Source organism: Agrobacterium sp. 22-223-1, assembly GCF_053522385.1.
In genome coordinates, this window is sequence record NZ_JBNWCN010000008.1 from 1 (window position 1) to 115343 (window position 115343).

A 115343-nucleotide genomic window follows, 5' to 3' on the forward strand; every position below is an offset into this window, starting at 1 on the left:
ATGCTATAATAAAACCAATCAACGCGGGGTGGAGCAGCCCGGTAGCTCGTCAGGCTCATAACCTGAAGGCCGCAGGTTCAAATCCTGCCCCCGCAACCACTGAAACTTGTAAATTCTCCCATTCGGGATATTTGCAACGGAGCTCCTCCGCGTAAGCGTCGAGGAGCTTTTTTTGTTTCTGCTCCGTGTCGATCTCGCCGGATGCGATCCGGGCCATCAGATCATTCTGGGCGGCGGTGATGAACTGCTGCTCCATCAGGTCCAGCACCTCCATCGAGGCCATGATGTTGGCGATCGAGCCGTGTACCTGCAAACTGGCCGGTTGATGGCCCGGGGTCTTGCCGATCACGACGGTCTGGATGAGATCACGCACGATCGGCATCAGCCGCTGCTTGGCATGTTCGTCGGCGTTGTTGCGTGCGAGGAAGATCAGCTTGCGGATGCTGATCTCGGTATTGGCGGGATTGAACTGCGCCTTCAGCTTCGCAATCTTCTCCTGGAAATCCTCGGCCGGCTCCTGCGAGTGGGCGAGTTCCAGAACCAGCGCCTCGCGCGTGACTTCCAGTTCGTCCAGTTGATCATCCAGGATGGCAAGCCGCGGCCGGCCGTCGGCATGGCGGTCCTGAATCTGCTGCATGAGACCTGACTGTTTCGACTTGATCGCCGCGAGTTCTGTGGTCAACTGGTCCTTGCGCGAAGGCAGGCTCTTCAGCTTGCTTACCTCATGCGCGACCATCTTCTCTGAAATCCGATCGAAGATATCCATCGAGAAGAAGGCCACGGGCAAGCAGTTGAGGACGCGTTCCTCCAGTTCATGGCGCGTGATGGTCTTGCTGTTACCACAGCAGGCGCCGTCGAGGTCGTCGATCGGCAGGCGCTTCTTGCGGTTGGTGCAGCTATAGCGGTCCTTGCCGCTAATGGCGTAAGGGCCGCCACATTCCGCGCATTCGAGCAGGTGACTGAGCAGGTATCCCGGGCGGTGCGTTGCATTCAGCCGGTTACTCTGCCCGAAATCGAACAGCTCACCGATCTCTTTCTGACGCTCCTTCACCCGCTGCCATAGGCCGTCGGAGACGATGCGCATCTCGGGCACTTCCGTCAGCACCCATTCGCTTGCGTCGTTGGCGCGCGCGGTGCGTCGTTCAGTCTCCGGGTTCTTGCGGTAGTTACGCTTGTTCCAGACCATGCGGCCGATGTAGCTCTCGTTGTTGAGGATGCCGGTGCCACGGCTGACGTGGCCGCGGATGGCGGTGTCGCGCCACTTGCGGCCGCGCGAGCCCGGGATGCCCTCTTTGTTCAAAAGCTGGGCGATGTCGCGAGGCGACACGCCGTCGGCATAGAGGGAAAAAATCCGGCGAACCACCTCAGCCTTTGCAGGATCGATCTCGCGCAAACCCTTGATGCGATCGCCGTTCGCATCGCGCTGCTGCGAGAGCATGTAGCCGTAGGCGAGGCAGGTGGATGCCTTGCCTTTCCGGACGGCCATCTTCATGCCTTCGCGCGTGCGATACCGGATCTGTTCGACCAGTTCATGGCTGAGCGCGGCGCGCAATGCCATCTCGAGGTCGGTCACCGGGGTGCCGGCGTGGACCGTCCAGATGTCCGCGTCGCAATAGCGAAGCTGCTTGAGGATCTTCGCGCTATGCTCGATGTCGCGCGACAGGCGATCGACGGTGACGCAGAGGACGACATCGATGCGCTCGCGCTTCACATGCGCCATGAGGCTCTGGATGCCGGCGCGGAGCTGGTAGCTGGTGCCGCTGATGGCGGCGTCGGAGTAGATCTCGACCAGCTTCCAGCCCTGACGTGCGACAAAGGCCTTGCCGAGTTCGATCTGCGTTTCGATCGAGACCTCATGCTGGCGGTCGGTGGAGTAGCGGGCATAAAACAGAACATTCTTTGTCATTTGCGGAATTCCATATTCATCAATGTCTTCGTGAACACTGGCCGGCATTGCCGGCCAGTTCGTTTGCAGCGTGCTCAGCTCTGCTACTTGCGGCGCCCTGCCAATCCTGCAGCACGCTCGGCTGCGGCATCCTGGCGATCCTTCACGCGGTCCCAGAGTTCATCGCTGACGATGCGCAGTGCCGATACGTAATCGTAGTCATCGCCGTCAGGTTGTTTACAGGCGCCGATGTAAGCCGGATTGTTGAGGATCCCGGTTCCGCGAGCGCGGTTGCCGCGGATCGCAGCGTCGCGCCAGATACTGCCACGGGGACCGGCCACGCCTTCCACATTAAGAAGAGCAGCGATCTTTGTCGGTGCCATCCCCTCGGCATACATACCGAAAATACGCCTGATGACATCGGCGGCGACCGGATCGACGACCTTGAAAGCGAAGATGCGCTGGCCGTCCGCATTGCAGGCGCCGGCATAGCGATAGCCGAATGGAAGGGGCGCGAAGTGTTTCTCCTCGCGCAGGTCGTCGGGCACCTGGGCAATGTGGCTGCCCATGGCAAACATCTTGCTGCGGTCATCAATATAGTAATCGGACAGGTTCCGGGCGGTGATCCGCTCGCCGGGATCGGCGGCCCAGAGTTCGATGCCCTTGCGAGCGAGTTCGCTCAACAGCCGGCTGGCGATATCAAATCGTGAGCACAACCGGTCCAGCGTATGGCAGAGGACGATATCGACTTTCTCGCGCTCGATATGGGCGAAAAGCTTGCTCACGCCGGGCTGCGCCATGAAGACGACTTCGCCGATGTCCTCGTCAGCATAGGACTTTACGAAGGTCCAGCCATTCTCCTTGATGAAGCGGTGCCCGTAGTAGAGCTGCGTTTCGAGGCAGGCATGGTCATGGTATCCGGCAGAATGGCGTGCGTAGAACAGAACGTTCTTGGTCATGGAGTGATCTCCGTTTGAATGTGCGAAGTCGGGGGACATGGTAACCGGCGGCGGGGGATTTGAGAGCCCCGCGGCGATGCCAGATCATCATGGTCTGGCGGTTGGCAGGTACAGGCGGCAATAATTGCCGTGATAAGAAGCCGCTCCGGAGCGCTGGTCAGTAACCCATCATGGCGCGATAGGCCGTGGCTTCATCGGTGTTCCCGCGAATCCAGCCATGCTGCTGAAGCTTGAGAAGGCTGTCGACGACGCCATCGCGCGCGCCGCACCACGTCCAGCCGGAATCGGCGGGGCGGATAATGAAGACTTCGGTGGAGGTCACCTTGATCCGCGTTGCACCGGTCTCCGCCTTGACGGCTTCGCGAAACAGGCGGTCCAGTTCCTTGATCCGGCGTTTCTGTTCGGCCGTCAGGTGCGCCGGCTCGACGCGGGACGGGGTCTTCGACGGGATATGCGTCGCGGGGATACAGTGGGTGAGGACGAACACACGGTGCACCTGCTTGCGACGCCAGGGTGCCCGGTCGATATCGACCATAAGGCCGTTATTGGTCACATCGCAAAACAGCTCGCCACTGATCGCGACGCGGTGGTTTCTCATAAACACGACGCAAGGGTGGCTTTGCTGGATGCCCGTGCGGGCTTTGAGGTATGCCGCAAGGGTCGGACGACCTTTGATGTCGTGCCATTCGCCCGCATAGCCCAGCAATCGCAAGGTGCTCTCGATCTCGTCGTCGTGCGTCTTCGTGATCGCGGGAGCGCGACGACGGTCTACCCAGCCAGCGCCATGACGGTTGAGGCGCACGGCATCCCGGACGCGGGACATCGGCTCACCCGTGATGGAGGCCATGGCTACTGTGCCGGAATGTAGCCGGCATTTGGTGTCGTTGTCGACATCGTGGAGGTGATGGGTTTTAACCGCAACGATGGCAGACGGATGCTGGATGATATTCGACATGGAATCTCCTTATAGTCGTGGATCGTCGTCGCTTGCGACGGCGATCCACGCGGAGAACTTCCTCGCGCATGCGGCCGGTGCAGATTCCGAGACCGGAATCGTCCTTGCACTCGATGTCCCGGGACGGCTGGATCGTGGCGCCGTCGACATGGAAAACGTGAACCATGGGCGCCTCCTTTCCGTTGCGGGCTGGCCTGTTGAACACTTGTCGGCGCCAATAGCACACAAAGTTCGGAACTTCTCAAGTGTCCTTGTCTGTATGGGTTTCGATGCCAGTTTGCCGAAAATTACCGGAATTCCCGAAATGGCACGGCCGGAATCATTGATCTGCGGGGAAACGCCATCAGCGACCCAAACGGCGGTAAGTCATTGTTAGGCATAGAGTTGTGAAAACTGTGGCTGATGTGCAACACGCGTGTTGCCGTGACCTATCCGCCAGTCGTGGATCACGTGTCGGCCCACGTCCCCCCGTGAAAATGCTCGAAACATTCGATTCAGAATCAAACGGCGATTAACTGAGTAATGGGGGGAGGTGTCGTAGAGATTGCAAACGCCGTTGGGCGTTCCCATGGCGGGGTTGGGATGACAAGGGGCTGGAACCGTAGTTGGCAGGTCGAACGAAACCGGTCAGTCACCCTCGTCGGCACCATCAGGATAGAGCAGGTGGGGCTTGCGGCGGAAGGGCCAGTCGCCATCCCGGTACTTCTCGACAAGCTCATCGAAGACGGCGTGGGATGCATGTTCGTCGAACCCTTGCCGAACCAGCATCGAGACGACGACATGCTGGAAGTGTTCCAGCTCTTCGGTCTTCTCGCGCGTCGTCATGCCAGAGATTGTCATGAACAGCGCCGTGCGGGCCACATCGTCGCGTCCGGGGCGTTTGGCCTTTCTGTCGGCATCACGCAGCTTCTGCTGTCGCTCGCGCTGTTTACTGTTGCGGATCTCCTCGGACTTCGCTGGCATGCACTCTTCCCCATCAGGTCTCTGGCTAGCGATGCCAGACCGTTGTCACTACTGCAACGCCGTTTGCATGGAATCGGAGATCCCGGTTTATGAATCGTTTTGTTGGGGTTCTGAATCAAATGAACGCAATTTGAGATCAATTGCGGACACGTTGAGACAGGTCGAGATAAGTTGGCGAGGGACAAACGGCGGCCGTGAATCAAATGACCAGCGTTTGGAATCAAAAATATCGGACCTTGAATCAAATGAGCGCAATTTGTCTCGACGTGCGGACACGTTGAAACGAACTGTGGGCAAGCTGACAAAAATCGCCGACGGCTTCCTGTCGCGCTTGCGCCTGCAGACCCATCTCCATTCCGGAATATGAGGCGGCGAACCGAAATCTTCCCGGTCGGTTCATCCGCGAAGTCGCATGTCATATGTCCCAGCCGTTCGCGCGGAATGTGCCATCTTCGGATGGAAATCGAGCGCCGCTCTTAGACGGCGAGACGCTGGCTTCGTGTTTACTTCGTCGCGTGTTTCCGTGACGACAAAACTACTTCGTGAAGGCCTTAAATGTGGGAGGTCGGCTATCCGGCTTCGGATTCTGGATTTTTTGGTGAAATAATATCTATCAAATCTGAAGTGTAAATTATTTACGAATACCGTATATATCGATATCAATTGATTAATATAGCGTTATATCTTAAATAAAGCCGCCGAAAAATGCACAGATATAAAGATTATAATCGAATGTATACTATAAAGATATTTTACTTGAATTTGCATTACATCCGTATTGGCGCGATCATATAGTCATCCGATGCGTTGTTCATCGGATACATTGTAAACGCGACACACGGAGACTTCCATGCGCACCAGAAATACCAAGACCACTGCGACCGCCGCCTTCTCCTATAACTATGAAGAAGAGGGGATCGGGCACACAACGCGCGATCTGCTCGAAAGCAGCGCGGCCCATATCTTCGACCTCGGGCGCCGCACCACCGAGCAGACTTTTGAGCTCGGCGATCATCTGGCGAAAGCCGCGGACCTGCTGGCTGATGGCCGATTCGACAAATGGGTAAAGATGCGCTGCGGCCTCGCACCGCGCAGCGGTCGCAACTATATGGCGGTGTTCCGCAACCTCGGCCATGTTCGTGATGAACTGGTCGATCTGTCGGTCGGGGCAACAGCGCTGTTCCACCTGAGTTCGGCCACCGACGATCAGGTCAAGGCGGCCATTGCCTTTGCCGAGGAGAACGGGCGCCTTCAGGTTGCCGATGTGAGGGCCATCTTGGCCGGTGGCGAGGAGGGCGGTGACAAGGCTGAGAAGGACGATCAGTTCTCTACCGGCGGTGTTGGCGGGCTGAAAGTGTTGATTGTGGCCAAGATCCGCGATGGAGTGAAGGCGTTCATCGAGCACCTCGTCACGATCTGCAAGGCGGTCGAGGCTTCGTTGACCAGAAGCCGCGTGATCAAGGAAGCGCTGGCGAAGGAAATCCAGGACATCGCCCGCGTCGCGCGTCAGGAACTCGAAAGCCTGGCCTTGTTCCTCGAGCCGGAACTCGATTATGGCCGCAACACTAAGGCCACGAAGTTCCCGCAAGGAAGCGGCTGGGCCGAGGTAAACGACACGCTCCACACATTGGGGGGTGTCGATGGCTGGCCGAAGTCGAAAGACATGCGTGACTGGCTTGCGCTGCATGTCCTTCCGGTGCTCGGTTGGGCGGTGTCAAAGGAGCGGAAGCCGGAATGGCCGCTTGCGGCGCCAACTGCTCCGGCTTCCGAACCGGCGGTTCCGGCAGAAGCGGACAGCGTCGGCGATCATCACGATGCCGAGCCGGTAATGTCGGACGAGGTCTCTGATGATGCCGATGTCCCGGATGAGGTGATCGATCGGTTCGGCGCGGCGCTGGAGGAGGCGACCGGCGGCTTCATGACGGTCAGCCGTGAAGCGCCGCGAAACCGCAGGCAGTTTGCCAAGGTGCCGGCGCTTGGCGATGACAGCGTCGCCGAGGCTGAACTCGTACCCGCCGTCACGTCGTAAGATGCAGTTGCAGGAAGGCCGGTGAACCGGCCTTCCCGCCAAACTCGAAAGGGCCGCATGTCGGCCCTTTTCCTTTTGCCTGATGATGGCGAGCGGAAACGCGCAGGCCGACCGTTGCGATCACCGGACGCGTTCGTTGGTCCGGACTTCGTGAGCCCACCGTTAACTATGTACCGGCTTTGTTCTTTTTTGTTGTTCCGGGTCCTTGAGCCCGGCTCCCGGTCCTGCCAGGTTGGGGTCGTTCGGAAGACCGGACATAAAGCGGCCCAAGCCGATGCTGGTAACATCGACAAGGGCCTGACCCTCAAGCCTTCTGACAAAGGAATCGGGCTATGACCACGCATACTCTCTCTACCCCTGCCGGGGAAGTTATTCGTTCGACTGTCGCTGCGGCATCGATGTTCTCCGATCGCTCATTCGGCATCGGTGCCTACAGCATCGGCGAACCGGCCGCGCTGCGCCGCCATCCGCACATCGTTCGCTTCCGTGACGTCGAGGCCGATCTCGATCTGCTGATCGACCGCGCCATTGCGGCAATCGCTGAAGGCGAACCCGTCGAGGACGAGATCCTCGGCCACTACGTTCATATCGCCTCGCTCGTTCGCGCAGTGTCCTTCCGGGAAGGCAAATTGTTGGAACAAGCGGTCGAGCGTCTGGCGAAGGCCAATCCCAACATCGTTGTCTTGACCCAGTCGTTGAAGCTTCCTTTGGTCAAGGCGGCACTCGAAGCCGTGTCCGGAAACGACTGGCAGAGTCTTGATGGCATCAAGCTCGATTGCGAGGCACCCGCCAAGGGCAGCTATACGCCGGACCTGATCCTTGTGAATCGGGCGCGACACACCGCTTACATCCTCGATCTGAAGCGGTCGCTGGCCTCCTACGGCGACACCAGCCGTCTCGAAGAACTGAAGCTGAAGATGATGGCCTCGGCGATGGTGTTGCCGGACTGGCTCTATAAAAACCACAAGCGTCTGATGGTCGACACGGTCGAGGTTGCCATCGTCGATGGCGCCAGCCGCCCGAGCGATCATGCCACCGGTATCTGGGCCTTGTCCGAGATCGATGACCTGCTGGAGATCGACGGTGTCGCGGCCTGCATGGCCGAGCTGCGTCTGCGCTTCGGCCGCCGCGTGCAGCAACTTCTCGAAGCGGAAGCCAGCAAGGCGCTCGGTGTGATGATGGTCGCTTCGGCCGCGGCCGCTACCTCGGCCGTTTCCGGCAAGCCGCTGATTGCCTTGAACGGTCCTGCGCGAAGCTACGAGGAAGAGCAGGCGATGACCGCGCCGGACGAGGATGATGGCCATTACGATCTCGGCTGCTACGACGATCAGGACGACGAACCGGAGCCCGCCCGCATCCGGGTCGGTTTTGCCCGCCGTCCGCGCCGGCACTGACGAGCCGCTAGCCCCATGGCACTGATCGCGGTCGCGCCGGGTGCGTGGCCGGCTTCCCTCATCTTCCATTCCATAAACGCCGGATGCGATGCGCTCCGGCGAGGAGACACTCATGTCCATCGATACCCACAGCCCGTCTGTGGCCGGCTTCCGGTGCGAAGCGGTCACGACCGATACCATCGCGTTGCCTTGCCTTCACAGCAGGCTCGCGAATATCCCCCCGGTACAATCCGATGACGTGGATCGCGGTTCGAGCTATCGCGACGACCCCGCCGTCCTGATCGGCCTGGCACTCGCCTTCGTCCGGCAAGGTCCTCTGCTGGATGGCCTTGTGCCGGAACCTCTGATGCTGCGGTTGCGTGCACGTGCCGATGGTGACAACGCGGCATGCCGCCTGCTGCTCGACTGGCTGGGAGGCCGCAACCGGGATCTCGATCGGTCCCGGAACGAACACCTGAGCCAGTCTGTCTCGACCGGCTCGTCGGATGACGCGCATCCGCCGCGTCGTTCGCCGCGCGAGCGTGTGTTGGTGCGGATCCCGAGGCCCGGTGCCATTGACGGGCGGCGGCGTGGTCGGACGCGTCCGCGCGATCCGGTGCAGAACGCCCAAACGGCAATTATTGCCGCGGAGACGGGAGGTCGGATTGATGGATAAGCTGGCCCGACTGTTTATCCGCCGCCTTCGTCATCTTGCCCGCCGCGAGGCGCGCCGAATGGCACTCCGCAACGGTCTGCTGGAAAGCAAGATCGTCGATGTCGATGGTCATCTCACCTGCCGCTACAGCCCGACGTTCGACACGACACGCCTGAGCGGCGATCCGATCCGTGATGATACCTGGTTCCGGCGGAATTTTGGTGACTGGCTTGTCGCACCGAAGGAGACCGGCAATCCGACGGCCGGCTCTGCTGGCGATGGTGTTGTGACCGCCGGGCTCATTCATCCGCCGTTCGCCTCGCAACTCGTAAACATCCCTCGGGCGCGGCGCGGCACAGGCGCGCATGACGGAGTGCTGGGAGACGGCATCGATCGGCGTACCTACGCGGTCGGCCTGGTGGATCGGGTGGCGGCCGCGCCGCTGGTCAGTCACATCGTTGCAACCCTGGTTTTGGCGCGTGCGATGCAAAGGAGCGAACGGTCGCTTCGGGAGATCGTTTATACGCTGACCCGTGTTACACCGGTCGTCACTCTGCATGCGCCACTCGATGGCTTCGAGCGGGAAGTGCTGCGGCTCCTTGAAAAATCCCGGCTGGTGCCCGGCGGCCCGTTTGCAGTCATCGAGTCGGATCACATGTTCAACGATGATCACTTCGATGTCGTCGAAAATGAGACACGCAGGCGTCTGATGACCTTCTCGGGCGCGGGCGTGCATCGCGTCACGGGTAATGCCCTGCGTCGGCGGATGCTCAGCGCGCTGTCGCGCGACTTGTCGATCCTCGCCATCGCGGAGAAGCGATCGGACATTCCCTCGCTGCTACAGATTGCAGCCGACCTGTCGCTGGAAACGGGAAAGCTCGATCGCAGGTTCGTCGCCGATCTGGTCGAGGTGCTTTATCCGGACGAGGCAATCGAAACTCTCGGTCTGCCTTCGGATTCCGATGCGCGCTGGCTGTCGCTGGAGGATCTGGTTCTTGCGTTTCGACCGGGGCGTCATGTTCGCGACGTGCTGCATATCCTTGCAGTGCTCATTGAGCGCAATCGCAGCGACTTCGAGGAAGAGGAGGACGGTGGTGGCGGGAGCGACGACAAGGCATCCGGATTGGCCTCGTCGGGCACATCCACCGAGAAGCCCCAAGGCTCGCACGAAAAGCCGAAAGCGACCGACACTGATAGCAACGGTCGTTGGAAAAAGGAAAAGCCGTCCGGCGCCGAAGTGATCCGGCCGGAACCTTCGCCGACGGTGGGCGAGATCGGTCATAAGCCGCCAATGACCGTCGAGACCCTCTCCGGATATGGCCCGGCGAAGGACTGGGCGCTCGATCTCAAGGCAGATATGGACGATTACCGGGCAAGCACCCTCGCTTGGTCGGAGATGAGCACCAAGCTTTTGCTGTCCGGCCCGCCAGGGACCGGCAAGACCACCTTCGCCCGGGCGCTGTGCAACAGCCTGCAAATCCCGTTGATCGTCACATCCGTCTCGACCTGGCTGCAGGGCGGGCATCTGAACGACGTGATCGACAGGATGAGCAAGACGTTTGTCGAAGCGCGGGCCATGGCTCCGGCGATTCTGTTCATTGACGAGATCGACGGTATCGGCAAAAGGCAGCCGGCCGAGCGGGAATATGCCGACTACTGGAATACCATCGTCAACAAGGCGCTGGAAGTGCTCGACGGCGCGATCAAAAACGAAGGGCTGATCATCGTCGGCGCCACAAACCGGCCCGACCATATCGACGAGGCCATCAAGCGATCCGGACGATTGGAGACCCATATCGAAATCCCCAGGCCCGATGTCCCGACACTCACGGATATTCTGGCCCATCATCTCGGCGACGATGTCATGTCGCTGATCTCTGAGCCGGCAGCGGACGCCGATGCTGAAGCCGATGAAGGATTCTCGCTGAAGAGGATCGTTGCCGACTATCTGGAGGAAGACGCAGAAAGTGAACGGAAGGGAGCCAGCCGATGACTGAGCCACAGAACACCAATGCGTCGGAAATGTTGGCAGCCGTGCAACACGCCAATTCCGCCGACGCGATCCTCAGGCGTCTCGCCACGCGGGCGATGGGGCTGACGGGCGCTGATATCGAACGCATCGTCCGCGAGGCGCGATTGAAGGCGCGGCGTGCCAAGCGGGCGATCCGCTATGAGGACATCGAAGACGGCATCCGCGGCAATCGTCCGCCCGTGCCGCACAATCTGCGCTGGCGCTACGCCTTCCACGAGGCAGGACATGCCGTCGTCCATCATGCGCTTGATCTCGGGCCTGTTCGCGGTCTCAATATCGATACCGGGCAAGGCGGCTACAATCTCGTCGGCTTCCACGCCTGGGCATCCGATACCCGCGACTGGTACGAAAACATGCTGACCATGCTGATGGCCGGGCGGGCTGCTGAGCAACTGATGTTCAGGCGTGTCTCGAGCGGCTCCGGAGGTGCCGACGACAGCGACCTGGCGCGGGCCACGCGCCTTGCCTTTGACATGGAGCGCACCCTCGGCTTCGGGACGGAACATCCGCTGCTCTATCGACCCCATCGCGATCCGGGTGCGGTGTTTGACCGCGATACCGAACTGGCGGATCGCGTTCATGCCAGGCTGGAAGCGGCGCTCGACCATGCGGCAACGATTCTTAGAAGGCACAGACCAATCTTCAATGCCTTGGCAAAGGCGCTGTTCGAGGAACAGGCAATGGATGAAAAGGCCGTACTGCGAATCCTTGCTGATGGTGAGCTACGGCGCTGAAGCGATGAGAAAATTCGAAGTGCAGGATGATTGTACAAGTTGTCGCAGAGCATCGGCTAAAGGATTGATAGAGACCGCCGTGGCTGGATCGATGATGTTCATTGAGATACGTGCTAGTCCGTCACCGTAACCATTGCAGATAACTGTCTTCCTCTTTCAATCTCAGCAGGTCCTTTCCATCTGGAAGCCTACAACGCCATCGCCGCAGGCTCGCGCTTCAATGGGTTTTGCTGGTCAATACGATGAGGCCCGCGGTCAGCAATGCACTTGCAGCACCAAGCCAGAGCGCGCTCGGCACGCCGAAATTGTCGACCGCGAGGCCGCCGACCAGTGCGCCAAGCCCGATCGCCAGTTGCGCGATTGACACGAAGAGCGCGGCGATGCTTTCCAGCCGGTCGGGCGCGGAGGTGAACAGGAAGGTTTGCATGGCGATCGGCAGCATGCCGAAACCGAAACCCCAGGTGACAACCCAAGCGACTGCGGCAAGCGTATTGCTGCCGGCCAGCAACAATCCCGCAACAGACAAGGCGATCAGAAAAGCGGTGCCGGCAAGGGCAGACACGAAGTTCCGGCCAGCAGCCCAGCCCCCGAACAGGTTTCCGGCGAACCCCGCCGCGCCATAGCCGAGCAGCACCATGCTGAGTGTGCCCGTATCAATCCCGGTTGCGCCGATGAGGAAGGGAGTAATGTAGGTATAGGCCGCGAACTGCCCGACGAAGATGAGCACGGCTGCCGTCAGACCGATCTGGACTCGTTGCAATCGCAACACGTCTGGAACCTGTTTCAATCCCGAACCATTCTGCGCCCGGATGGCCGGCAACAAAAACTGGAGCGCCGCCACGACAAGCAGTGCGACACCCGACACAAGCAGGAATGCGGTGCGCCAGCCGAACAGGTCACCGATCAGGGCGCCTGCGGGAACCCCGGCGACAGTACCCAGCGAAACACCGGAGAAGATCAGTGCCGTTGCACGCGGTCCTTCCGCGCCGGGGCGCAGACGCGGGCCGAGCGAGCCGCCGATTGTCCAGAAACCACCGACCGCAATTCCGAGCAGCACCCGGCCGAACATCAACGCCGCAAAGCCGTGAGCGGTTGCCACTATGGCGTTGGAGATGACGAGCAGCATCAGCAGTGCGACGAGCACACGCTTGCGATCGAAACGTGCGGCAAATCCGAGGGTCATCGGCGCGGCAAGCGCTGCGAGAAACCCGGGTACGGTTACCATCAGTCCGGCCGTCCCCTCGCTGATGCCAAGGTCAGCCGCGATCAGCGGCAGAAGCCCGACGGGCAGGAATTCGGTGGTGACAAGAGCGAAAGCGCCGACGCCGATGCTGGCGACTGCGGCCCATGAAGCGAGCGGTTTGCTGTCCGCGTGGCCTACTGAAATACTGCGGGAGACTGGCATGTCCATAGGAGGTTTCCTTTGGTGAAAAGCAGGGCGAACCGGAGAGGAAGGGTCGCTCTCCGGTTTATCTGAGATCGTTCAGCCGAACTTGACGAGGTTGAGGGCGGGTAGTGGACCGCCAGGGAACTGCACCAGTTTGCCGCCAATCGAGACCGGGCCGAGATCGATGCCGGTGAAGCCGAGTCTGGAGATCAGCGCACCGACTTCCGCCTTCGCGCGTGCGTCGTCACCGGAATAGAACAGGACGCGTGAGCCACCCTCGGCTTTGGGATCGCCGGATAGCAGGTGCGGTTGCAGATGATTGAAGGCTTTGACGACGCGGGCGCCGGGAACGAGATCGGCGAAGATCTCGGTGGAAAGACGACCGTTTAGTTCGGCCGGCTTGAACAGCGGCGCTTCGATGGGATTGTTGGCGTCGATGACGATACGGCCGCCGTAGTCCGGCAGACCGGCGAGCGCCTTTGGCAGCTTCGACCAATTGACCGCCACAAGGACGATGTCGGCGCTCGCCGCCTCTTCAAGTGTGCCCGCCTTGATGAAAGGCTTCAGTTCCGTTTCGAGTACGGCAAGCGAGGCCGGGCCGCGGCTGTTGGCGATGGTTGCGGACATGCTGTTGCGAGCAAGGGCGCGGGCGAAGGCCGAGCCGATATTGCCGGCTCCAATGATACCGATAGACATGCTGGTTCTCCTTTGAGTGAGGGGGAACCGGCGCTCCGGCATTGGAGCGCCGGGGGCAGATCAGGCGGTGAAGCCACCGTCTGCAACGATATCCGCGCCGGTCACGAACGCCGCTTCCGGGCTTGCGAGATAGGCGACGACGCTGGCGACCTCGTAGTCCTTGCCGTAGCGGCCGATCGCCATGCCGGGGCCGACGATCTTCGAGACCGGGCCGCCATCGGGGTTCATGTCGGTGTCAGTCGGGCCGGGATGGACGGTGTTGACGGTGATGCCCTTCGGCCCGAGGTCACGCACCAGGCTGCGGTTGAAGCCCGCAACAGCGCCCTTGGTCAGTGTATAGAGCGAGGCCGTCGGGAAAGCGGCATAGCGGGTCATGGACGAGCCGATGTGGACGATGCGCCCACCCGACTTCATGCGACGCGCTGCTTCCTGCGTGGCAACGAAGACGCCGGTGACGTTGACGGCGATCATCCGCTCGTAGTCCTCGAACTTGATCTCGTCGATCGGCCCGCCAAGCGCGATGCCGGCATTGTTGACGAGGATGTCGAGGGAACCGAAGGTTTCTTCGGTTTTTGCGACTGCGCCACGGACGGCGGCCGGATCGCCGGCATCGGCCTGAATGGCGATGGCGCGGCCACCGGCTGCTTCGATTTCCGCGACCACAGCGGCCGCCTTGTCCGGCGAGGCGCTATAGGTGATGGCGACAGCCGCGCCATCGGCGGCGAGACGCTTTGCAATTGCCGCGCCGATGGAGCGCGAACCGCCGGTTACGAGGGCAGTCTTGCCGGTCAGGGAGAGAGTGTTCGACATGGTTTAATCCTTTCAAATGTCGTGAGGGTTGGATGACCGCCGGAAATCCCTGCGGTCGGTTGAAAAAGTTCAGTCCTGTTGCTTGATTTGCGCCATCAGCCCGGCGCCATCGGCGACGGTCCAGTGGTCGGTGATCTGGCCATTTCGGACCCGCATCACGTCCATGACGTTGAAACGGGTGGCGCGTCCGGTCGCGGCGATCCCCATGAAGGGACCCAGATGCCTGCCGTGATAGGTCTTGTAATTGCTGACGAGATCGCCTTCGGCAATCTGGAAATGCACCTCGGCATTCCAGTCCGGGAAAGCGGCGCGGAACGTCCGGTAGATTTGGCGGGTGCCATTGCGGTCCGGCGGAAAGCCACCGAAGGGCGTGTGATCCACATAGTTTTGTGCGAACAACCGTTCGAACAGATCGAAGTCGCCATCGCGCTGCACGCCTTCAAGTAACTGACGGATGACGGTCTTGTTGGCGCCAGGATCGTCCTGCACGGCAGCCACTGCGGGAACCGGAAGTGCTGTAGCGATCAGGCCGGCGATCAGGGTGCGGCGGCCGATGTCCACATTGTCGATGGCTTGCGCTTTGTTAGTCGAGAGCGTCATGGCCGTTCACTCCGGTTCGGTTTCGATGGTGTGAATATCGCTTGCAATTTCCCTTTCGATTAGCGGTAATCTACTATCATTGGTTTCAATGAATGCTTGAAGGTTGATATGGAAACACTGGCCAACCTGGAATCCTTCGTTCGCAGCGCCGAGCTTGGCGGTTTTTCCGCAGCGGCGCGGCGCTTGGGACTGACGCCCGCGGCGGTCAGCCGCAACGTCGCGGCGCTGGAGGGAAATCTCGGCGTTCGCCTGTTCCAGCGCTCGACGCGCTCCCTGACATTGACGGAGCCAGGCGAGCGGTTCCTCATATCGATCCGCGACAGTCTGGAGAGTTTGCAGGGCGCGATTGCCGAAGCGTCGGCGGATCAGGAGGAACCGGCAGGCACGCTAAAGGTCAGCATGAGCCCGACCTTCGGAATCGGTTACATTTTGCCCCTCCTGCCCGAATTCTCGCGACGCTTTCCGAAGGTGCGCCCCGAATGGATGTTCGAGAACCGGCAGATTGACCTGATCGCCGAGAGTTATGATGTGGCAATCGGGGGAGGTTTCGAACTGACGGCGGGTGTGATTTCACGCGCGCTCGCTCCGGCGCATATCATCGCGGTCGCCTCGCCCTCCTATATGGCGGGCAAGGTGCCGCCGCACGATCCTTCGGCGCTGCTGGAGCTTGATGGCATCGTCATGCGCTCGTTGCGCACGGGCCGCATCCGCCAATGGCAGATGCGCGATGCAGCAGGAGCGGAAGAGCCTGCACGGCTTCGGCAAACGGTGGTGGTCAATGACCCTGCCGCAATGCGCATGGCGGCGCTGGTCGGCATGGGGGTGACGATGATCGCCAAGCCCGACGCGTTGCCCTGTCTGGAAAGCGGGGAACTGATCCGGGTTCTGCCCCACTGGTATGCCGATGCTGGGCCGATCTCGATCTACTACGCCAACCGGACGCTTCTGCCGCTCAAGACCCGTGTGTTCGTCGATTTCGTCGTGGAAGCCTTCCAGCGGGAAAAATGGCCGGAACGCTTTGCCGGAAGCCTTGGATAGCCAAGGGAAGTTTGGGCTTTAGAAGAAGCCTGGGCTTGTCGCAAACTATCAAGTAGGCTGAGGTGATCCTGTGAGCCGTTGCATTTTCATGCTTCGTTAACCCTTTGCAGGCCGAAGAGACGCGCGAGCAGATCGCTCTGATCGTTGATGGTCCAATCGCCGGTAAAGCCAAAGCCTTTCCTGAGCCAGAGTATCGCTTCGAATCCGGCAATGGTTCGACGTGTCGTGTTGAAGGATTGGAAGCCGCCGATCTTGGGCATGTTTTTCTCCACCTGAAAATGGTCGCTCTCAATACCTTGCTGCAAATGCTTGGTGACATAATGGACCGGGTTGGGATGCAAAAGCCCATCATCGACGACAGTCTTGATCGTTGACGGAAACGTGTTTGCGCCATTGGTACCGATCTTCCGTGGCGATAACAGAGGCTCGTCCCTGAGCATCTTTCGAAAGAACCGCTTCGCGGCATCAAGATCGCGCGTTGCGGTGAGCAGGAAGTCGATCGGGTTTCCATGCTTGTCGATGGCGCGGTACAGGTAACGCCAATTGCCCCTAATCTTGACGTAAGTCTCGTCAACTCGAATTGAACCACAATGCGGTTTGCGGAACCGGCCCAGCCGCTTCCCGATGACAGGTGCATAGGCGAGGAACCAGCGATTAATGGTGCTGTGGTCGACCTCGAAGCCGCGCTCGCGGAACATTTCTTCCAGATCGCGGTAGCTCAACGGATAGCGCAGATACCAGGTCACCGCCTGAACGATCAGCCAGGCTTCGAAGTGGCGTCCTTTAAAATCGTTCTTCGACTGGTGCTTCAACTTCTCTGCTATGGAATTCGGAATCATGGCCACGCTCCGCTACACGGGGAGCGAAATTTCTCCAGGGTTGGTCAACATGCTGTTAACTACAAAAATTTGCGACAGGCCCCTCATGGGTCTACCATCTGGTTCTCTTTCACCTTCGCGTGAAGTTACATCGGTCCATCATTCCTCACGAAATGCTTTCATTACCTGATCTGTAAATGGCTTCGTTAGGTAAGACCACGCTGAGCGCTCAGCCGTGTGGACGAAAACCTCAATTGGCATGCCCGGCATAAGCTTGAGATCTCTAATGACTTCCTGTTGGTCAATCATATCAACTGTCGCCAAATAATAGGGTTGACCGTTCGTCTTATCTATCACGGTTGCTGCTGCGACGAATTCGACAATTCCGAAAACCTCTGGAGTCGTTGCGCTGTTAAATGCGGTCAGTCTCATTCTGGCGGCCTGTCCTGGTGCTACTCGATCGATATCTGCCGGTGCGATCCGGAATTCGACCTTCATGTCATCAGTCTTGGGAACGACCGACATTATAGTTGCGCCTGCGCCTATAACGCCGTTGATCGTATGTATCTGCAGATCATAGACAAACCCATCGACGGGCGCACGAACTTCCATGCGTGAAAGACGGTCATATGCGGCGATTTCGCGCTCCCCCAGTTCGGCGAGCTTGGATTCGATTGAGACAATCTCTTTTTGAGTTTCGGATCGTGTTGTCTGGTCAATGGAGAGAAGCTTGATGCGCAACTCGCTGATCTCTCCTTCAGCCTCGGCCACACGGGCTGCCACTTCGCCGCTGGTCCCATCGATGCGGGCTACCTGCTTCTGGAGCTCGCGAAATTCCGATAACTTGATTAATCCGCCTTTGGCGAGCCTCTCGCTGACGCCGATCTCTTCGGTAATTATCTTCTTTTCAACGTCGTTTGCTTTCCGCTGCGAAATCAGTCCATCAATCTGGTCTTCGAGTTGGGATATTTGCATTTCCAGTTGCTGTTTCTGGTTCAGGATCATGCGGCGGTTTTCCTGAAACAGCTTCGTTTCGTTACGCGCAAGCTCGGGGACGATAGAGCCGTCGGAAAATGAAATGGTGTCCTTACCGTCACGTTCCGCCTCCAGCCGGATTTTCATCGCTCGCAACTGCGATAGCTGGCTTCGGATGATGGTCAATTCTACTCGAGTCTGAGTTTCATCAAAGCGCAGAAGCACGTCACCAGCCTTAACTGTGTCTCCATTGGCCACGGGAATGTCAGCGACAATCCCGCCGTCACGGTGCTGAATGGTTTTGACCTGATCTGGCACGACAAGCTGGCCCTGTGCGACAACCGCACCGGCAAGTTTGGCCTGAACCGCCCATCCGCCGACTCCGAACACGAGGAGAGCCGCCAGAATGCCTGACACGACGATGCGTGGCGCGATGCCGAAGGATTGTGCTTCTGGCGTGAATTGTTTTCTTGTATTTTTTTGTTCGCGCGTCATGTCCCTAAGCTCCCCTTATGTGGCTTTTCGCCTTACTCCAGTTAGGTCCTTGCCAGGCCTGCGTCGTCATCACGAGCCGCGAGAATGAAATCATCTTCAGTCAACGCCTGGTGGCTGTAGATCAGCAACTCGAGATCGTCCTGTTCTCCCGCAAGATCAATGACGGCGCGAACGACGGCAGTCTCGCCGTCCGCAAACTCGCTGTAGAGTCGGATGCGCCGGACATCCTGCTGGTCATTGATCTCACCCATGATTCGGTCGAACATCAGCCCACCGATTTCATCTGCGAGATCAGACAAATCAATCCGATCGCCGATCTGGAAGTCGAGAATTTTGTCCCTTCCTTGGCCATCGTTTAAGACGGCCTCCACCGAGCGGAAAATGAAGACGTCGTTGCCTGCGCCGCCGGTCAGGAAATTAATGTCCGAATTGGCTACCAGCACGTCGTTGCCGAGCCCTGCAATGGCGGCTTCGAAGCCCTCCAGTTGATCAGTCCCGATTTCGACGCCTGTAGCCGTTCCTTCTTCGAGATCGATAATAACTGCTGTGATTGTCGCAGAAACGTCGTAGGTATCTATGCCATCACCACCGGAATACTGATCATTGCCATCGTCTGATCCACTGCTTGTGAAGAGAACGACCACAGTGTCATCGCCAGCGTCACCACTGACGGTATCGTTGCCTTTGCCGGCAGTAACGTGATCGTCGCCAGCTCCTCCAACCAAGAGATTATCCTCGTCATTGCCGTTCAACGTGTCGTTTCCACTGCCGCCAATAGCTGCTTCAAATCCGTCGATGTAGTCTGTCCCAATCTGCGAACCCGATGCAGTTTTGGCTGCAAGGTCAATTTCGACAGCCTTTGAAGCAGAGGACGCATCGTAAGTGTCGAAACCGTCACCGCCTGAATATGTGTCGTCACCGTCGTTGACGGCGGGAAGCTGCGCTGCTGCTCGCGCCTCCTCGGCTCCGGGACCGATGACGATGATGTCGTTGCCGGCGCCTGCAATTACCGCGTCGTGCCCAAGACCACTCGAAAACATGTCATTGCCATTACCTCCGTCGAGCAAGTCATCGCCCGCATCGCCGGAAAGGGTATCGTCGCCTTCGTCTCCGAACAGATGATCGTTGCCGGCTCCGCCACTGGCCATGTCATCACCATCACCGCCCGCCACGACGTCGTCACCTTCCTCGCCATACATTTCGTCATTGCCCACACCACCAAAGATGACGTCGTCACCCCCGCCACCGGAAATCCGGTCGTGGCCGCCCTCGCCATAGATCGTGTCGTTTCCACTGCCCCCCATCAGGGTGTCGTCGCCGTTGCCACCGTAAATAACGTCGTTGCTCTCGCGACCGTAGACGAAGTCATTTCCGTCAAGTGCCGCTATCACGTCATCTCCGGGCGTACCCAACAAGATGTCATCCTTATCGGTACCTTCGACTGGATGCGGCGCTGCTTTAACGAGGTCCAGCATTGCCGTCGCCGACACAGAACCAATTCCGTCGCTGACGCTATAGGAGAAGGTGACTTCGCCGATGTACCCGCGGTCGGGCGTGTAGAGCCAGATACCCTCGCCATAGGTCTGTATGATGCCGGAAGAAACCTGAAGGTTTCGAACTGACAAAGTGTCGTCATCTGCGTCGGTTGCGGCCGACGCCAGGTTGTCGAGAAGGATGAGCGCTGAAAGGTTCATCAGGCCGCTTCCAAGAAACACCCGTCCAGCCACAACCGGCAATCGATTTGGACGTGCGTTGCCTGCCGGAGGAGTGCTTTCCCCGGCGGCCGGTCCGTCATGGTCTCTCGGATTTTCATCTGGATCTGCACGAGGCGCTTCGGGCTCACTGGCGTTTTCGCTCCGCTGGTCTTTCGCGTGCCAGATGATCGGAGTCTCGTTGCCAAGCACGCCGAGTGGTGTCAGGGGTGCGAAATATCCGTTGATCCGATGGTTGTCGTTTGCGGACAGTGACTGCAGTAGCGACCGAAAGGAGTGATTATCAAGGTTCAGGTCGGCCCTTGCATGGAAGGAGGAGGGAAACGTAGTGGTTTCAGCCAAAAACCTTACCTTGCGTTCGGCATTGCCGGCTTCCTCGGCGACCTGGCGGAGATACGCGGCGACCTCTTCAATAATGTCGATGTTCGTAGAAGCCTCGTTCGAACGCGTTTCCGTTTCGGCCACTGGACCTTGAACAAGAGGGGCACGCGGGGCATTTGGTCCGTCTACTTGCGTTTCGGAACGGAGCTTTCCAAAAAAAGCGCCGATCGCGGCAAGAGCGACGGCCGGGTTCACTATGCTCCAGTAGCGCGGGACCGGTTTGTCGTGAAGTTCAAAGCGGTTTTTTGGCGCTATGGAGGCTGCCACGTCAGGCAGTCCCAGAACAAGTTTATCTTCCATTGTCTGTTCTCCTCCTGTTGCTTCTGAGCGTTGCAAAGGAACAAGTCTTATTCTGCTGCCAGAGTATTGCCGGACGATGCCTGCATGCGTGTGTGTTCCGAACGAAGCAGTTGCGGTTGTGGCCCTTTCACAATTTCGTCCTTCGGACCGAACGCCACGAGTTTTCCGCTCTGGACAACGCCAACCATGTCAACGGATTGCAGGGCGCTTGGGCGGTGGGCGACAACCACCACGATCCCGCCGCGACAGCGAACTGCGGCAATCGCTTTCATCAGTGCCTCTTCACCTTCGGCGTCAAGGTTGGAGTTGGGCTCGTCCAGTACCACCAGGAACGGGCTGCCATACAATGCCCGCGCAAGGCCAATGCGCTGGCGTTGACCAGCCGAAAGTGACATGCCATTTGGACCCAGGTCTGTTTGGTAGCCGTTCGGCAGACGAACGATCATATCGTGGATGCCTGCCGCCCTTGCAGCCTGCAGAATCGTATGTGCCTCCGGTGTTTCGGCAAAACGTGAAATATTCTCGGCGATTGTTCCGTCCATCAAGCAGACATCCTGCGGCAGGTAGCCGACATGTTCGCAGAAGAAGCTTGAAGGCCATTGCTTGAGATCCGCGCCGTCGATACGCACTGAACCGCGTAGTGTCGGCCAGATGCCGAGAATGGATCGGGCAAGGGTCGTCTTCCCGCCGCCGCTCGGACCGATCAGGGCGAGCGCCTGGCCAGCCTTCAGCTCGAAGCTTACGTCACTCAACAGGACTGCGCCGCTGTGTGGCGCGACCGTCGTAATACCTTCAATCGTGAGAGTTTCCTTCGGCGCAGGAAGATTCAAAAGTCCGGTCTTGTCGTCCAGAACGGCCAGTGTTTCCTTAAGACGAGCATGACTGCGCCGGGCCGAAACCATTCCCTTCCATTGCGCGATCGCTTGATCCACCGGTGCGAGGGCGCGTGCGGTCACGATCGAAGAGGCAATAATGGAGCCGGCCGACAATTCCCCCTTGATTGTAAGGTAGGCGCCAAGACCGAGAATCGCTGACTGCAACATCATCCGCAGAACCTTGGACAGGCCTGAGAACGTTCCGGAGATATCGGAGGTCCTGGTTTGCGTATCCAGGTGACGTCGGTTGGCACGCTCGAAACGGCTCACAGCACGATCGGCAATGCCCATTGAGTGCATGATATCGCTGTTTCGAGCGTTGGAATCGATGACTGCATTTCGCAGTACAGTTGATTTCAGCATCTCTTTGGCGTGACGCCGTGTCAGAAGTTCCGTGCAAAGCGTCAAAAGGCCAAGCACAACGGCCCCGCCAACGGTCAACATGCCAAGCATTGGGTGCAAGAGCCAAACGAACACCAGGTAGATGGGCATCCAGGGCAAATCGAAAAGCGCAATCAGGCCGGGACTTGCCAGGAATCCGCGGATCGTATCGACATCGCGGCCACGCTCCGTCGCTTCAGACGTGGAATAACCATAGCGCGGCATATCGATGACGACTTTGTGGGCCAGCGGGGCCAGTTGTGTATCGAGTCTCGCGCCAAGCCGAACCAGAATCTGTGAGCGCAGAATATCGAACAGCCCTTGGAAAAGATAAAGGCCGATTGCAAGGCCTGACAACGCGACAAGCGTCGACACGCTTCCGCTGGTCAGCGCACGATCATAGATCTGGAGCATGTAGAAGGCGCCGGTCAGGGCCAGAATATTGATGATGCCGGACAGACCAAAGACGAACATCATCAAGCCACCCATGCCATTTATCTGGCTTTCTTTTTTGTTGCAGGTGCCACTCATCTGAAAGTCCCCCTGGAAACTTTGCCGAGATTCGGCGTTAAGTCCGCGGCATGTCCGGAGTGATCGCGTTGACCCAAGACATCCCATTTCACTTGCAACGCCGGTGCCAGTACTCACCGGCGTTGGGATTTTGAAGCTAACGGGAGGCGCTGCCTCCGTTCGTTCGCGGTTGCTCAGGAAACCCCGGAGAAGTCACTGTTGGTCAGGTGGTGCTTTCCGGAAACGGCCAGTTCGAAGTCAGCATTCCCGTCTGCATCGGTATGACCACGAATGACCGTGAAGTCCTCTCCGTCACGAACTTCGTGCGTAATTGCAATTCCCCCCGTCGCAGTCAGCGATGCTGGACTGTTGATCGTAAAGGTCTGCTTGCCCGAAGCACCCGTGTTGGCGTCGATTGCCGCGAAGTCGATCTTGTCGCCAGGCTGGAAACCGTAGATTGAGTCGCCATTGGCTGCACTTGTCGTTGTGAACTGGAAGGTGTCGTTGCCAAGACCGCCATCCATCACGTTCGCCGCATTCGAAGCAGTGATCACATCATGGCCGGAGCCGCCCACGAAGTTCTCGAAGCTGTAGAACGCGTCGTTTCCTGTCGTTGCGCTAATGACGGTGCCGTGTCCCATAAGGCCCGTGCCTAGATTTACGGTCAGATTTGACGTGGAGACGGAGTAATCGAGCGTATCCTTGCCGCCATCGCCCCAATACCGGTCATTGCCGTCGCCGGCTGTTGCAAGAACGATATCGTCCCCGTCGCCACCCCAGGCCTGGTCGTCACCCGCACCACCTTCGATGGTGTCGTTGCCGGAATCTCCGAAGAGAAGATCCGCCCCGCTATTTCCGAAGAGCACATCGTGGCCGGCGCCGCCATGCAGTTCGTCGTCGCCGCTGCCACCGCTCGCAACATCGTTGTCCGCAGCTGCAACTATGACGTCGTCACCGTCTTCGCCCCTCAGAATGTCGGACCCTGCTTCCCCGGAAAGGATGTCAGAACCGCCGCCCGCGAGGATCGTATCGTCGCCGCCCTGGCCGGCGAGCACTTCACCAGACGCTGTACCGATCAGTGCAACGGCTGCGATCGGGATCGAGACAATCGGTCCGTCGTCATCGTCGTCTTCGTGCGAGCAGCTGTCATCATCGCCCTCCTCGCCGTTGCCATCATCACCGTCCTCTTCGTCGTCGCCGTTGCCGTCGTCATCATCGTCATCATCGTCGTCGTTGTTTTCCTCCTCGTTGTCTTCGACGCGTGGCGAGAAGATATCTTCTTCAAGATTGGTCAGGCCGGTGTTCCGGGCGATGATGTCGGCAAACTCCTGACCGTCGATGAAGTTTTCATAGAAATCGAAATCGTCGAAACGCTCTGTGTAGTAGAAGCGGTCAGCTTCCTGCAGGCGATCGAACTGCTCCTGCAATACGACCCAGAATGTTTGTCCGACCATGCCGCCATTGATGTGTTTCTCGGCAAGTCCTCCGACCCAAAGATCGACACGGTCGATCCCCTTGACCACACCAGTCCCATTGGATTGCATTACAATCTCGATATCAGGATTGATTTCGCGAAAAGCTGCGATTTCGCCGGCTTCCAGAACGAGGTCCGGATAAGCCTGCCGGAACTGGGTGATTACGGTATCGGAAAGGCCGTTGCGGCTCTGGAAGTCGTCCCAGGATGTGTAGGCCGTCATTGCTCCTGCATAACCCAGCGCTTCTGCAACATAAGGGTCGGTGGATGCTGCGAGGTCCATGCGAACCTGATTGAGCGTTCCAAGTCCGACGTCCCAGCCTCGGGCAACATTGAAGGCAAACAGGTCCGCGTTGATACGGACGAGGTCGTTTCGCACGGCATCGACAATGTTGAAATCGACTGCTTCAGCGGGTTGTGTCGCGATACCTCCAAGGATCGCACTCACACCAAGTTGCTCGTAGCCTTCCTGCGGCACGTATCCGAACTGCGCAAGTGTGCTGAGCGGCAGCTTGAAGGCAGATGGATCATTGGTGGGGTTCAGGAAGGCATCGAACAATGCTACCTGGGTGGGGTTTCCATCTGCGTCAAGCACCGTCATGGTCTGGCCGATCAGCGAGTGGCCGACCCGGTAGACAGCCGCGGCGAATTCATGACTGATCGCAGCCGTGGCATTCGGATTGTATTCCGAAAAACCATGATCCCCATCTCCCCTGATCCCGCCGATCAGCTTGTCCGCAAACTCAGTGAAGACAACACGCTGATATTCGGCTTCATTGATCATCTTGGCGGCCTGGAACAGTTCCTCGGCTGTTCCATCAAAACCGGCCGCCTCAAGGCCTGCCACATGAAAATTGTGGTTTCGGGCCCAGATGGTGTGCATTGAAGTAAGGGCAAAGTTCTCGTTTGCCCGGCCATCGCCTGCCACGTAGTGATCGAGCAGGCTGATATAAGGGTTGGTGTCGAGAAGCAGTGCGTGCGTGCTACCCATGAAGTCCGAAGCAAGCCCGGAAACCATGGCTTCGTTGACGACGCCTGCCGCTACGAGACCCGGAAAGTAGGAGCGAAAGCTCACCTGACCGCCTGCGAGAGTGGGCGAGTGGAAAACGGTGTCGTTCTCCCAGTGATGCAGGATGAGATCACGCAGCGTCGGCATCAGCTTGAAGTTGGGGTTGGATGGATCCGCACCGCCCTGAAGCAGACGTGACCCGAGACCGCCCGATCCATCGCCCTCGCGCAGGAACTGGCCAACTAGATCATTGGAGCCGTAAGCCTGGTTCTGATCGACGAAAGGCGATGTCTTGTTTATGTGCTGTGGAACGCCATCGTCATAATAGGCGACGGTTGCGCGCGTCAGGTCAGCCGGATTGCCAGAGCCGGGGGCGCCGTTGCCAGCCGCGCCGATCTGGATCGTGCCATTTCCACCTTTGCCGAGAAAATCAAGGCCGTGGTCGAAGTACTGCCCGAACGCCATGAAGAAGATGTTGGCATCGGCCTTTGGAAGGCTTGCTTCCTGTGCCCCTAGAATATTGCTGATGTTGCGGGGATCGAGTCCGGCAAAAATCGGATTGATCGCGGAATTTCCAAAGTCGTCCGGTTCCCCGTAGTGAGATTGGGTGATGCGGATGAATGGCGTATCCACAGCGCCTGCCTCGGGATCTGCAGCGTTGTTACCATGACCGGACAGGGTGCGGACACCCGTTGGAACAGGGTCGTCGGAACCGTCCGGTGATAGGCCATTTACGAGCGCCTTGATGCCAGCGAGGTCACTCGGAGTGTATTCGAAGTGACCGGAAATATCATCACCGTCCTCGTCCGAAGTGGCTTCCTGGAACTGGGGCACGACGCTACCGGTAAAGGTTATCGAATGAGCCCCATTTGAGAAGGATTTCGTCCCGTTGCCATTATCGACGAGAGTATAGCTGGAAAGCTGCTGGCCTGGTGCCAGTTCGACCACGTCTTGCGGGCGCAGGGTTCCAACGATCGTATCGTCACCGCCATTGCTGCGGAACAGGATACGATGTGCTGACATCAACCCGGAAATGTTGACAGTCTCGTCGTCCGCTCCACCATTGATGGTGATCGTGTTGAAGCTGAGATTGGTCGGAGAAAAGTCGCCGATTGCCAAGACTGTATCGTTTCCCGCCCCGGTGTTGATGACGATTTCCTCGATGTCGGTCAGCTCTGCAATAATCGCGCCGTTGGTGGTGCCATTGCGCGTAATGACGATTTCCGTTGCCGTGGCGATCCCTGTCATTCCTGCGCTGACTGCTGCTGCGCGGGTATAGACACGATAGGTCTCGGCAAGTGCGGAGCCGTTGACAACAAAAGAGTCTCCGTCGAGGCCCTCAGCGCCGCCGTTCACGCTGTCCCGACCATCGGGTAACAGCCCCAGGAGGCTCGCGCTCCAGTTAATAACGTCGTCACCGCCCAAGGCGTTGATCGTGTCATTCCCGCGGTTTCCGGTAATGATATCCGCGCCTGCGGTACCAGTGATGACGGTGCCGACGTTGCTGGCGCTAATGACGTCGCCGACCACTTCGGTAGCCGGAGAAACGACTTGCTCAGCAGAGCCGAACCCATCGGTGAAGCTGACGACCACGCGCACCTGTTGGCCAACCTGAGGCTGCTGGGGAGTAAAGTTTGCCGAGTTAGCCCCAACATTTGCCCAGGTCGTGCCGTTGGTCGATGTCTGCCATTGGAAACTGAATGTTCCAAGGCCGTTTTCATCGGCGATTCCGGAGGTATCCGCAGTCAATGTCTGTGTCTCGGTGGGCGATGTGTCGCTAATAACCGGTGCACCGGTCGCCGCCCTGTTCACAAGGGCGACCTCGACGCCGTCGGAAAATCGCGCGGCTTCAATGTTCCGCAGGGTATCTACACCGTCCGACACGAGATTTCGTTCGGTCAACGGATCCACAACATTGCTGACGGTGTTATGGGTGACCGTGAAACTGCCGTCAACATTTCTGACAATCGTGTAGTTTGCACGAACATCGTTGAACTCTGCGGTATCAGTACCGGCGAGGGGTGTTGTCGATGAGACAATCTCTCGCACGATATGCAATTGGCTTGGCACGATGGTACGGGAGATCATCAACTCAAAGAGCGACTTTCCAGCCCAGGCTGGATTCTCATCTTCGGTAAAGACATGTTTCAGGCTGTCCACCGTTGCAATCTGATTACCGTCCGAGTTTTCGGCGTCGACAGGCGTGATGCGAATACGAACGTTGAGCCATGCGTCGCCATCGAGGAAGTCATCTCCACCATTGCCCCGCAGCGAGTCACTTCCTGCTCCACCGAGGAGAATGTTGCCCCGGTCGAAGGCAGTGATCGTTTCGGGATCAACATCAGCCGGAGCCGCTGCGATGAGGTTGCCAAGAAGCGCGCGCAGGCCCTCAATGCGATCTACGCCTGCCTGCGTCAAACCATCCTTGAAGAAGATGCCCTCTGTCGTGGCAACCGTATCGCCAGGCGCCAAGTCACCAAAGACCCGGTCGTCGCCAAGCAAGGTGTCATTGTAATTCCAGCCGGAAAGTGCTTCTGTTTTGTCGAAACGGTTGCGAAGGATATCTTCCTGTTCTGTGGTGAAAATCGGGATACGCATATCAGCGTAGGCGTTCATCTCCACATCCTTGAAGATTGCCCAGTCGAAGCCGAACATGCCCTCATTGCGCATGACGCTTTCGCCCTGGACCATAATGTCGTCGCCGGATTCCGCGTCGAAATCGTGTTCTTCATTCCCGGCAAACATGACATCGTGACCGACGATAGACGAATTGAAGAAGAGCTCGGAGTTGTCGCCGGCTGTCGTGTCGAAGCCGCCGCCCGCCTCCATCCAGTCGTCGCCTTCATTGCCCATGAGAAGATCGACGCCGTCGCCGCCAAGAATAAAGTCGTCGCCGTCGCCACCGAAAACTTCCGTGTCGTCGACGCCGACAAAGACGACATCCTTACCGGTTCCGCCCATGACGATATCCATGCCGTTCGAATTGGCGATCACGTCATCGCCTTCATCTCCCTTCATAAAGTCGCCGGTATCGCCCGAGTCGGTGATGACATCGTTGCCTGCTCCGCCATTCACGAGATCGACGCCGGCGCCGCTCTCGATCCGATCGTCACCTGCATCGCCCCAGATACCATCATCGCCGAAATCGGTAATGATGGAGTCGTTGCCGACGGTGCCGCCGACGACCACATGTTCGCCGCCCGTGAACCGTAGATAGTGTCCTGTTGTGCCGCTTTGATCCGTGCTGGTATCGGCGATGCTTTCGTCGACGTCGGCAGTGGTCAGATCATCGCGCTGGACTTTACCGAGACCCAGTGCCGCCATGATCGGATCGTCCCCGACAGGATCGTCCCCTACCTGGTTCGCCGTGTTGATCTCGAGGACGAAGTCGTAATCGGCGAAGACGTCGACGCCGAGGTGGCGGGCGATCACGTCGTCCCCGGTGCCTCGAATTCCGTCAGCGCCGGGCTGTGCGATATCGGTGTTCGCCATGATCATCTTGGCGAACGAATTCTGCTCCAGCATATTCAGAAAGTTTTGGCCCTGTGTGCGGGTCAGATAGTAGAACCTGTCACCGTCCTGCAGGTTTTCGAGCTGCATTTCGAAGATGGCATTGAATGTGGAGCCCAGCATGCCGCCGAACGGCATCTTCTTTTCCGCAAGACCACCGATCCAGAGATCGACGAGGTTGAGGCCAGTTTCCACGCCTGCCCATGTCCCGGTACCGGTCAGATAGGCAACGCGGTCGAGGGGGGCGTCGTCGCCACCCATGACAAGGGCTGTTGCGGCAGCCCGTTTACCGGCCAGCGTGGCTTCGCCGGTGATCGTCCCGTGTGTGCCATAGGCCGCGATGAAGTTGATGACGGATGCCGAGTTTTTCAGATTGGCGGCAAAATCAACCCAGTTGTCATAGGGTTTGAGGAAGGTGGAGCCGCTTGCCGCATAAAGTTGTGCACGGGCGTCGTTGAGTGAAGGCACGCCCGTATCGCGACCGCGAGCGATGTTGATCGCACCGAGATCCAGCGGCAGGCCAAGCAGGTTGTTGCGCAGGGAACTGACGATGAATTCGTCGATTTCATTGCCGTGCTCGACGACCATGCCACGTACGATGGCTCCGGCTGCCTGATCGGCACTGATGGTGCTGTTGAGAGCAAATGCCACAGGATTGAGGAAGGCCTCGATGAGGTTCAGCTCAGGCTCGGTCGCTGCCGTTTCCGTACCATCGGCGTTCAGGAAAACGCGTGGCATCCCGTCGGTCAGCATGGAGTGCCCGAAGCGATAGACCGTATGGGCAAACTCGGCAAAGATTGACGAATTGACATCCGTTACCGAATTGAAAACAAAGACGTCAATCGCCGGCTGAATCTTGCGTGCGAACTCTTCGAAGACAAGGTGCTGATACTGCATTTCTGTGGCGAACCGGGCTGCCTGGAACATGCGCTCGCCGTCCCAGTTCAGTCCTTGCGCATAAGCGAGCTGATCAATCGCCGGAAGGTTTTCAAAGCCGGCTGGAAGGCCGCTGATATCCGTTGCCAGCCATTCGTTGATGAAGGCGACATCGCCGCTTTGCAGGATCGTCAGTTTCTGGGAATCGACCTGACGATTGTGCTCGGAGTGGAAAATGTGATGAACAGCAGTCAGTCCGATGTTCTCGTTACCGCGTCCATCACCCGTAATGAAATGACGCTCCAGCAACTCGTTGTCATAGACACCGGATGCAAGAGGCCCACTGTTGACAACATCATCTGCGTCCGCAGTTTTCAACGCACCCGTTTGGCTGTTGAAGGGGTTGGCGTTGTGCGCGATGTCGTCCAGGAAGGCATGGCCGGTGCGCAGCGCCAGCGACGCGAATGTGTTGACAGGTGCCGAGGGTGTACCTGAAACGACCGCATCGTCGGCAGTGTTTGGAATACCGTCTGCACCGATACCCGTTACAACCTGCGCATAGCCCGTCAAAGGATGGGGAATGAAATTGCCGTATTGGTCGGTGCGGATCAGAGGCAGGTTGACGACGTCAGCATCACTTAACTGGATGCCGAGGAATTGCAGGGCGTTGGCCTTGATGTCTGCCCATGTTGGAAGGCCACCATGTGTTCCGGCGGGAGAACCGGCTGGGGGCGGGCCGTCAAGCAAACGACCTGTCGCGACAGTGACGCCTCCGATTGTTGCGTATTCACGCAGGAAAACCTGATGGGATGGATGTGAGGTGTAAGTCTGGTTTTGGTCCACGAACGGAGTTGTGGTGTTGCGGGCTTCGTGATGTGTGTCATCAGCCGTTCCAAGTACACCGTCTGCACCGGGGCCATCAACAGGGTCTGCTCTGGTGATAACCATGAAGCGCAAGCTTGGGGGCAAGTCGTCGGCTGTTCCAGGAAGCCCGTCAGCGCCGAGCACCAATGGATCGTCGCCCTGTAGCGGGATGAATACCGAGCCGTTGTTGCCCTTGCTGATCAGGTCAAGACCATGGTCGAAGAACTGGCCAAAAAATGTCATCCACGCATTGAACGGGGCCGAGAGGCCTTCGTCAGGTGCAATGTTCGGGATTGAAGCAAGGTCGGCATTGGTGAGGTACACACCGTTAGTGCCAAGAGGTTGTCCGGGTGCCACGGGCACCATGCCGGGGTTGGCCTCTTCCCATGCCGCTACCGCCAGAGGATTGTTGAACCAGGCTGATACAGCAGCCGGGTTGTTGATGCTCATGTCGGAAATCAGGTTCGAGATGATGCGCGGGTCTGCGTCCGCGACGTTGCCTGTATGACCGCCATTTGATGGGGAAGGCGTGCCGACGACGCTGTAATCGGTGTTCGTCACCACGGCGGGGCCTCCAAGCGACATCGTGTCGCCATCGGCATCGTTGCGGAAATTCGGATCAAGCGCACGCGGCATGGCCTGATCGGCGGCCCCCCAGAGTTCGCGGCCTGCCACGATGTTGTTGTAGGTGCCATCAACGGTACGAAGACCGACCGGCACATGCGGGTCGGGAATGGCGCGAGGCGTTGCCGGGTTGCCAAGGTAGAGACCTGTAACTGCATCGTATTGTGACCGGTCGGAAATCACCGTTCCATCAGGGTTGAGGCGGATTTCAGTGAGCGGAACGCCTGAGGCGTGGACTTCCGCGACCTTGATCTGGTGAAGCACAAACGCCAGATCAGCCTGGTTGAGTGTAAAAGCAGCCATTTTCCCCTCCGAAGCGCTTAAGCGCTAAAACGCCGTTACATTGGATGGAGGCTTTGAATGTTTCCGATTGGCCACCAGGCACAATCACAATCTCCTCCATTCGCTCGGAGGGAGATTCCCCTAGCCTTCATGATCTCAGGTTGCATGAAACGCTTGCGTAAGAACACTTCACATGGTCCAGTTCTTTCAGGCCCATTGGTCCCAACAGTTCATCGGACCTTGGTCTGGTGGTCCTCAGCCCAAGGGTGACGTGATCTTGCGAAATTCCGAATTTTAAGTTAAATTGCTGAAATAATTATATAATCGTAGCAGAGTATGCCTGCCTGAATCTTGTCGAAGCTTAAATCCGGGACCTTTCGGTCTCTCATGAATGCGAGTTCGACGAGGTTTGTGCATCGAACATCAGCAGGTTGGGACATGAGACATTCGCTGTCTGACGATACTGGTGAAGAAGCAAAATCGCATAGTGGATCTCCTGGAAAATGGAGATCGTCCTTGCGACGTTTGACAGACTGGTTCCGGGATCTGCATCTTTCGACACAATTCATGATCCTGATGTCACCGATCGTGATTGTGTTGATGTCGTGCCTTACGTTCTGGTCTGCCGATCGGGTTGAACGCGCCATGCTCGCTGGAGCTGGCGGGGTTGGAGCTCTTTATCTCGAAACCTTTGTTTCTCCCCTTATCAAGGAGGCTGATCTCCACAAGGACACGATTGACCCTGTCCTGGTCTCGCACCTCGAAAACCTGCTCGGCACAGGGCCTATCGGTCAGCACGTTCGCACGATCAAACTTTGGCGGGCCGATGGCAGTATATTCTATGCGACAAACGATCAAAAAATCGACCATCCAAGAGTGTTCGATGAGTTGAGGTCGGCCTTGTCAGGTGAGATCGTTGTATCCCGTACGGAGGTGGAGAAACATGTTTATACCGGCGAGGAAAAGCAGAACCTTCTGTTAGAGGTCTACGCGCCCCTTCTTCGTGACCGGAATGGCAAGGTCATTCTCGTTGGAGAGTTTTACGAAGAACCGAATTATTTGATCGCTGAGCTTCGCTCTGCGCGGCGCGGAACATTCCTGATTGTGGCCGGCGTGGCTTTGCCAATGCTTGGATTGTTGTATCTCATGGCACTAACAGCAAGCCGGCTGATTGCCCGTCAAAAGCGAGCGATCGAGGCGAACCTCCTGAACGCCCTGGATCTGTGGGAGCAAAACGACAAGCTGAGGAAAGCAGCAGACTATGCCAGACTCGAAGCCGGCAAGCTGAATGAGAAGATACTCGACCAGATTGGCAACGATCTGCATGATGGCCCAGTGCAGGTTCTCACCCTTATAAGTCTTCGCCTGAGCGATATGATTGCAGAGCAGCGCTTAAGCGGAAGGAAGGTCAACCCTGATCTTGAAAAGCTGTTGAATTTCGTCTCAGGCGTTCTTGCGGATCTGCGCAAAATCTCCGCCGGCCTCTCATTGCCTGAACTTGACGAACTCAGCTTAAGTGAAACAATAAAGCTCGCCGTGGCACGCTACAGGGATCTCACAGCGTTTCCCGTTGAGATGGACGGCCTGATACCGCACGAGATGTACCAACCCCACCTGAATGTCTGTGTCTATCGCTTTATTCAGGAAGGGTTGATGAATGCATTCCGACACGCGGCCAATAACAGGCAGAGGGTACGATACCGCATCCACGATAACAAACTCATTATCGTGGTGGCTGATGTGGGGGAGCGTGTTGTGCGTCCAGATCAAAATGCGGCAGCCCGAGTGAAACTTGGTTTGACCAGTCAGAAGCGACGTGTAAGGTCATTTGGCGGGAAAATGCGGATATTCAGGCGCGCGGCGGGAACAATCATTGTCGCAGTTTTGCCCATCAATCAGCTTTCGTCGGACGAGATGATCTAGCGGCCGTCTGGCGCAGAGGCTGTGGAAATTTTGGGCGTCATCCTAGTTGAAGAGATCGCGTGGCCCACCGATTTTTTGTGCGGCGAGAACGGCCTCGACACGATTTCGTACGTCGAGCTTCTGCATCAGGATCGTCATGTAATGTTTGACCGTTTTTTCGCTTATGTCGAGACTTCTGGCTATTTCACGATTTGTCTGCCCTCTCATGAGGTAGGAGACAATCTGTTCTTCGCGAACGCTTAAGCGCTTCTGCTGTATAGCTTTCTGTCTCGCCTCTGCCGCTTTCATCGACATGATGACCCTCGTTGCGAAGCCAGGCGTCATATATGTCTCGCCGTTGTGCGCGGCAATAATTGCGTCGTGAAGGTCTGTTGAACTGCTTCCTTTAAGTACGTAACCGGAAACGCCACAATTGAGAGCTTTGATCGCTGTCTCGATGCTGGAGGTCGCCGTGAAGATTACGACCTTGGTTCCCGGCATTGTCTGAACAATCACCTCAATCGCCGCCATCGAGTCGCCGGGCATGCTGAGATCAACGACGATGACGTCAGGCGAAAGCTGTTCAGTGATTTTGATTGCATCTACAGCGTTGTGGCCCTGACCAACAATTTTGAGATCTTTTTTGTTCGAGTAAAGACTTACAAGCCCTTCAAGAAGAATAGGGTGATCGTCCACAAACGCGACGGATACAGGTACGCTGACAGGTGATGACATTGATGCCGCCTCACACTTATTTTGACTGAGAAGATACCACAATAGAATCGGTGTAAACAACTCGCTATAAGTGAATATATTTACGGAAAAGCGAGGCTAAAGTATTACTGCCGGATTAATCATTTCGTGTTATTTGATGGCAATTCCGTGGAATTGCGTGTCAGCGCGCGCGACATTTCCTGATGGTGCGGTTTGGCGTGTCCTTTGGCGCGCGGCGGTTGAACGTCGGCAACGCGCCCGCTTAACTGTCATAAGGCAAGTCGTTGCCCCTGCCTGGAAGCAGACATCGTCTTGGAAAGGAGCCCTGTCGCCTTCGCGCCAAAGGAAATCATATATGTGGCAGTCGCTCGCGAAAATGACAGCACCTGGCGAGCCAGCAGCCGTCGATTTCACCTACAACAGGTCACCAGCGAGTTTGACAAGGTGGGCGACTGATGTTGCCTTCATCTTTCGCATCATGTGGCCTCTGTGTAGCTTCACCGTTGGCTCTGCAAGCTGCAGCTCTGCTGCAATCTGCTTGTTCAGTTTACCGGCGATCACCAATGTCAAAATCTGTCGCTCGCGTTCAGTCAGCGTCATATACCGTGCTTGGGTGGCAGCTTTCGCTGCTTTTTCATCGCGGCGAGCGGCGTCATTGGCGATTGCGCGGTTGACGGCGTCTAGCAGATCCTGCTCACGGACCGGCTTACTGAGAACGTCAATGGCACCCGCCTTCATCGCCCGCACCGCCATGGGCACATCGACATGGGCGCTGATCAAGACTACGGACCGGGGAAGATCGCTCTTCGCCAAAACCTCCTGAAACTCCAGTCCGCTCTGACCGGGAAGGCGGATGTCGAGGACGATGCAACCGGCCTTTTCGGGATCGTCTGCAGCTATGAAATCCTTAATCGAGCCGTGTACCTCAGCGGCGAGCCCGACGGACTCGAAGAGGCCCTTTAGGGCTTCGCGCACGCTTTGATCGTCATCTATGACGATGACAGTGGGTTGCCTGTTCTTCCTGTCATCGATCAACGGCTGCGTCCTTGGAATTCGAGAGCGTGAAGGTGAATGAGCTTCCGCGAGGATGATTGGTTGTGGCCCAGATCCGCCCGCCGTGAGCTTCAACAATGGAGCGGCAGATAGAAAGACCCATCCCTATCCCGTCAGATTTCGTCGTATAGAATGGCTCAAATACCTGCTCGAGCTGTTCCGGCGGTATGCCACAACCTGTGTCGGAAACACTAACCTCGACTTCGCCCTCTGGACCTTGCCTACAACTGACTGTCATGACCGCTTCGGCGCCACGAGGTGTTGCTTCAGCGCTGTTCATGATCAGATTGAGAAGAACCTGCTGTAACTGGGTGCGGTCGCCCAAGATATCGACGGGTTCTGGCGTGAGGTCCATGACGATCTGCAAACCTCGCGATTGCAATTCTTCCCGAAGAAGAAAAAGCACATCACGTAGCGCCCGCTTGAAGTCGATCCTTTCCATCCGCACCGGCGATCTCCGGGCCATCCCGCGTATGCTGGCGACGATCTCGCCGGCGCGGTGGCCATCATGCACGATGCGTTCCGCGGCCAGACGAGCCTGTTCCAGATCTGTATGTCCGTCCTTAAGCCAGCGGAGGCAGGTTCCGGCATTCGTCACGATCGCCATGAGCGGCTGATTGATCTCGTGCGCAATGGAAACCGCCAGCTCGCCGATGGTCGTCAACCGTGTAACGTGCGCAAGGTGGCTCTGGCTCTGGCGAAGAGACTCTTCCGCCTGTTTGCGATCCTCGATGTCGACAACGACGCCGTACCATCGGACCACATTTCCTTCCGGATCGAGCAGGGGGCTTTGCTGCAGGTTGAACCACCTGTATTGGCCGTCGAACCGTCTGATACGGGCGTCTACTGGCTTAGGTTGTTTCGTCGCGACAACCTCTTCCCAACTCTCACGCATCCGTTCGACGTCATCGGGATGAAACATGCGATAGAAGCCGAAGCCGACAATCTCCTCGAAAGGCAGTCCGACGAAGTTGGTGAGATGCTGGTTCCAGTATTCGAGCTGCCCGTCGGGCGTACATGACCAGGCCATGGCAGGGATCGTGTTGATGATGAGCTTGAGTTTTTGTTCGCTCTCCCTTAGCGCCGCCTCACTCTCTTTTAGAGCGATCTCGGCCCGCTGCAGATTCTCGATGTCGATATTGACACCGAACCAGCGCACGACGCCATTCGCATCCGTCAGCTTTCGGCCTGAGAAATAGAACCAGCGGTACTGCCCATCAGCACCCCGAATGCGTCCTTTCAACCGGGTATGATCTGAACATTCGAGGTCGCGCTTCCAGATTTCCACCATCTCGGGAATATCGTCGGGATGATAGAGATCCAGAAAACCCCATTCGAGGATCTGGTCGGCAGGCCGCCCGGCATAGTCCAACCAACTCTGGTTGACGAAATCGGCGCTCCCGTCCGGGCGCGCTGACCACACGAGCACCGGAAGCGAATTGATGATGAGCCTGAGGTTCTCTTCGCTTGCCGCAAGCGCAGACTTCGTCTCCTTGAGCGCATCTTCAGCTCGTTTGCGATCTTCTATATCGAGAACGACCCCGTACCATTTGGCAACGTTTCCCTCAGAATCCAGCCGAGGTTTTTGCCGGAGGGAGCACCAGCGGTATTCGCCGTCCGCGCGCCTGAGCCGACCCTCGACTTCCCTTCCCGTCTTGGCAGCCATGATGCTCCGCCACTCGAAGGCCAGGCGGGTGGTGTCGGCCGGGTGGAACAGCCGATAGAAATTCTCCCCGGCTATCTCTGCGAGTGGCAAGCCGACATATTCGAGAAAGTGCTGACTGGCGAAGTCGAGCATGCCGTCGGACGTAGCCGACCATGCCATTGCTGGGATCAAATCGATGATCGCATCGGCTTCCTTGTGCTTGTCCAACTTTGTCCCTCACCGGTATGCGCGGCGCAACCGCCCTGCTTCAGGTTACGCGGTTTCGCGACGCCGCGTTAGGCGAGATTGATAGACGAAGGTCTATTTTCGCACTGCCTTGGTCTAGTTCTATGTGACCTAGATCGCAATTGAGAGCAGGCTTGAACCGGTCTATTCACAATAAAACCGAGTGGGTTAGCCCAAGTGGCCGCCCATCCCGGCCCAGGTTGAAGCGCCTGTTCCGACCGCAGCAGCCATACCTACGCATTTGCCAACACTACCAACATCGTCGATCGATCCGGAGGAACTCCCATGCCTCAACTTTCACGTCGCGCCTTCGGCACCCTGCCGATCGGCCTCATCGCGGGGAGCCTTTTCGGCGGCAGCCTGATAAGTTCCTCCTCTGTCCATGCGGCGACGCGGGAGGCGGCAAGCGCACCTGCTACGGTGACCCCGCTCGCACAGATCCGCATCGGACGGTTCACCGTGACGGCGCTGACGGACGGGTATGCAGACATGCCCTATGACTACTTTCCGGGACGCTCGGCGCCCGAGGTCGAAAAGGCGGCAAGCGCACAGTTTACCGCCCGGCCGAGTGGAGTTCGGTTCCTCTTCAATCAGTATCTCGTCGAGGATGGGGAGCGCCGCATCCTGATCGATGCTGGTGCGGCAGGCTCGATCGGACAGACCGGACAATTACCTCAGGCACTCGCTGCGCTCGGTCTGAAGCCCAGCCAGATCGACGCTGTCATCGTGACGCATATGCACCAGGACCACATGGGCGGGCTGGTCCTGGGAGGCAAGAACCAATACCCGGAAGCCGAGCTTTACATCGATCGTCGCGATGTCACCCATTGGACCGATCCGGCCAAACGCAACGGAGCGCCTGACTTTCTACAGACCAGCTTCAGAATGGCAGAGGAGGTCGTGCGGCTATATCCCAGGCTCCAGGCGATCGACGGAGAGCGGGAAATCGCGCCGGGCGTTTCGATCGTCGATCTGACCGGCCATACGCCCGGCCATATCGGCGTGCGGATCGAAGATGGCGGCAAGAGCCTGATCATGGTTTCGGACATGATTTTTCCGGTCGTGCACCCGGCCGCGACAGATGTGTTCTTCCTGTTCGAGCAGGACCGTGCCGCTGCGAAGGCCATGCGCGATCGCTTCCTTCCGCGTGCCGCATCGGAGGGAGCGCTCATCGCCGCCACGCACATGCCGTTCCCTGGGCTCGGCCGTGTCGTCTCCGATCGCGGGCAGATGCGTTGGGAAGTCGCAGACTGGGCCTTGCAGGACTGACTTCCGCACTTGGCGACCTTGAAGGCAGAGATTGCCAAGCCCAGAATTCGGCTTGCCAAATGGGTAGATCCAGGCTCGCACGGGGATGCCCATGAAAGCCTGGCTGAGCAAGGAGATTAGGCATGCCATATCATTTCCTTGAGGTCGCTGTGACGCCTAGCGTCAGGGCCGCCCAGGCTGAGATGGGCGTAGAGCAGATTTGGCTGGGCAGTGACAGCCGCCCTTCAGACACCTTCACCGAAGACGAGATCGCCTTCATTGCCTCATGTGACAGCTTCTACATGGCATCGGTCTCCGAAACGGGTTGGCCATACGTTCAGCATCGTGGAGGGAATGTCGGCTTCCTCAAGGTCATAGATCAGCGAACAATGGCCTTCGCCGACTACCGGGGCAACCGTCAGTACATCAGCGCCGGCAATTTTGCGGCCAACGATCGGGCCTGTCTGTTCCTGATGGATTATGTGCGGCGGGCTCGGCTCAAAATCTATGCCTATGTGGAGCGACTTGCGCTTGACGCTGACCAGGAACTCACGGAACTGGTGTCCGACCCGACGTACAAAGGAAGGGCTGAGCGGATTTTCAAGCTCCGGCTCGAGGCGTTCGATTGGAACTGCCCGCAGCACATCACTCCACGCTACACCGAGCAACAGATTGAACAGGCGGTCGCTCCTCTTCGTGAGCGGCTGCAGCGACTGGAAACCGAGAACGCCACCTTGCGCGCGCGTCTGGAGAGCCCCGAACCATGATCGAAGCTGAACGATCACCTCTTCCCCGTTTTACATTCGAGAGCGCAACCGAGAAAGTCAGGCTTGCCGAGGACGGCTGGAACAGCCGCGACCCTGCCAGGGTCGCTTTGGCTTACAGCGTAGACAGCCAATGGCGAAACCGCGCTGAATTTGTGACCGGACGGGAAGCAATCCTTGCGTTTCTTTCGGCAAAATGGCGGCGAGAGCTGGATTGCCGATTGATCAAGGAACTCTGGGCGTTCGGCAGCAATCGGATCGCCGTCAGATTTGCCTACGAGTGGCATGACGACAGTGGCAACTGGTTCCGATCGTTCGGGAACGAGAACTGGGAGTTCGACGATCGTGGCCTGATGCAAAGGCGCTATGCCAGCATTAACGACCGGCCTATTCCGGCCGCCGACCGCAGCTTCCGCTGGCCGCTTGGCCGCAGGCCAGATGATTACCCCGGTCTCAGCGACCTCGGTTTTTAGTCGAGCACAGCCAGTCTCTCTTTGCCCTCAACGGCAGCGGCTCAGGAGCCTGTCTTGGATCCTCGGTTTTCAGAACGCATTTTCCCAATGCACGAAGACGCCATTGAGGCCGATGCCTTCGTCAGCCTGCACAGGCTTTCACCCGAACATCTCCGGGCTGAGGAGGATTTCGGATGCCTTGTCATCAACGGCGGATGCACGATCTCGTTGCCAAGCGCACCGGCGATCGGCCTAAATCGTGTTCTGGGGCTGGGCTCTGTCGAAGATCTGGACAAAGCATATCATTGGATGCGAGCAAAGGCGGGGAACCGCTTCCTGCAATTGAATGTGGACGCTGTCTCGGACGAGGTGAGAAACTGGATCCAGACCAAGGGGCTGCCCGAGCACAGTCCCGGATGGGCAAAGCTTACCCGCAGCGCGCCTTTTAGCAACCTCGATGCGCCGGTCAGTGAGCGCACCCGAAAAGTTCAAGGCGACGAAGCCCTGCTCTTCGGATCGATGATGTGCAAGGGTTTCAACTTCCCGCCAAGCCTGACCGCCCTCTGGTCCGCCATTGTGGGTAAAGAGGGCTGGTCGTGTTTTTTCGCTCTTGATGATGAAACGCCTATCGGCACCGGCGCCATGTACGTCTCGGGTTCATATGCGTGGCTCGGTGGCGGTACCACAGTCCCCGAGTTTCGGAACCGGGGCGTTCAAAAGGCGCTCATCCAGGCTCGCACCGACTACGGTATCGCACAGGGCGTTTTGACGTTCGTCGTCGAAACAGAAGTACCCTCGGCTGGCAAGCTCAATATCTCCTATGACAACCTCAGAAAAATGGGCTTCCAGCACGCGTACAACCGGAAGAACTTCAAGCTTTAGCACATCTGGCGATCTTCTTTCAGGCCAGCGGGTGATTTTCTGGATCGTCACACAAAAGCCTGTTCCTCAACGGTTTGAGGGCAACTACACCGCGTCCTGATCATCGCAGGTGATGATGCCTGGAGGTCTTCCCCGACGACATAGTGAACCGCCATCTCTCTTATGTTGCGCCTCAAGCCTCTATGCAGCACTCCGCTGGCCTCCCGCTTAGGGCGTAAGAGCGGAATAGTTACCGCTTCGCGCCCCCATGTCGGTCGTCACGTCAAATTCGATCGTTTCCTCGAAGCAGACGTAGATCAGGCACTTGAAATGCGCACTTCTCTGATGCTCCTAGCCGACATTTGCGTCGATCCAAGCGCGCGTCTGCTCAAGAACCTCGTCAGACAAGTCAGGATCGTCAACTGCCCTAGCGAGGATGACGGCTCCGATCATGGCCGCCCAGCTCCCGATCGCCGCGCGGCGGGCACCGGCCGAACCCCCGTCCGGAAGCGCCTGCTCAATACGTGCGACTTGGGAGCGCAGTCCCTCGGCCATGACGGCTTTCGCCGCGGGCGTCTGGTGACGAATGGCAGCCGCCAGGCCTGCCGTCGGGCATCCATTACCGGGATTATCCCGGTGACGCGGCGCCAGATAGGAGCGGACGAAATCGCTGAACCCGCCACCTTCAAAACTGTCTGCGCCGAGGGCGTGCGCAAGGGTCTGCGCCACCAGATCGTCTTTTGAGGTGAAGTGGCCGTAAAAGCCGCCATGGGTCATGCCGGCTGCTTTCATGACCTCCGCGACGCTTACAGCCTCGAACCCCTTGTCCTTAAACAACCGGCTGGCGACATCCAGAATTCGGCGTCGGTTTTCCGCCATCTGTTCTCGGCTGACCTTCATTTCAAAATTCTCCACGACGGCTGTTGACATTTACATGATGGTCATCATATTTAACTCAATCATGATGATCGTCATGAATATAAGGTCAGTTAGAGAAAAGAGCAATCCAATGAGCCAAATTCCTACAGTCCTGATCACCGGCGCCTCCACGGGCATTGGCGCAACCTATGCCGAACGCTTTGCACGTCGCGGACACGATCTGGTGCTGGTCGCCCGAGACGTGGTGCGTATGGAGACGCTTGCGAGCCGTCTGCGCCAGGAAACCGGTGTGACGGTCGTTACCCTCCAGGCGGATCTCACCCAGGCGACGGATCTCGCCAAGGTCGAGACCAGGCTGCATGACGATGCGCGCATCGGCATTCTCGTCAACAATGCCGGAACGGCGATCGGCGGGACCTTCATCGATCAGAGCATCGATGACATGACCAAGCTCGTTGCGCTCAACGCGACCGCACTTGTCCGGCTTGCCAGGGCCATCGCTCCGCGTCTTGCCGAGGCCGGTGAGGGTGCGATCGTCAATATCGGTTCGGTCGTTGGCCTTGCCCCGGAATTCGGCATGACGGTCTACGGCGCGACCAAGGCTTTCGTTCTTTTCCTGTCACAGGGACTTGCGCAAGAACTTGGGCCGAAGGGTGTCTACATCCAGGCCGTTCTTCCTGCCACGACCCGGACCGAAATATGGGACCATGTCGGCGCTGACGTCAGCAAAATGAACAACGTGATGGAAGTGGGCGATCTGGTCGATGCGGCCTTGGTCGGGTTCGACCGCCGTGAGCCGGTTACTATCCCGCCGCTTCCCGACGCCGGCCAGTGGGACGCATTCGACCTCGCCCGCAAGACCATGATGGCCAACTTCGGTAATGCACTGCCTGGCGAACGTTACCGTAACCCTGCCTAAAGCGCGTGCGCCCATCCCGATAGATGGCCGTTTCTGCGGCAACAATATAGGTAAATCATGATCGACAAGACACTTTTCGAACCCTACGCTCTCGGCGGCATCACCCTTGCAAACCGCGTCGTTATGGCGCCCCTCACGCGCAATCGCGCCGCAGCGGGCCTCGTGCCGAGCGATCTCGCCACGGAATATTATGCCCAGCGCGCAAGCGCCGGACTGATTATCACTGAAGCGACGCAGGTTTCCAGGCAGGCCCAAGGCTACCAGGATACGCCCGGCCTCTACACGCCTGAGCAGATTGAGGGCTGGCGCAAGGTTACCGACGCGGTTCATGCCAAGGGCGGACGGATCTTCGTTCAGCTCTGGCATGTCGGTCGCATCAGCCATGTTGATCTTCTTGGCGGTGACGCACCGGCCGCACCCTCGGCGATCCGTGCCGGGACCAAAACGTTCGTGAACAACGGTTTCGCCGACGTATCGGAGCCGCGTGCCCTTGAGCTTGATGAGCTTCCCGGCATCGTCAGCGATTTCCGCAAGGCCGCAGCCAATGCCATCGAGGCGGGCTTCGATGGCGTCGAGGTTCACGGGGCCAATGGCTATCTGCTGGAGCAGTTCGCAAAGGACGGCGCCAATGTCCGCACCGATGCCTATGGCGGTTCCGTCGAAAACCGCGCGCGCCTGATGCTCGAAGTCACCGCTGCGGTGGCGCAGGAAATCGGCGCTGAGCGCACCGGCATCCGGATTTCGCCAGTCTCACCCGCCAACGGTATCTCCTCCAGCGATCCCCAGACGCAATACAACTATATCGTCGATCAGCTCGATGCGCTCGGCATCGCCTACATTCATGTCGTTGAAGGTGCCACCGGTGGGCCGCGCGACGTCGCACCCTTCGATTACGGATCGCTGCGCGGCCGCTTCAGCAAGACGTATATCGCCAACAATGGCTATGATCTCGACCTTGCGACTTTGCATCTGGCCGATGACAAGGCGGATCTCATCGCCTTCGGTCGTCCCTTCATTGCCAATCCGGATCTCGTGGAGCGACTGCAAAGCGGCGCGCCGCTGGCTGAGATCAATCCGACGACGATCTACGGCGGAGGTGCTGCGGGTTATACCGACTATCCGCGCTTTACCGACACTTCGGGCATTTGAGCGATCAGGGGTCTCATTTCGGTGCGGCCCCTGTGATGCCGATCATCATCACCAATCCCTGACAATCAAAAGCAGCGCGGCCGGATGTCGCGCGCCAGATCGAGAAGAACGCTATGGCGACCGTTGCATCAAAAGAACAGAAGACTGCATTCGTGACCGGCGCCTCCAGCGGTATCGGCAAGGCGGCGGCATTGGCGCTTAGCCGCGCGGGCTACCGGGTGATCGGCACAAGCCGCAAGGCGGCACCCGGCGAGATCCGCGATGGCATCAGAATGATCGCTTGCGACGTGACCTCGGACGCTTCCGTTGCCGCCGCCGTGGCTCTGGCACATGTGGAACTCGGCCGCATCGACCTACTCGTCAACAATGCCGGCTACGCCGTATCCGGGGCCGCGGAGGAAAGTTCGATCGAGCAGGTTCGCGCGCTGTTCGACACCAACTTTCTGGGCGTCGTGCGGGTGACGAACGCAGTCCTTCCGATCATGCGTCAGCAGGGTGCTGGACGGATTCTGAACATCGGTTCGGTCGTTGGGCTTATTCCTGGTCCCTTCGGCGCGTATTACACGGCAAGCAAACACGCAATCGAGGGCTATTCCGAATCCCTGGACCATGAGGCGCGACCGTTCGGTATCCGGGTCGCCGTCATCGAGCCATGGGCGACGAAGACCTCCATCGAAGCCAACTCACCGCAGGGCGACCGCCCGGTTGCCTCCTATCGCGAGGTATTCGCCCGCTACCAGGCCGCGTTCAATGCAGCGATGGCGGCTGGCGACACGGCGGAGGATGTCGCAGCGACCATCCTTGCGGCAGCGCAGGCCCGGAAGCCGCGGCTGCGCTACCCCTCTGGCAAGGCTGCCCGACAGACCTCGTTTGCCCGGCGTTTCCTGCCGCGTGCGCTGTTCGATCGCATCCTGCGCAAGCAGTTCAACATCGCCTGAGATTATCCATTCACGTACCGGCCCGCGTGCGGGCAAGGCAGAGCCTTCATGACCTACGCATCGATCAAGACTGCATCGACATATCGCTACCGCGATGCTCCCAACCGCTTCATCATGGCAGGCAACATCCGCTTTGCCTATCGCGAGCTTGGCCCGCGCGGCGGCGTTCCGCTGGTTCTTCTCAATCACTGGGGCGCCGTGCTGGATAATTTCGACCCGCGCATTGTCGATGGGCTTGCTGTCTCTCACCATATCATTGCGCTGGACTATCAGGGGATCGGCCTTTCCAGCGGAACGGCGCCAGTCACGATCGATGAAATGGCCCGCGATGTCATCGCCGTCATCAGTGAGCTGGGCTTCGCCACGGTTGACCTCATGGGCTTCTCACTTGGCGGCTTCGTCGCTCAGGATATTGTGCTGAAAGCGCCCGACCTGGTGCGCAAGCTGATCCTCACCGGCACGGGACCTGCCGGCGGAACGGGTATTGCAAGGGTCGGAGCCGTCTCCTGGCCTTTGATCATCAAGGGCATGCTGACCTTGCAGGACCCCAAGACCTACCTGTTCTTCACGTCGTCAACCAATGGCCGCCGGGCAGCGAAGGACTTTCTGGCACGCCTCAAAGAGCGCCAGATCGATCGCGACGAGGAGCCGACACCACGCGCATTCCTGCGCCAGCTTAGCGCCATCAAGACCTGGGGCCGTCAGACACCGCAGGATCTGGGACGCATCCACATTCCCGTTCTCGTGGCCAACGGGGACAATGACATCATGGTGCCAACATCCAACAGCCGCGATATGGCGCGGCGCATCCCCAACGCCAAACTCGTGATATACGAGGATGCCAGCCATGGCGGGATATTCCAATACCATGCCCAGTTCGTACCGAAAGCCCTGGCTTTCCTGGCTGCCTGACCTGACACTCGTTTCACACTGGAGAAAACCCGTGAAAGCCTTCGTCGTCGACAAATACAAGAAGAAGGGCGCGCTTCGTCTGGCCGACATGCCCGAACCTCAGATCGGTGCCAATGATGTGCTGGTTCGCATTGAGGCCACAGCGATCAACCTTCTGGATTCCAAGGTGCGCGATGGCGAGTTCAAGCTGTTCCTGCCCTATCGTCCACCCTTCATTCTCGGTCACGATCTGGCCGGAACGGTCTTGCACGTCGGCGCCAATGTGCGGCAGTTCAAGGCGGGCGACGAGGTCTACGCCCGTCCGCGCGATCTCAGGGCAGGCACCTTTGCAGAGTTGATTGCGGTCGATGCCGCAGACCTCGCGCTGAAACCGACAAGCCTCTCCATGGAGGAAGCCGCCTCGATCCCGCTGGTCGGACTGACCGCCTGGCAGGCGCTGGTCGAAGTGGGCAAGGTCAAGCCAGGCCAGAAGGTCTTCATTCAGGCCGGTTCCGGCGGTGTCGGCACGTTTGCCATCCAGCTTGCAAAACATCTTGGCGCCACCGTGGCAACCACCACCAGTGCCGCCAATGCCGAGCTTGTCAAAAGCCTCGGTGCGGATGTGGTCATCGACTACAAGACGCAGGATTTCGAGCAGTTGCTGTCCGGTTACGATCTGGTGCTGAACAGCCAGGATGCCAAGACGCTGGAAAAGTCGGTGAATGTGCTGAAGCCCGGCGGGAAGCTGATTTCGATCTCTGGACCCCCGGACGTTCCCTTCGCCAAATCCCTGAAACTGAACCTGTTCTTGCGGTTCGTTATGCGGATGCTGAGCCGGGGCATTCTGAAAAAGGCAAAGAGCCGCAGCGTCGACTACTCCTTCCTGTTCATGCGCGCGCAAGGGCAGCAATTGAGCGAGATCGCCAAGCTGATCGACGCCGGCGCCATCCGTCCGGTCGTCGACAAGGTGTTCCCTTTTGCGCAGACGGCTGACGCCTTGGCTTATGTCGAAACCGGGCGCGCCAAGGGGAAGGTTGTTGTTGCCTTTGCACAATGACCGTCTCGCAAGCAGGCAGGTCGTTCTTTTCGAAGGATGATGTCCGCTTCGATGGCTCATGGGACAGGAGTGGACATTCTCCTCGCGGCCCCATACCGGCCATCCTTCTCGTAGACAGTTGACGACGATGATTGCGGTACAGTTTTCTTCGGACTGACGGCATCGAGCGCTTGCCGAAGGAAGCGCAGTCGGGTCGTTTCCGGATAAGCGCGCCGAAACAACCGACCCAAGATGCTCTCGATCTCATCCTCATTCGAATGGCTGCACGCAATCATCTCGCCGATACCGATCAGAACAGCGCCATGCTCTGGCAATTTGCCCGAACGCACACGATACCTGACAAGGCGCGTCAGAACCGAGCCATCGCTCTTCCAGAGCCCTCCGCCTTTTCGCAGCAGTCCTGTAACATAAGCTCGCTGTAGATGGTTGGCGTCTCCCGTGCCTTCGCGTCCCATCAGCCAAGCGACGGCTCTGAGGACACCGGGCGCGAGCTTTGGATCGGCTCTATCGTCCGTCATGGGTTGACCCGGAAATGTCCCGCCCTTTGGTAAGTCCATCGATGTAGAGCGCTGCGTCACGCGCCGCAGCCCCCTCCAGCCTCGATATGCAGAACGGCCATTTGCCTGCCATACGGTTCAGGCTGTTGGAAAGTAGATAGACCTCACGTTCGCCCTCGTGAGGCGTAAGCAGAAGATAACGGTCATGGAATGCCTGTCGCGGTCCATCGACCAGGTTGAGGACCGTTAGTCGACGGGCGGCATTGGGAATGCCGTCGCTTCGAAGGTCTCGCAGCACCGTTTGCAGTTCATTGAGCAGGTCTGGATTTGGTTCGTTTGTTTCCGGGTCGGATGTGAGCAGACTTGTGACGACGGTCAGATTGATGTCCAGACTCTCGAGCCGTAAAATGGCCCGCTTCAGCGTATCGATCCCGAAGTAAGGATCGACGATCGTGCCGGCGCTAACGCGCGCGCCATCCAGCAAACTATTGAAGTGAGCGATGACGCCGACTTCCTCTGAAATGCCTCGTTGAAACCAGCGGTCGCTGCCTGATGGGGGCACTAGCCTATGCGTAAGCGCCCGCATGGTGGTTCGGTGGATCTCGAAGGCCGTATCGTTTTCCGCGCCGATCATCGATCGGTTCGTGGATCGCGTCCGAACTTTAGATGCGCGGTCTTGCAATTCCGATCCGAGTCCCTGCGCCGAGCGAGTCAACGGGTCGTTGATAGCGAGCGTTGGTCCCATCGCAGACATGTTGAGACCGATACGGAGAAGAAGCGAATGCTCCTCGAACTGGATCAGCATGCCTGACGGATCAAAGACAGATATCTTGTAATGATCGAACGGGACCGCTCTCACTGTCTCCGACACCGCAGGCCGTAAGGCAGTCAACTTGGAGAAAACCAGCTCCGCTCCGAGTTCCAGTTCGACATGGACCGAGCAGCCCTCACGATCTGCTGCCCTGGCACATTCGGTTGAAGGCCTCCCTGCCATCATTGATACTGGCAGATGCACGTGTCAGGTTGTAAGTCGCAAGGGGCAAGCTTTTTCCAATCATTTACGAATAAAAAGGTCGTCGATGCCTAATAGGCGGAGTTGCATGGCCACAAGCGTTACTTATTTCAAGGGTTCTCTTGATGCCTGTATTCTCTCGGCGGCGTCTCCAGCAGATGCTTGATGATCTTTCGGCTTATCTCGATCAAGAAAAAGCCCGCGATCTCGTTCAGAGGCTCGAATCGAAGAAAGTCGATCAGGCGCTGCCAGGCGAAATGGAATTGGCGATATTGTGGGCGATTTCGAACACCGGCGACATCGTCATCGAGCCGGAGTGGTGGGGTGACAACCGGCGGCCGGATGCTGTCTCCGAGACCATTGTGTTGGGCACGCAGGTTGCTGTTGAAATCGCGGCGGCCACGGATAATTCGATTTCGCCAGAAGAGGCGATGGATCGCGTTGCTCTTTCCATTGCTGAGTTCTGCAACCGGCTGTCGAAGGGAGCAGGCCATCACTTCTATTTTCGTTTCGGCGAGACCACAAAACGCCTCGAGGGACGAAGCTTTCGACAGGTTCTGGCTCCTTCTGATTTTCAGTTGAGTGAAGAGCTGGGGAAGAGGTTGAGGGAATGGGTACGCGAAGATCGATTTAAGTCAGAGAAAATCACTCTAAGTGAGCCAGGGCTTTGGGTGGAGGTGGAATGGAAAAGCTATCGCCAGATCCGATACCATAACATCTGGACATCCTTGCCGCCCCAGGCTTATTCGCTCGAAGAGAACCCGCTTTTCGCGCTTCTTCGCCGAAAGGCAGATCAACTCCGCGCGGCGACAACAGGAACAGTCCGCGTTATCGTCGTCGCTGATGTTGGATCAACCCTTTTGAACCGCGTGGGTAAGATCGGGGAAAATGATCCGGGAGGACGAAATTTTTCTGCGCGGCAGATCATTCACCGCTTTGTCCAATTACACAGCCGGAAGATTGACGGCGTCGTTGCACTGAGTCCGAGAACGGAGCTGCGAATGGGGAGTAGCGAACGAAAATGGGTGGCTCGGGGCTTCTATACCGAGACCGGCGAAAATGCGTGTGTGGCGCTTGTGAAAATCCTTGAGGCCTTGCCACTTCCACGTTTCGCTGGATATCAGGCTAGGTCGTTATTCCGTCAGGGCTGTTTTTCACCGAAGGCAATGGGATGGTATCTGGGGCTAAGCATGGAGAGTAAACTTCGAGATAGGAATGATCCGAATAGCGGGCGACAGGAAAGCGTGAGAATTCCTGCACGGATGTTCTTGGATCTTATGGCGGGACGCATCACCGAGGCACAGTTTCGGTACTTCCTCGGTGAAAGAAATGGTGAAAAAAATTTCCTCGCCAATTGGCTCGACAAGGGCCTGACAATCTCAGGTGCGGAATTGGCGCCAAGGAATCTGGACGAGGAAAACGATCACATAATCCTTCATTTCAGTGATGATCCAGTTGCTCGCCCGTTAACAGTGAAAGGATAGACTTAGCAAAGGGGAAATCTCGTGCGCGGGTAAACTGGCACCAAATCGGTCAGTTCGTCACTTGAGGTGGATGTCCGAGTTGGGGCACAATGGACCAAGTGGAAATGATTTCCGCAGATGCGCTTATTAACTAGCTGAATTTGCAAGTCTCCATAGAATCAGGCCCCCACAACCAATATCTTCAAGACTGTCAAAGGGCTCCGAAACAACGCGGAGCCCTTTTTGCATTCGATGTGGTTGCTAAACCCTCGACATAAAACACAAAATCCAGAATTAACAGGTGCAAAGCCCCGGGGGTAACTGGTGCGCCAGTGGGGTGCGCTGTGGTGCTTATTTGCCGGGAATGAAAACAGAGATAGCCTATTTTTTAGGCAAAATTACCACGACTTTCCTTACGCCTTGATGCAAAGTAGCCAAGCTCTTCTTTTTTAAGAAATTGCCTCTTCTGTGAAAAAAGCCCTTTTCGACGTTATTGCGCCGTTGTCCTGAACTACAAATAAAACTTCTTCATGAGAGATAATCGACGTGCTTTGACGTCATCTTTCCTGCAACATTTCCGATGCAATCTGAGCAACCGGTGACCAGAAATAGTCGATGATCCTTCGTTTACCGGTCTTGATTTCAACGGAGACGGCCATGCCGGGCGAAAGTGGACGCATCATGCCGCCAACTTTTATCTCAGTGACATCGAGAGTAATCGTTGCTGGGTAAACTAGGTTTTGCAGCCTTTGCACGTTCCCGCCCGGAACGACGCTCCTGAATCGCGGAGCGGCCTGTTCTTCCATGGCTTGAGCATCGGGATTTGGTATGGCGTCCTTGGCTACCGATTTAACTCGTCCTGTCAGGACGCCATAACGGGTGAATGGAAATGTTTCGACCTTGATGACGGCCGTTTGCTCGGGTTGCACGAAGCCGACATCCTGGTTTGCAAAAAACACCTCGATTTCCAGGGGCAAATTTGAGGGGATGATGCGCATGATTTCTGTCTCCGCGGAAACTACCTGCCCCGTCGTGGTGATCGAGGATGCCTGGACCATGCCGTCGGAAGGGGCATATATTGCAGTCGCGGCGAGACGTTTTTCCGCCTTCACCAGTTCCTGCTGCGTTTCATCCATCTGCCGGGCGAGATCACCCATTTTCTGAATGTTGTCGGCAATGAAAGTAGAAAGTACCTTGTTCTTTTCGGTTTCAGCGACATTGAGACTTGCATGGGCTTCAGCAAGCTGCCCGCTATAGGCCGAGAAGGTCGCTTCTTCTTCCTGCAAGGCCTGTGTGGCATCCAGGACATCCGATCTCCTGCCAGCCGCTCGCTCAACGAGGCCTGATTGCATTGAAACACGTTGGGTTAGTGTTGCTATCAGGTTTGTCTGCGCGCGTGCCATTGCGTCCAGGCGACCGATCGATGCCGATTGTACCCGCGCCTGTGCAGCGAGATTGCCCATCGTCTCCTTGAGCTGCAACAGGTTCGCCTTCAGGATCGCCGTTTCACGATCGCGAACATTGGGTGGGGTGTTCTCCGCAAATCTTGGCGCGACATTGGTGACGATGTCAGGTCCTGCATTCCAGTCGTGTGCCTCGACGGTGGCGAGTTCCCCCGTCCGCCGGACGTGTTCCGCTTGCAGGGACTGAAGTGTCATTCGCAAGCGCGCTTCTTCCGCCTTGACTTCCACATCGTCAATCTTCACCAGCAGATCGCCAATCCTCACCTCTGCGCCATTTACAAAGGGAGCCGACACCACGCGTCCGGACAGCGTTGACTGGACGATCTTTACCCGACCTGAAGGCTGCACTTTTCCCTGCGCGGTTGCAACAACGTCGATCCTGCCGACAAAGCTCCAGGCAAGTGCGGAAGTCGCGACGACGCAAATGAACCAGATGAGCACATAGCGGATCGGGGAGGCGGGTTTTTCGATAATTTCAAGGGCAGCGGGAAGAAAGTCGCTGTAATCTGCACTGACCTTTATCCTGACTGTTTTTGCAGTGGCAGGCCGCGCCTTTTCCCTCATTGGTTTGACCCCATCTGCAAGTCCCAAAGATGTTTGTAGAGGCCGCTGTCACGTGCAAGCAAATCATCGTGGCTACCCTCTTCAACAATCCTGCCATCAGCCATGCCGATGATGCGGTTACAGTTTCGAATGGTTGCAAGCCGATGCGCAATGATCAACACCGTGCGGCCCTGCACGATGTGGCGCATGTTGGTAAGGACAAGTCGTTCGCTCTCATAGTCGAGAGCGCTGGTTGCCTCATCCAGAATGAGGATGGGTGGATTAACGGACAACGCACGTGCGATTGCCAGCCTTTGCCGCTGTCCGCCGGAGAGATTTGCGCCCCGCTCCTCAATGACGGTGTCATAACCCTTGGGAAGTTTGGCAACGAACTCATCGGCTCCGGAAAGGCGGGCAAGATTGATGACGGCCGCACGCGACATGGCGGGATTGGCGATACTGATGTTTTCGTGGATGGTGCGATTGAACAGCATATTTTCCTGAAGTACGACGCCAATATTGGAGCGAAGCCAGGCTGGATTGACATGGGAAATATCCTGCCCGTCGACCATGACCTGGCCGCTGGAAGGTAGATAAAAGCGCTGCAGAAGTTTTGTGAGCGTCGACTTTCCCGATCCCGAAGGGCCGACGATGCCGATCACTTCGCCCGGACGCACGGACAGCGAAATGTTCTTGAGGATCTCGGGGCTATCACTGGAGTAGCGGAAATTCACGGCTTTAAACGAGATGGCTCCCTTCGGAGCCGGCAGACTGATGGGGATCGTCGGCTTCGGTTCCTCTGGTGCATTCAAAACATCCGACAGGCGATCAATGGAGACCTGAACCTGCTGAAAGTCCTGCCAAAGCTGCGACAGGCGCAGAACCGGCTGAAACACCTGACCGGCGATCATGTTGAAGGCCACGAGCCCGCCCACGGTCAGTTCATTGTCAATGACGGCCTGTGCGCCGAATAAAAGCAGGGTGGCGGAGGTGATCTTGTTGACATATTGAATGGCCGTCTGGCCCTTGGTTGCCAGCATCGTCGCAGCAAAAGACGATTGCACATAGGCCGCCAGCCGCTCTTCCCATTGTGCGGCCACGACGGGTTCGACTGCCGCTGCTTTCAGGGTCTGCATGCCGATAATGGATTCGACGAGCAATTGCTGGCTGAGAGCACCTCGGTCGAATTTTTCATCGACGCGATGTTTAAGGGAAGGGCGGATGATAAATCCGATCAGGACGAAAAACGGGATCGAGGCGACGACGATCCAGGCGAGTACCGTAGAATAGGCGAACAGCACCGCGATGAAAACGACGGTGAAGATGAGATCCAGGACCGAAAACAGCGCCTGTCCCGTCAGGAAATTCCGGATCGTTTCAAGTTCGCGCACACGGGCGACAGTCTGGCCGGCAGCTCGTGTTTCAAAATAATTCAGTGGTAGATTCAGCAAATGCCGGACAAGCCGGCGTCCGAGCTCAACATCAATCCGGTTGGTCGTGTGTGTGAGTGCGTAAGTACGCAGATATTGCAGCACGACGTCGAACAGGCCGATAGCGACGAGGCCGACGATGAGAACGGTCAATGTCGAGTAGCTTCGGTGCGCCAGCACCTTGTCGACGACGACCTGAAAAAACAGCGGCGAGACGAGGGCGAAGAGTTGCAGGAAAAGCGAAGCGAGAAAGACGTGAGCAAGCGCGCTCCTATAGCGCCAAAGCGACGGGAGGAACCAGGCAAAACCGAAGCGCCGCTGGAATGCGGAAACATCGGAAAATCCCCGCTGAAGAAGGATGAAGTTGCCGGATGTCAGCGACAGCAGTTCCTCAAGAGCAACTGAGCGGCTGATAAAGCTGACGGGATTGACAAGCCGATAGCTATTCTCCTCCGTTTTGCCTGCAAAAACGGCGAAACCTCCATCGGTAAGGATCGCGATGCAGGGTGTCGGGATCACTTTCCCGATAGAAAAGCGCGCTTCGCGAATGGGCTTTGCCTTAAGGCCCACACGTTTGGCGGCTCTCAGAATATCATCGCGAGTCGCGGCCGTGGTGAGAGCCAGTTCCCGCGACAGCTCTGCCGGATTGCAGGATATCCTGAAAAATGCGGCAACCGCAGCCAGAGACGCGAGTCCGGAATCGGGCCCGGATGTGGGAGAGGATGAATTTGGTATGCCTATATCCATGATCGATCGAATTATGGTGGGATTTGCCCGGTCTGCAAAATGCGCAGGAGGCATTCCAGAAAAATGGTGCCGCGGTTTGCGTTCAAATGCGTGAAAAACGAAGAGGTGGGCATTTCCGAAATCCGCTCCGGCCGGAAATGCCCTTATGTCAGTATAGAAAATGATCAGGCAAACGCCGGAGATGGTTGATAGGCCAACCTGACGTCGCCGACGAGCTGCGTTTTACCGTCGACCTTTTCGAGAAAGCTCGTTCCGGTTATGGCCGAACCATCCATAAATTCCCGGGCGCCATCGGGCGTGGGTATCAGGTTGATATATTTGATGCCGAGTTGATCCAACGTCGAAAGTTCGCCGGCCTCGCTGAGCCCATTCTGGTTGATATCCTGCCAGACCCGGAACTCGCTCCAGCGGGCGTCTTCGGCACTCAGCAAACCGTCGTTGTTTGTGTCGAAGACAAACCGGAGGGCTTCCAAGTCGGAGTTAGTCGAACCCTGTTCTTCAGTTGGCCATAACGTGAAAGCGAGTTCTTTGGCTTGATTGATTACACCGTCTGAGCCGGAAGCCCCATTGATACCGAGATTAATCGCAAGGAAACCATCTTGGGGGCCAACCCAAGCAGTTGCGTCCCATGCACCATCACTATTCCAGTCGTACAAAGATTGATTATTTACAGCAATTGCACTGGATGTATCAAGCGGCTTTAGATCAATGTGGCCGTCATCATTTAAATCAATAACAACTGGGCTCATGTCTTGGTCACTTTCGTGAAATCCCCCAGAATTATTATTCTCCCATCCGGTCATGTTCCCGAAGCGATCATAGTAGATCGTTTGGTACTGGTGTACTACTGAGTAGCTGCCATCATCATAGTCATACCGTGCATAGACACCCATCGCTCTCGGCGTCATGCGTTGAGTGTATGAGTAAATATCGCCCATTCGGCCATCTACATCAAATACGGTTTCATCCCACGTCGTATCTTCATTGAACTGTATCTGGAACGATATTGTTCCGGACGATGTATAGCGCTGCTCAATCCGGCTCCATCCATGATTTTCTGCGGCATCATAAATATAGTGAGTCCGGGTGCCATCGTCGTTAAAGGTTACTATTAAGTTTGTTCTGCCTGCTGCGTCCTGCACTCGCTCGTGGCGCCACCAATGCTGGGTATTGTTCACGTCGAAATCTAAAACAAACAAACTTCCATCGTCATTCAGTTGTTGTCCATGATAATGGCGGCCCGAACTGTCAAAAAGATTGGTGTAGTACTGCCATGGTTGGCTATTTGACGGATCGAAAGTGATTTCGGTCCTGTTTCCATTGTCAAGATATTCAACTTGAAGCGTTTGGCGTCCTGCGGTGTCAAATACCTGCTCAACCTTCCACCATGGCTGCACATTTGACGGGTCCAGCGTCATTGCGTTTGCCGTACCGTTGTCATTCAACTGACGAGCATAATAATGACGCCCGGCGCTGTCGAATTTATTGATGTAGCTCTGCCATGGCTGGGTGTTGGATGGATCGTAGGAATATTCGTTGCGATGCCCATCATCGACATACTCGACCGTAAAAGTCTCCCTGTCGGAGGCGTCACGTGTCGTTTCAATCTTCGACCACGGCTTGGCATTCGACGCGTCCAGCATGAGGATGTTCACGGTGCCGTCGTCATTTAAACGATAGGTGTCGTAGTGGCGTCCGGCGCTGTCGAATTTAGCGATATAGCGCTGCCACGGCTGGGTGTTGGATGGATCGTAGGCGTATTCGTTGCGATGCCCATCATCGACATATTCGATTGTAAAAATCTCTCTGTCGGAGGCGTCACGTGTCGTTTCAATCTTCGACCACGGCTGTGTATTCGCCGCATCCAGTGTCGTTGCGTTCGCCGTACCGTCGTCGTTGAGTTGATAGGAGGAAGAATGGCGGCCTGAACTGTCAAATTGGCTACTACGCCTCGACCAACTTTGCGCGTTTGCTGGATCGTAAGCGTATTCGATCCTGACACCGTCGTCCCTAAATTCAATTTGGGTCAACACCTGGCCGCTCGCATTGTAAGAAAGTTGCATTTCGCGCCACGGCTGATTGTTGAGGAAGTCGTATTCGATCGATCCTGTTTTCACACCGGACGCATCGAAATATTCGGACTTCATCTGCGCGCCCGTTTCAGGGACAAAAAAAGTAATGATCGAAGTCCCGTTGTCGAGGAACTGCTTCTCGATAGTTTTCCGCCCCGCACCATCAAATTCATAGACAAAGGAAATCGTAACCGAGGTCCCGTTGTCGAGAAACCGTTTCTCCCTGGTTTTGTGGCCCTTTACATCAAATGTCTGCTCGATCCGGATCCATTCTTTGCTGTTCGCGTAATCGTACAAGGTCGCGGATACTAAAACGCCCGTCGAGGATACGTTGCTGACGTTTGTTAAACCGCCAGACATGGCATCGAAGGTCGTTATTCGAGAGCCGCCATCAAATTCCGTCGTTAATTGTTGAGTTCTGCGCCCAAGATCGTCGAATGTTGTGCGCGAGGTCAATGTTCCAACTAAGTCCACTTCGTCCAAAACCGAAGCCGACGCGGTTCCGTCCTGTCGCAGCGTCTCTCTTCGGAGAAAAATCGAGTCGTCGTCTCTGGTGACGGAGGTCTGCCGCTCGTCGATATCGCCATCGCTATCCATGTCCTTGGTAAGGATGGTCGTACGACCGTCAGCCGCAGCGAATATCGATCCCTTCGCGACAACGGAACCACCTGCGGTCGTTTCCACAATATCGGTATTTACGGAGCCGTCGATGTTTGAGCGAGAGATCATCTCCGTCTCGAACTTGCCGTCCCCATCATAGTCATAACGCGAGGTCCGCATATCACCGTCGACAGAGTTTTCGCTTTCCACGAAATGCGCAATGGCATTTTTCCAGGTGACTTCACCGGGCGGCAGGTATTTGATGTCGCGGGCTGTAACGTTACTGATGATTTTTGATTTTGTCTGGCCCGTTATCGTCGTCTCTACGGTCTCGATCTGGTCAAAAACACCGTCGCCATCGAGATCCTTTGAGATCGTACGAAGTTTTCCATCCGCTCTCGTAGCGTCGGTGGAAACGGATTTTGTTTTCTTTTTGATGAGATCGGTGTCGGTCCGGGTGACGAAGCGGCTGCCGTCGGCATTCAGCTTGTTTATCTCGATTCGTTTCTGGTCGAGGACCCCGTCACCATTCAAGTCCCATGTCATGAATGAGGAAAGGCCATCCGCCGCAGTCACCGAAATGATACGTTGAAGAACGGCGCCCTTGTCTCCAAAATTCGTCGTGTCCGAGATTTTCTCTCCCCACGGCTCCAGTATTTCTCCTCGCTTCTGGTCGATGACGCCGTCGCCATCGGCGTCGATAGATGTTATTTTTCTTCGTTTATCGGCGCGTGTTATAGTTAAGATTTTACTGAGCAGTTGGTTATCGATACTAAATTGCGCAATCTCATCGGTAGTGGAGCCATCGGCCATGAGAGTGGTCGTTGAGCGGGTCTTGCGGGTGGCGAGACCGGCCCGTCGTTCAATTGTTTCCGTTGTTAGACCGTCTGCCGTTGTGGTCGTCGTTAAGTGCGACAATTCGGTTCCGTCAGGTCTGACGTTGAGAACCGTTCGTTGCAGCATTCCGTCAGGAGTATGAACGGTAACATCCGTGGACGTCCGCACAAACTTTCCGGCCCCCGTCATGTCCTTCAATGTGATGGTCGTCAACTCGTTCGCGCTGGTTGCGACAACGCGCCTGCTCTCCAATACATCATTGCGGCGGGCGTCCAGAGTTCGGAACCTTTCGCCATTTTCTTCGAACCGTGTCCAATCGACCGTATGATAGTCCTTGGAGAGATCCCCGCCGGTGTCGAAGTCTTTCAGAGTGTGGAGACCATCCGCGTTTTCAATGGATAACCACCTGTTGGTGAGCTTCCAACCGCTTTTAGTCATGACGTAGTCAAACGACCATATGCCTTTTTCACCCTCGCTTCCGATGATGGTTTCGGATTGGATTTTTTTGTCCAAAACACCATCGCCGTTGAAATCGTATTCAACGATTTCACGCGCGACACCATCCAGGCGGCTGTTTATCGTCTTCGTTGCGATTGTCTTGCCGTCTGCGGCAAAGTCTTTGAATTTTTGTTCGATGCTGCCGTCGATTCGCACCGATCTTGTAATTTCCTGATCGATCTTGCCGTCGCCATCGGTGTCGCGCGAAAGTGTCGAAACAAGCCCATGTTGCGATTCCGTCCGGACCTCACGGCTCGCAAGGGTACCATCGGCTTTCGTTATCGTGGTCGTTTGCGTCGTGCCGCCGTCACTTTCAAGCACTGTCACATCGAGCTGGACCTTTTTTACGGAAGAGCCTTCGTACCATGAGACACGCTTTGTCAAACCGTCCGCGCTGGTGAAAGTGGTTTCCTTAAGCGACTGACCATCGTCGCGGCGGGTCCGGGAAACCGTTGTCGTCCGGCTGCCATCTGCTGAAATCGTATTGATATCAGCGCCGGTGACGTCGAAGGTCCCGTCACCCTCAAGATCGGTGCGCCAGGATGTTGAAAAGCCATTGGCCGACACTTCGGTTACGTGGCGGCTGGAAACTGTTCCGGTGCGGGACAGCGTTTCGATCGTCTGGTTTTCGACGCCGTCCGCACGGACGGACGTTATCATACGACGATCGATGATGCCGTCACCATTCGTATCTGAGTCCGTTCGCCGACTTTTCTGGTCACCGCTGACAGTCGTCATCGTTTTTGAGAGCAGTTTTCCATTGCCGGATTTGACAAGTTCCTGATCTAAGGTCGAGCCGTCCGCGTTGATGACCCGCAGAGTGGTAAGAACCCGGTCCAGATCGCCGTCGCCGTCGAGATCACGCGAAATCACGGTGCCCAGGCCGTTGCCGCTTGTCACGGTCTCTGTCCTGCTGATCAGCGTTTTGCCGCTATAGCTGGACTCAGATTTCGTTATCGACCCATTTGCATCGTAAGTGGTGGATTGCACGACACGACCATTCCCCGCCTTGCCACTCCCGTTCAGGTCCTGTTCGGCGGTGCTGGCGAGCCCGTCGCCGCTGGTTATCTTCGTGGAGCTGGAGAAGGTTCTCAGATTGATGTTGACATTTTTGGTCGTCTCGGTTCGGCTGCCATCGTCATTGACGAGGGTCTCGGTGACGGTTGTGAAATCAATCACGCCGTTGCCGTTGGTGTCGGTGGCGACGGTGGTTTTTAAACCGTTGGCGCTCACAGTTTTCGTGGACGATTTGTAGGCTTGGCCGCTTCGCGTGAAGAGTTTCTCCTCGATGACCGTTTGGCCATCGGCAAGAGTGCTTTCTTTTGTTGTTTGATCGGCAATGCCATCGCCATTGGAATCGACCGTGACGACAGTTGTTCGGCGGTCGGCGGAAATATCGGTCGTCGTGCGCTTAAGAAGCGTGGAATTGCGACTTTTGACCGTGACCGTTTTCTGACGACTGCCGTCGCTATTGAGTACGACGTTATCGACCGTCTGGCGATCGGCAACTCCATCGCCATCGAGATCTTCGGAAAAGCTCCGGCTCGTCGCATCGGGGCTTATCTTCGATATCGTTTGCGAGACAAGCTTATCGTTCCCCGCCAGGGTCTGGATCGTCACGGTGGAACTCTTGTCAGGCGCCGTGGTTCTCGTGGTGACAATTTTACTATCGACCACGCCATCGCCATTGCCGTCATTCGTGACCGTCGTCGAATTACCATTCGATGACGTGACAGTCGATGAACGGGAAACGACCGAGCGATCGGTATTGAAGCGTGTTTCCGTCGTGGTGGTTGCCCCGTCGGGCCCGGTCGTCATAACCACACTTGTATCAACGGCATCATCGCCATTTTTATCGAATGTCTCCGTCATGTTTTTGCGATCGGGCTGTATTCTGACAACCGACTGCGAAAGAAGCACTCCGCCGACGCTTCTTTCCCTCTTGGTATGTACCCATACTCCGGCAGCATCCGCAGCTATAATGTCGGAGGTAGAAATGTCGTTTTTGCCATCGCCGTCGACATCGGTGGAAGTGAATTTGGAGCGTCCGTCGGCCGTGATCCGGAAAATCTCCTTCTTCAGCAATGCTTTGTCGCGGCTGTAAGTCGCACGCTCCGTGACGACTTCACCGACACTATTCGTGAAAGTTTTCTCTTCAACGCCGCGATCGCGCTTGCCGTCGCCATTGAAATCGCTGTCGGTAAGAGTGGTTACGATGCCGGCGGCAGTCGTGGTCGTGGTAGTCTCTTTGGAGAGAGTCGCGCCGTTGCCCGCAAGCTCGGTAACGACCCTTTCCTGCGCCGCCTTGCCTGACGTCTTGATATCCGAAACATAGCGGTCTGCGACGCCGTCGCCCGTCAGATCGGTGGATGTGGTTTTGCTCAGACCATCGGCGGCGGCGTTTATAATAACGGTTTTCGAGGCCGTGCCGTTCAGATGCAATTGCTGCGTGGTCGTACGGGAAGAGCCGTCTGCAAATTTTTCGAAAAGCTGCCGTTCGTCCGCCGAACCGTCGCCATTCTTGTCGAGTGTCGTCGTGATTTTCAGTCCGTCAGAGGTTCTTTCGGTTCTGTCACTGCTGGACAAGGAGCTGTCGGCATTAAAATTTTTGATGGTTTCGATCCGACTTCCAGATTTCTCGATGGAAATCGTCTTGCTCTGGCTGCGGTCGAAGACGCCATCGCCATTATCGTCGAATTTCGTTGTGACGGTCGAATCGTCCAAGCTTCGGGTAACCAGATTACGAAATGCGAGATTCCCGTCTATGGCGTAACCGACGATCAGTTCACTGGATGTACCGTCGGAATTCTTCATGGTTGAACGCGAAATTTTATAGTCTTTTTCCTCGTTTGCGAGGATTGCATCGCCGACCATGCCGGTGCTGCCGTCGGACCTCGTGAAAGTGGTCGTGCCGGCAATCGCTGAACCGTCGGAAAAACTCTGACCGCTACCCGTTGGCGTCAGATTGATGGAGGCGATGCCGAGATCCTTCAACGATTTGAGTTGACCGTTGATAGAGACCTTGAACTCGTTCCAGCGCTTGTCGCCAGCTTCGAGCACACCATTACGGTTGGTATCGAAAACATTCTTGACGGCTTCCAGATCACCCGAGGCTGATGGATCCCATTCGGTAAACATAAATTCTTTGGACCGGGTGATTACACCATCACCATTCGCGTCCAGAACGAGCACGCCGGTGCCATTGCCAGCCCAGGCCGTTCGTCGCAGAAAGCCGTCTCCGTCGAAATCAACGAAACGAGAAGATTCGCCCAGTTTGTCGATGCTCAATCCTTTTCCAACCAAATCCAGCAGGACAGGCTTACCGGACGAGCCTGCCGATGAATTGTCAGGGCGTGGGCTCGGAACGGGTCCAATTTCAGGCAATTCAGGATAGCCCGAAGAAGAGTTTCCCCGGTCGCCATAGGTCGACGAGTTCTGGCTGTTGCGCCGTGTGTGACCCGCGCTGATGACGTCAGTCGGGCGCGGCATCGGAACGGGTCCGATTTCCGGCAATGTCGGAAAACTCTCTGAAGAGGAGTTCATCCATGGGCCATAGGTTGCCGGATTTTGATTGTCGCGGCGCGGAAAACCCGTGCTGACCACGTCAGTCGGGCGCGGCATCGGAACGGGTCCGATTTCCGGCAATGTCGGAAAACTCTCTGAAGAGGAGTTCATCCACGGGCCATAGGTTGCCGGATTTTGATTGTCGCGGCGCGGAAAACCCGTGCTGACCACGTCAGTCGGGCGCGGCATCGGGACGGGTCCGATTTCAGGCAATGTGGGAAAATTGCCTGAAGAGGAGCTCATCCACGGGCCATAGGTCGCCGGGTTTTGGTTGTCGCGGCGCGCAGGGCCGATACTACTCACTTGAGCCGCCGCAGCAACTCTTGCTCGCTCATCGCGTGCTTCAAGAGAAAGTGAGGGGCGCCTATCCAAGCTGGCCAGCCGGGCATCTCTCAAGCGTTCACCCGCCAAGCGCTCTGATGGGGTATCAAAACCCTTCCACGCACGAGTAGAATCAACCTGCTCAACACCGGTATAATTGTATGTTCTATTTAAGTAGGTATGTCGTTCAGGCGACCAAACGTTTGTTGGAGATCCGCTCCCGTACAGATAAGGTGTGTTGACAAGATCGGTAGATATGATCTTTAAACTGGCAGAACCAGAAAGCGCAGCCGGTCGAAGATTGCTGCTTCCAACATTACGCTCCGCGCCACCGGTACCACGCAAAGTTAAAAATAGACCGTCCCTATTTACTACTGGCCCGAGGAAAGCTGTACCAAAGCTGTTTCCATATGGTTGGGTTCGGCTAATTCCAATACCCAAACCACTGAACGCGCCTTCATTATCAAAAAACAATAACATACCAATTTTTCCAGCAGTCGCCTGCACCGTTCTTTCACCGTGAGCGTAAGATGTTGTCCATCCAAAACCCGCATAAGAAAAATTGAATGCAGTAGAAGGGCTTACAAATAAAGAAAATCCGTACCTATTATAGCTAACAAATCTTTCGTCGCTCATTTTATATCCTCAAAAAATGAATACAAAAACAAAAAATAACCAAATTATTATACTTGTGGGCTTTGCGTAAATAACTCTCGATTTATTTGAATATTCATTCCTTGAATCGTAGGATTCACCTTTGTATATTTTGATATCTGTTTGACTGTCTTTACTAAAATCCCAATTATTTTTCTTATAAAATACGATCTCCCGAAACTCGGATATCAATAGTTTTAATGAAAAAAATACAGCAATTGAGACAAAAAGTACTCTAAAGACGTACTGTTCCAAGAATATATCTCTCCGTTTGCACCTGCCAAATCTTGTATTTAATGTTGAATTGTTATTTCATTCAAATAAATTAAATTACATACGCTCCACCAACAAAGCTTGCTCCCGCCGCAGTCATAAGCCGATCTGTCGCCACAATGCTTGAACCTGTTATAACATGAATGAAAGAATGGCTGGCGTTCAGCGCTTCCGCCCACCCGCGGATAGCCCCCACCAGCGACAAAAAGACCTTCGCCCGCCTAGTTGGCGCAAGTGTCAGATCAACCGCGATAACATGAACGGTCACAAACAATGGACCGTCACTGAGCATATAGGAATCCGCAATCGCCCATGCTCCACCGACTGGGCTGCCATTCCATATCGCTACCGGAGCAATCATACGCGGAGGCCGTGTGAGAATGAGTCTGAAATATTCATTGAGTTTCCGGTCTGAAAATTCCTGACTACGAAACACCGTCACAGCATGGAGTTGCTTTATAATTTCACGCACCCGGGCCGTATCGCGCTCCTCAAGCAGACGAATGTGTAAACCCGTCGCGACGTTTTCGCTTTCAGAACCTTGCGAACCAGCTTCTTGGCTCAACGTGACCACACAAATTTCCTTTCGATTCTTCTGAAGGAGATTTCAAGTATGTTCTAATTCAAAATTATGATTATCTAATTTTTATTTTAAAGATAAGCCAATTCGCAAATTATTAATCTGATATATATTAAATTATGCGCTTATGTAGTTAAACAAAATTATAATTATGCAATAATATTTTGTTTATCACTACTATTTATCTTGGAGGTGTACAATATGTACAATTTGATATTTGATTTTTTTGACGGTCTCCCTAGTCGAGCACCTTTTGGATTGGGGACGTTTTCAGCACTTTGAGGATCTGGCCGAAAACTTTCGGGCGAGATCGCGGGTCAGTGGGAGGATGCTGATGTTTGGCGGCAAACGGGATAAGTGCGAAGAGGCCACGAGCGGGAGGCAACCGACCATTTCTGGTTCGACATGGCTTTCGGCGGCGGCGGTCTGACTTCGTGCGTTGAAATAACAGATTGTACGAGAGTTGGTGTGTAGCTGTGCTCGCGCGTAATCGCGGCTGAGAGGTCGGAATAATATGCGCCGACCGCCGTGTTGCGCTCTAATCGAGTTGTGGCCGGTTTCTCCCGGCAGAATTAAATATTTGCGATTCTGTTTCGCGGCCTCTTTGAATATCGATTTTAAATGCTACCATAAGTGTTAATTCGTTGCTTTATGGTACATCACATATGCCGCTGTTCCGATATTTGAATGACGACGCGTTTCTGATTTTTTCGCGCAAACATCGGTATCTGTACGAGGCTTCGCTGCTTGGAATTCATGATCGCTTCTTCTCAAGCGGAGCCGTCTTCCCCACACCGCAGGAAGTAGTGCACGTCATTTATGACATCATCGCTCTGCGGCCGCAGTTACTTCTTGATGAGGACGATTTCATCGATGGACTGCCTGAGGTGGTTTCGAAGGGGCGTCGCCGGCTGAAATTCGCCGGAAGTGGAGGTGAGACAGGTGACCGCGCGCTAAAAGCTGCCCAGCAGGTCTATCAGGGCCTTGTGCGAACCGGTTGGCTGGAGGAAGAAGAGTACGGTCTGAAGGTCACGACTGATATGCCGATGGGTGCGCTTCTGGTCGTTCAGCGACTGTCAAGTCTGAAGTCGGACGTCTCGCAAAGATTTGGCGGTCTTGTCGTCCATATCAAGACCAGTCTTGAGCTGGTCGAAAAACTATCCACGGAAAATCCTGAAAGAGCGCGGTCAAGCGCAGTCCATGCTTTAAGAGAGGCGCGTGTTCAGGCGGACCAGTTCGTCAAAACGCTTCGAGCGATTCTGTCGGATCTTCGGCGCATCCGTAAATCGCTGATGGAATCGGAAAATCTGCGCCAAAAGATGGATACATATTTCGAGGAGTTTATCGGCGAACTCGTCCTGAAAGATTTTCAGGCGATATTGACCTTTAACCACCCATACCGCTTCCGCGATCAGATTGTCACGACGGCGCGCCGTATTGCTCACTCCGCAGATTTGCTCGCAATCATAGCGGACGGCTACATCGAAATCGGAGTGGCCTCCAATGTCCACCATGCGCATGTTGAGGCAGTTAGCGACCTTATATCGATCGAAACGACATTCGATACAATCAGCGATATGTTCGAGCGCATCACACAGTTTCGCCGCGCCCTTGAAACGCGATTGCGAAACACAGTGAAATACGCCGAACAAGGAGAGCGGGGACTTTCATCGCGTGCTCGGGGTATCGTCGGGCGGTTGGAAGTTCTTCTGGCTGCAAATCCAGAGCGGTATATGGAGCCAACTGTTCCGGCTTCGGTGGAGCGTGTTTTCCTGCCGTGGTCGGCAGGTCAGCTTGCGCCACAGAGGCAGACAAAGCTACCGATTGAGGCGCGACCGCTTGCCAAACGTCCTTCCGATCCGCTTTACGCGTTTCGCAAGCGGATGCGATCTGAATATCTTGAGCGCATTTCTCCTTCTCCCGAACGCGTGCGCCAGTTTCTTGCCCGCATTCTGGCTTCTCACCACACTGTCGAGGCCCGATTTATCAAGTTGCAGACCGTCGACGACTTTCTGGCATTCAACGCTGCGCGACGTTATGCGCTGACCGGCGAAATACCAGGCCCCGTGGCACGCCAATTCGAACTCGAATATTTGCCAGACAGCGCGCCACATGACTGCGAATGGCTCCGTTGCAGCAACTTTTCTATCCGTCATCTTGGCAATCCGTCACATCGAGAGGCCAGACATGCTGAATGAATTTGAGACTGTCGAAGCGACTTTCGGCGTGGATAAAGCGGCCGATCTGAGAAAAGCGTGCCGCTACCTGTTGCGAAACCAGTTCGTTTATTCAGGAGATCGCGGTGTCGCAACCATTTACAATACTGTGACCGATAATCGTTTCCGACATATCGTTGATCATTTTTTTGATAGTATTGGTTATCGCGTTCAAAGGAACGCGGATGAACAATGGGTCGGTATCCTTTTTGAGGATGATGACCTATCGTCCGTTCCGAAGATGCGGCTTGACGAAACGATCGCAATTCTCGTGCTAGGAAGCCATTGGCAGGAGGAAGCCGATGTCGGCAATCTGATTGAACGAGCTATTGCGGTTACTACGGTCAACGTCTTGCATGAGCGCTACCGTGAAATGCTAAAAAACAGCGCTAAACCGATGATAAGCCCAGCGCGTTTTCTTGAGCTGCTGAAGGATATTGCCGCTCGCAATCTCATCTGGATCGGTGAGTTCGATCGCGACGCTCATGACCGGGAAATCGAAATCCGGCCGATGATCAAATTCATCAGCGGCGCTGACGCTCTCGCCCGCCTCGAAACATATATAAAAAGCGAGGAAGTGCGTTTGTACTCAAACGCAACGCTTGCTACCGACGACATGAATGGTTCCCCTATTGAGGACAGTGCGACATGATGGAATTGCGGCGGCTGACATTGGTCAACTGGCATCTGTTCGAGGTGGAGGATATCGAAGTTCGTGGGAATTTCGGTATTCTCGGCGAAAACCGATCGGGCAAATCCACGATCCTAGACATGGTGCAGGTCGTATTGTCGGGCGCAAGTCGACAGTATCTCCGATTGAATGCGGTGGCAGGGGATAGTGGCAAGGGGCGCTCGTCGTCAAAACGCTCGGTCTTTAGCTATTGCCTTGGAACCTTGGGCGATGGAGATGTCCAGCGCCCGGAAAGCTTAACCTATATCGCGCTCGGTTTTGAGGATACGGAGAATAAGCGACCCCCAGTGACCATCGGTCTGGCGATTGAAGCACGCAGCACGGACACGTCGGAGACGATACTCGGACGGTTCGTCTGCACGGGCAAGTTGATGACGACCGCAGATTTCACGGAAGCTCGGGCCGATGGTATCTATGAAGCTCAATGGGACGACGTCAAAACGCGGATAATTGCGTCTGTCGGGGCGGATAATTTCATCAATCATCGCGATAGGGCCATCGACTTTGTTCGTGAATACATGCGGCGGCTTGTTCCCAGTTTGCCAAATGCTGAGCAAAACGCTTCTGCATTGTTGAAGGCCATCGTCAATGCGATGACGCTCAATCAGGGATATTCCGCGACGGAATTCGTTCGTCGTTTCATTCTCGAAGACAATCCGATCAAGATCGGCGAGTTGCGTAGTTCTATTGAAACCTATCGCGGTGTCAGCGCGACCATTGTCACCCTGCGCGAGAAACTGGAAGCTCTTAAGGAGATCAGGGTTCAGATTGCCGCTTTTGAAGAGAGTCTGCATCAAAAGGCGTTGGCGGAATGGCTCGATCGCCGGGGGCGCTGGCTCGCATCCCGTGCTGAAAATCGAGCCATCAAGGTGCAAATTGCCGAAGCCAAGCGTTTTATCGAGGCGGAACAAGAGGATCGGAGTATTGCCCTTGAGGGAATTGCTGAAGCAAAGAGCGAAATCGAGCGCTTGATCAAATCAATTGCTGCCTACGCGGCCAAATCGGGACGCGATTATTGGCAGGAGGCGCTGAAGACCAGCACAGCTGAAAGCGATCGGCTGGTGAAAGACGTCGATAGACGGCGTAAGGCGGCGGGTGATCTTGCGGAGCTGATGCCTGCGTTTGATGATGGAGGCACTATCGGCGCCTACTGGACGTCAGTTGTGCGGCGCGAGGCAGATCGGAACGGTTTGAGATATGTTGAGCAGGCGCTGAGGGCGAACGCCCCTGGCGTCGTTTCGAAGGTCGAGAAACGCCGTCGTGACCTTGCAGCGCAAATCGTCCAGTTGGAGAAGGACATAACCGATCTTCGGAAGGCGCTGGAGCAATCGGGTGAGCCAGGTTCTGCCACGTATCTCTCAGCGGAAACGAAGTTGCTCATACGCCGGCTCGAAAGCCGTGGCATGGATGCCCGCCCTCTGTGCGATCTGCTCGACGTCAAGGACCCTGGCTGGACCGCCGCCGCTGAAGCTTTGTTGGGTCGTGACCGAGAGGCTGTCTTCGTGGAGCGCGACAGGATTCAGGACGCCACCGCGTTGTTTCGTGAGGGACGGCGAGAATTCCGAGGTGCATCTCTGGTCAGTCTGAACAAGCTTGCAGAGTTTCGCGATAATCCACAGGCAGGAACGTTTCCCGCCCTGTTCAGGACGGATGATGCCGACGCTCGCGCGTTTCTTCAGCGTCGATATGGCAATGTCCGTCTTGCCCTCACACTCGGTGAATTCAACCTGCCTGGTCGGGCATTGATGCAAGATGGCCTTTATGACGATGGCCTTGTCCGCAGCCATAGATCTATCAATGTTCGCGACCATAAAATTGGGAAAGCGGCACAGGCCGATCATCTGCGTAATTTGCAGGATGATTTTATACAGAAAGGCGAAAGCCTCTCGGCATTACAGCAAGAAGACAGGCTTTTGGCGCGTTCGCTTGCCGCGCTTGAACCTTTCTCGCGTCAGGAGACTGACTGGCTTGTGGACATGCTGGACAGGCTCGACGACTACTTGGCAAGAACCAAAGACGCGCAAATGCGTATCGATGCCATTGACGCTGCGGGCGACGATGGGTTGCAGAACCGGCTTCTCGCACAGAAGGGGTTTCTGGAACGCAAGGAGGCTGAATTGAGGGCTATCGATGCGCGCATCAGCAGATATCTTGTTGACGCACAGAGTGGTGAGCGTGCGTTGACAAGTACGTATGGAACAGAAGGGTCTAATACAAGCCTGAAAACTGTACGATCCCAATATCGTGCGCAACGCAAGCTATACAGCTATTCGGAAGGTCGTATTGCCTATCGAGAAAAATTGGCGTCGCTGAGGAAATCTCGATCTGAAGATTCTGTCCCTATCGGTCAAATGGAGCGCGACGAAGCGGCAGCACATCGCAAATTGGGTCAGCAGGCTGAAGACGCGACCAAACGGGCGGCAGAGCGCAATCGTGTCACCGAACTCAAAACCCGCAGCGCGCTGCACTCTTATTTCAACAACCCCAAATTTGGCGTGAGTTCGAAGGTCGGCCCGGAGAGTGCGTTATTAACCGATATCAAACCCTGGATGGATGTTCTGATCGAGGATATCGAAAGCAACGAGTTGCGGCGCTATGAAGACAGGGCTCGCGAAGCATCTGAACGCGCCTCCATCCTGTTCCGCGGGGAGTTTGTCAACGCGCTCAACACCCGGGTCTCGAAGATGGAACGCGACATCGAAGCCCTCAATCGCAGCCTCAAAGGGCATCCGTTTCATCATGAGACCTATTCGTTCCACAGGTCGGCGGAGGCCGAATTTCAGCCGATCCTGAAAATTATAGAGATCAGCAGGATGTCTGACGACGCCCTCGATGCTTTGTTCAAGCCTAATGTATCTGACGACTTTCCCTATAAGGATACCATCAATGCGGTTCAGCAATTGCTGGAGGACCCAGATAAGGACGTGTCGGCGTTTGAAGATTACAGGAATTTTTATACGTTCGAAATCCACATGGAGGATATTCGGACCAAAGCCAAAACCCGCTGGGAAACCCGACGCAACACGGGTTCGGGCGCCGAGCAACAAGTGCCTCTCTATGTCGCCATCGGCGCTTCGCTTGCCTCTATATATGGAAGCTCTAAATCTCATGTTGGTGTAAAAGGCATGTCTCCGGCTCTGTTCGACGAGGCATTCTCGAAGATGGATGGCAAGAACCAGCGTGCCATGATGTCGTTTTATGCCGAACTCGGCTTGCAAGTGGCGATTGCCGCTCCTTTGGAGAAAAAGGTCGCCATTAGCGGTTACATGCATACCTTGGTTGAGATCGACCGCATCGACGACCAATCGTCAGCTGACGTCGTCTACGTTGGTCAACTTGCCCGTGACGAACTCCTCGCCATGAATCCGGAGACGTGGAGTGACGAGGAGGCCGCTCAGCGAATGGCGGCGGAATAGTTCAATGGTTCGCAAGTTCCACAATGCGGAAAACCTGCTCCATGATTTGCTTGATCGTTTTGAAACCGGTACGGCTCATCCCGTTGGTTACCCGGACTATAATGGGTTTGCCAATGTCACGGCAAACGACGCTTTCGTGAAGTCGATCGCCGAGGCTAAGCGCACAGGTGGCATTGAGAGCGTCTACGGCAAAGGGCGAAGATATGCAGAGCTAAAGTATATCAGGCTAGTCGATGCAGGGTTGTTGTATAAATATCTTGGCCGGACGCCAGCGCGTCAGGCCGCGGTTGGCGTCGGCGAGACGATGCTCAATGATCTGGATATTCATCCGAAGCTTCGTGAGGTGGCGCTATCGGCCATTGAGGCGTGGTCGAGAAACCGGACATGGGCTCATCTCGGTATCGATGATGCCGCGTCCATGCGAACAGCCATAATCCTGGCACAGGCCATCGTGGACGGATCCCATCGCGGGCTGGATTACCGTACGTTTTCGCGGCGAACTGTGGCAAACAGCAAGGCACTTGAGAAGCTTGAGGCGGCCGTCTTGCGCCTGATTGCGGAGGTTGTCGATGTGCCGCTCTCAAGCGGCGCGCGTGCCGCCTTTGCGGCCCTCGGTCTCGAACGTTTTGGCCCGCCACTGCTCCTGTCTGGCGAGTTTTTGTTGGATCTACAACCCGTTCAGCCGTCTCTACCCTATCTTGGCATCCCACCAACCGCGATGATGCGAATAAGTTTCGATAAATCACCGGCCTACGTTCTTACGATAGAGAATTTTGCAAGCTTCAACAGGCATGTTCTGGAGGCAGATCCAGATAGATTAGGATTGGTGCTCTACGTGGGCGGATACCCGTCGCTCGCGACACAAAAGGCGCTTGCCGAACTGGCATCCACCCTGCCCGAGAGTGTTCCGTTTTTTCATTGGTCGGATATAGATCCGGACGGTACCTGGATTTTCCGAACAATTGAGCGGGCGCTGGGCCGCCCTTTGCATCCGCATCTTATGTCGCGTGAACTCGCGGAAGAGTTCGGAGAAGTCGTCTCCGGTATTTCCAGGTTGCGGCCAAGTGAAACATCTACTTCATTGATATCCGATCTTGTGAGCTATTTCTCGGAACCGGGTTCAAAAGTCATGGAACAGGAGCAGATCGACCCGCAAATCCCAAGGTGGGGCGAAGGCAATTGATTTTTTAATGATCAATATTTTGATTTTTAATAGTGGTAGTCAAGGTGGGAGGAGGTAGTCTCCGTATGATCACGCCCCGCAACCAGATAAAAGCCCACTTCATGCGGGCTTTTTTTGTTGTCACTAAGTGGGCAAGATTGATGACGGCCGCACGCAACATGGCGGGGCCGCTTATATGATATTCATCCCTAAACTTTACTTATTCGATGCGTTTGATTGGCAATTTGCAAAAGCGTCTCTTTCTGGAATTCTCAATTATCTCGAACCCAGAATCATTTCGAGCGCTGAATCTTGCGGCATGCCCGCAACGGTTCCGATGGTGCCATCGGCTTTTTTGAAGATGATTGCGGGCGTGCCTCCGAAACCAAGCTCGGTCATGAGATTGGCGTTGCGGTCGAGGCTGGCCGTGGTCTGTTCCTTCACGGACTGCAGAGGGGCGATGCCGCCATCCTTGTGCTTCAGCTCGTTTTCCTTCAATGCCTCCGAAGGAGACCTCGCTTCGAGTATGGCGGCCGCCTTTGCAGGTGAATCCTGTCTGATGACGCCGACCATGATGTGTCGTAATTGAACCTTGCCGCTGTTGATCCATGGACGCGCCGCCTGCCAGAATTTGTTGCAATAGGGGCAATTGGGATCGGTGAAAGTGTAGACGATCCGGGGAGCATCGGCCTTTCCATCCTGAACCCAGGTTGACTGGGAAAGCTGGCTCCAGCCATCTTCCAGGATCGGCTTCTCAACCATTTTCTTCATTTGCGCCGCAGCCATGTCCTGTCCCGTGGCGTCGACCAGGGTGCCGACGACAACGTGTTTATTGTCAGGGGTCAAATAGATCGCGATCGGTTGTGCTCCGGCCTTTGCGGCAAATCCTCTCAGCCCTCCCGGAACATCCATTTCTCCGAGGATTCTAATGCCCTGAAGCTCGATAGAACGAAGAATTTCCGGAAGTCCGTCGTTCGATCCATTCTTCGCCGCATCCTGCGCCACGGAAGGGGAGACAAGCAGCAGGCTCGACAGAACGGCAGCGATCGGGAAATTTCGTGTGAGATAATTATAGGGCATCGAAGGGTTCCTTAGGACGATTTCCACTGTCAACTCCCCTGACAGTCACGATGAAGGGGGGCGTTGTTCCGGGGGAGATTTGCGAATTATGACCGGGCCTGTTTAATGGCGGCCCTGAGGCCTTTCTCATCCAGAACACCGGGATAGATTGTCTTGCCGATGACGAAGGACGGCGTGCCGACAAAGTTGAAGGCGAGCGCCTGGCGATAGTTTCGATCGAGCAGCGCGGAGATTTTCCTGTTATTGCTGTTCACCGCTGCGGCGATGTCTTTCATCGCCAATCCGGCGCCGGTCAGGGCCTTTTCGACATCGTTTTCGGAAATACGCGCTTTTGTTTTCATCAGCGCTTCCATGGCGATTTCATATTGACCGATCTGGGCGGCCCCCAGCACCGCCTGTGCCGCGAAGACAGATGCGCCGCCGAAGATCGGCCAGTCCTTCAAAACAAGCCTGATGTCGCCGTCATGTGTGACAACCTTTTTCACCATGGCATGTGAGGTCTTGCAGTAGGGGCATTGATAATCGAAATATTCGACAATCGTGACCTTGCCTTTGGGATTTCCGAGCACGGGTGCGTTCCTGTCGAAGAACACCTCGTCCATCCTGACCTGCTGTGCGAAGCCGTCTCCTGCAGGCACCAGCGCTCCGCTAAAAGCCGCCAGTCCGCCGGCCATGAAATCGCGTCGTGAAAACATCAGAATTTTCCTTGTTGGATTATTGGATACCGGCAATGCGGCAGGATTGATCGCGACGTCGTTCACGGAGGCGATCCCTGCGCCCTGCGAGCCGATGCTGCCAGATCTGCGGCCGAGAATTCGCCGATCAGCCGTGTTGCTTCCGGCTCCTTTCGGTTGCTGTCGAGAAAAACCATCGTGGGCGGACCGACCACCTTCAATGTCGAAAGCAACGCCTGTTTATTCGCGTCCAGTTTTGTCAGGTCCAGGCTGACGAGGTTCACTCCCTTCAACGCTTCAACCACATCGGGTGCGGTTAAAAGTGAGCGTTCGATCGTGCGGCAGGTCACGCACCAGTCCGCTGTCACATAGAGGAGTGTCGGTTCCTGTGGCGGCGAGCTGTCGAGCCGGGCTCCCAGGCTTGCGATGGAGGAAACCTTCTGGAAGTCGCTTTTCTTTATCGATGCGAGCGATCCGGAGCCGCTGGCGGAACTCAGCGGCTTCAGGGGAGAGAGCGGATCCGTTGCGCCGATGCCGAGACCGACAAAGATCAAGATTGCCCAGATAATGGATGCGAGACCCGTCGTGCGGGAAAGCACGCTAACACCGGACTTTTGATCGCCGGCCCCTGCACCGAAAGCAAAAACGCCGAAGGAAAGGGCAAGTATTGCCCATCCGAGCAATGTCAGCCGTTCCGGCATGAGCGGTGTTGCCAGCCAAAGCGCGGTGGCCAGAAACATGAAGCCGAAAATCTGGCGCACTTTTTCCATCCACAGCCCTGCTTTCGGCAGCGCCTTGCCGCTTGCGGTCGCCATGATGACGAGGGGAATTCCCTTGCCCAGTCCAAGGGCAAATAGTGCGGCGGCACCGATGACGACATCGCCGGTGCGGGCAATATAGAGAAGCGCACCTGCCAGGGGAGCCGTGACGCAAGGTCCGATGAGCAATGCCGAGGAGAAGCCGAGCAGCATCGCGCCGGGAATCGTGCTCGCGCCCTGCGGTGATTTCGCAAACCGGGCAGAGATCACGGCGGGAAGCTGAATGTGGAAAAGGCCGAAATTTGCGAGCGCGAGGACGGCGAACAGGATGGATATAGCAGCTACTGCATAGGTCGATTGCAGTGCGACCTGAAGGTTTTGCCCTGACCATGCGGCGGCCATTCCCATCAGCCCGAAGGCGGATGCAAGCGCAAACGCATAAGACACGGACAACAGGAAGCCGCGCCGCGCGGTCAGTTTTTCACCTTCCCGGGCGAGCATGGCCGCAACGATCGGATACACCGGGAAAACGCATGGCGTGAAGGCGAGCAGTAATCCGAAACCGAGAAATCCGGCAAGAAGCAGGATCAATCCGCCATCCGCCAGCAGCAGATCGACCGCCGTCTGCGCGCTATCCTCCGCCAGCGAAAATCCTTCCTGTGTGGCGTCCATGGAGACGCCGGCCGAAGCCTGTGCGGCTTTAGCGAAGCTGTTTTGGGAAAACACACCTTCAGCGCTCACGGTCAGGCTTGCCATGTCGACCGTTTTGGTGGTCGGCGGATAGCAGAGCCCCTTGTCCTGGCAACCCTGATAGGTAAGGCGGAATTTTGCCGGCGCTTCGGCAATCGATGCCGTTGCGGTCTTGTAGTAAATCTCGGTAAAGCCGAAACTGGGGTCCTCTTTCATCTCGCCGGGGAGGGACCGGATTTCCAGTTTGCGGCCGTCCTCGCCTTCTGCGCTCAGATAGTCACGGTAGAGATAATAGCCGTCATTGATCGCCCAGCGAATGATGGCGCGGCCGTCGTTTCCTCGCTCGACCGTTGCCTTGAACGCCTGGTCCATGGCAAGTGGTGTTTCCAGCGCGGCCGCCGGGGAGACGACCCTGAAAAGCGCCAGAATCACAAATGTGAACGCCAATATGCGCATCCGGCATATCCTTTCATGTATTCTTCCATGCCGGGACTGATCTCGCCGGGAGCTTAAGGCAGGCTTAAGCTGGGGCGTGCATGGCAAAATTGGATGGACCGCTTGCGGAGGCATGATTGCGAATTCTCATTGTCGAAGATGATCCGATCCTGCTCGACGGGTTACGGGAAGGTTTGAAGCTGAGCGGCTTTGTCGCGGACGGCGTGACAACGGCCGCCGATGCGTCGGAGGCGCTGGCGACGGATAATTTCGATGCGGTCGTGCTTGATCGAATGCTGCCGGACGGTTCCGGACTGGATGTCCTGAACGGCTTGCGTCGCAGTGGAAACCGGATTCCCGTCCTGCTCCTGACGGCCAAGGATGAGGTTGGAGACCGCATCGACGGTTTGGATGCGGGTGCCGACGATTATCTTGGCAAACCTTTCGATCTGGATGAGGTTGCCGCCCGTCTGCGGGCGATCATGCGCCGCGCCGTTGGGCGGGCGAGTGCGCAGATCAGTCTGCGAGGGCTGACGCTGGATCCCGCTTCGATGCAGGTTCTTCGGGATGGGTCGACCGTAATCCTGTCGCGCCGCGAGTTCTCGATCCTTCATGCGCTCATGGAAAGTCCCCAGGCAATTCACTCCAAACAGGCACTGGAAGAGCGTCTCTACGGCTGGCAGGAGGATGTGGAGAGCAATACGATCGAGGTGCATGTGCATAAGCTGCGCGCCAAACTTGGAAGTGCCGCCATCGAAACGGTGCGCGGGGTTGGCTACAGATTGGGGATGCCCTGATGCGTTCGATCCGGTTGCGGCTTTTTGCGATCCTGCTGGCGACGACGGGAGCCCTCTGGCTGCTTGCCGTCATGTGGACCTATTTCAGCGTGCAGCATCAGGTCGAGCGGGTGCTGGACGCGCGACTGATGGAAGCCGCCCGCATGGTCAGCTCGCTCCTCACCGATCACCATATCAATGTGGCTGCCGCCGTGGATGACACGAAAGCCACCGACACCGCTTCGCCGTTCGATCTTCAGGGGGACTACCGACGGCAGCTCTCCTGCCAGATATGGTCGCTTCAGGGGCAACTTGTCAGCCGGTCGGAAAGTGCGCCGCGTGAATCGCTCACAGACAATCGCGATGGGTTTAGCGAAACCATCGTCGATGGTGTCCGTTGGCGTGTCTTTGCGGTTGTGAATCCGAACCTCAATGCCCGTGTTCTTGTGGGCGACAGTCTGGAGATACGCGACAGGCTGGTTGCCGATGTGGTCAAGGGGCAACTCGTTCCGGCCGTTGCCATTTTGCCGATCCTTGCGGTGCTGATCTGGCTGAGTGTTGGACAGGGGCTGGGACCGCTCAACAGGATCGCCATGTCACTGGGGTTGAGGTCTGCGGATGAACTGCACGCCATCGAAAACAGGGACACGCCCAGCGAAATCAAGCCCTTGCTCAGATCGCTGAACTCCCTCTTCCTGCGGGTGGAGGCAGCCCGCGAGCGTGAGAAGACGTTTATCGCCTATGCCGCCCACGAGTTGAAGACCCCGCTTGCCGGATTGAAGACACAGGCTCAGGTGGCGCTGCGGAGTAAAGAGGATGATGTTCGAGACAAGGCGCTGGCGCATATTTCGACGAGCGTTGACCGGACCGGGCGTCTTGTCCGCCAGCTTATCGACCTGGCGCTCGTCGATTCGGCGGATCGCGGCGACGGGATCGAGACGGTGCGGCTCGCAGGGATAATGGAGGACATTCGTTCCGATCTTGAAGCCCAGAGCAGCAGGCGTGGCATCTCCGTGAAACTTCGCATGCAACCGGATGAAATGGTGACCTTGAGAAACGTGAATCTCCTGCGTCTGGCCCTGCGCAACGTGATCGAGAATGCGATTCAGTATTCGCCGGAAGGCTCATGCGTTGAGATTTGTGCACTGAAGAACGGTCCCAGGGTCGAAATCGAAGTGACGGATCAAGGGCAGGGCATAAATCCGGAAGATCAGGCGACTTTCAGGGAGCGGTTCAAGCGAGGGCATTCGGCCCATGGCGAGGGCAGCGGCCTTGGCCTGGCGATTGTCGACATGGCGATGCGAAAGCTCGGCGGGGAACTTGATTTTCGTCAGGCTGATTCCGGTTTCGTCGTGACGCTCATTCTGCCGCAGGAGTGACCGGACTACCGTTTAAGGCAGCCTTAAGGTTGGAGCTTCAGCCACGTTTTATAGGCTCCAACCAATTCCAGCAGGCTCTCATGATTCGTCTAATTGTTTCTCCTCGCAGGCCGTTGGCCGTCGCGTTGACAATCTTCCTCACCGCTTGCGCAAGCAATGCCGACCGTATTCCTGGCGCTGCGCCGCGCCCTTCCAATGAGCGCGTCGAAGATCGGGAGGCAGCCCCAATCGGAACCGACCCGATGCTTATGTATGGCGAAAAGACCGATGCCGGTTTTCATATTGCCGGCGTTAATACCGGAAAAATGAATCCCGAGTTCGTGCGGCAGGTCGTAAGCTATGCCACGGACGAAAAGCCCGGTACGATCATCGTCGATCAGCGAGCACGTTTCCTTTATCTGATTCAACCCGGCAATAAGGCGATCCGATATGCCGTTGGTGTCGGCCCTGTTGCGCGGGCCTTCGATGGTGGCGACGCGACTATTGCGCGAAAAGCAGCCTGGCCCCGGTGGATCCCAACACCTGAGATGGTCGCAAGGAACCCCGCGCATTACGGCCCGAACAAGGATGGAGTCGATGGCGGCCCGTCGAACCCGATGGGTGCCCGAGCGCTGTATATGCATAAGGATGGCAGAGACACATATTATCGCGTTCACGGCACGAATGATCCAGGCTCAATCGGCAAGGCTGTATCGGCCGGCTGCATTCGCCTTTTGAATCAGGATATCATCGACCTCTACAACCGGGTAAAGCCCGGTGCCCGGATCGTTGTACAAGGATAGCGTGGAGCCGCTTGATAGCCTGGCGAGGTTCCAGACGATTGTATCCTGCGTGATTGAAACGGAAGTCGTGAATATCTCGAGACCCGTGCCGCTGTTAGCCACGGCAGCCCGTCGCTTCGAAGCCCGGATTAACCTAACGCTAGAGGCTGAGACCGGGAAGAACGGTGCGGATGTGATTGCCCAGCGCCCTTGCTGCCGAAGATGTCTGCGTATCGGCAAACTCGATGGCAATGCCGATCGTCGGCAGGGGTGGTAGCCCGCTTTTGACGATATGAAGGTCAGCTGGCACGGCTGTCCTTGTCAGCACGCTGATGGCGTGCCCGGAGCGCGCGATTGCGATGAGGCCGGAAAGGCTGTTGCTGGCAAAGGCGACGCGGTAGCGGCGATTGGCGGCTTCCATGGCGTCGCATGCCGCGCGGTGATCCAGCGTCACGGGCGCGGAGAGTGCGAGCGGCAGCACATCCTTGGCGAGGAGATCCGGCTCCGGCCTGTCCGCCACCCAGACGAAGCTTTCCCTGCGGAGCACGTCGCGGTGATCCGGATCGGATTGCGAAACCAGCGCCATGTCGATCTGGCGGCGCTGCAGCAGCGGACGCAATTCCGTCGTGGGCGCGCAGACCATGCGCAGATCGACTTTCGGGTAGGTGCCGAAGAAGCCTCTCAGCAGTTCCGGCAGGAAGGCGATGGAATAATCTTCAGGGCAACCAAGGCTCACGGTTCCCTGCAGCGTCGCCTCGCCCATATCGGCAAGGATTTCATCATGCCGGGCAAGCAGGGCGCTGGCATGGGCAAGCAGTCTCTCGCCCGCCGCGGTTACGCGCACTCCCGAACCCGTTCGCTGCAGCAGAGTATGGCCGACCAGCTCTTCCAGCCGCTGCATCTGGGTGCTGAGCGCGGATTGGGTGCGCCCGATCTGCGCGGCGGCGACGCTGATGGAGCCAGTGCGAGCGACAATGATAAAGTTCTTCAGCAGGGTAAGGTCGAGCATGGCGATATCAAAATTATCGATATCGGAGTAAAATACTATCAATTGGACTGAAGTGGCAATGGGTTGTTATGTTTCGGCAAGATAAACTCTTGGGGAATGTGCCATGGACAAGCTTGCGAAGAACTTCGCCTCGCTCAATGACGAACCGGCTTTCTGGGAGGCCGCCAATAAACATCTGACCCGCTACGGACCGGCCTTCGAGGAGATCATCGTCGAACGTGCTGAGGGAAGTTTCGTCTATGATGCGGATGGGCGCGCCATTCTCGATTTCACCTCCGGCCAGATGAGCGCTTTGCTCGGGCATACCCATCCGGATATCGTCACCACCGTCAACCGGCAGATGGCATCGGTCGCACATCTCTTTTCCGGCATGTTGTCGCGCCCGGTCGTCGACTTGGCGGCGCGGCTGGCGGCGCTCGCGCCGGGTCTCGATCGCGTGCAACTGTTGACCACCGGGGCCGAATCCAACGAGGCGGCGATCCGCATGGCGAAGCTCGTCACCGGCGGGCATGAGATCGTCGCTTTTGCGCAGAGCTGGCACGGCATGACCGGCGCTGCGGCCTCCGCTACCTATAGCGCCGGCCGCAGGGGTTATGGCCCGGCCACGGCCGGCTCACTCGTTATTCCCGCGCCGAATGCCTATCGTCCGCGCTTCAAGAACCCCGATGGATCGAATGACTGGCAGGCGGAGCTCGACGATGCCTTCGAACTGATCGATCGCCAGTCGACCGGCAATCTTGCCGCCTTCATTGCCGAACCGATCCTGTCGAGCGGCGGTATCCTTGAACTGCCGGCCGGTTATCTCGCTGCGCTAAAGAAAAAGTGCGAGGAGCGCGGCATGCTGCTCATTCTCGATGAAGCCCAGACCGGTGTTGGCCGGACCGGGCATATGTTCGCTTTCCAGCGCGATGGTGTGACGCCCGATATCATGACGTTGTCGAAGACGCTCGGCGCCGGCCTGCCGCTTGCGGCGGTGATGACGAGCGCAGAGGTCGAACAAAAAGCCTTCGAGAGGGGTTTCCTCTTCTATACGACTCATGTTTCCGATCCGCTGCCGGCCGCTGTCGGCGTGACGGTTCTCGATGTGGTGGCGCGAGATGGTCTGGTGGAACAGGCGATTGCCCGCGGGAACCGTTTGAAGGAGGGGCTGCTCTCGCTGCAGCAGCGGTTCGAATGCGTTGGAGACGTGCGCGGGCGCGGGCTTTTGCTCGGACTTGAAGTCGTCGCCGACCGGCATACGAAAGCCCCGGGTTTCGAACTCGGTGCGCGCATCATGCAGGAGGCGATGTTGCGTGGCCTCAGCATGAATATCGTCAAGCTGCCCGGCATGGGCGGCGTCTTCCGCATTGCGCCGGCGCTGACGGTATCGGATTCGGAAATCGACCTTGGGCTGGAGATACTGGCGGATTCGATCGAATCCGCACAGCTCGCCCGCTAGGTGTGACCGGCATTTGCCGGGAATGTCAGTTCCACCCTCGCGCCTTCGCCGGGTCTGGAACTGATATGCGCTTCGCCGCCGCTCTGGCGCACGAAACCGTAGACCATGGCGAGGCCGAGACCTGCACCGCCATGGTCGCCCCGCGTGGTGAAATAGGGCTCGAAGGCCTTGTCCACGGCCTCCGACGTCATGCCGATGCCCTCGTCGGTGACGGCGATCACCAGCGTATCTTTTCCAGAGGCGGCCTCGATCGAAATCAGGCCGCCATCGGGCATGGCGGCTGCGGCATTGAGGCATAGATTGAGAATGGATTGCTCAAAGAGGGCAGGGTCCAGCGGTATCGAGGGAAGATTGTCATCGGTATCAAGCGCGATCCGGCATTTGGGGCCGACGGCGATTTCCAGAATATCGGCCATGCCCCGCAGCAGGCTTGCGACATTGATGACGCTTGGGTGGATCGGCTGCTGGCTGCCGATGGTGAGCATGCTGGTGGCCAGAGACCGGCCGCGGTCTGCCGCCTTGCGGATACGGGCGATGTGCCGCTTCTGGCGATCGTTGAAACCGGCTTCCCGTTCCAGAAGGCCGAGGCTGCCGGTGATGATGCCGATCATGTTGCCCACTTCATGGCTGAGCTGGTGGGTCATGCGCATAATGCCATCAAGCCGTTGGGCCTTCACGGCTTCCGCTTCCTGACGGTCGAGAGCGGTCACATCGCGGGCGAGCAGCACGATGCCGCCATCCGGCTGGCGTGACATCGAGACTTCGATCACCCGCTGATCGTCAGTGCGATGGCGCACGACTGCGCGGTCGAGCAATTCCCCCGGCTCTGTATCGAAGGGCAGTAGAGCCGGGTCGATTTCCGGGATAGGTTCGACAAACCGGCGAAGCGGCAGTTTTCGCGACGAGCCGGAGCGTCCGACGAGTTCGATGATGCGGCGGTTCATGGTGATCGGCCGGCCAGCCGGATCGAACAGCGCTATTCCCTCATTCATGTTGCGGAAGGTCGAGCGGATGGTGCGGGCCGCCGCTTCCGCCGTGCGCCTGAGGCGCGAGACGCGATCGACGCTGTCGTGGAAGGCGCGGAATGCATCGAGCAGCCGGATCAACTCCGTCTCGGGACCCGTATAGGAGGGCGGCCCGACGTCCTTTTCCCCCTTGGCGAGGGCATTCATGCCGTTGGAGAGCGTCACGATCCCGCGCGAGACACGCATCACTGAGCGGATCGAGAAGATTGCCACGATGAGAACCAGAAGGGAGGCCACGGCGACAATGATCAGCAGCCGGTTGAGAGCATCGGAGGTCGAGATCAGGTCTTCGTTCAGGCTTCGCGCAACCGCGTCGCCCTGGGTTTCGGTCACATGGGAAAGATCGCGCGAGACGGTGTGAAGCCGGGAGACAGAGGCGCGGATCGCGAACATTTCCAGAAGGTAACGGCTCTGGGCCTCGAATACCCTCTCATAGGGCCGCAGTTCGGCGACAGGCAGGCGCTCGCCCGGATAACCCTGCTGGCGCGCCGTTGTTTCCGCCACGTAGCGGCGGCGCAGTTCGCCAAGCTGGAAAAGGCTGTCGGATGCGGATGCGGCCTGCACGATGCCGTTCATTCTTCGACGCAGTTCCGGATCGAGGATGCCCTGACCGGTGGCGATTTCGCCGAGCGCTGCTGCCGCTTCCGCCTTGTGCCCCTGCGCCGCGTCGGCATCCTTTGCGAGGTCCAGTGTCTGCGCCCTGATAAGCTGGAGCAGTTCAACGATACGCTCGCTCGCAAAACCGCGTGCGGCCCGTTCGCCGCTGTCTGGACCCGTCATCTGCAACAGCAGGTCGACCTGCTGGACCACGGAGCGGCTTTCGCTGGAAACGCGATAGGGCGAGGCGGCATTCATCAGAAACGGGGCGCTGGAGACGAGATCGGAGACCTGCCGCGAGACCAGTGAGGCCTTGGCGAGACTGGAAAAGGCCTGCAAGCCGTAGGCTGCCATTTCATCGCGGGCGCGCTGCAGGCCGTAAATGGCGATGGCGGAAAGGCTGAAGACGAGGATGCAGGTAAAGACGATCGCAAAGGGCAGGCGAAAGGCGATGGAGGAAAGGAAGGAGCGGCTGATCACGGGGAAAGCTCGCCCTCATCGGTATGCAGGACATAACCCTTGCCGCGTCGCGTCTTGATGTGACGTGGAAGATCCGGGTTACGCTCGATCTTGCGCCTGAGCCGCAGCACCAGCACGTCGACATTTCTGTCGATATAACGGTCGCTTTCCGAACCCAGCCTGTCGAGAATCTGGGAGCGGCTGACGGGCTGGTTGGGTGTTTCTGCGAGAATTTCCAGAAGTGCGAATTCGGCACTGGTGAGCGTGCGGCTGCGGTCGGCGAGGCAGACGGCGCGGCGCGCATCGAGATCGATCGCCCAGTCGCCGAGGCGCAGCGCTGTGCGGCCGTGGTCACGCTCGCTGTCCTTGTCCTGTTTCAGCGACGGGATTGTTCGCCGCAGGACGGCCTTGATCCGCGCCGTGAGTTCAATCGGTTCGAAGGGTTTGACCACATAATCATCGGCGGCCGTTTCCAGACCGAGTACCCGGTCGGCAGCACTGCCGGCGGCGGTGACCATGACGATACCGATGTCGATCTGGCTGCGCAGCCGCTGGGCAAAGGTGCGCCCGGATGTGCCGGGCAGATTGTGGTCGACGAGGACGAGCTCCATCCTGTCCTTTGCCAATATCTCATCCGCCTCCTCGGCGGAGCGCGCGCAGGTGGGCAGCCAGCCCTCCGCCTCGATGAGGTCCGAGATGAGCTCGGCCATATCCGGATCGTCCTCGACGATCAGAATGCGAACCTTCTGATTAAGCACTGCATATTCCTCCCGCCATCATCATAGGCATGGCGGCGGCGATCTTCAAAGGTTCGCTGGTTATCTCCCCTGTCATAATTGTAATAACTGTAATCTTGTTCGGCGGTGCGGTGAAAGATTGGTAACCATTCTTCGATTGCGGTGCGGGCTGGATGTGACATGCTGTTGGTGGAGACTGGAACGGGGAGGTTCCAGGCAGGGAGGCTTAATTGAAAGCATTGACCGCACTTGCGGCGAGCATGGTCCTATGGCTGTGCGGCGCAGGGCATGGCATGGCCGAGCCGAAGTTGAACGTCCTGTGCGGCGTCGACGAGGCCTGGTGTTTGACCATGAAGCGGGCTTTCGAAGCCAAGATCGGTCTCGAGATATCAATGGTGCGGAAGAGCACCGGCGAAATCCTCGATCAGATCCGTGCCGAACGATCCCATCCCACGGTTGATGTCTGGTGGGGTGGTACCGGCGACACCCATTTGCAGGCGGGTTCGGAAGGGTTGCTGGATGAATACCGACCCGTCCATCAGCAAGATTTGTTGCCCTGGGCGCAGAATTTCTCCGTGATGTCTGGGTCTCGGTCTGCCGGAATCTATGCCGGCGCGCTGGGTTTTGCCTATAATTCGGAACTGCTTGCGAAGAACAATCTGCCGGCGCCGACCTGCTGGAAGGACTTGGCGAAGGATGTTTATCGCGGCCATATCCTGACTGGCAATCCGAACTACTCCGGTACGGCTTTCACCATGCTGGCCACTCTCGTCCAGCTGTTTGGCGAGGAGGAGGCTTTTGGTTTCATGGCAAAGCTCAACCAGAACGTCGTGAGCTATACCAAGGTTGGTGCAGCGCCGGTCAAGGCGGCGGCGCGGGGCGAGATCTTGATCGGGATTTCCTTCATGCACGATGCCGTGACCCAGAAGATCGAAGGTTTTCCGCTGGTGATCGTCGCGCCGTGCGAGGGCACCGGTTATGAAATCGGGGCTGTCAGCATCGTCAAGGGCAATCGCAACGCGGCGCTTGCGCAGGATTTCGTGGAATTTGCGCTGAGCCCGGAAGGGCAGGCGACCGGGGCTGCTGCCGGCCAGAACCAGGTGCCTTCCAACGCCCGGGCGACATTGCCGCTGACCGCACCTGATATATCGATGATCAAGATGGTGGACTACGACTTCGCCACCTTCGGACAGCCGGAAGAGCGAAGTCGGTTATTGAGCCGCTTCGACAGCGAAATCCACCCGACCCAGACCCAGTAGGGCCAAAACCAACACCCCAAAAAGACAGCGCGCGTGCCGCAAGGCGCCGCGACCGGCAGCGCCATGTCTGCGCGCGGCCCAAGAATTCAGACGCAAGCTACAGGAGGATAACCATGCGACTGACGATGCTTTCCACCCTGCTTTTTGCCGGCACGGCACTAAGCGCCGTTTCCGCGCAGGCGGCGGGCGAACTCAACCTGATCTGCTCGGCCGATGTCGTCATCTGCGAACAGATGAAGGGCGACTTTGAAAAGTCACACGACATCAAGGTCAACATGGTGCGCCTGTCTTCGGGCGAGACCTATGCCAAGGTGCGCGCGGAAGCCCGCAACCCGAAGACCGACATCTGGTGGGCCGGCACCGGTGATCCGCACATGCAGGCGGCGTCCGAGAACCTGACGCTCGAATACAAGTCGCCGATGCTGGACCAGTTGCAGGACTGGGCCGTGAAGCAGGCGGAAAGCACCGGTTACAGGACGGTCGGCGTTTATGCCGGCGCGTTGGGCTGGGGCTACAACACCGAAATCTTCAAGTCCAAGGGTTACAAGGAGCCGAAGTGCTGGGCCGATCTGCTGGCACCGGAGCTGAAGGGTGAAATTCAGATCGCCAATCCGAATTCGTCCGGCACCGCCTATACGGCGCTCGCGTCGCTGGCGCAGATCATGGGCGAGGATCAGGCGATTGATTATCTAAAGAAGCTCAACGCCAATATTTCGCAATATACCAAGTCCGGCTCGGCACCGGTCAAGGCGGCGGCGCGCGGTGAAACCGCGCTCGGCATCGTCTTCATGCATGATGCGGTGGCGCAGACGGCGGAAGGCTTCCCGGTCAAGTCCATCGCGCCCTGCGAAGGCACGGGTTACGAGATCGGCTCCATGTCGATCATCAAGGGTGCGCGCAACCTCGACAATGCCAAGACCTGGTACGACTGGGCGCTGAAGCCGGAAGTGCAGTCGCGCATGAAGGACGCCAAGTCCTTCCAGCTGCCCTCCAACAAGACAGCGGAAGTGCCGAAGGAAGCGCCGAAGTTCGAAGACATCAAGCTCATCGACTATGACTTCAAGACCTATGGCGACCCGGCCAAGCGCAAGGCGCTGCTGGAACGCTGGGACCGCGAGGTCGGTGCGGTCGCGAACTGATCTGAACCGCTGATCTTAACTCCGGCGACAGGCATCCCGGCTTTTTAAGCCGGGGTGTCCGCCACTCTTTCATCGGCATGAAACAAGCGAGGTCGGCCATGACACGTGGCAATCGCAGGCTGGACATCGTCCTGGCGCTCGGGGCTTTTGCCCTCATTCTTCTTCCCTGGTATCGCATCGAAGGCGGCTTTTTCAGCTTCCGCTGGCTTTCCGGATTTTTCTCTTCCGCCAGCAATGCGCCCGGTGTGCTGCAAATATTGTCCTATGGAAAACCATGGCTGGTCGGCGTTGTCCTCTTCTTCCTCGCTGCATGCCTTGTCCGGTCCATCCGTGATCCGATGCGGCGCGGCGGGCTGCTTGCCGTCATCGGCGCTGCCGGTCTTGTTTTCCTCGCCTTGCAGGGGCTGGCCATCGGCTTTACCGGCTGGAGCTGGACGGTGAGCGAAAACCTCTTCGGTGTGCTTGCCGATGGCCAACCCTCCATGGGTGCCGGTGCCGTCGTCATCTCGTTCGTCTTCGTGCTGCTTTTCGCCTTCGGTCTTGCCGAACGCGGCGTGATGAAAGGCGACGCCTTCGTCGTCGGCGCCATTTCCGTTCTGGTTTTCCTCGTCACGGTGTTTGTCTTCTATCCGATTGGCAGCATGCTGGTCGCCTCCGTTCAGGATTTCGATGGCTCCTTCAATGCCGATGGCTTCATCCGCAATATTCAGGATCCCGGCATCTGGAGCCTTGGCTGCGTGATGGGCGAAGAGCGTTGCGGCGTTGCCTGGCGGACGCTATTTCTGGCGCTGATGACCGCTTTCGGTTCGACCGTGCTCGGTCTTGGCTTTGCGCTGATCGCCACCCGCACGCGCTTTCCCTTCAAGAAGGGCCTGCGGCTTCTCACCGTTCTGCCGATCATCACGCCGCCTTTCGTCATCGGCCTTGCCCTGACGCTGCTTTTCGGCCGCGCCGGTGTTGTCACCGAGTGGCTTTCCTATCTCTTCGGCATCGAGCCGGGCCGCTGGCTTTATGGCATGACCGGCATCTGGATCGCGCAGGTCCTGTCCTTCACGCCCATCTCGTTTCTGGTGCTGATCGGCGTGGTCGAAGGTGTCAGCCCGTCTATGGAAGAGGCTTCGCAGACGCTGCGCGCCGACCGCTGGCGCACCTTCTGGCGGGTGTCGCTGCCGCTGATGAAACCCGGTCTCGCCAATGCCTTCCTCATCGGCTTCATCGAGAGCATGGCGGATTTCGGCAATCCGCTGGTGCTTGGCGGCACCCATGGCGTGCTGTCGACGGAAATCTTCTTTGCCGTCGTCGGTTCGCAGAACGATCCGTCCCGCGCTGCGGTTCTGGCGATTATCCTGCTGTGCTTCACGCTTTCGGCCTTTCTTGCGCAGCGCTTCTGGCTGGCGGGCAAGAATTTTGCGACGGTGACGGGCAAGGGCGACAGCGGCGCGCATATCGCGCTGCCGCGCGGCCTGTCCATCGGCGTTCACGCCGTCGTGGTGCCGTGGATGGTCTTCACCATCGTTGTTTATGGCATGATCCTTGTGGGCGGTTTCGTAAAGACATGGGGTCTCGACAATTCCCTGACCCTAGACCACTACGTCCGCGCTTTTTCCATCAGCTTCTCCAATGGCTCGATTGCCTGGACCGGCGTGGCCTGGAACTCGTTCTGGACGACCATGAAGATCGCACTGGTTTCGGCACCGCTGACCGCCGCCGTCGGTCTTTTGACCGCCTATATCATCGTGCGGCAGAAATTTGCCGGACGAAACCTCTTCGAATTCGCGCTGATGATGAGCTTTGCCATTCCCGGCACGGTCATCGGCGTCAGCTACATCATGGCCTTCAACCTGCCGCCGGTGGAAATGACCGGCTCGGCGCTGATCCTGATCGCCTGCTTCGTGTTCCGCAACATGCCGGTCGGCGTGCGCGGCGGCATTGCGGCGATGAGCCAGCTGGACAAGAGCCTCGACGAGGCCTCGCTGACGCTGCGGGCCAATAGTTTCCGCACCATCCGCAAGGTCATCCTGCCGCTCTTGAGGCCCGCGATCACGGCCGCACTGGTCTATTCCTTCGTGCGCGCCATCACTTCCATCAGCGCCGTCATCTTCCTCGTCAGCGCCGAATACAACATGGCGACCTCCTATATCGTCGGCCTTGTCGAGAACGGTGAATATGGGGTGGCGATTGCCTATTCCTCCATGCTGATCGTGGTGATGATCACCGTCATCGCAGGCTTCCAGCTCATTGTCGGCGAGCGTCGCCTGCGGCGCGAAAACCGCGTCGCCGGCCTGCCCTCCGCTTCCTCCGTTCCTCTCGCTCAGGAGAAAACCGCATGATTTCCGTAAAGCCCGGCTCCGTCACCTTTCAGAATGTCCGCAAGACCTTCGGTGCCTTTACCGCCATTCCCGACCTGTCGCTCACCATCGAGCCCGGCACGCTGGTCACCCTGCTCGGTCCCTCCGGCTGCGGCAAGACGACGACGCTGCGCATGCTGGCGGGCCTCGAGCATCCGACCTCGGGCCGCATCCTCATCGGCGACAAGGATGTGACCATGCTGCCGGCCAATGAGCGCGACGTCTCGATGGTCTTCCAGTCCTATGCGCTTTTCCCGCATATGACGGCGGTCGACAATGTCGCCTATGGCCTGCAGTCCTCCGGGCTGCGCAAGGCGGAAGCGCGGGAGAAAGCGGAAGAGGGGCTGAAGCTCGTCGGCCTTGCCGGCATGGGCCATCGCCTGCCTGCCGAACTTTCCGGCGGTCAGCAGCAGCGCGTCGCGGTCGCCCGCGCGTTGGTGCTTGAGCCGCAGGTGCTGCTGCTGGACGAGCCGCTTTCCAACCTCGATGCCCGCCTTCGCCGCCGGGTCCGCACCGAAATCCGCGAATTGCAGCAGCGGCTGGGTTTCACGGCGGTTTACGTGACGCATGATCAGGATGAGGCGCTGGCCGTTTCCGACCGGATCATCGTGATGAAGGATGGCGAAATCGCCCAGTCTGGTGCGCCACGCGATCTCTACGAAGCTCCGGCCTCCGCCTTCATCGCCGATTTCATGGGCGAGGCGAATGTCGTCGGTTGCGAGGTCATTGGCGTTGAGGGCGCCGATGCGCTGATCCGCGTCGGGGGGATCGATCATCGGGTCGCGGCCCGCAACGCCCGGCCGGGTCCCGCAGAGCTTGCGGTCCGCCCCGGCTCGATTTCCATCGGACAACCGGGCGGGCAGGGGCTTGCCGGCCGGGTGCTGCACAGCGCCTATCTCGGGGGTCACGTTGAATATGAGGTGGAAACCGATATCGGTACCCTTTTCATTGTCGACCATGCCGTGGAGACCAGCCTGCCGGCGGCGAGCGATGTGACGCTGGGGTTCAAGAACCGGGGCATTGCCTTGATTCAGGCTTGAAGCCGCCGCCGATCCCGCATTCCTGTCGCGACAGAGGCAGTTTTGGTCTGCCTCCGTCTGTCGGGAAGGCGGGTCTCAAATATCCTTTGCCAGACGAAGCGCATCGTAGATCGCCGCATGGGTATTGCGCGCGGCGACCGCATCGCCGATCCGGAAGAGCCGGTAGGCGCCTTCCGGGTTGCGCTCGACCGCTTGGGCGGCTCCCGCAAGCAGGGCTTCGTAGGAGATTTCCCCGAGATTCTTCGAACCGGCTTTGAGTTCGAAATAAAGGTCATCCAGCGGGATGGTGCCGTGGTTGACGACGATCTGGTCGACGGTTCTCGATTTCGTCACGCCGCCATAATCGCTGCCGACATGGGCGACAAGCTGGTTGCCGTTTCTTTCCGCCGCTTCCAGCCGGTAGGTAACGGTGAAGGTGACGTCGCGTTTCTGCAGCGAGCGCATATAGGGAACGAGGTTCATCGCCATGACTTCCGGGGCAAAAGCGCGGTCAGGCGTCATGATCTCCACTTTCGCTCCGGCTTTTGCGAGGAATTCGGCGGCCTGCAGACCTGCATGATCGCCGGCATCGTCGAAAACCAGCACATTCGTTCCCGGCTTGACGTCTCCTGAAATGATATCCCATGCCGAGACGACGAGATCGTTGCCCTTCGAAAGCACATCGGTGTGCGGCAATCCGCCGGTGGCGATGATGACGATGTCAGGGGTTTCCGAAAGAACCGTGTCCGCTTCGGCCCAGTTGTTGAAATGAAAGGTGACGCCCAGCCTCTCGCACTGGCTCATGCGCCAGTCGATGATGCTGATCATCTCCCGGCGGCGTTCGCTTTGCGCCGTTAGCCGGATCTGGCCGCCGGGATTGTTGGCGGCCTCGAACACGACGACCTCATGGCCGCGTTCGGCACAGACGCGCGCGGCCTCGAGCCCGGCCGGTCCAGCGCCGACGATCACCACCTTCCGGCGTTCCGCCGCTTTGGGTATCTCGTGCGGCATGGTTTCTTCACGGCCCGTTGCCGCATTGTGAATGCAGAAGGCGAGACCGCCCTGATAGATGCGGTCTAGACAATAATTGGCGCCCACGCAGGGGCGAATATCGTCCTCGCGTTTTTCCATTATCTTGCGCACGATATGCGGATCGGTCATGTGGGCGCGGGTCATGCCCACCATGTCCACCTTGCCGGCGGCGATGGCGTGGCGGGCGGTAGCGACATCGGGGATCTTGGCGGCGTGGAATGTCGGGAAGCTGGTCGCGGCGCGGATTTCACCGGCGAAATCGAGATGCGGCGCATTGGCCATGCCCTGAATGGGGATGACGTCGGTCAGGCCCGGGTCGGTGTCGATATGGCCCCTGATGACATTGAGATAATCGATCAGGCCGCTGTCCTTCAGGCGTCTGGCGATTTCGATGCCCTCTGCCTTCCCGGTGCCGCCCTCAAGACATTCGTCGGCGGTATAGCGAACGCCGAGGATGAAATCGTCGCCCACGCGTTCGCGCATCGCCCTGAAGACGTCGAGACAGAAGCGCATGCGGTTTTCGAGCGGGCCGCCATAAGGGCCGTCCAGTTCGTTGGTCAGCGGCGAGACGAACTGGTCGATGAGATGGCCATAGGCTTCCAGCTCCACCCCGTCCATTCCGCCTGCCTTCATACGTTCGGCGGCGTCGGCGAAGTCCTTGATGATACGCTCGATATCCCAGTCCTCGATCTTCTTCGGAAAAGCCCGATGCGCCGCTTCGCGGTGATGGGATGGCGCAAGGATCGGCAGCCAGTCGCCCTTGTCCCAGCGGGTGCGGCGGCCGAGATGCGTGAGCTGGATCATGATCGCAGAACCCTGTTCATGCACGGCGTCGGTCATTTCCCGGATCCACGGGACGATTTCATCCTTGTAGGCGAGCAGGTTGTTGAAGACGGGCGGGCTGTCCCTGGAGACAGCGGCGGAGCCGGCCGTCATTGTGAGGGCGACGCCGCCCTTCGCCCGCTCCACCGTGTAGGCGCGATAACGTCCCTTCGGCATGCCATCTTCGGGATAGGCGGGTTCGTGCGAGGTGACGATGATGCGGTTGCGCAGGGTGAGGTGTTTTAGCTGGTAGGGCTGAAGAAGGGGATCGCTCGACATAGCCTGCTCCAAAAGGGTTTCTGTCTCAAGGCTAAGCGGGAATGTACACTTATGTCAATTTACAAAACACAATTGTCTTTCCTTTTGACATGAGTGTACATCGCGCTTGTCGCGAAGAGACCGATTTGCTACGAACGCGTCATGGAAGCGACATTGAACGACACCGGCTGGCGCGGATCGCAGGAAGGGTGGCTTGAGGCCGCCTATCAGGCGTTGCTGGAATCGGGCGTGGATTCCGTCAAAATCCTGCCATTGGCGAAAAAGCTAAACCTGTCGCGCACGAGCTTCTACTGGTTCTTCAAGGACCGGGAAGAATTGCTGGCCGCGCTTGTCGCCCGCTGGCGGGAAAAAAATACCGGAAGCATCGTCCGGCAGTCGGAGGCCTATGCCGAGACGCTGGCCGAAGCCATGCTCAATGTTTTCGACTGCTGGCTGGATCCCGCGCTTTTCGACAGCAGATTTGAATTCGCCGTTCGAAGCTGGGCCCTTCAGTCCGATGAGATTCTTGCGGAGGTTCGCAAGGCCGACGAGATGAGAATGGCGGCGCTTGCACGCATGTTCGTGCGGTTCGGCCACAATGAAAACACGGCGGATGTGCGTGCCCGGACCACCTATCTGGTGCAGATCGGCTACATTTCCATGCAGTCCGAGGAAGATGTGGCGGTGCGGATGCAGAGGATTCCGGACTATATCGCCATCTATACCGGTGAGATGCCGCAGCGGCGTGAGCTTGACCGGTTTTATGCGAGACACGGGTACAGGCCTGCAACAGCGCAACCGTGACATTTCCAGAGTGACGTCAGCGTAAAAACGCACGCAATGCCGTCGGATTATGTGCTGTAAGGTGGTAGAAGACGATTTGTCTGCTCGCCCTCCTGCAATGTAGCTGCAACATTTTTCGACCAGTGGTGGGGATGGCAAGAATCCATCTCTGGGGAACGTCATTGCGAATCTTGCTTCTTGAGGATGAACCCGAAATGGCGCGCGCGCTTCTTGAAGCCCTGCGCCGGCGCGATGTTCTTGCCGATCATGTCAGCACCATCAGCGATGCTGACGCCCTTGCGCGGGACGGGTCCTACGATGTGCTGGTTCTGGATCGCCGTCTTCCCGATGGCGAGGGGCTGAACCTGGTGGCTTCGCTTCGCCGGAGCAGGCATTCCGTGCCTATCCTTGTTCTGACGGCGCTTGGAAGTGTCGATCATCGTGTCGACGGGCTCGATGCCGGAGCGGATGATTATCTTGCCAAGCCCTTTGCGATCGAGGAGCTGCTCGCCCGCCTCAGGGCTCTCCACAGACGCGGCCCTTCTCTTTCCGACAAATATGCGCATTTCGGAAATCTGAGCATCGATCCGCGCAGCAATGAAGTCAGCATTGCCGGCTCCATCATCGAGTTGCGGCGTCGGGAATATCTGGTGCTGGAGGCGCTGATGCGGCGTCCGAACCGCATCGTCACGCGGTCGAACCTGATCGAGGCGGTCTATACGCTCGATGACGAGATCGAATCCAACGCTCTCGATGCGCATATTTCCCGGATCAGGAAGAAGCTGGCGCAGGCTGACGCCACCGTGGAGATAAGGGCCGTGCGGAATATCGGTTATCTCATCCGGTTGAAGACATGAGACAGGAGCGTAATCGATCCCTGCGATGGGAGCTGATGAAGCGCCTTTTCGCATTGCAGGCGTTCCTGCTCGTCCTTTTCGTCATCCTTCTCATCGGCTGGATATGGATCATCGATCCACGGCTCGAAGGTGCGAATGAAGAGGCTGCCCGTATCGTTGCGGAGAGCGTGACGAAGGACGGACAGGGCAGGCCGCAACTTTCGGCGACGCCGGAGCTGGCGGAGCTGAAACGGCGCTATTCTAATCTCTGGTTTGTGGTGCGCGACGCCAATGACATCGTATTGCAATATGGCGCTGTCCCACCGCCCGCCCTGTCGGCCGTATTTCCCCGAAGTTTTGACCGTGCGCGTCTGGAGGCGGCCGGAACGCTCCGCGCCACCGTTGAAAACCGCGATACAGCCGCCGGGCGGCTTCAGTTCATTGCCGGGACGGAGGAAGGAATTCCCAATGACGGGCTGAGTATCTGGATCAATGTTCAGCTGGATCTGGAAAAGGATGCCGAGGGCGCCATCCGCTGGCTGACCGTGCTGCCGGCGCTGGGCTTCATCATTCTCATCGCCGTCGTGCCCATGCTGATCCTGACGGGCATCGCGACATTGCTCGTGACCCCGCGGGCGGTCGGTCGCTCTTTGAGCGGGCTGATGGAAACCGTGAAGCAGGCGCAGTCCATCGATTTCGAGAACCGTTCCGAGCGTATCGATCGTTCGAAAGTTCCCCTTGAAATCATCCCGCTGGTGGATGCCTTCAACGTCGCGCTGTCGAGGCTCGATGACGGGTATAATCGCCGCAACCGCTTTCTCGCCGATGCGGCGCATGAGCTGCGGACGCCGATCGCAATCGTACGCACCAGAGCCGACCTCTTGCCCGATGACGCGCTGAGCCGTCAGATCAGGGCCGATATCGACCGCTTGACCCGCGTTGCGCATCAACTACTGGAGATGCAGGCGGTGGGTGCAGTGAAACTGCCGGCGGAGCCGCGCGATCTCAACAAGCTTGTCGAGCGCATCGCGACCGATCTCGCCCCGATTGCGATGGATGCCGGTTACGAGTTCGATTTCGAGCCCGGCGAGGGCGAAGTCGTCTTCACGGTGCAGACGTCGATTATCGAGATGGCGGTCGTCAATCTCGTGCGCAACGCGATAGACCATGCCGGCGGCAAGGGTGCAATTACGATCCGGGTCGATCCGGCGGGGGCCATCGAGGTCTGCGATGAAGGGCCGGGCATACCTCTCCCGGAGCGCGCGCAGGTATTCGAGCCGTTTCACCGCATCAACACGAACTCGCCCGGAGCTGGCCTTGGGTTAAATCTGGTCCAGAAGGCGGCGGAGCTTCATTGCGGCCGTGTTCTGTTTGTCGATCTCAATCCCGGCTTTTGTGTCCGGCTCGAAATTCGATCGATAGTTTCGAAAGGCGCTGCGATAATGAAATTTCTTACGATTCGGTTAAGGAAATAGATCTAACTTATTTAAATAAATAAATAATTTCTAATAAAATTCGTTCCATGCAATGCAGGCGCAATTCTCGCGGGGAAAATCCCCTTATCTGCTGAACGCATCCGCATGTCATGTCGGCCGGCGCAGCAGACTAACGGGAGCCGGCTTCCGGTTCTTCAACGCGAACTGAAACTTGGCTGCGCCAGAAGATGGCGCATCGGTTTCGTCTGGAGTCATTTATGTCGATCGTCAAGAAATCGCTTGTCGCCGTGGCCATCGCCGTCGCGGTTGCGGGCAACGCCTATTCCGCTGATCTCACCAATTACAATACGCAGCAATCCTTCGATTACGGCAGTCCGCCGGCCTTCTCCTGGGGTGGGGCCTATGTGGGTGTGCATGGTGGCGTCGCCTCCCCGAAATTCAACCCATTGGCCAGCGGCCGCGGCCTGACGGGGGGTGTGCAGGCCGGGTATAACTTCCAGTTCGGTTCGGGCGTGGTCGGTGCGGAACTCGAAGGGTCCTATCTCGGGAACGAGGCGCGTGTGCCGAACGGTCGTTTGCGGGAGCGTTTCCGGGGCGCGGCCAAGATGAAGGCCGGCGTGGCGCTCGACCAGACGCTGGTTTACGGCACCGCCGGCCTGACCACGACAAAGTTCAAGGACGGAAACGGCGTGACAGGTCCCGATGGCTGGAAACAGGGCTATCTGGTCGGCGCAGGCGTCGAACAGAGTTTCGGCGGGGGCCTGTCGGCGAAGTTCGAATATAATTATGTGAGCACCGGAAATGTGGCCACGACGACCGCCAGCGGCAAATCGAAAACCGATGTCAGCGATCATGTCATCAAGGCCGGCCTGAATTATCGCTTCTGATCGGCCCTTCCCATGACAGATTCCAGGGAGAATTCTTAAAAGAACGCCGCCGCTTTCGGTCTGGAAGCGGCGGTGAAAAAGGGCGGGGCGCGGCACATGCGGAACCGGGCTGAAATTTGAAACCCGGAACGGTCATTCGCATTCGAGCGAAGGTTGCCGGAAGCTCGTAACATACCATTCGCTCCCGGAATTGCGGGTGTAGAAGGTATAGAAGCAGTCGATGCGCTCGATATAGGCCGGCGTTTCGGACACTTCGTAACGTTCGCCACGCCGTGTTGTCCGCATCTCGCCACTCGACGATCCGGCGACAGCCTGCGTCTTGTTTTTCCGCCATTGATAGGCCTGCTGGCCGGGACCCAGACTGTAGATATTGTCCGGCGGCCCATAGTCCAGCATCACGCTGGTGATGGGCGCGCCGATATAGCTTTTCATGACAGTCGAGGCGCAGGCCGTGAGCAGTATCGATGCGCCGGCGATAAGGAAGATTGCTGCCGGGACTGCAAGGGACGATCTGTTGGACATGGAAGTTCCTTTCTGCGGTGACCTTCGCAGGGATAGGAACCGGTTATTGCAAGTACATTGCACGGGAAAAGCGGGGCGAAGCGGGTGGCATCCGCTGAAAGCGGCGATGCCCGAATTGCCGGTATCTGAGGCCGGCGATGTTGCGGCCGATATGTGCCGACAGGCCATTCCGCTATCCTGGGACAGCGCAGGTTTCGTCGTCCAGGAAGCCATCTTTCATCTTTTGCAGTTAAGAATCATTTGCAATAAGGATTGACGCTGGGTTTATTTCCCATATTCTGCTGTTGCGAATGAGTTGCAATTTCGGTTTCCCGGGCGAGTTCAGATGATCGATGTCGAATGTGTCGCTGCCAATGGGTCTATCTGCACGGCGGAGGCGGATGATCCGGCCGGGATCGCAGTTTCTTCCCGCAATTTGTCCCTTTCGATCGGATGTCCAGATGCTTTTTGTCCCTGATGAAACCCGCAAACGCTTCCGCACCGAGGAAGCGATGCTGCGAACGCGGGCAGCGCTGAAACGGGTCGGCCTGCGTCCAACCCGTCAGCGAATCGTGCTTGGCGGGCTTATTTTCCGGGAAGAGCACAGACATTTCACGGCCGACGATCTGCATCGTGAGACCATTGCGACAGGAACGCGGCTGTCTCTGGCGACGGTCTATAATACGCTCAACCAGTTTGCCGAGGCGGGTTTCGTTCGCAGGGTCTGCATCGAGGGCGGGCGGACCTATTTCGACACCGATACCGCCAATCACCAGCATTTCTATGTCGAGGCGGAGGATCGGATCATCGATATTCCCGCCGGCCGGATCAGCCTCGGAATGCTGCCCCAACCGCCGGAAGGATATGTCATCGACAAGGTGGATATTCTGCTTCGTCTTGTGCGTGTGGAGCCGGAGAAACAGGCCCATCGAGGGTGCGGTTCCGCCTGTCGCGATGAGCCTGAACGCCGGGGATTGATGGACGGAGACCTGAAATGACGACCTTCTGGAGAGCCGCCCGCGCCTGTGCGCCGGGCGCGCATTCAAACCCGCTCATCGTCCTATAGCGGCGCAGTCGGTGTCCGCTTTGTGAAAGCCGTCACAGATTTTGGAAATTGCGGCCCGCCTTTCCGGATGGAGGCGGAATGAGCTGCCTTGTCTCGTCCGGCAAACGGCAATGAAAGGAAATCCAAATGCTTACCATTGGTGCAAGACTGCCCGCATTCGACCTCCAGGCGGTTGTCTCCACTGATCCGGCCAATGCTTTTACACGCATCAGCGACACGAGCAGCGCCGGCAAGTGGAAGGTCATCTTCTTCTGGCCAAAGGACTTCACATTCGTCTGCCCTACCGAAATCGCGGCTTTCGGCAAGCTCAGCCCGGAATTCGCAGATCGCGACGCGGTCGTCTACGGTGTCTCGACCGACAGTGAATTCGTCCACCTCGCCTGGCGGCAGAACCACGCGGATCTCAAAGAATTGCCGATCCCCATGCTATCGGACATCAAGCGCGAGTTGAGTGCGGCTTTCGGCGTTCTGCATCCCGTGGAAGGCGTTGCGCTGCGCGCCACCTTCATCGTCGATCCTGAAGGCATCATTCGCTTCGTCACGGTCAACGATCTCGGCGTTGGGCGCAATCCGCAGGAAGTGCTCAGGGTGCTCGATGCGCTTCAAACCGACCAATTGTGCCCATGCAACTGGCAGAAGGGCGACGACGTCCTGAAGGCCGCATAAGTGAGGGTCGAGCATGAAACAGGTTTCAATCCCAGGCGGAACGCAGGCCTTTGCCGCATCGCGTTCGCGAGACTTCGTCGTCATCGATGGCGGCGACCGATATTGGAAGAGGCTGACCGAACGGGCCAATATGGCCTATTCGCAAGGGGAAATTTCGCTTGCGCGCGGCATTTACGGCGATGCGCTGGCGGAAGGGGAGCGGTTGTTTGCCGCCGCCCTCGAAAAGCCCTGCCACTATCCAGCGCCGGTCATCTACAACGTCTCGTGCCATAATCTTGCGGAACTGGAGAATGGTGAGGGCAATTACCTGGAGGCGGAGGGGCTTTACCGGAGAGCTTACGAGCGGCTTCTTGAGGCCGCCCGGTCGTCCTCCTCGCCGATGGCGATGCGGGTCGCCTGCGTGCAGCATCTCAAACAGGCTCTCGCAGCCTTTGCACATCATCTCCGGTCGGGGGGGCGTGACGACGGGGTGATCGACCGTGCGGTTCAGGAGGCATATGGCACGGCCTTTGCCGTCTTCCGTGCGGCCCGCCATGCGGAGCAGGCGGGCGACGATTGCCCGCATTGCCCGATCATTCCGTCATGACGATGAAAGCCCACTCTCAAACACATCAGGATAATGCAACGTGAATACGCTAGACGATACGATGAAATCCTTTCTCGCCAAACAGCTGCCGATCCAGTCGACGGTCAGCAAGGACGGCTTGCCGGATATCGGGCCGAAGCGCTCGCTCAGGGTCTATGACGACAGGACGCTGATCTACAATGAGAATACCGGCGGTCAAACGCTGCAGAACATCCGTGACGGCTCGAAGATCGCCGTCGCGGTCATAGACCGGGAAGCGCTCGACGGCTATCGCTTCGTCGGTCGGCCGGAGATTTTCACCGAAGGGGCTCCGTTTCAGAATGCCCTGGGTTTCGCCGGCAAGGCGGGAATGAAAGAGCCGAAATGCGCCGTGCTTATCCACCTGGAGGCGATTTATACGCTGCGGTCCGGCCCTGATGCGGGCAAGAAACTCTCAAATCCCGAATAGGCGGAAACCTCTGCCGATCATAACGGCCCGCATTTTTCGAATGTGGGCCGTTTAGAGGCCGGCAATGTTGCGGCCGATATGGCGCAGGATGCTTTTGAAGAGTTTTACTTCGGCCGGGTCGAGGCCTTCGATCGCGGTTTTTTCGAACATGGCGGCGATGGGCATGAGTTCATCGGCCAGTTCCTCGCCCTTCGGGGTGAGGGTGATGCGCACGATGCGCGCATTGTCGAGCGGCCGTTCGCGGCTGACGAGGTTACGCCGGACCATCAGCCCCACAAGCCGGGACAGCGTGGAAATCTCCACCGATACCATGTCCGAAAGCTCGGTCAGCGTCTTGCTCTCCTGCTGCCGCAGCGTCGCCAGCACGCGATACATCGGCAGGGTGATGTCATAGGAGGCCAGTCTTACGGAAAAGCGCTCGCCAAGCCGAACGCCCACCCAGTTGAGTAGGTAGGGTACCGAATCGGTGAATTGATAGGACACGAGCAAATCCCCGTTTGAGAACCATCTGCGCAGATGCTGATGTGCGCCTATCGGCTGTACCGGCACAATCCATCCGTTTCAATAGCTTCGCCCCATAAGACACGGGAATGCGGCGTTCTGCCTTTCACAAAAAATGACGAAAAACATTTGCGTTGACAAATATTGCAAATGCAAATAAATAAAAATGCAGGATTTGGGAGGATCTCATGACATCAGCATTGTTTGGCCTGAGCAGCCTTGCGCCTGAAGGCGTCGGTCAGAATTTCCGTTCAACGATGCGTCGTTTCCCGGCGACTGTGACGGTTATCACGGCCTGTGCTTCCGGTGATCAGCGCGATCACGGCATGACGGTCACGGCCGTCACTTCAGTCTCGATGGAGCCGCCGTCCCTGCTGGTTTGCCTGAACAATCGCACCCTGCTGCATGAACTGCTGCTGTGCCGGCCCGATTTCATCGTCAATGTGCTGACGCAGGATCAGATTGCCCTGTCGGACGCCTTTAGCGGCAAGGTGTCGCCGGAAGAGCGTTTCCGCGACGGTCAATGGCAGCGCCACGACAATGGCGTTCTCTATCTGCCCACGGCCCATGCCGCCATCGCCTGCCGTCGGGTTGCGGCGATGCCTTACGGGACCCATACCGTCTTCATCGGGCAGGTTGTTTCGGCCGATGTCAGCGAGACGACACGGCCGCTGCTCTACGAAAACGCCCAATATTGCGCCGCAAGCCCCGCGAGCCTGCCCGCCTGATCATTGCCGCCCAGATAATCCCGGCGGGATAACCTCCGGCCAGCAACATCCGGCCAGTAACGTCCGGAAGGAGACAATCATGAACGATATGAGCCATGCGCCGCTGCCGGCGCAAACGAACCCGCGTGCCCGCCTCGCAAGCCGCGTTACCGGCATAGCCGATCTTTTCCGGGCGAGCGCCAGACAGACGGAGGAGGCCCGGCGCGTTCCGGCCAGCCACATCGAGGCGCTGCGCGGCATCGGTTATTTCGATATCGTCAAACCCCGCGCCTTCGGCGGCAAGGGCGGAGATTTCGCCGAGCTGGTCGAGGCCAATATCGAGCTTTCAGCCGCCTGTGCGTCGACCGGCTGGGTCGCCGGCCTGCTGTCGGCCCATCAATGGCTGCTGGCGATGTTTCCGGAAGAGGCGCAGGCCGATGTCTGGGGCGAAAACCCCGATGCACTGCTGTGCGGTTCCTATGCGCCGGTGAATATGGCGGAAACAGCCGATGGCGGTTATCGCCTGAGCGGCAAATGGGCTTTCGCCTCGGGCTGCGAAAACGCGCAATGGTCCCTCTGCGCCGCCATTCTGCCGCCGCAGGGAGAGGGAAAGCCGGTTCCGGCCTTCCTGCTCGTTCCCGCCGGGCAATATGCGATTGAAGACACCTGGCACGTGGTGGGCCTGGCCGGCACGGGGTCCAAGACGCTCGTTCTCGATGATGTCGTCGTTCCCAAACACCGGGTTCTGACCTTTCCGGACGCGACCAGCGGAAAGACGCCCGGCGGGCATTATTATGCGGAGGAAGGCCTGTTCAACATGCCGCTTCTGACCGGCATTCCCTCCTGTCTCGCGGCGGCAGGCGTCGGTGCGGCCAGGGGCGCGCTTGCCGCTTATGTCGATCACGTCGGCGGCCGGGTGACGCGCGGTGCCGTGGCGGGCGGCAATAATCGCATGGCCGAATTTCCGACTATCCAGTTGCGCGTCGCGGAAGCTGCCGCAAGCGTCGATGCGGCTTGCGAAATATTGCTGCGCGATGTTGCCCGCGCACAGGCGCTCTCGCAGGCAAGGATCGAAGGCCGGGCGGAATTTACGGTGGATGACCGTCTTCTCAGCCGTCGCGGCCAGTCCTTTGCGGTGTCTCTCGCCCTGCGCGCCGTGCAGGCGCTCAACGACTCCACCGGCGGCGTCGGGCTCGATCTTTCCAACCCGGTGCAACGGGCGTGGCGCGATGCGAATGCGGTCGGCCGCCATATCAGCATGAATTGGGACGCCGTGGGCACCATGATCGGCCAGAGCATGCTCGGGCTGGAACCCAAGGGTCAATATTGATCGCCTCTCAGGCGGCAAATCAAAGAGTGAATTCGGAGGAAACCACATGCAAGGCAAGGTCGCTCTCGAGGAGCATTTCGCAATCCCGGAAACGCTTCAGGATTCGGCCGGGTTCGTACCTGGCGATTACTGGAAGGAATTACAGCACCGCCTGCTCGACATTCAGGATACGCGCCTGAAGCTGATGGATGCGCATGGCATCGAAACCATGATCCTGTCGCTGAACGCGCCGGCGGTGCAGGCCATTCCCGACAGGAAGAAGGCGATCGAGATCGCGCGGCGGGCAAACGACGTCCTCGCCGAAGAATGCGCCAGGCGGCCGGATCGTTTCCTTGCCTTCGCAGCCCTGCCATTGCAGGACCCTGATGCGGCGACGCAGGAGCTTCAGCGCTGCGTCAACGATCTCGGTTTCGTCGGCGCGCTCGTCAATGGTTTCAGCCAGGAGGGCGATGGCCAGACGCCGCTTTATTACGACCTGCCGCAATATCGCCCATTCTGGGGCGAGATGGAAAAGCTCGACGTGCCCTTCTACCTGCATCCGCGCAACCCGCTGCCGCAGGATTCGCGCATCTATGACGGCCATCCCTGGCTGCTCGGCCCCACATGGGCTTTTGCGCAGGAAACGGCGGTGCACGCATTGCGTCTGATGGCGTCCGGCCTGTTCGACGAGCATCCGCGTCTCAACATCATCCTCGGCCATATGGGCGAGGGCCTGCCTTACATGATGTGGCGCATCGACCACCGCAATGCCTGGGTGAAGCTGCCGCCGCGTTATCCCGCCAAGCGCCGTTTCGTGGATTATTTCAATGAGAATTTCCACATCACCACCTCGGGCAATTTCCGCACCCAGACGCTGATCGACGCCATTCTGGAAATCGGCGCGGATCGCATCCTGTTTTCCACGGACTGGCCCTTTGAGAATATCGACCACGCCTCCGACTGGTTCAACGCGACGACCATCGCAGAGGCCGACCGGGTAAAGATCGGCCGCACCAATGCGCGCCGCCTGTTCAAGCTCGATGGGCGCTGAACCATGCGGCCTTTCGTCTATATGGCCGCTCCCGCCCGCATCGTCTTCGGCGCAGGCAGTTCGGCGGGCGTGGCGGAGGAAATCCGCCGCCTCGGCCTGTCGCGGGTGCTGGTGCTTTCCACGCCGCAGCAGAAGGGTGACGCGGAGGCGCTTGCGGCCCGGCTCGGCCGGCTTGCCGTGGGCGTATTCTGCGATGCGGCCATGCATACGCCGGTCGAGGTGACGAAAAACGCGGTCGAAGCCTATCGCACCGCCGGTGCGGATTGCGTTGTGGCGCTCGGCGGCGGCTCCACCACCGGTCTCGGCAAGGCCATTGCGCTGCGCACCGGTGCGGCGCAGATCGTCATCCCGACCACCTATGCCGGCTCCGAGGTGACGCCCATTCTCGGCCAGACGGAAAACGGGGTGAAGACCACCATGCGCGGGCCGGAAATCCTGCCGGAAGTGGTGATTTACGATGCGGAACTGACGCTTGGATTGCCGGTCGCGATCAGCATGACGAGCGGGCTGAACGCCATGGCGCATGCGGCGGAGGCGCTTTATGCACAGGACCGCAATCCCATCGCGAGCCTGATAGCGGTTGAGGGATTGCGGGCGATGATCGAGGCGCTTCCCGGCGTGAAAGCTGCGCCGCAGGATGTCAAAGCACGCGAGACCGCGCTTTATGGTGCGTGGCTGTGCGGCACGGTGCTTGGCGCCGTCGGCATGTCGCTGCATCACAAGCTTTGCCATACGTTGGGCGGCAGTCTCGATCTGCCGCACGCGGAAACCCATGCGGTGCTTCTGCCGCATACCATCGCCTATGTGGAACAGGCGGTGCTGGATCTTCTCGCGCCGCTCGCCGCTCTTGTCGGCGGCAGGGCAGGGGCGGGGCTCTACGATTTTGCCGCCCGGCTTGGCGCGCCATCGAGCCTTGTCGCTCTCGGGGTCCGGGCGGACGATCTCGACCGCATGGCGGAGCTTGCAACGGCCAATCCTTACTGGTGCCCGCGGCCAATCGAAAAAACTGCGATCCGCGACCTTTTGCAACGCGCCTTCGAAGGCGCGCGGCCGGAGTGATGGGAGGAGGAGACGATGGATATGAAGATGAGCAATGATGACGGCTATTTCGTCGAGGAACGCTCGGCTGAAACCGTGATCGCGCGGATGCGCGACTGTGACGATCCGCGTCTGAAGGAAATCATGGCGGTGGTGACGCGCAAGCTGCATGAGGCGGTGAAGGAAATCGAACCGACCGAGGAGGAGTGGATGAAGGCCATTCATTTTCTCACCGAGGTGGGCCAGATCTGCAATGAATGGCGGCAGGAATGGATCCTGTTTTCCGATATTCTCGGCGTCTCCATGCTGGTCGACGCCATCAACCATCGCAAGCCAAGCGGCGCGTCGGAATCGACCGTTCTCGGCCCCTTCCATGTCGCGGATGCGCCGGAAATGCCGATGGGTGCGAATATCTGCCTCGATGGCAAGGGTGAGGATATGGTGGTCACCGGCCGCATCCTCGACACCGAGGGAGCGCCGGTCGCCGGCGCGCGTATCGATGTCTGGCAGGCCAATGACGAAGGTTTTTATGACGTGCAGCAGAAGGGCATCCAGCCCGATTTCAACCTGCGTGGCGTCTTCATCACTGGCGAGGACGGGCGCTACTGGTTCCGGGCCGCCAAGCCGAAATATTATCCGATCCCGGATGACGGTCCGGTCGGGCAGTTGCTGCGCGCCATGGGGCGGCATCCTTACCGGCCGGCGCATTTGCACTATATCGTTTCGGCCGAAGGCTTCACCACGCTCGTCACCCATATCTTCGATCCCGACGATCCCTATATCCGTTCGGATGCGGTCTTCGGGGTGAAGGAAAGTCTGCTCGCCGATTTCCAGCGGGTGGAAGATGCGCAGAAGGCGCGGGACCTGGGTTTCATCGGCGACTGGTTCTGGTCGGTGAACCACGATTTCGTGCTCGCCCGATGAGAGGCGGGAGCGACCGAACCCGGCTTTACGTGCGTTTCGCCGAAAGCGATCCCGCTGCGGCCGTGCAACGGGCGGCGCAGATAGAGGCTCACAAGGCCCATCTGCGCAATGGCGAGGCGATGGCGGAAGGGTTCAAGATTCTTGTCTCCGGTCCGATGAGTGCGGTTGCCGACGGCCCATCCGCCGCTCTCATTATCGCGCAGGCGCGCTCGATCGAAGACGTCATCGCCTTCAGCGATGCCGATCCATTCGTCATTCACGGTGTTTATAACCGCATTCATATTTTGAGCTGGACGCCGACGCTGTCGACGATTTCCGGGCTGGGGCCCGGCTGAATTTCGTCGGCGCGATGCGCCTGGCATTTGTTAATATTTCATTTGCAATTTTTGCAAATGCAACATTTAATCGAAGGCGGGTGATGCTGGCGATATGTGCTTGACAGGAGCAGGGCACATATCAGTGTGGAGCGCGCCGGGCACTCACGGAGGATATCGCAGGAACGGGAGACGCTTATCCATACCGGATGGCGCGTTCATGCGTGAAAGGGAGGAACATGTCCACGAATTATCTGAGCGCCGCGTCAGCGCGGACGAAGAACCCGGCCGGCGTTATTGCGACATGCGGCCTGATGATCATGTTTGACGGATACGATCTGGTCGTTTACGGCGCCGTCGCACCGGCACTCTTGAAAGAAAGCGCATGGGCGCTCAACCCGGCCATGGTCGGGCGCGCCGCCGCGCTGACGCTGGTGGGCATGCTGCTCGGCGCGCTATTTGCCGGCACCATGGCCGACCGCATCGGCCGCCGCAAGGTGGTTCTTCTCAGCCTCGCCGGCTTTTCGGCGATGATGATCGCATCGGCCATGACGCCGAATTTTCTCGCCTTCGAAATCACGCGCTTCTTCGCCGGTCTCGGGCTTGGCGCGCTGTTGCCGACGGTCACCGCGCTGGTGCTGGAATTTTCGCCGCCGCATCGCAGGGCGCAGGCCAATTCCCTGTCTTTCCTCGGTTATCTTATCGGCGGCATCATTTCCGGCATCATGGGCATCCTTCTTCTGGAGACCTATGGCTGGCGGCCCTTGATGCTGATCGGCGGCCTGCCGCTTATTCTTCTGCCGATCTTCATGCGGTTCCTGCCGGAATCGCCCGAATGGCTGGCAAGCAAGGGGCGGCAGGCGGAGGCTGACGGCATTTGCGACAGCTACGGTCTGCAACGCATCGTGCCGCATGCGAAAATTCAAAAGGGCGGCGTCGGCGCGCTGTTCTCGGAAGGCCGGCTGCTCTCGACGCTGAATGCCTGGGGTATCCACTTCTGCTCGCTGCTTCTCACCTTCGGCATGGTCAACTGGCTGCCCACCATCATGAACAAGATGGGTTATGACATCAGTTCGGCGCTCAGCTTTTCCGTCATGCTCAATGTCGGGGCTGCGATCGGCATCCTCATCGGCGGGCGGTTTGCGGATAAGGGCAACGTCAAGGTGGTCGTGGCGATCCTGTTTGCCATCGGCGCCGCCTCGATCTTCGCCCTGACGGTGAATAAGGGTCCGCTTCTTTATGCCTTCGTCGCCCTTGCGGGTGCGGGCACCATCGGCACCCAGATTCTCGCCAATGTTCTGGTGGGACGGCTCTACCCCGTTCATATTCGCGGCACGGGTCTCGGCTTCTCGCTGGCGGTCGGGCGGCTCGGCGGCATTGCCGGCCCGATGATCGGCGGCCTCGTGCTGCAGCGGGGTCTGGCGCCCGAGTGGAATTTCTACATTTTCGGTTCGGTCGCACTTGTGGGGCTGATGCTGACGGTATTGACCCTGCTTTACCGCACCTCCGGTGACGCGCGGGTTTGATGAATGAAATGGCCGGCCGCGGAGAACTGAAATCCGCGGCCAAAGCATTTCCGGCAAAACTGCCGAGCGGTTTTACGCCCGGAAAATGACTTTAACGCATCACGCCTTGCGGGATACCGGCGCGATTGTCGCCATCTGCTGCAACGTCCGTTCGTTGATGCGTTTGGCCCGCGCCAGCGCATCGTCGCGATCTTCCGGCAGTGTATAGGTCATATAGGACAGCGAGGTTTCGAGGTCGTTGTTGTTATGTCCGAGAATGGCGGCGAAGTAGCTGTTCTTGGTCACATGCGGCGGCGCGAAATTGTGAAAGGCCACCTCGGCATAGAGGTGCCGGAGGCCATAGGGCTTGGGAAGCTCTTCCTTCGGCCAGAGATCCTCGAACAGGTTAAAAACCGTGTCCCGGAGCAGCAGGCGGGTTTCCGACGAAAAATCGTCGATCGACATGCCATGCCACAATTTTCCCTGTCCGCTTTCGCGCAGGCGCCTATAGGCGGCCAGAATGGTTTCCGAGCGGGCAAGCACCGGGATTTCATATGTAATCCCGAATTTCGTTCCTTCGCCCTGTTTCGTCTTGGCCTGGCCGTTGAACAGGAGGCTCCATTTGGAGACGCCCTTGCCATAGGGGGCAGGTGAAAATTCCGCCTGGGTGAAGACCTCGTAGGGGCGGCGTCCCGTCATGCCGATCAGGCCGATGCCGATCATCAGGGGATCGGCGGACAGGAGCTTATCGGCGCAAATCTTGAGGACCTGCCGGTAATTCTCGAAGGTGATCAGCGCGCCGTGCTTTCTGGCGATCTTCTCCATCTTCACCCGGCGTGCATCGTCATACATCGCGGCATCGCCGGTGGCGATCTTCAGCATCGGGTGGTCGTCGCCGAAGGCCTCGCGGATGGCGTTTCGATATTTGGTGATGTAGGAGATGATCGTTGTCTGGGCTCTGCCCTTCATGGTGCTGATTTCAGCATTCCACAGGGTCTGCATCTCTTCTTTCGTTCCCATGCCGTTCATCGCCGAAATGAAATCCGCGATACGCAGCAGAACGGTCGGCTTGCGGCCGGCGGTATTGAACTCCGCCCGCTCGATTTTTTCGACGATGGAGGTCGCCACGCCGGTTTTCGTATAGTCGGCGCGCGCAATATAGGTGTTCAGCCGCTCGCGCAGCTTCTTCATGTTGCAGATGGCAAGCGGTGTGCTCTTGACGCCGAACTCGGCCTTCAGCGCATTGCGATATTTCATGATGTAGAGTTCGAGCGTCTTTTCGGTGCGGCCATTGTCGAAATGGTAGCGGACCTCGGCATCCCACAGATCGCGGATTTTTCTGTTGCGCAGCGTGTCATCGCTCTTCATCGCCTCTTTGACCTGGCCGACGAAATGATCGATGCGTTCCACGAGGACTGGTGTTTTCGTCTTTCGCTTTGAAGCGGGCATGCGGCGGCTCCCTGAACCCGTCCGGAAATATAAAATCCATGGTTGGCGATCAACAGCAGCACGGTTGCGGAAATGTGATGAACATCCACTGCAGGCCGGTTTCTTTTGAATAATAGTTTAAGCGATTCCGCAAGCACGGCCGCGACGCGAAGAAGCATCGGAGATGCATTCGCGGCTGAAGATCATCCTAGAGGCGGGATTTCGGCCGATGGGGATGCAGGCTATTTCGGCAGCCGGGTCTTCAGCGAGGTCACGATACGCTTGGCCAGTCCCTCATAGTCCTCGTCAAAATGGTGACCGCCCTCGATGCCGACCGCTTCCACGCCCTTGGCTTTCAGGCCGGGGCAGGGGTCCTCATCTTCTTCTTCCGTGCCATAGATGCATTGCACCAGCTTCGGATCGATCTTGGCGATGTCATCCACCGTCTTGCCGCCCTTGCCTTCACCGGCAACGCCAAGCCAGCCTTCGACGGAAATCTCGAAATCCACTTCGGTCGAAAGTCCCATCAGGGTCAGTTGCACGACATGCGACTTGTCGCGGTCCGGCAGCAGATTATAGGTGGCGGGAAGAATATCGGCACCGAAGGAATAGCCGATCAACACCACATTGCGGACTTTCCATTCCTTGCGATAGGTGTCGATGATGCGGCCGAGATCTGTGGCGACTTCCTGCGGTTTCTTTTCCTTCCAGAAATAGCGGAGCGAATCGACGCCGATGACGGGTATGCCTTCCTTCTGGAAGGCGCCGCCGACTTCCTCATCGAGATCGCGCCAGCCGCCGTCGCCGGAATAGATCACCGCCATGGTGTCCATCACCGGGCTGGTTTCCAGAACCTTGATCGGCAGGCCGAGCGGGCTGTCGGTGTCGCCTGCGGCGTCGATCTGGTCGGACAGGGTCTGGGTCAGAACCTCGTCCGCCTTGTCATCCACATCCGTCACGTCGATATCGGGATGCAGCTTGACGAGCGCGTTGACGTGGTCGCGGCCCTTCTGATCCGCGGCAGGCGTGAACAGCACGCTGACGGGAGCGGGCAGCGGGCCGTCGGTCAGGCCATAGACCGTTTCGCCATCCGCCTTGTCCTTGGTGGCGGGGGTGCAGAGGATTTTCTCGAGCGGCAGGCCGGCCTTGGGGTCGACGGCGATAGCTTCCCGGACGGTGGAAACGGGGCTCTGCGCAATCATCGCCAGCGCCAGCGTTCCGCCCTTGCCGATGCCGGTGAGGATGGGCTGGCGATAGCTGCTCGTGCCGGCGGTGCGCTGAATCTGCTGCGAGAGCGACTCGATATCCGAGATCATATAGATGCACTCGTCGTCATCGGCCTCGAGCGCCTTCAGATATTCCTTGAAGTCGATGCCGACCACGGCTGCGCCCTTTTCAACCAGCGCCTTGGCGCGGGTCTCATCGGCGGCCGTCCATCCGTCCGCATCGGAAATCAGGAAGACGCTGGCGAGGATATCGCCGTCCGGCACCATGATGTGCCCGGCGGGGATCATGCCGGTCTCGTAAGCGGGCTTGTCCTGCGCAAAAACGGCGCCAGAAGCAAACAAGGGGGAGACGAACAGGGCGGAGGCGGCAAGAACCGCTTTCAGCATGCTGGATTTTCTCATTTTCCGATCACTCCTCTGACGCCGCCGCTGATGAGAACCGTCGCATCCATCAGCGCCAGAGCGGCGTCTGCGCCGTTCTGCACGGCAAGGTAACGCGGTTCCCATTTCGGGTGGAACTTCGCCTTGAAGGCGCGAAGGCCCTTGAAGTTGTAGAACCGTTCGCCGTGTTCGAACAGCGTGCTGCCGATGCGGTCCCAGACGGGGGCGGCGTCGCGTTTCGACATGCCGGACATGGGGGCCATGCCGAGATTGAAGCTCTCATAACCCGCCTCGCGCAGATATTGCATGATGCTGACGAAGAGAAAATCCATCGAGCCGCGCGGCGCATCCGGCGAAAAACGCATGAGGTCGACGGTGGCTTCCTTTTTCGTGTCCGTCACCATCAGATTGGCGAAGGCGGTGATCTTTCCATCCTTGCGCAGCACGGCGACGGGTTGCGACAGAATGTAATCCGGCTCGAAAGCGCCAAGCGAGAAGCGTTTTTCCCGGGTGTTGTGGTGGGCGAGCCAGCCATCGGAGACCTGTTTCAGCTCATCCAGAATATCCGCCACCTGCGCTTGCTCTACCACCTCGAAGGTCAGTCCGTCGCGCGCGCCGCGGCTCAGCGACTGGCGAAGATTGGCGAGCTTGCCGCCCTTCAGTTCGAATGCGGTGAGATCGACCAATGCCAGTTCGCCGAGCTTGAAGGCGCGAAGGCCCGCATCGGCGCAATGGGAGAGGAGGAAAGGCGAAATCTGGTAGAAGGCGGCGCGCGCACCAGCGCCACGGGCGGCTTCCACGAATTGCCAGACCAGATCCGGAAAATCATCCTCATCGCCAACCGGATCGGCAAACGCGATCCATGAGCGGCCCTGAATCCCATACATGATGAAGGCGTTGCCGCTTTCGGAGAACATCACGTGCTTGTCGCCCATGCGCACCAGATTGGCGTCGGCCGCATCCTGTGTCATGACGATGCCGGTCGCACTCGTGACGTCGTCGGCCTTGATGGCGTCCGGCCTGAAGGCCACCGGCCGCATCAGGCTGAAGATGGCGATGGTGGAGGAGGCAAGTACGAGGCCGAGAAGGGCGCGCAATCCGCGCGGCGCTTCCTCGGAAAATTCGAACTGCCACCATAATGTCTGGCTGTAATCCGTATCGCGATAGACGAAGAGCAGGATTGTCGCCGCGCCGGCAATGATGACGGCCATGGCGGCGAGCCAGCTTGGGCCCAGCGCCTGCTTCACCAGCGAGGCATGGCGGTTGAAGCTGCGCATATTGACGGAAAGGGCCGCGATGAAGACGCCGAGAATGGCGGCTTCGAACACGGCAATGGCCTTGAGGAGCGAGAGGACCAGCGCCAGCGAGGCGGCGACCAGCGCAATCCACCAGGCGCCGTCAAGCCGCTGCCCGAGGCCGCGCGAGGCGACGACAAGCACGAGGCCGAGAATGCTTGTGAGAAAATGCGCCGCCTCGACGATGGGAAGCGGTACGAAATTGGAGAGGAAATCCAGATTGCTGTCCGGTGTCGGCGTCACACTCGAGAAGATCAGCATGGTGCCGAGGATCATCGCGAAGGTCGATAGCAGGGGCGGCGCGAGCCTGACGGCAAGCTGGCTGATATCGGAGACAACAGGCTTTGCCGCGAACTGCTTCATCTCCGAGACGAGCATGACCAGAATGGCCACCACCAGCGGCAGGACGTGATAGATCACGCGGTAGAGAACGAGGCTTCCGAGCAGCTGATCGACGCTGATGGCGTTGCCCAGCCCCGCAACCATGACGGTTTCGAAGACGCCAAGGCCGGCGGGCACATGGCTGAGGACGCCGAGGCCGACGGCGGTGGCGTAGATGGCGAAAAATGTCGGCCAGCCGAGATGTGTGTCGGGCAGCAGGACATAAAGCACCGAAGCGGAAGCGGCGATATCGAAGGCGGAGACGAGGAACTGGCGTGACGATGTCCGGCTGTCCGGGAGACGAAGCCGCCATGCGCCGAGCCGGATGGCGCGCCCGTTGCGCCCGACATAGGCCGCCACCACGAGAACCGCGATTATGGCAAGCGCTGCACCCCTGAGAATAGCGGCATCGACGCCGATGATGGCGGCGATGCGCGGTGCGACGATGAAGGTGGAGATGGCGCTGACCGAAAGCAGCCCAAGCCCGAAGGACAGCGTGACGAAGGCGATGACGCGGGCGATTTCGCCGGGTGACAAACCCAGCCGGGAATAGGCGCGAAAGCGGATGGCGCCGCCGCTCAAGGGGCCGAAACCGGCAGTATTACCAATGGCATAGGCCGCAAACGCAGTTGCCGCCATGGGCGGAAAGGGCAGCTTGCGGCCGATATATTCGATGGCATTGGCGTCGTAGAATATCAGCGCCAGAAAGCTGAGCGCGGTGAAGACGATGGCGAGCAGCACCGCCGAGGCCGAGGTCTGCGTCAGCGCATCGATGACGTCGTCATAACGGACTTCGGAGGTCAGGTGATAGATGGCGAAAGTCATCATCACGAAGACCAGCGTAATGGCGATCGCGGTCAGATAGGGGCGGTTTCTGGCAAAAAAGCTTTCAACCGCGGATTCCGTAACATCGGTTTGTGTAATTTCGCTCTTGTCTGCCATTTACTTTGCCCAGCGCCAGTTCCTGTTGGCGAACCACAGGATTGTGTCGCTAATTCGTTTCGGTTGAGGAAATGTGATTAGCAGAAAAGCATGAAGTGTCGATGTGAAGTTTATGTCCGATCATGCGTGAATTTCACCGGGTTTGGGGTGGAAAATGCAACTATGGAATGCATGATTGACGGGATTGTTCCGAATGACGCCAAATTGACCGTTGCAGTTGCTTGGTGGTGCCGTTTGATGCGACTACACGCTCCTTTCGATTGAAGGAGATGCCAATGAACACGCCCACAAGAATAGTCGTTTCGCTCGTCGTCGCCCTCGTGGCGGGCGGCGGATACATGGCGGTGGATAAGATGCGCGGTGCCGAATGGGTCGTTTCGCCGCAACAGATCGCGGAGGCCAAGGCAAAAGGGCAGATGGGTTATGAATCCCGTCCGGGCACCGTGACCGTATTGCCGATCCGCAGCGAGACAGCGGATGTGCTGCCGATGAAATGGGCGATGATCGGTGTCGTCGCCGGGCTTCTGGCCTTCCGGGCGACCGGCAAGAAAAAAGCGGCAAAGGCTTAAGGGCCTGCCGCTTACATCTCCGGCGCTTTGCGCCGGAGATAAATTGCAATATGCCTCACGCGCCCCAGGTTTTTTCCAGCACACGGATCCAGTTGCCGTGGCAGATTTTGGCAAGCGCCTCGTCGTCATAACCACCCTTGCGCAGGGCTTCGACCAGCAATTGCAGGTCGGCTGCGTCCTTCATGGCCGCGGGAATGGTGGTGCCGTCGAAATCCGAACCGAGCGCGACATGATCGATGCCGATGCGGTTGACGATATAGTCCACGTGGCGGACGAGTTCGTTGAGATCGGTATCCGGGTTCTTCACGCCGTCCTGACGCAGGAACAGAACGCCGAAATTGATGCCTGCAAGGCCGCCCGTGTCGCGGATGGCGTCCAGCTGGCGGTCAGTCAGGTTGCGGCTGTGGTTGCAGATCGCATGGGCGTTGGAATGCGAAGCCACCAGCGGCGCGTCGGAAATCCCGGCAATATCCCAGAAACCCTGCTCGTTCATGTGCGACAGGTCGACCATGATCTTCAGCTCGTTGCAGGTCTTTATCAGCCGCTTGCCGGCATTCGTGAGGCCGGGGCCGATATCCGGCGTCGAGGGGAAACGGAAGGGAACGCCGTAAGCGAAGATGTTCGGGCGGCTCCAGACCGGCCCGAGCGTGCGCAGACCCGCTTCGTAGAGAACGTGGAGAGCATCCAGATCGGCGCCGATCGCCTCCGCACCTTCGATATGGAAGACGGAAGCGAAAGCCCCTTTCGCCATGGCGTCGCGGATATCGGCGGCCGTGCGGCAGACCTTGAGCGCGCCTGCGGATTGTTTCTCTGCCCGGAACAAAAGGCCGGCCATGGCAAGCGTTGCCTTCAGCGCATCCGCCTCGGTCGGTGTCGGGTAGTCGCCGTTGGCGTCCTTGTCCATGCTGGGCGAAGGCACATAAGCGGCGCAGAGGCCACCGGCCAGCCCGCCTTTCTTGGCGCGCGGCAGGTCGATGTGGCCGACGGTATCCCCTTCGATGAGAAGCGTTTCGGGGGAAGCATTGCCCGATCGCCATAACCGCAGAAGCACGTCGTTGTGGCCGTCGAAGACGGATACGGTTTTTTGATCGGTCATGGTCATTCACCTTCGGAAATGGGATTGCGCGGACGCGCGTGCGGACGAGTTTTCAGAATTGGTAGAGGAAAGGTCAAGGCGGGAGCAAATGCAATCCGTGCATAGGCTCTGCCAAATTTGGAATTGGTCGGGCCTCGTTTGCTCGTGGTAATCGCGGGAAAACATAAAAAAAATGACTGGATTGGGGCAAACCCATACCGTTTTCCGAAAAATAAGGTCCGAAAGGGGATTTTCGATGATTTCAAGACGCAACCTTCTGATTGCCGGCGCTGCCGTTCCGTTCCTGTCCTATGCGCGCATTCCGGCCTTTGCCGCGACGCCGAAGGATATTCTGGTTGTCGCCCAGCAACTGGACAATATGACGAGCCTTGACCCGCATGAAGGTTTCGAAGCCGTCGGCGGTGAAATCATCTCCAACATGTATCAGAAGCTGGTGCGCGCCAACCGTGAGGATTCCACCAAGGTCGATCCCGTCATCGCCAAGTCCTGGGAAGCCGATGCGGACAGCAAGGTCTTCACCTTCACGATCGGTGACGAAGCGACCTTCTCCAGCGGTGCGAAAGTGACTGCGGAAGACGTTGCCTTCTCGCTGCAGCGCGCCATCAAGATGAACAAGAGCCCGGCCTTCATCATCAGCCAGTTCGGCTTCACGCCTGACAATGCCGAGACGACCATCGTTGCCACTGATGACAAGACGGTGAAGCTGACGACGGCAAAGCCGACCGCCATCTCCTTCCTGCTTTATTGCCTTTCGGCCAATATCGGCGCGATCGTCGAAAAGAAGGCGGTTCTCGCCAATGCATCGGGCGAAGACCTCGGCAATGGCTGGCTGCAGAAGAACAGCGCCGGCTCCGGCGACTTCGTGCTGCAGGCCTGGAAGCCGAGCGAAAGCGTAGCACTCACCGTCAATCCGAACGGTCCTTACAAGGGCAATATCAAGCGCATCATCCTGCGCCACGTCACCGATCCGTCTTCCCAGCTTCTGATGCTGCAGAAGGGCGATATCGACATTGCCCGCGACCTGACGTCGGAACAGCTGCGCACCGTCAAGGACGATGCGAATATCGAGCTGGAGCGCAAGTCCATTGCCTCGCTGGTGCTGATCTCGCTCAACCAGGGCAATGAGAACCTCGCCAAGCCGCAGGTCTGGCAGGCCATCAAGTGGGCGCTGGACTACAAGGGCATGCAGGAAAACATCGTGCCGCTGACGCACGAAATCCACCAGAGCTTCGAGCCGAAGGGCTTCCCCGGCGCCGTCAACGACATCCCGTACCAGCGCGACGTCGAAAAGGCGAAGGCTTTGATGGCGGAAGCCGGCCTTGCCGATGGTTTCGAGATTAGCATGGATCACTATTCCGCCCAGCCCTATCCGGATCTGGCGCAGGCCATTCAGGCAAATCTTGCCGATATCGGCATCAAGGTGCGTCTGCAGTCGGCGGAAAACCGTCAGGTTCTGACCAAGATGCGCGCCCGCGAACATCAGATGGCGCTTTCCGCATGGGGCACGGATTATTTCGATCCGCATTCCAACGCCGATGTCTTCAACATCAACAAGGACAATGGCGACGACGCCAAGTCGAAGCCCTTCCTGTGGCGTTCGCGCTTCAAGAACGACGACTTCGCCGCCAAGGCGGAAGCTGCCCGTGACGAGAAGGACCCGGCAAAGCGCGTGGAGCTTTATGAAGCTCTGCAGCGCGAGCACATGGAAAACAGCCCCTTCGTGTTCATGTTCCAGACCACGAAGACGGCCGCCTTCCGCAAGGGCGTTTCCGGCTTCGAGCTCGGCGTTCTCTCCGAGGGCAATTCCTACCACGATGCGAAGAAAGCGTGACATTGAACAAGCGCGTTAAAAGCATATCGTCGATACTGGGCAGCGTCATCCTGACGCTGTTCGGTTTGATGGTCATCACCTTCATGATCGGGCGCGTCATGCCCGTCGATCCCGTCATCGCGGCGGTCGGCGACAATGCGCCCGAAGACGTCATCGTGCGCGTGCGGGCCGAAATGGGTCTCGACCAGCCGCTGGTCGTGCAGTTCTTCCATTATGTCTCGCAGGTCCTGCATGGCGATTTCGGCAATTCGATCCTGACCCGCAATCCGGTCTGGATCGATATCAAGCGCGTTTTCCCCGCCACTTTTGAACTTGCCACGGCAGCACTTATCCTCGCAGCGCTTATCGGCATTCCGCTCGGTGTCTGGGCCGCCGTGAAGCAGGGCAAGCTGACCGATCAGGTCATCCGCGTCGTCTGCCTTGCCGGTCACTCCGTGCCGGTCTTCATGCTGGCGCTGATTTCGCTGCTCGTCTTTTACGCCACGCTTGGCGTCGCACCGGGGCCGGGCCGGCAGGACATCATCTATGACGGCATGATCACGCAGGTCACTGGCCTGATGACGGTCGACACGCTGCTTGCCGGCGACTGGGACGCCTTTTACGACGCCATCGCCCATATGGTGCAGCCGGTCTGCATTCTTGCCTATTTCAGCATGGCCTATATCACCCGCATGACGCGCGCCTTCATGATCGACGCGTTGAAGGGCGAATATGTCATCACCGCCCGTGCCAAGGGGCTTTCGGCAATGACCGTGATCTGGGGCCATGCCTTCCCGACGGTCGCCGTGCAGCTCATCACGGTTCTCGCGCTCACCTATGCCGGCCTTCTCGAAGGTGCGGTGGTGACGGAAACCGTGTTCAGCTGGCCGGGCCTTGGCCAATATCTCACCGTCTCGCTCATGAACGCGGACATGAACCCCGTCGTCGGAGCAACCCTGTTGATCGGCTTCATCTATGTCGCCCTCAACCTGCTCGCAGACGTGCTTTACAGAGTTATGGATCCTCGCGTTCGATGATGTTAGCTAATTTCAGAAACTGGGCGCTGGACGAGACGCCGCATTCGCGAACACAGGCTGCCTGGGGCAACCGGTATCGCATCTGGCTCAATCTCAAGTCCAATCCGCTGGCGGTGATCGGGCTTACGATCATCGTTCTCTTCATTACGCTGTCGCTGCTGGCGCCGCTGCTCGCCCCTTACGATCCGGCGATGCAGAACCTCGGCAACCGTCTGGCGTTTCCGAGCGCCGAACACTGGTTCGGCACGGATGAGCTCGGTCGCGATATTCTCTCGCGCATTCTCTATGGCGGCCGCGTTACGCTCGGCATGGTCATTGCCGTTGTCGTTCTCGTCGCACCCATCGGGCTCGCCATCGGCTGCATCGCCGGTTATTTCGGCGGTATCGTCGATACGGTGCTGATGCGGGTGACGGATGTGTTTCTGGCTTTCCCCCGCCTCATCCTCGCGCTGGCCTTTGTTGCGGCACTGAAGCCCGGCGTTGAAAGCGCCATTCTCGCCATCGCGCTCACCGCATGGCCGCCCTATGCGCGTCTGGCCCGCGCCGAAACCATGACGGTGCGCGGCAGTGATTTCGTTGCGGCCTACCGGCTGACCGGCGCTTCCGCCTGGCGCATCATCGCCCGGCATATCGCACCGCTCTGCGTGCCGAGCCTTATCGTGCGCATCACGCTCGACATGAGCTCGATCATCATCACCGCCGCAAGCCTTGGCTTCCTCGGCATGGGTGCGCAGCCGCCTTCGCCGGAATGGGGTGCGATGATCGCCACCGCCAAGCGCTTCATCTTCGAACAATGGTGGGTCGCCACCATTCCCGGCATTGCCATCTTCCTCGTTTCGCTCGCCTTTAACTTCCTTGGCGATGGCCTGCGCGACGTTCTCGACCCGAAGGGACATTGAGCCATGCTGGTCGAAATCGAAAATCTGAAGATCGCATTCCAGACCCGCACCAGCCGTTTCGAGGCGG

The 115343-nt window shown here is 57.9% G+C and carries 85 protein-coding genes, 1 tRNA gene and 1 pseudogene (1 of these 87 running past the window's edge); 51 read left to right on the forward strand and 36 right to left on the reverse strand.

The window, feature by feature from the left end:
• The first annotated feature begins 22 nt into the window (after positions 1 to 22).
• Positions 23 to 99, forward strand: a tRNA-Met gene (locus ACQZ60_RS24135).
• On the opposite strand, the gene ACQZ60_RS24140 is transcribed toward ACQZ60_RS24135, so the two are convergent.
• A complete protein-coding gene (locus tag ACQZ60_RS24140) occupies positions 56 to 919 on the reverse strand; it encodes a hypothetical protein (protein ID WP_448736332.1) in 864 nt (287 codons plus the stop codon). The two genes, ACQZ60_RS24135 and ACQZ60_RS24140, sit on opposite strands and share 44 nt — an antisense overlap.
• On the opposite strand from ACQZ60_RS24140, the gene ACQZ60_RS24145 reads away from it, so the two are divergent.
• Entirely contained in the window at positions 815 to 1063 is a 249-nt protein-coding gene (locus ACQZ60_RS24145) for a hypothetical protein (protein ID WP_448736291.1), read from the forward strand. The two genes, ACQZ60_RS24140 and ACQZ60_RS24145, sit on opposite strands and share 105 nt — an antisense overlap.
• Positions 1064 to 1093: 30 nt before the next feature.
• Here the strand turns inward: ACQZ60_RS24145 and ACQZ60_RS24150 are convergent.
• From ACQZ60_RS24150 to ACQZ60_RS24165, 4 genes and pseudogenes are all read right to left on the reverse strand, one after another.
• A pseudogene (locus ACQZ60_RS24150) lies at positions 1094 to 1954 on the reverse strand (recombinase family protein); the annotation flags it as partial.
• 35 nt (positions 1955 to 1989) lie between these two features.
• Positions 1990 to 2844, reverse strand: coding sequence for a recombinase family protein (locus ACQZ60_RS24155; protein WP_245285016.1), 855 nt, complete (start codon positions 2842 to 2844; stop codon positions 1990 to 1992).
• A gap of 157 nt (positions 2845 to 3001) precedes the next feature.
• The gene (locus tag ACQZ60_RS24160; RefSeq protein ID WP_035261351.1) at positions 3002 to 3799 is read right to left on the reverse strand and encodes a hypothetical protein; all 798 of its coding nucleotides are present in this window, start codon (positions 3797 to 3799) and stop codon (positions 3002 to 3004) included.
• 627 nt (positions 3800 to 4426) lie between these two features.
• Positions 4427 to 4762: a hypothetical protein gene (locus tag ACQZ60_RS24165; protein ID WP_035261353.1), complete on the reverse strand. Its 336-nt coding sequence runs from the start codon at positions 4760 to 4762 to the stop codon at positions 4427 to 4429.
• A gap of 850 nt (positions 4763 to 5612) precedes the next feature.
• On the opposite strand from ACQZ60_RS24165, the gene ACQZ60_RS24170 reads away from it, so the two are divergent.
• The 5 genes from ACQZ60_RS24170 to ACQZ60_RS24190 all read left to right on the forward strand — a co-directional run bounded on the left by ACQZ60_RS24170 (position 5613) and on the right by ACQZ60_RS24190 (position 11585).
• The gene (locus tag ACQZ60_RS24170; protein ID WP_448736292.1) at positions 5613 to 6791 is read left to right on the forward strand and encodes a hypothetical protein; all 1179 of its coding nucleotides are present in this window, start codon (positions 5613 to 5615) and stop codon (positions 6789 to 6791) included.
• A gap of 332 nt (positions 6792 to 7123) precedes the next feature.
• Entirely contained in the window at positions 7124 to 8185 is a 1062-nt protein-coding gene (locus tag ACQZ60_RS24175; protein WP_035261361.1) for a hypothetical protein, read from the forward strand.
• A 112-nt stretch (positions 8186 to 8297) separates the two neighbouring features.
• A complete protein-coding gene (locus tag ACQZ60_RS24180; protein WP_035261364.1) occupies positions 8298 to 8840 on the forward strand; it encodes a hypothetical protein in 543 nt (180 codons plus the stop codon).
• Positions 8833 to 10812, forward strand: a complete 1980-nt coding sequence (locus ACQZ60_RS24185; RefSeq protein ID WP_051671860.1) for an AAA family ATPase — start codon at positions 8833 to 8835, stop codon at positions 10810 to 10812. The genes ACQZ60_RS24180 and ACQZ60_RS24185 overlap by 8 nt, the downstream gene beginning before the upstream one ends.
• Complete coding sequence (locus ACQZ60_RS24190) at positions 10809 to 11585, forward strand: ATP-dependent metallopeptidase FtsH/Yme1/Tma family protein (RefSeq protein ID WP_035261367.1); 777 nt, start codon at positions 10809 to 10811, stop codon at positions 11583 to 11585. The genes ACQZ60_RS24185 and ACQZ60_RS24190 overlap by 4 nt, the downstream gene beginning before the upstream one ends.
• Before the next feature lie 217 nt (positions 11586 to 11802).
• Here ACQZ60_RS24190 and ACQZ60_RS24195 read toward each other — a convergent pair whose 3' ends face one another.
• From ACQZ60_RS24195 to ACQZ60_RS24210, 4 genes are all read right to left on the reverse strand, one after another.
• A complete protein-coding gene (locus ACQZ60_RS24195) occupies positions 11803 to 12996 on the reverse strand; it encodes an MFS transporter (RefSeq protein WP_174055190.1) in 1194 nt (397 codons plus the stop codon).
• A 72-nt stretch (positions 12997 to 13068) separates the two neighbouring features.
• Positions 13069 to 13668, reverse strand: coding sequence for an NADPH-dependent F420 reductase (locus ACQZ60_RS24200; protein WP_174055189.1), 600 nt, complete (start codon positions 13666 to 13668; stop codon positions 13069 to 13071).
• Positions 13669 to 13728: 60 nt separating this feature from the next.
• Positions 13729 to 14478 carry a 3-oxoacyl-ACP reductase family protein gene (locus ACQZ60_RS24205; RefSeq protein ID WP_035259414.1) on the reverse strand — a complete coding sequence of 250 codons (750 nt, stop codon included), beginning with the start codon at positions 14476 to 14478 and terminating at the stop codon, positions 13729 to 13731.
• Between the two features lie 69 nt (positions 14479 to 14547).
• Positions 14548 to 15078 carry an ester cyclase gene (locus ACQZ60_RS24210; RefSeq protein WP_448736293.1) on the reverse strand — a complete coding sequence of 177 codons (531 nt, stop codon included), beginning with the start codon at positions 15076 to 15078 and terminating at the stop codon, positions 14548 to 14550.
• Positions 15079 to 15186: 108 nt separating this feature from the next.
• On the opposite strand from ACQZ60_RS24210, the gene ACQZ60_RS24215 reads away from it, so the two are divergent.
• Positions 15187 to 16116, forward strand: coding sequence for a LysR family transcriptional regulator (locus ACQZ60_RS24215; protein WP_035261841.1), 930 nt, complete (start codon positions 15187 to 15189; stop codon positions 16114 to 16116).
• 86 nt (positions 16117 to 16202) lie between these two features.
• On the opposite strand, the gene ACQZ60_RS24220 is transcribed toward ACQZ60_RS24215, so the two are convergent.
• The 5 genes from ACQZ60_RS24220 to ACQZ60_RS24240 all read right to left on the reverse strand — a co-directional run bounded on the left by ACQZ60_RS24220 (position 16203) and on the right by ACQZ60_RS24240 (position 31223).
• The gene (locus tag ACQZ60_RS24220; RefSeq protein ID WP_035261843.1) at positions 16203 to 16955 is read right to left on the reverse strand and encodes an IS6 family transposase; all 753 of its coding nucleotides are present in this window, start codon (positions 16953 to 16955) and stop codon (positions 16203 to 16205) included.
• Between the two features lie 138 nt (positions 16956 to 17093).
• Entirely contained in the window at positions 17094 to 18404 is a 1311-nt protein-coding gene (locus tag ACQZ60_RS24225; protein ID WP_035261845.1) for an HlyD family type I secretion periplasmic adaptor subunit, read from the reverse strand.
• Between the two features lie 41 nt (positions 18405 to 18445).
• Positions 18446 to 20797 (reverse strand): calcium-binding protein, encoded by a 2352-nt coding sequence (locus tag ACQZ60_RS24230; RefSeq protein WP_051671870.1) that lies wholly within the window; start codon positions 20795 to 20797, stop codon positions 18446 to 18448.
• Between the two features lie 47 nt (positions 20798 to 20844).
• Positions 20845 to 22584: a type I secretion system permease/ATPase gene (locus tag ACQZ60_RS24235; protein ID WP_035261847.1), complete on the reverse strand. Its 1740-nt coding sequence runs from the start codon at positions 22582 to 22584 to the stop codon at positions 20845 to 20847.
• Positions 22585 to 22757: 173 nt separating this feature from the next.
• Positions 22758 to 31223: a peroxidase family protein gene (locus ACQZ60_RS24240; RefSeq protein WP_448736294.1), complete on the reverse strand. Its 8466-nt coding sequence runs from the start codon at positions 31221 to 31223 to the stop codon at positions 22758 to 22760.
• Between the two features lie 417 nt (positions 31224 to 31640).
• On the opposite strand from ACQZ60_RS24240, the gene ACQZ60_RS24245 reads away from it, so the two are divergent.
• Complete coding sequence (locus ACQZ60_RS24245) at positions 31641 to 33125, forward strand: sensor histidine kinase (RefSeq protein WP_196248058.1); 1485 nt, start codon at positions 31641 to 31643, stop codon at positions 33123 to 33125.
• A 42-nt stretch (positions 33126 to 33167) separates the two neighbouring features.
• On the opposite strand, the gene ACQZ60_RS24250 is transcribed toward ACQZ60_RS24245, so the two are convergent.
• The 3 genes from ACQZ60_RS24250 to ACQZ60_RS24260 all read right to left on the reverse strand — a co-directional run bounded on the left by ACQZ60_RS24250 (position 33168) and on the right by ACQZ60_RS24260 (position 36744).
• Positions 33168 to 33839 (reverse strand): response regulator, encoded by a 672-nt coding sequence (locus tag ACQZ60_RS24250; RefSeq protein ID WP_035262602.1) that lies wholly within the window; start codon positions 33837 to 33839, stop codon positions 33168 to 33170.
• A gap of 393 nt (positions 33840 to 34232) precedes the next feature.
• Positions 34233 to 34853, reverse strand: coding sequence for a response regulator transcription factor (locus ACQZ60_RS24255; protein ID WP_035262605.1), 621 nt, complete (start codon positions 34851 to 34853; stop codon positions 34233 to 34235).
• Positions 34843 to 36744, reverse strand: coding sequence for a PAS domain S-box protein (locus ACQZ60_RS24260; RefSeq protein ID WP_035262608.1), 1902 nt, complete (start codon positions 36742 to 36744; stop codon positions 34843 to 34845). Before ACQZ60_RS24260 ends, ACQZ60_RS24255 begins: the two co-directional genes overlap by 11 nt.
• Before the next feature lie 303 nt (positions 36745 to 37047).
• On the opposite strand from ACQZ60_RS24260, the gene ACQZ60_RS24265 reads away from it, so the two are divergent.
• The 4 genes from ACQZ60_RS24265 (at position 37048) to ACQZ60_RS24280 (ending at position 40108) form a co-directional block, all read left to right on the forward strand.
• Positions 37048 to 38031: an MBL fold metallo-hydrolase gene (locus tag ACQZ60_RS24265; protein WP_035262610.1), complete on the forward strand. Its 984-nt coding sequence runs from the start codon at positions 37048 to 37050 to the stop codon at positions 38029 to 38031.
• Positions 38032 to 38153: 122 nt separating this feature from the next.
• Complete coding sequence (locus ACQZ60_RS24270; protein WP_035262613.1) at positions 38154 to 38777, forward strand: pyridoxamine 5'-phosphate oxidase family protein; 624 nt, start codon at positions 38154 to 38156, stop codon at positions 38775 to 38777.
• Positions 38774 to 39247, forward strand: a complete 474-nt coding sequence (locus ACQZ60_RS24275; protein WP_035262616.1) for a nuclear transport factor 2 family protein — start codon at positions 38774 to 38776, stop codon at positions 39245 to 39247. The genes ACQZ60_RS24270 and ACQZ60_RS24275 overlap by 4 nt, the downstream gene beginning before the upstream one ends.
• 87 nt (positions 39248 to 39334) lie before the next feature.
• On the forward strand, positions 39335 to 40108 hold the full coding sequence (locus ACQZ60_RS24280; RefSeq protein ID WP_035262618.1) for a GNAT family N-acetyltransferase: 774 nt from the start codon (positions 39335 to 39337) through the stop codon (positions 40106 to 40108).
• A 330-nt stretch (positions 40109 to 40438) separates the two neighbouring features.
• On the opposite strand, the gene ACQZ60_RS24285 is transcribed toward ACQZ60_RS24280, so the two are convergent.
• Positions 40439 to 40987, reverse strand: coding sequence for a TetR/AcrR family transcriptional regulator (locus ACQZ60_RS24285; protein WP_003504079.1), 549 nt, complete (start codon positions 40985 to 40987; stop codon positions 40439 to 40441).
• 109 nt (positions 40988 to 41096) lie between these two features.
• Here ACQZ60_RS24285 and ACQZ60_RS24290 point away from each other — a divergent pair, with 109 nt between their 5' ends.
• The 5 genes from ACQZ60_RS24290 to ACQZ60_RS24310 all read left to right on the forward strand — a co-directional run bounded on the left by ACQZ60_RS24290 (position 41097) and on the right by ACQZ60_RS24310 (position 45920).
• Positions 41097 to 41885: an SDR family NAD(P)-dependent oxidoreductase gene (locus tag ACQZ60_RS24290; RefSeq protein ID WP_087743005.1), complete on the forward strand. Its 789-nt coding sequence runs from the start codon at positions 41097 to 41099 to the stop codon at positions 41883 to 41885.
• Between the two features lie 57 nt (positions 41886 to 41942).
• Positions 41943 to 43034, forward strand: a complete 1092-nt coding sequence (locus ACQZ60_RS24295; protein WP_035262619.1) for an alkene reductase — start codon at positions 41943 to 41945, stop codon at positions 43032 to 43034.
• A 113-nt stretch (positions 43035 to 43147) separates the two neighbouring features.
• Entirely contained in the window at positions 43148 to 43972 is an 825-nt protein-coding gene (locus ACQZ60_RS24300; protein ID WP_448736295.1) for an oxidoreductase, read from the forward strand.
• A gap of 114 nt (positions 43973 to 44086) precedes the next feature.
• Positions 44087 to 44884, forward strand: coding sequence for an alpha/beta fold hydrolase (locus ACQZ60_RS24305; RefSeq protein WP_423742910.1), 798 nt, complete (start codon positions 44087 to 44089; stop codon positions 44882 to 44884).
• Positions 44885 to 44915: 31 nt separating this feature from the next.
• Positions 44916 to 45920 carry an NADP-dependent oxidoreductase gene (locus tag ACQZ60_RS24310; protein WP_448736296.1) on the forward strand — a complete coding sequence of 335 codons (1005 nt, stop codon included), beginning with the start codon at positions 44916 to 44918 and terminating at the stop codon, positions 45918 to 45920.
• A 504-nt stretch (positions 45921 to 46424) separates the two neighbouring features.
• Here the strand turns inward: ACQZ60_RS24310 and ACQZ60_RS24315 are convergent.
• Complete coding sequence (locus tag ACQZ60_RS24315; protein WP_348603700.1) at positions 46425 to 47414, reverse strand: VPA1262 family N-terminal domain-containing protein; 990 nt, start codon at positions 47412 to 47414, stop codon at positions 46425 to 46427.
• A 173-nt stretch (positions 47415 to 47587) separates the two neighbouring features.
• Between ACQZ60_RS24315 and ACQZ60_RS24320 the strand changes: the two genes are divergently transcribed.
• On the forward strand, positions 47588 to 48913 hold the full coding sequence (locus tag ACQZ60_RS24320) for a hypothetical protein (RefSeq protein WP_174070269.1): 1326 nt from the start codon (positions 47588 to 47590) through the stop codon (positions 48911 to 48913).
• A gap of 536 nt (positions 48914 to 49449) precedes the next feature.
• Here the strand turns inward: ACQZ60_RS24320 and ACQZ60_RS24325 are convergent.
• The 4 genes from ACQZ60_RS24325 to ACQZ60_RS24340 form a co-directional block, all read right to left on the reverse strand.
• Entirely contained in the window at positions 49450 to 50919 is a 1470-nt protein-coding gene (locus ACQZ60_RS24325; RefSeq protein WP_448736297.1) for an HlyD family type I secretion periplasmic adaptor subunit, read from the reverse strand.
• Positions 50916 to 53075, reverse strand: coding sequence for a type I secretion system permease/ATPase (locus ACQZ60_RS24330; protein ID WP_448736298.1), 2160 nt, complete (start codon positions 53073 to 53075; stop codon positions 50916 to 50918). Before ACQZ60_RS24330 ends, ACQZ60_RS24325 begins: the two co-directional genes overlap by 4 nt.
• 164 nt (positions 53076 to 53239) lie before the next feature.
• Positions 53240 to 61603 carry a hypothetical protein gene (locus tag ACQZ60_RS24335; protein ID WP_448736299.1) on the reverse strand — a complete coding sequence of 2788 codons (8364 nt, stop codon included), beginning with the start codon at positions 61601 to 61603 and terminating at the stop codon, positions 53240 to 53242.
• Positions 61604 to 61946: 343 nt separating this feature from the next.
• On the reverse strand, positions 61947 to 62468 hold the full coding sequence (locus ACQZ60_RS24340; RefSeq protein WP_448736300.1) for a GNAT family N-acetyltransferase: 522 nt from the start codon (positions 62466 to 62468) through the stop codon (positions 61947 to 61949).
• Positions 62469 to 63139: 671 nt separating this feature from the next.
• Here ACQZ60_RS24340 and ACQZ60_RS24345 point away from each other — a divergent pair.
• Genes ACQZ60_RS24345 through ACQZ60_RS24360 form a run of 4 tightly spaced genes read left to right on the forward strand, consistent with a single transcriptional unit; the run spans position 63140 to position 69980 of the window.
• The gene (locus tag ACQZ60_RS24345) at positions 63140 to 64672 is read left to right on the forward strand and encodes a Wadjet anti-phage system protein JetA family protein (RefSeq protein WP_448736301.1); all 1533 of its coding nucleotides are present in this window, start codon (positions 63140 to 63142) and stop codon (positions 64670 to 64672) included.
• A complete protein-coding gene (locus tag ACQZ60_RS24350; protein ID WP_448736302.1) occupies positions 64662 to 65342 on the forward strand; it encodes a DUF4194 domain-containing protein in 681 nt (226 codons plus the stop codon). The genes ACQZ60_RS24345 and ACQZ60_RS24350 overlap by 11 nt, the downstream gene beginning before the upstream one ends.
• Positions 65339 to 68797: an SbcC/MukB-like Walker B domain-containing protein gene (locus ACQZ60_RS24355; RefSeq protein ID WP_448736303.1), complete on the forward strand. Its 3459-nt coding sequence runs from the start codon at positions 65339 to 65341 to the stop codon at positions 68795 to 68797. The genes ACQZ60_RS24350 and ACQZ60_RS24355 overlap by 4 nt, the downstream gene beginning before the upstream one ends.
• Before the next feature lie 4 nt (positions 68798 to 68801).
• A complete protein-coding gene (locus ACQZ60_RS24360; protein ID WP_448736304.1) occupies positions 68802 to 69980 on the forward strand; it encodes a Wadjet anti-phage system protein JetD domain-containing protein in 1179 nt (392 codons plus the stop codon).
• Positions 69981 to 70235: 255 nt separating this feature from the next.
• Here the strand turns inward: ACQZ60_RS24360 and dsbG are convergent, their stop codons facing one another.
• The 3 genes from dsbG to dsbD all read right to left on the reverse strand — a co-directional run bounded on the left by dsbG (position 70236) and on the right by dsbD (position 73608).
• Positions 70236 to 71066 (reverse strand): thiol:disulfide interchange protein DsbG, encoded by an 831-nt coding sequence (gene dsbG, locus ACQZ60_RS24365; protein ID WP_448736305.1) that lies wholly within the window; start codon positions 71064 to 71066, stop codon positions 70236 to 70238.
• A gap of 59 nt (positions 71067 to 71125) precedes the next feature.
• Positions 71126 to 71734 (reverse strand): DsbA family protein, encoded by a 609-nt coding sequence (locus tag ACQZ60_RS24370; RefSeq protein WP_448736306.1) that lies wholly within the window; start codon positions 71732 to 71734, stop codon positions 71126 to 71128.
• 62 nt (positions 71735 to 71796) lie between these two features.
• Positions 71797 to 73608, reverse strand: a complete 1812-nt coding sequence (gene dsbD / locus ACQZ60_RS24375) for a protein-disulfide reductase DsbD (protein ID WP_448736307.1) — start codon at positions 73606 to 73608, stop codon at positions 71797 to 71799.
• A gap of 125 nt (positions 73609 to 73733) precedes the next feature.
• On the opposite strand from dsbD, the gene ACQZ60_RS24380 reads away from it, so the two are divergent.
• The 3 genes from ACQZ60_RS24380 (at position 73734) to ACQZ60_RS24390 (ending at position 76533) form a co-directional block, all read left to right on the forward strand.
• The gene (locus tag ACQZ60_RS24380) at positions 73734 to 74393 is read left to right on the forward strand and encodes a response regulator (RefSeq protein WP_035264295.1); all 660 of its coding nucleotides are present in this window, start codon (positions 73734 to 73736) and stop codon (positions 74391 to 74393) included.
• Complete coding sequence (locus ACQZ60_RS24385) at positions 74393 to 75751, forward strand: ATP-binding protein (protein ID WP_035264298.1); 1359 nt, start codon at positions 74393 to 74395, stop codon at positions 75749 to 75751. Before ACQZ60_RS24380 ends, ACQZ60_RS24385 begins: the two co-directional genes overlap by 1 nt.
• Positions 75752 to 75831: 80 nt before the next feature.
• On the forward strand, positions 75832 to 76533 hold the full coding sequence (locus ACQZ60_RS24390; RefSeq protein ID WP_245285056.1) for a L,D-transpeptidase: 702 nt from the start codon (positions 75832 to 75834) through the stop codon (positions 76531 to 76533).
• 139 nt (positions 76534 to 76672) lie between these two features.
• Here ACQZ60_RS24390 and ACQZ60_RS24395 read toward each other — a convergent pair whose 3' ends face one another.
• Entirely contained in the window at positions 76673 to 77521 is an 849-nt protein-coding gene (locus ACQZ60_RS24395; protein ID WP_035264323.1) for a LysR family transcriptional regulator, read from the reverse strand.
• A 103-nt stretch (positions 77522 to 77624) separates the two neighbouring features.
• Between ACQZ60_RS24395 and ACQZ60_RS24400 the strand changes: the two genes are divergently transcribed.
• On the forward strand, positions 77625 to 78959 hold the full coding sequence (locus tag ACQZ60_RS24400) for an aspartate aminotransferase family protein (protein WP_035264300.1): 1335 nt from the start codon (positions 77625 to 77627) through the stop codon (positions 78957 to 78959).
• Here ACQZ60_RS24400 and ACQZ60_RS24405 read toward each other — a convergent pair.
• Both ACQZ60_RS24405 and ACQZ60_RS24410 read right to left on the reverse strand, forming a co-directional pair.
• Complete coding sequence (locus ACQZ60_RS24405) at positions 78956 to 81061, reverse strand: sensor histidine kinase (RefSeq protein WP_448736308.1); 2106 nt, start codon at positions 81059 to 81061, stop codon at positions 78956 to 78958. The two genes, ACQZ60_RS24400 and ACQZ60_RS24405, sit on opposite strands and share 4 nt — an antisense overlap.
• Positions 81058 to 81798: a response regulator transcription factor gene (locus ACQZ60_RS24410; RefSeq protein WP_003503937.1), complete on the reverse strand. Its 741-nt coding sequence runs from the start codon at positions 81796 to 81798 to the stop codon at positions 81058 to 81060. Before ACQZ60_RS24410 ends, ACQZ60_RS24405 begins: the two co-directional genes overlap by 4 nt.
• Before the next feature lie 239 nt (positions 81799 to 82037).
• Between ACQZ60_RS24410 and ACQZ60_RS24415 the strand changes: the two genes are divergently transcribed.
• The 4 genes from ACQZ60_RS24415 (at position 82038) to ACQZ60_RS24430 (ending at position 87563) form a co-directional block, all read left to right on the forward strand.
• Positions 82038 to 83036: an ABC transporter substrate-binding protein gene (locus ACQZ60_RS24415; RefSeq protein ID WP_035264306.1), complete on the forward strand. Its 999-nt coding sequence runs from the start codon at positions 82038 to 82040 to the stop codon at positions 83034 to 83036.
• A gap of 113 nt (positions 83037 to 83149) precedes the next feature.
• Positions 83150 to 84175, forward strand: coding sequence for an ABC transporter substrate-binding protein (locus ACQZ60_RS24420; RefSeq protein WP_020810126.1), 1026 nt, complete (start codon positions 83150 to 83152; stop codon positions 84173 to 84175).
• A 98-nt stretch (positions 84176 to 84273) separates the two neighbouring features.
• The gene (locus ACQZ60_RS24425; RefSeq protein ID WP_448736309.1) at positions 84274 to 86505 is read left to right on the forward strand and encodes an ABC transporter permease; all 2232 of its coding nucleotides are present in this window, start codon (positions 84274 to 84276) and stop codon (positions 86503 to 86505) included.
• Positions 86502 to 87563 carry an ABC transporter ATP-binding protein gene (locus ACQZ60_RS24430; RefSeq protein WP_080850863.1) on the forward strand — a complete coding sequence of 354 codons (1062 nt, stop codon included), beginning with the start codon at positions 86502 to 86504 and terminating at the stop codon, positions 87561 to 87563. Before ACQZ60_RS24425 ends, ACQZ60_RS24430 begins: the two co-directional genes overlap by 4 nt.
• 75 nt (positions 87564 to 87638) lie before the next feature.
• Here ACQZ60_RS24430 and ACQZ60_RS24435 read toward each other — a convergent pair whose 3' ends face one another.
• Positions 87639 to 89675, reverse strand: coding sequence for an oxidoreductase (locus ACQZ60_RS24435; protein ID WP_448736310.1), 2037 nt, complete (start codon positions 89673 to 89675; stop codon positions 87639 to 87641).
• Positions 89676 to 89816: 141 nt separating this feature from the next.
• Here ACQZ60_RS24435 and ACQZ60_RS24440 point away from each other — a divergent pair, with 141 nt between their 5' ends.
• The 4 genes from ACQZ60_RS24440 (at position 89817) to ACQZ60_RS24455 (ending at position 93596) form a co-directional block, all read left to right on the forward strand.
• Complete coding sequence (locus tag ACQZ60_RS24440) at positions 89817 to 90458, forward strand: TetR/AcrR family transcriptional regulator (protein WP_304981710.1); 642 nt, start codon at positions 89817 to 89819, stop codon at positions 90456 to 90458.
• Between the two features lie 161 nt (positions 90459 to 90619).
• Positions 90620 to 91294, forward strand: coding sequence for a response regulator transcription factor (locus tag ACQZ60_RS24445; RefSeq protein ID WP_059755161.1), 675 nt, complete (start codon positions 90620 to 90622; stop codon positions 91292 to 91294).
• Positions 91295 to 91329: 35 nt separating this feature from the next.
• Positions 91330 to 92748, forward strand: coding sequence for a sensor histidine kinase (locus ACQZ60_RS24450; protein WP_448736311.1), 1419 nt, complete (start codon positions 91330 to 91332; stop codon positions 92746 to 92748).
• 218 nt (positions 92749 to 92966) lie between these two features.
• Positions 92967 to 93596, forward strand: a complete 630-nt coding sequence (locus tag ACQZ60_RS24455; RefSeq protein WP_448736312.1) for an outer membrane protein — start codon at positions 92967 to 92969, stop codon at positions 93594 to 93596.
• Positions 93597 to 93728: 132 nt separating this feature from the next.
• On the opposite strand, the gene ACQZ60_RS24460 is transcribed toward ACQZ60_RS24455, so the two are convergent.
• Positions 93729 to 94118: a hypothetical protein gene (locus ACQZ60_RS24460; RefSeq protein ID WP_059755155.1), complete on the reverse strand. Its 390-nt coding sequence runs from the start codon at positions 94116 to 94118 to the stop codon at positions 93729 to 93731.
• A 440-nt stretch (positions 94119 to 94558) separates the two neighbouring features.
• Between ACQZ60_RS24460 and irrA the strand changes: the two genes are divergently transcribed.
• From irrA to ACQZ60_RS24480, 4 genes are all read left to right on the forward strand, one after another.
• Positions 94559 to 95095 (forward strand): iron response transcriptional regulator IrrA, encoded by a 537-nt coding sequence (irrA, locus tag ACQZ60_RS24465; protein ID WP_448736313.1) that lies wholly within the window; start codon positions 94559 to 94561, stop codon positions 95093 to 95095.
• A gap of 194 nt (positions 95096 to 95289) precedes the next feature.
• Positions 95290 to 95829, forward strand: a complete 540-nt coding sequence (locus ACQZ60_RS24470; RefSeq protein ID WP_020810137.1) for a peroxiredoxin — start codon at positions 95290 to 95292, stop codon at positions 95827 to 95829.
• Between the two features lie 13 nt (positions 95830 to 95842).
• Positions 95843 to 96415, forward strand: coding sequence for a hypothetical protein (locus ACQZ60_RS24475; RefSeq protein WP_020810138.1), 573 nt, complete (start codon positions 95843 to 95845; stop codon positions 96413 to 96415).
• A gap of 40 nt (positions 96416 to 96455) precedes the next feature.
• Positions 96456 to 96863 (forward strand): pyridoxamine 5'-phosphate oxidase family protein, encoded by a 408-nt coding sequence (locus ACQZ60_RS24480; protein ID WP_031233851.1) that lies wholly within the window; start codon positions 96456 to 96458, stop codon positions 96861 to 96863.
• Positions 96864 to 96914: 51 nt separating this feature from the next.
• On the opposite strand, the gene ACQZ60_RS24485 is transcribed toward ACQZ60_RS24480, so the two are convergent.
• On the reverse strand, positions 96915 to 97346 hold the full coding sequence (locus tag ACQZ60_RS24485; RefSeq protein WP_004433168.1) for a MarR family winged helix-turn-helix transcriptional regulator: 432 nt from the start codon (positions 97344 to 97346) through the stop codon (positions 96915 to 96917).
• 206 nt (positions 97347 to 97552) lie between these two features.
• Here ACQZ60_RS24485 and graD point away from each other — a divergent pair, with 206 nt between their 5' ends.
• The 7 genes from graD to ACQZ60_RS24520 all read left to right on the forward strand — a co-directional run bounded on the left by graD (position 97553) and on the right by ACQZ60_RS24520 (position 104233).
• Positions 97553 to 98092, forward strand: coding sequence for an FADH(2)-dependent resorcinol hydroxylase reductase component (graD, locus tag ACQZ60_RS24490; protein WP_020810141.1), 540 nt, complete (start codon positions 97553 to 97555; stop codon positions 98090 to 98092).
• 79 nt (positions 98093 to 98171) lie between these two features.
• Positions 98172 to 99401, forward strand: a complete 1230-nt coding sequence (gene graA / locus ACQZ60_RS24495) for an FADH(2)-dependent resorcinol hydroxylase oxygenase component (protein ID WP_020810142.1) — start codon at positions 98172 to 98174, stop codon at positions 99399 to 99401.
• Positions 99402 to 99447: 46 nt separating this feature from the next.
• A complete protein-coding gene (gene tsdA / locus ACQZ60_RS24500) occupies positions 99448 to 100431 on the forward strand; it encodes a gamma-resorcylate decarboxylase (protein ID WP_020810143.1) in 984 nt (327 codons plus the stop codon).
• Positions 100432 to 100434: 3 nt separating this feature from the next.
• Positions 100435 to 101490, forward strand: coding sequence for a maleylacetate reductase (locus tag ACQZ60_RS24505; RefSeq protein ID WP_448736314.1), 1056 nt, complete (start codon positions 100435 to 100437; stop codon positions 101488 to 101490).
• 15 nt (positions 101491 to 101505) lie between these two features.
• Positions 101506 to 102393 carry a hydroxyquinol 1,2-dioxygenase gene (gene graB / locus ACQZ60_RS24510; RefSeq protein ID WP_020810145.1) on the forward strand — a complete coding sequence of 296 codons (888 nt, stop codon included), beginning with the start codon at positions 101506 to 101508 and terminating at the stop codon, positions 102391 to 102393.
• The gene (locus tag ACQZ60_RS24515) at positions 102390 to 102728 is read left to right on the forward strand and encodes a YciI family protein (protein ID WP_020011713.1); all 339 of its coding nucleotides are present in this window, start codon (positions 102390 to 102392) and stop codon (positions 102726 to 102728) included. The genes graB and ACQZ60_RS24515 overlap by 4 nt, the downstream gene beginning before the upstream one ends.
• Before the next feature lie 218 nt (positions 102729 to 102946).
• On the forward strand, positions 102947 to 104233 hold the full coding sequence (locus ACQZ60_RS24520; protein WP_020810146.1) for an MFS transporter: 1287 nt from the start codon (positions 102947 to 102949) through the stop codon (positions 104231 to 104233).
• A 99-nt stretch (positions 104234 to 104332) separates the two neighbouring features.
• Here the strand turns inward: ACQZ60_RS24520 and telA are convergent, their stop codons facing one another.
• The 3 genes from telA to mprF form a co-directional block, all read right to left on the reverse strand.
• A complete protein-coding gene (gene telA, locus ACQZ60_RS24525; RefSeq protein WP_020810148.1) occupies positions 104333 to 105661 on the reverse strand; it encodes a telomere resolvase TelA in 1329 nt (442 codons plus the stop codon).
• A gap of 221 nt (positions 105662 to 105882) precedes the next feature.
• Positions 105883 to 107268, reverse strand: coding sequence for a virulence factor (locus ACQZ60_RS24530; RefSeq protein ID WP_020810149.1), 1386 nt, complete (start codon positions 107266 to 107268; stop codon positions 105883 to 105885).
• Positions 107265 to 109865 carry a bifunctional lysylphosphatidylglycerol flippase/synthetase MprF gene (gene mprF / locus ACQZ60_RS24535; RefSeq protein WP_020810150.1) on the reverse strand — a complete coding sequence of 867 codons (2601 nt, stop codon included), beginning with the start codon at positions 109863 to 109865 and terminating at the stop codon, positions 107265 to 107267. The genes ACQZ60_RS24530 and mprF overlap by 4 nt, the downstream gene beginning before the upstream one ends.
• Before the next feature lie 275 nt (positions 109866 to 110140).
• Here mprF and ACQZ60_RS24540 point away from each other — a divergent pair, with 275 nt between their 5' ends.
• Entirely contained in the window at positions 110141 to 110434 is a 294-nt protein-coding gene (locus tag ACQZ60_RS24540; RefSeq protein WP_020810151.1) for a hypothetical protein, read from the forward strand.
• A 55-nt stretch (positions 110435 to 110489) separates the two neighbouring features.
• Here the strand turns inward: ACQZ60_RS24540 and ACQZ60_RS24545 are convergent, their stop codons facing one another.
• The gene (locus tag ACQZ60_RS24545; protein WP_031233852.1) at positions 110490 to 111530 is read right to left on the reverse strand and encodes a dipeptidase; all 1041 of its coding nucleotides are present in this window, start codon (positions 111528 to 111530) and stop codon (positions 110490 to 110492) included.
• 235 nt (positions 111531 to 111765) lie between these two features.
• Here ACQZ60_RS24545 and ACQZ60_RS24550 point away from each other — a divergent pair, with 235 nt between their 5' ends.
• The 4 genes in view from ACQZ60_RS24550 to ACQZ60_RS24565 are tightly spaced (at most 3 nt apart) and all read left to right on the forward strand, a layout consistent with a single transcriptional unit that may run on beyond the window.
• Positions 111766 to 113361 carry an ABC transporter substrate-binding protein gene (locus tag ACQZ60_RS24550; protein WP_020810153.1) on the forward strand — a complete coding sequence of 532 codons (1596 nt, stop codon included), beginning with the start codon at positions 111766 to 111768 and terminating at the stop codon, positions 113359 to 113361.
• Positions 113362 to 113363: 2 nt separating this feature from the next.
• Positions 113364 to 114377 carry an ABC transporter permease gene (locus ACQZ60_RS24555; protein ID WP_004433194.1) on the forward strand — a complete coding sequence of 338 codons (1014 nt, stop codon included), beginning with the start codon at positions 113364 to 113366 and terminating at the stop codon, positions 114375 to 114377.
• Positions 114374 to 115276, forward strand: coding sequence for a nickel transporter permease (nikC, locus tag ACQZ60_RS24560; protein ID WP_020810155.1), 903 nt, complete (start codon positions 114374 to 114376; stop codon positions 115274 to 115276). Before ACQZ60_RS24555 ends, nikC begins: the two co-directional genes overlap by 4 nt.
• A gap of 3 nt (positions 115277 to 115279) precedes the next feature.
• On the forward strand, positions 115280 to 115343 hold the 5' portion of the coding sequence (locus ACQZ60_RS24565; protein WP_035264314.1) for an ABC transporter ATP-binding protein. It continues 767 nt past the right edge of the window; 64 of the gene's 831 nt are visible here — the first part of the coding sequence; its start codon is at positions 115280 to 115282; the stop codon falls past the right edge of the window.

Coding starts and splice junctions, on each gene's coding strand:
- ACQZ60_RS24395 (WP_035264323.1), bottom strand. CDS start 77,521: ATGCTCGACCTTACCCTGCTGAAGAACTTTATCATTGTCGCTCGCACT.
- ACQZ60_RS24385 (WP_035264298.1), top strand. CDS start 74,393: ATGCGTTCGATCCGGTTGCGGCTTTTTGCGATCCTGCTGGCGACGACG.
- ACQZ60_RS24460 (WP_059755155.1), bottom strand. CDS start 94,118: ATGTCCAACAGATCGTCCCTTGCAGTCCCGGCAGCAATCTTCCTTATC.
- ACQZ60_RS24470 (WP_020810137.1), top strand. CDS start 95,290: ATGCTTACCATTGGTGCAAGACTGCCCGCATTCGACCTCCAGGCGGTT.
- ACQZ60_RS24330 (WP_448736298.1), bottom strand. CDS start 53,075: ATGGATATAGGCATACCAAATTCATCCTCTCCCACATCCGGGCCCGAT.
- ACQZ60_RS24265 (WP_035262610.1), top strand. CDS start 37,048: ATGCCTCAACTTTCACGTCGCGCCTTCGGCACCCTGCCGATCGGCCTC.
- ACQZ60_RS24190 (WP_035261367.1), top strand. CDS start 10,809: ATGACTGAGCCACAGAACACCAATGCGTCGGAAATGTTGGCAGCCGTG.
- ACQZ60_RS24205 (WP_035259414.1), bottom strand. CDS start 14,478: ATGTCGAACACTCTCTCCCTGACCGGCAAGACTGCCCTCGTAACCGGC.
- ACQZ60_RS24160 (WP_035261351.1), bottom strand. CDS start 3,799: ATGTCGAATATCATCCAGCATCCGTCTGCCATCGTTGCGGTTAAAACC.
- ACQZ60_RS24475 (WP_020810138.1), top strand. CDS start 95,843: ATGAAACAGGTTTCAATCCCAGGCGGAACGCAGGCCTTTGCCGCATCG.
- ACQZ60_RS24545 (WP_031233852.1), bottom strand. CDS start 111,530: ATGACCGATCAAAAAACCGTATCCGTCTTCGACGGCCACAACGACGTG.
- ACQZ60_RS24415 (WP_035264306.1), top strand. CDS start 82,038: ATGGTCCTATGGCTGTGCGGCGCAGGGCATGGCATGGCCGAGCCGAAG.
- nikC (WP_020810155.1), top strand. CDS start 114,374: ATGATGTTAGCTAATTTCAGAAACTGGGCGCTGGACGAGACGCCGCAT.
- ACQZ60_RS24145 (WP_448736291.1), top strand. CDS start 815: ATGGCGCGTGATGGTCTTGCTGTTACCACAGCAGGCGCCGTCGAGGTC.
- ACQZ60_RS24165 (WP_035261353.1), bottom strand. CDS start 4,762: ATGCCAGCGAAGTCCGAGGAGATCCGCAACAGTAAACAGCGCGAGCGA.
- ACQZ60_RS24305 (WP_423742910.1), top strand. CDS start 44,087: ATGGCAGGCAACATCCGCTTTGCCTATCGCGAGCTTGGCCCGCGCGGC.
- ACQZ60_RS24170 (WP_448736292.1), top strand. CDS start 5,613: ATGCGCACCAGAAATACCAAGACCACTGCGACCGCCGCCTTCTCCTAT.
- ACQZ60_RS24440 (WP_304981710.1), top strand. CDS start 89,817: ATGGAAGCGACATTGAACGACACCGGCTGGCGCGGATCGCAGGAAGGG.
- graD (WP_020810141.1), top strand. CDS start 97,553: ATGACATCAGCATTGTTTGGCCTGAGCAGCCTTGCGCCTGAAGGCGTC.
- ACQZ60_RS24285 (WP_003504079.1), bottom strand. CDS start 40,987: ATGAAGGTCAGCCGAGAACAGATGGCGGAAAACCGACGCCGAATTCTG.
- ACQZ60_RS24505 (WP_448736314.1), top strand. CDS start 100,435: ATGCGGCCTTTCGTCTATATGGCCGCTCCCGCCCGCATCGTCTTCGGC.
- ACQZ60_RS24225 (WP_035261845.1), bottom strand. CDS start 18,404: ATGACGCGCGAACAAAAAAATACAAGAAAACAATTCACGCCAGAAGCA.
- ACQZ60_RS24360 (WP_448736304.1), top strand. CDS start 68,802: ATGGTTCGCAAGTTCCACAATGCGGAAAACCTGCTCCATGATTTGCTT.
- ACQZ60_RS24180 (WP_035261364.1), top strand. CDS start 8,298: ATGTCCATCGATACCCACAGCCCGTCTGTGGCCGGCTTCCGGTGCGAA.
- ACQZ60_RS24400 (WP_035264300.1), top strand. CDS start 77,625: ATGGACAAGCTTGCGAAGAACTTCGCCTCGCTCAATGACGAACCGGCT.
- ACQZ60_RS24215 (WP_035261841.1), top strand. CDS start 15,187: ATGGAAACACTGGCCAACCTGGAATCCTTCGTTCGCAGCGCCGAGCTT.
- ACQZ60_RS24240 (WP_448736294.1), bottom strand. CDS start 31,223: ATGGCTGCTTTTACACTCAACCAGGCTGATCTGGCGTTTGTGCTTCAC.
- ACQZ60_RS24455 (WP_448736312.1), top strand. CDS start 92,967: ATGTCGATCGTCAAGAAATCGCTTGTCGCCGTGGCCATCGCCGTCGCG.
- ACQZ60_RS24280 (WP_035262618.1), top strand. CDS start 39,335: ATGCACGAAGACGCCATTGAGGCCGATGCCTTCGTCAGCCTGCACAGG.
- telA (WP_020810148.1), bottom strand. CDS start 105,661: ATGCCCGCTTCAAAGCGAAAGACGAAAACACCAGTCCTCGTGGAACGC.
- ACQZ60_RS24235 (WP_035261847.1), bottom strand. CDS start 22,584: ATGAGTGGCACCTGCAACAAAAAAGAAAGCCAGATAAATGGCATGGGT.
- irrA (WP_448736313.1), top strand. CDS start 94,559: ATGCTTTTTGTCCCTGATGAAACCCGCAAACGCTTCCGCACCGAGGAA.
- ACQZ60_RS24515 (WP_020011713.1), top strand. CDS start 102,390: ATGAGAGGCGGGAGCGACCGAACCCGGCTTTACGTGCGTTTCGCCGAA.
- ACQZ60_RS24450 (WP_448736311.1), top strand. CDS start 91,330: ATGAAGCGCCTTTTCGCATTGCAGGCGTTCCTGCTCGTCCTTTTCGTC.
- ACQZ60_RS24540 (WP_020810151.1), top strand. CDS start 110,141: ATGAACACGCCCACAAGAATAGTCGTTTCGCTCGTCGTCGCCCTCGTG.
- ACQZ60_RS24295 (WP_035262619.1), top strand. CDS start 41,943: ATGATCGACAAGACACTTTTCGAACCCTACGCTCTCGGCGGCATCACC.
- ACQZ60_RS24435 (WP_448736310.1), bottom strand. CDS start 89,675: ATGTCGAGCGATCCCCTTCTTCAGCCCTACCAGCTAAAACACCTCACC.
- ACQZ60_RS24420 (WP_020810126.1), top strand. CDS start 83,150: ATGCGACTGACGATGCTTTCCACCCTGCTTTTTGCCGGCACGGCACTA.
- ACQZ60_RS24550 (WP_020810153.1), top strand. CDS start 111,766: ATGATTTCAAGACGCAACCTTCTGATTGCCGGCGCTGCCGTTCCGTTC.
- ACQZ60_RS24530 (WP_020810149.1), bottom strand. CDS start 107,268: ATGAGAAAATCCAGCATGCTGAAAGCGGTTCTTGCCGCCTCCGCCCTG.
- ACQZ60_RS24230 (WP_051671870.1), bottom strand. CDS start 20,797: ATGGAAGATAAACTTGTTCTGGGACTGCCTGACGTGGCAGCCTCCATA.
- ACQZ60_RS24430 (WP_080850863.1), top strand. CDS start 86,502: ATGATTTCCGTAAAGCCCGGCTCCGTCACCTTTCAGAATGTCCGCAAG.
- mprF (WP_020810150.1), bottom strand. CDS start 109,865: ATGGCAGACAAGAGCGAAATTACACAAACCGATGTTACGGAATCCGCG.
- ACQZ60_RS24200 (WP_174055189.1), bottom strand. CDS start 13,668: ATGTCTATCGGTATCATTGGAGCCGGCAATATCGGCTCGGCCTTCGCC.
- graA (WP_020810142.1), top strand. CDS start 98,172: ATGAACGATATGAGCCATGCGCCGCTGCCGGCGCAAACGAACCCGCGT.
- ACQZ60_RS24175 (WP_035261361.1), top strand. CDS start 7,124: ATGACCACGCATACTCTCTCTACCCCTGCCGGGGAAGTTATTCGTTCG.
- ACQZ60_RS24155 (WP_245285016.1), bottom strand. CDS start 2,844: ATGACCAAGAACGTTCTGTTCTACGCACGCCATTCTGCCGGATACCAT.
- ACQZ60_RS24270 (WP_035262613.1), top strand. CDS start 38,154: ATGCCATATCATTTCCTTGAGGTCGCTGTGACGCCTAGCGTCAGGGCC.
- ACQZ60_RS24520 (WP_020810146.1), top strand. CDS start 102,947: ATGTCCACGAATTATCTGAGCGCCGCGTCAGCGCGGACGAAGAACCCG.
- ACQZ60_RS24290 (WP_087743005.1), top strand. CDS start 41,097: ATGAGCCAAATTCCTACAGTCCTGATCACCGGCGCCTCCACGGGCATT.
- ACQZ60_RS24220 (WP_035261843.1), bottom strand. CDS start 16,955: ATGATTCCGAATTCCATAGCAGAGAAGTTGAAGCACCAGTCGAAGAAC.
- tsdA (WP_020810143.1), top strand. CDS start 99,448: ATGCAAGGCAAGGTCGCTCTCGAGGAGCATTTCGCAATCCCGGAAACG.
- ACQZ60_RS24425 (WP_448736309.1), top strand. CDS start 84,274: ATGACACGTGGCAATCGCAGGCTGGACATCGTCCTGGCGCTCGGGGCT.
- ACQZ60_RS24390 (WP_245285056.1), top strand. CDS start 75,832: ATGATTCGTCTAATTGTTTCTCCTCGCAGGCCGTTGGCCGTCGCGTTG.
- ACQZ60_RS24250 (WP_035262602.1), bottom strand. CDS start 33,839: ATGTCATCACCTGTCAGCGTACCTGTATCCGTCGCGTTTGTGGACGAT.
- ACQZ60_RS24325 (WP_448736297.1), bottom strand. CDS start 50,919: ATGAGGGAAAAGGCGCGGCCTGCCACTGCAAAAACAGTCAGGATAAAG.
- ACQZ60_RS24195 (WP_174055190.1), bottom strand. CDS start 12,996: ATGGACATGCCAGTCTCCCGCAGTATTTCAGTAGGCCACGCGGACAGC.
- ACQZ60_RS24335 (WP_448736299.1), bottom strand. CDS start 61,603: ATGAGCGACGAAAGATTTGTTAGCTATAATAGGTACGGATTTTCTTTA.
- ACQZ60_RS24210 (WP_448736293.1), bottom strand. CDS start 15,078: ATGACGCTCTCGACTAACAAAGCGCAAGCCATCGACAATGTGGACATC.
- ACQZ60_RS24370 (WP_448736306.1), bottom strand. CDS start 71,734: ATGTTTTCACGACGCGATTTCATGGCCGGCGGACTGGCGGCTTTTAGC.
- graB (WP_020810145.1), top strand. CDS start 101,506: ATGGATATGAAGATGAGCAATGATGACGGCTATTTCGTCGAGGAACGC.
- ACQZ60_RS24315 (WP_348603700.1), bottom strand. CDS start 47,414: ATGATGGCAGGGAGGCCTTCAACCGAATGTGCCAGGGCAGCAGATCGT.
- ACQZ60_RS24185 (WP_051671860.1), top strand. CDS start 8,833: ATGGATAAGCTGGCCCGACTGTTTATCCGCCGCCTTCGTCATCTTGCC.
- ACQZ60_RS24275 (WP_035262616.1), top strand. CDS start 38,774: ATGATCGAAGCTGAACGATCACCTCTTCCCCGTTTTACATTCGAGAGC.
- ACQZ60_RS24345 (WP_448736301.1), top strand. CDS start 63,140: ATGCCGCTGTTCCGATATTTGAATGACGACGCGTTTCTGATTTTTTCG.
- ACQZ60_RS24350 (WP_448736302.1), top strand. CDS start 64,662: ATGCTGAATGAATTTGAGACTGTCGAAGCGACTTTCGGCGTGGATAAA.
- ACQZ60_RS24355 (WP_448736303.1), top strand. CDS start 65,339: ATGATGGAATTGCGGCGGCTGACATTGGTCAACTGGCATCTGTTCGAG.
- ACQZ60_RS24245 (WP_196248058.1), top strand. CDS start 31,641: ATGAGACATTCGCTGTCTGACGATACTGGTGAAGAAGCAAAATCGCAT.
- ACQZ60_RS24300 (WP_448736295.1), top strand. CDS start 43,148: ATGGCGACCGTTGCATCAAAAGAACAGAAGACTGCATTCGTGACCGGC.
- ACQZ60_RS24320 (WP_174070269.1), top strand. CDS start 47,588: ATGCTTGATGATCTTTCGGCTTATCTCGATCAAGAAAAAGCCCGCGAT.